Raw genomic sequence first — 115343 nt, 5'->3', positions numbered from 1 at the left:
TGCTGATATCATTAAACAGCATGCGCGAACCGCGCCGGAAGCACATGTTCCGGATCTCAATAATATTTTCCGTCTGTCGGTTCATGACCTCACAACCTTAACGTTATGTTTTTCGTGTTTTTACAACACATACAGGACTGACCCATCATAATATAAAAAAATCCGGCAGTTTTCGCCTTTAAATGCGGGTGTTACTGTCTGAATTATTTATCCCCTCTGAGTAACAGGGTATAAACAGCGTGATACACAAGTATATCAGCATTTAACATTAACGCTTCCGCCGGGCGCAAAACGTCTGTTTTACTTTTGCGCTTCAGCCCGTACAATACCCTCAATTTCCCGTACTTCATTATTTCTGACTGTTTTTCAGCCCGGAGGAGAGCCATGTTACTTACCAGCATCCTTTTACTGACCGGGTTGATTCTGCTGGTTTATGCCTCTGACCGGATTGTGTACGGTGCGGCGGTTTTCTCCCGTTCTCTCGGCATCTCCCCGTTTATCACCGGTATTCTGGTGGCCGGTCCCGGTACGTCGCTGCCGGAACTGCTGACCTCCGCCGGTGCGGTGCTTGAAGGGCAGCCGGATCTGGCGCTCGGTACCATTATCGGATCCAATATTACCAATTTACTGCTGATTGCAGGCCTCGCCGCCCTTATCCGCCCGCTGAGTGTACAGTCGGCGGTACTGCGCCGTGAGCTTCCGCTGATGCTGGCGGTGATGGCGCTGTTCGGGCTGTTTATCTGGTCCGGCGGTATCACGCGGGTTCAGGGCGGATTTCTGGTGCTTGCGGGGCTCGCCAGCCTCTGGCTGGTGGTGAAAATTGCCGCAATAGCGCGGCGTGATCAGTATGACGGCTTCACTACTGAACAAAACCATGAACTGCCGCAGGAAAATAATTTGCCGGTTGCTTTATTGTGGCTGGTCGCCGGGTTGCTGATTATGCCGGTGGCGGTCCGGATTGTGATTGATAACGCCTCTGCATTCACCCGCTATGCGGAGATCAGCGGGCGCATCACCGGACTGACTATCCTGGCTATCGGTACCAGTCTGCCGGAACTATGCACCACGATTGCGGCGGCGGTCAAAGGTGAAAAAGATATCGCGCTGGGGAATCTTATCGGCGCGACACTGTTTAATACCACCGTCGTGGCGGGGATCCCGGCGCTGTTAGCCACCGCGCCGATGGCAGCAGACAATTTTATGGCCGATTTCGCCGTGATGATCGCGGCCGGTGTGTTATTTATTTTCTTTGCGGCCGGCCGGAACCAGCGGCTGAACCGGCTGAAAGGCATTATTCTGCTCAGCGCATTCACCGCCTGGCTGATAAGTCTTTTTACCGGCTGATAAGCGTCAGCCATTAATACACAGACAGATACTGAAAGTGAGAAAAAACTGATGTCCCGAACTGATTTTCAACTAACAGGTAAACGTGTCCTCCGGATTGAACGTGAAGGTCTCGCGTCACTCGAACAGTATATTAATGATGATTTCGATAAAGCCTGTGAACTGATATTCCGCTGTGAAGGCAAAGTGATCATCATGGGGATGGGAAAATCCGGTCATATCGGCCACAAAATAGCCGCGACATTTGCCAGCACCGGCACCTCCTCCTTCTTTGTGCATCCGGGCGAAGCCGCACACGGCGACCTGGGGATGGTCACAAAGAAAGATGTGGTTATCGCGATTTCAAACTCCGGTGAATCCTCAGAAATTCAGGCGCTGATCCCTGTTATCAAACGTCAGAACATCCCGCTTATCTGCATGACCGGCAACCCGGACAGTACCATGGGAAAAGCGGCGGATATCCATCTGTGTATTAAAGTCCCGCAGGAAGCCTGCCCGCTCGGCCTTGCGCCGACCACCAGTACCACCGCCACACTGGTGATGGGGGATGCGCTGGCGATTGCCTTATTACAGGCGCGCGGCTTTACCGCTGAAGATTTTGCCCTCTCTCATCCGGGCGGCGCGCTCGGCCGCAAACTGCTGTTACTGGTTTCCGACCTGATGAACACCGGGGATGATATCCCGCGTGTGCCGAAAACCGCCTCACTGCGCGAAGCACTGGTGGAAATCACCCGTAAAAAACTGGGTATGACGGTTATCTGTGACGATGACATGGTCATTCAGGGCATTTTCACTGACGGCGACCTGCGCCGGATTTTCGATGCGGGCACAGACCTCAATAACTGCCAGATTGCCGATGTGATGACCCCGGGCGGGATCCGCATCAAAGCCAATACCCTGGCGGTTGAGGCACTGAATTTAATGCAGTCCCGTCACATCACCTCTTTATTAGTCACAGAAGGTGATAAACTGCTCGGCGTACTGCATATGCATGATCTGCTCCAGGCCGGAGTGGTGTAAGGACTGACGATGACACAAATTACCACTATTGACACTTGCTATGGCCCGATAGCGCAAACAGTTATGGAAAAAGCCGCTAAAATACGGCTTCTTATCTGTGATGTGGACGGCGTGATGTCTGACGGCCTGATTTATCAGGGCAACAGCGGTGAAGAACTGAAGGCATTTAATGTCCGTGACGGCTACGGTATCCGCTGCCTGCTGACCTCCGGGGTGGAGGTAGCGATAATTACCGGCCGTAAAGCCAAATTACTGGAAGATCGTGCCAATACACTCGGAATTACACATCTTTACCAGGGACAGAGCGATAAGCTTTTGGCGTATCGCGAACTATTAGATAAACTGGCAGTTCGCCCCGGCGAAGTCGCCTATATCGGCGATGATCTGATTGACTGGCCGGTCATGGCAGAGGTCGGTTTATCCGCCGCAGTGGCGGATGCCCACCCGTTATTGTTACCCAAAGCGGATTATGTTACACAGATTGCAGGCGGCCGCGGAGCTGTCCGCGAATTGTGTGATCTGATTCTGCTGGCACAAAATAAGCTGGATGCGGCCAGAGGCCTGTCCGTCTGAAGAGAATTTCATTGGTTATAATGGCTTTATCAGGGATCTCATGAGTAAATTTAAGCTTTGGCTGATCATTATTCTGGCGCTTATCGCCCTCGGTCTGCTCGGCTGGAACCTGTCGGTCACCCGTTCAGGTGACACCGACGGTAAGATTGTGGAAGACGGTACGCCGACGTATAAAACCCGGACATCCTCAACCCTGGCTTACGAGCCGACAGGGCTGCTGGCGTACCGGCTGAATGCGGATGATGTGCAGAACTTTGCTCAGGAAAAAATAACCTGGTTTACTAATCCGGTTCTGACCACCTACGACCCTGATAAAACCGCCACCTGGACGATTCGTGCAAAGCGGGCCAAATTAACCAATGACAGAATGTTATATTTATACGGTGATGTGCAGGTTGACAGCCTGACCACCGATACGCAGCTCCGGCAGATCACCACGGACAACGCCGAAGTCAATCTGATAACCCAGGATGTGAGTTCTGACGATAAAGTCACCATCACGGGAACAGGACTGCGTTCCGTCGGATTGCAGATGCGGGGTAATTTACGCAATCGTAATGCGGAACTGATCAAAGATGTACAGACTTACTATGAGATCCCAAATGAAAGCAAACATCCTTAATACTCTGATTGCAACAGCAATTCTGGCCGTCAGTGTCCCTGCTTTGGCGTTAAAAGAAGATACACAGCAGCCGGTGACGGTAACATCATTAAAACAAGCTCTTGATTTAGAAAAAAATATCACCACATTTACTGATAATGTCGTGGTAAAACAGGGAACGATTGATGTCCGCGCTGACAAAGTAGTGGTCACCCGTCCGGGCGGCGATTCCAATAAAATGGTCATCGAAGCATTCGGTAATCCGGTGACCTTCTACCAGATGCAGGATAACGGCAAGCCAATCAAAGGACGCGGCAGCAAACTGCGTTACGAAATGGCCAATGAGCTGGTCACGTTGACCGGTAATGCCTATCTGGAACAGCTGGACAGCAATATCACCGGTGACAAGATTACCTATGTCGTACCGACACAGCAGATGCAGGCATTCAGTGACAAAGGCAAACAGGTGACGACCGTGCTGCTGCCGTCACAGCTTCAGGAAAAAGGCCCGGCGGCAACCGGCCAGAAAGGTAAGTAACGATTTATGGCAAAATTAATCGCAAGCAAATTAGCCAAAGCCTACAAAGGGCGCAAAGTCGTCGAAGATGTGACGCTTGAAGTCAGCTCCGGCGAAATCGTCGGGCTGCTCGGCCCGAACGGTGCCGGGAAAACCACGACCTTCTATATGGTCGTGGGGATTGTTCCCCGTGATGCCGGTGCGATAAGCATTGATGATGAAGATATCTCCCTGCTGCCGCTGCATGAACGTGCCCGCAAAGGGATTGGCTATCTGCCTCAGGAAGCCTCTATTTTCCGTCGTCTGACGGTATGGCAGAACCTGATGGCGGTGCTTGAAATCCGCAAAGATCTGAACAATGATGAACGCCGGGACAGGGCGGAAGAGCTGATGGAAGAGTTCCATATCAGTCATCTGCGCGATAACCTGGGGCAGTCACTGTCCGGGGGTGAACGCCGCCGTGTAGAAATTGCCCGCGCGCTGGCCGCCAACCCGAAATTCATCCTGCTGGATGAACCGTTTGCCGGTGTTGACCCGATTTCTGTTATTGATATTAAAAAGATTATTCAGCACCTCCGTGATTACGGGCTCGGCGTCCTGATCACTGACCACAACGTCCGCGAAACACTGGATGTCTGTGAACGGGCTTATATTGTCAGCCAGGGCCATATGATTGCCCACGGCAGCCCGGAATCCATTCTGAATAATGAGCAGGTTAAACGTGTTTATTTAGGCGAAGGTTTCCGCCTGTAATGCCGTAAGGAGCCCGTGTCCGTAATGAAGCAGAGTCTGCAGCTTAAACTCAGCCAGCAACTGGCGATGACGCCACAACTCCAGCAGGCTATCCGTTTGTTGCAGCTTTCCACGCTTGAACTCCAGCAGGAGATCCGCGAGGCGCTGGAATCTAACCCGTTGCTGGAACTTGATGATAACCATCAGGAAATTGACACGCCGGCTGAATCTGAATCACAGAAAGAGCTGGACAGCGCCGAGGCTCTCGAACAGACCGCCATGCCGGATGATCTGCCGCTGGATGCACAGTGGGAAGAAATCTACACCGCCGGTACACCGTCCGGCACCGGCAATGATTACGGCGACGATGAACTGCCGCTCTATCAGGGTGAAACCACCGAAACCTTACAGGATTATCTGATCTGGCAGGCCCGCCTGACCCCCTTTACCGAAACCGATGCCGCGATTGCCTTCTCAATCATTGATGCGATTGATGAAACCGGCTATCTGACTGTTTCTGTCGATGATATCCGCCTGAGTATCGGTGACGATGAGGTCACCACCGAAGATGTGGAAGCCGTACTCAAGCGCATCCAGCGTTTTGACCCGGTGGGTGTGGGCGCCCGCGACCTGCGGGAGTGTCTGATGGTGCAGCTGAAAATTCTGCCGCCGGAAACCCCGAGCCTGAAAGAAGCCCTTGCTATCGTTGATCAGCATCTGGCATTGTTGGGGAACCGGGATTTCCGGACCCTGGGCCGGGTAACCAAACTGAAAGAAGAGGCGCTGAAATCCGCTATTGATCTGATCCAGTCACTGGAACCGCGTCCCGGCCTGGTAGTCAACACCGGAGAATCAGAGTATGTTATTCCTGACGTCCTCGTGAGAAAACACGGCGAACGCTGGACAGTGGAACTCAATTCCGACAGCATTCCCCGTCTGCGGGTCAATAATCACTATGCCGCAATGGGTTCGCGGGCCCGCAGTGAGAGCGACAGTCAGTTTATCCGCAACAATTTGCAGGAAGCAAAGTGGCTCATTAAAAGTCTGGAAAGCCGGAACGATACTCTGCTCAGAGTCGCGACCTGTATTGTGGAAGAGCAGCAGGCGTTCTTTGAACAGGGCGAAGAATATATGAAGCCCATGGTGCTTGCTGATATCGCACTGCGGGTTGAGATGCATGAATCAACCATTTCCCGGGTGACAACGCAGAAATTCCTGCACAGTCCGCGGGGGATCTTTGAACTGAAGTACTTTTTCTCCAGCCACGTCAGTACTGACAGCGGGGGCGAGGCATCCTCCACAGCCATCCGTGCACTGGTGAAAAAACTGGTTGCCGCCGAGAATCCGGCGAAACCGCTCAGCGACAGCAAACTGACCGATATGCTTGCCGAACAGGGCATTCAGGTCGCCAGACGTACTGTCGCGAAATATCGTGAGTCGTTATCCATCCCGCCCTCAAATCAGCGTAAGCAGCTGATTTGATACACATTGAGAAGGAAGACACTATGGAATTACAAATTACCGGCCACAACGTTGAAATTACAGACGCATTACGTGAGACTGTGACAGCCAAGTGTAAGAAACTGGAGCAGTTTTTCGATAAAATCAACAGCGTTCAGGTGATCCTGCGGATTGAAAAGGTGAGTAAAATTGCGGAGGCAACGGCTCAGGTAAACGGTGCGGATCTTCACGCCTCAGCGGAAAAAGAGGATATGTACGCGGCAATTGATGAGATGGCAGAAAAACTCGGCCGTCAGTTGTCCAAACACAAAGAAAAACTGAGAAACCGGTAAATTTTCTGCACCCGGGTGCATGACTGAATTAACAGTCTGAATTTTCTCAGAAAAAAGCAGTGCTCTGATCCCGGTTACCATGGTGGTTGCCGGGATTCTGATCCTAAGTGAACAATGAAATGAATAACGAAGCAAATTTGTCCCTGAGCGATGTACTGAGTATCAGCTGTACACGCAATAATATTCACTGTACCAGTAAGAAGCGCGCGCTGGAGATTATCAGTGAACTGGCTGCCACCGCGCTGGCGCTGCCGGAAAACACGTTGTTTGAGGCACTCCTTACACGGGAAAAAGTCGGGACAACCGGTATTGGTGGCGGGATTGCCATCCCCCACGGAAAACTGGACAAAAGCGAGGCGCAAACCGCCTGCGGCGTATTTTTACATCTGGAGCAACCTATCGCGTTTGATGCGATTGACAATCAGAATGTGGACATTCTGTTTGCGTTATTTGTTCCGTCTGATCAGTGTCAGACGCATTTACACACACTGTCGTTAGTGGCCAAAAAACTGGCTGACAAAGCGCTCTGCCGCCGGTTGCGTCAGGCGCAAAGCGATGAAGAGCTGTACAGTATCATCACTGAGTGATGATAACCGGCTGACGACAACGGATAATGGCGTATTGCCATTGAAAGAGAAACGATAGGGAGTCCCCTCATGGTGCTGATGATTGTCAGCGGCCGCTCTGGTTCGGGTAAATCTGTTGCCCTGCGGGCGCTGGAAGATATGGGTTTCTACTGCGTTGATAACCTGCCGGTCACTCTTCTGCCGGAGCTTGCCGCTACCCTGGCAACACGCGATACCTCTGCCGCAGTGAGTATTGACGTCCGCAATATGCCGGAGTCCCCGGAGGTGTTTGAGGAAGCCCTGACCAGATTACCGGACAGTTTCTCACCCCAGCTGCTGTTCCTGGATGCGGATCGCAACACCCTGATCCGCCGTTACAGTGATACCCGCCGTCTGCATCCCCTTTCCAGTAAAAATCTCTCGCTGGAAAGCGCCATTGATGAGGAAAGCGATCTGCTGGAGCCGCTGCGCTCCCGTGCAGATCTGATTATCGATACCTCTGAAATGTCAGTGCATGAACTGGCAGAAATGCTGAGAACCCGTCTGCTCGGCAAGCGCGAACGCGAGCTGACCATGGTATTCGAATCGTTCGGGTTTAAACACGGCATTCCGATTGATGCGGATTATGTGTTTGATGTCCGCTTCCTGCCGAACCCGCACTGGGATCCGAAACTGCGTCCGATGACCGGTCTGGATAAACCTGTGGCGGCGTTCCTCGACCGCCATACGGAAGTACATAACTTTATTTACCAGACCCGCAGTTATCTGGAACTGTGGCTGCCGATGCTGGAAACCAACAACCGCAGCTACCTGACCGTTGCTATCGGCTGTACCGGCGGTAAACACCGTTCTGTCTATGTGGCGGAGCAGCTGGCGGATTACTTCCGCTCACGCGGGAAAAACGTGCAGTCGCGCCACCGGACACTGGAAAAACGGAAATAACCCATGACTATCCGTTGTCAGGTTGAAATCAAAAACCGGCTGGGGCTGCATGCCCGGCCGGCCATGAAACTGTTTGAACTGATCCAGACCTTCCGGTCAGCGGTGGTATTCCGTAATAAGCAAAATGAAGAAGCCCGGGCAGACAGTGTGCTCGCTATGCTGATGCTGGATTCCGAACAGGGCAGTTTTATTGAAGTGGAAGCAACAGGGCCTGATGAAAATTCCGCCATTGAGGCAATTATTTCCCTTTTTGATTCAGGTTTTGATGAAGATTAGTTATACTAACCGAAATATTTTACTTAAAGAAAACTGATACGCTGTTTCGTTCACGCAGCCCGGCAGTTCGTGATCCTGATCTCTTTCCTTTCGGAGGAGAACAGCCTACTATCAGATTAATTATCAAATGAGCACCCCCCTCCTTCTGGTGTGGGGGTGTTCTTTTGTATTGGAAATGATTTGGAGTGTGGTATGAAAAAACCCAATATAATTATTAATGAACTGGACGCGGAGCGTCTGGATATGCTGCTGGAACAGCCGGCTTATGCTGACAGTCCGGTTGCTGAAGCCCTGAATGAAGAGTTAGATCGCGCAGAAATCCTGCCGCCGGCAGAAATGCCTGCCACGGTCGTGACGATGAACAGCCGCATCCGCTTTGAAGATTTATCGAGCGGGAAAGAGAGTATCCGCACCCTGGTGTACCCGGCATCGCTGAAAGACAGTGCTGAACAGCTGTCTGTGATGGCACCGCTGGGAGCTGCGTTACTCGGGCTTTCTGTCGGTGATGAGATCTCATGGGAACTGCCGAACGGTGAAGCAACGCGCGTAAAAGTATCAGAAATTATCTATCAGCCTGAAGCTGCCGGTGAGTTACACCGTTAATCCGCTTTAAGCCGGTTCTGCGTCCGTTTCAGGCAATCTGCGGGCGCAGCTTCCATTTTCCCTTCGTTTTCTGCATGATGGCTTATCTTCCCTCTTTCCGGAGCCGCTATGTCAACATTCAGTATGATGCAGATCATTGCCTTATCACCCTTTACAGATTCCCCGCTGCCACTGATCCTGAATTTCGAAAACCAGCTATTTATGCTCACAAAGGGCCTGATAATACTGATGATGTAGTGCTGTGCTTCTTTCCGGCATAAAAAAACCCTGACATAAAAGTCAGGGTTTTTATACAGTAAGACACTTACTGCCCCGCAATACTCATTTCCGGCAGCCAGACTGAGCCGCACTGAATGTTGCTGCGGGTTTCAATATCGTCGCCGGTGGCGATAATGCTGGCCCACATGTCTTTCAGGTTTCCGGCAATGGTGATTTCACTGACCGGATACTGAATCTCGCCGTTTTCCACCCAGAAACCGGATGCGCCGCGGGAGTAATCACCGGTGATGCCGCTGACACCTTGTCCCATCAGTTCGGTGACCACCAGACCGGTGCCCATTTCGCGGAGCATGTCGTCAAATCCCAGCCCCTGACCGGCAATGTGCCAGTTGTGGATCCCGCCTGCATGGCCGGTGCTCTTCAGCCCGAGTTTACGGGCGGCATAAGTGGTCATCAGCCAGTTATTCAGCACACCGTTTTCGATAATCAGGCGATCCTCAGTGCGGACCCCCTCGCTGTCAAACGGGGTGGAGGCCAGGCCGCCGATCACATGCGGCAGTTCGCGGATAGTCAGCCAGTCCGGCAGGATCTGTTTACCGAGGCTGTCGAGCAGGAAGGTAGATTTGCGGTACACAGAGGTACCGCTGATCGCGCCGACCAGATGCCCGAACAAACCGGTTGCCACTTCCGGGGCAAAAATCACAGGCGCTTTCTGTGTTGCCAGTTTGCGCGGTGCGAGGCGGGACAGTGTCCGGCGGGCGCACTCTTCACCCACCCACTGTGCGGATTTCAGATCATCCAACTTACGGGCTATGGTATAGGCGTAATCACGCTCCATATCGCCGTTTTCTTCTGCGATCACACAGGCGGACATGGAGTGACGGCTGCTGCAGTAGCTTTGCAGCATACCCAGCGTGTTACCAAACACACGGATGCCGTAATGGCTGTTAAAGCTGCCGCCTTCTGTGTTGGTGATGCGCGGATCGGCACTCAGTGCGGCTTTTTCCGCATTAGCGGCATAGTCGATAGCCTGGTCAGCACTCACTTCGGACGGATAAAACAGTTGCAGATCCGGTGCCTCAAAAGCCAGTAAATCGCGATCTGCCGGGCCCGAACAAGGATCTTCAGATGTATATTTCGCAATGTCGATCGCTGCCTGTACGGTACGGGCAATCGCCTCTTCGCTTAAATCTGTGGAGGATGCACTGCCTTTGCGCTGGTTATGATACACCGTGATCCCCAGTGCGCCGTCACTGTTAAACTCGACATTCTCCACCTCACCCATACGGGTGCTCACACTCATCCCGGTGGTTCTGCTGACAGCAACTTCGGCGCTGTCACACCCTTTCTGTGCAATACTCAGTGCCTGCGAAACCGCTTGTTCCAGGCGCGTACGCTGCGCCATAATCTGAGAAGTGATATTCATCAATCAGGTTCCAATTCAATAAATTAAGGGGCCGTCAGCTAATCAGACAGCTGAATAGGTGTTATCCGGCCTTTTCCCCGGTTACAATACGCAATAATCAAATGTTAACACTCACAAACACAGAGATCATCCGGCACCCGCCGCTCTGTGTTTCGCCACAGGAAATACTATTATGGCAAAGCAGCCTGAAGACTGGTTTGAAGAACCCGATGCACTTCCTCAGGAGGAAGAGGATGACGAGATAATCTGGGTCAGCAAAAGCGAAATTAAACGCGATGCTGAAGTCCTGAAAAAACTCGGCGCTGAACTGGTTGCACTGAGCAAAACCCAGCTGGAACGTATTCCGCTGGATGAACAGCTGCTCGAAGCCATCCTGCTTGCACAAAAAATCAAGCGTGAAGGTCTGCGCCGTCAGTTACAGCTCATCGGTAAACTGCTGCGGGCCCGTGACCCGGAGCCGATTACCACGGCACTCGACAAACTGAAAAACCGCCATAACCAGCAGGTTGTCCTGCTGCATAAACTCGAAGATCTGCGCGAACGCCTGGTCACCGGTGATGACACTGTGACGGAAGAAGCCGTTGCGCTGTTCCCGCACCTTGATCGCCAGCAGCTGCGTGCGCTTATCCGTAACGCGAAAAAAGAGCGCGAAGGCAATAAACCGCCGAAAGCTTACCGCCAGCTGTTCCAGTATCTGAAAGAACTGGCAGAAAGCGCTTAATCCGCCGTCATGGTCAGGGGGGTCAGCACCAGCTGAATATCCCCCGGCCACTCTTCCTCCGCATCCCGGCAGGTACCGATAATGGCTGAAAACAGCCGCCGCTGCCGTGCGGTAATATGTTCAAACGCCAGTATCACCGGCAGATCTATCCCGCCTGTCAGCATGTCCCATAGTGCATCCGTGTTACATCCGAAGTACGGCAGCTGAAATTTATCACTGAATTGCTGATAAAAATCGTCTGTTGTCCGAATGGTGCGGAAATCAAAACGCACAATGCTGATATCAGGTGTCATGGGTTAATTGGCCTGCTGAAACGAACGGTAATGATCAGTGGTGACATAAATCAGCCCGTCACTGGAATAAAGCAGACGATCACTGCCGCGATGGCCGCAGTTATAGTTTATGTCCGCTTCAAACCACTGGCGTGATGGCGCATCCGGCAGCCCTTTTTCCCGGTTACCGAAACGGTCGCCGCCGATAGCTTTACCCGGCATCACCTCACAGAGATTACCTTTTGACGGCTGCCAGCCCGCATTACGGGCGGCTTTTTTCGTCACATAGTAATCCGGCAGACGCTGGTGCTGCTGCACATAGCTGACCACCCGTGACTGTGCTGTCAGGGCATCAATGCTCTGCGGCTGTTCTGTATGCTGCGGTACCGGCTCTGACGGACGGGTTTCGATAAACTGCCCCGGTAACCCCGCCAGCCAGGCGGAGACCGCCACAATCAGAACAATCACCAGCGTGCCGTATTTCTGCATCATCAGGCCGTTCCGCCGACGGTAATGCTGTCCAGTTTCAGCGTCGGCTGACCGACACCCACCGGCACGCTCTGGCCTTCTTTACCGCAGACACCGACACCTTTATCCAGTTTCAGGTCATTACCGACCATCGATACCTGCTGCATGGCTTCGATACCGGAGCCAATCAGTGTCGCGCCTTTCACCGGTCTGGTAATTTTACCGTCTTCAATGAGATACGCTTCGGATGTCGAGAACACAAACTTACCGGAGGTGATATCCACCTGACCGCCGCCGAAATTCGGGGCATACAGACCGTTTTTCACACTGGCGATAATCTCTTCCGGCGACGATTCCCCCGCCAGCATATAGGTGTTGGTCATGCGCGGCATCGGCAGATGGGCATAGGATTCACGGCGGCCGTTGCCGGTCGGGTCAACACCCATCAGACGGGCGTTAAGTTTATCCTGCATATAACCTTTCAGAATACCGTTTTCGATCAGGACGTTATACTGTCCCGGCACCCCTTCGTCATCAATTGCCAGTGACCCGCGGCGATCGCCGATAGTACCGTCATCAACAATGGTACAGAGTGATGATGTGACCTGCTGACCGATTTTTCCGCTGAATACCGAAGCACCACGGCGGTTGAAATCTCCTTCCAGGCCATGACCGACCGCTTCATGCAGTAACACGCCCGGCCAGCCCGCGCCCAGCACAACCGGCATTGACCCGGCCGGTGCCGCAACAGCAGAGAGATTCACCAGCGCCATGCGCACCGCTTCACGGGCAAAATGGTCTGCGCGGATCTCACCGTCTTCCGTACCGAGGAAATATTCATAACCGAAACGGCCGCCGCCACCGCTGCCGCCGTGCTCGCGTTTGCCGTCCTCTTCCACCAGCACACTGACTGACAGGCGCACCAGCGGACGGATATCCGTCGCCAGCGTGCCGTCAGTGGCAGCTACCAGCACTTCTTCATAGACACCGGTCAGGCTGGCATTCACTTCCTGCACACGCGGATCTTCCGCCCGTGCCACACGGTCAAGGCGGTGCAGCAGCGCGATTTTTTCCTCACGCGGCATTGCGCGCAGCGGATCGAGCGCGGCATACAGTGCCGTGTTATTGACACGGTGCAGGCTCTGCACCTTACCGTTACCCTGCTCACGGACAATACTGCGGGCGGCGGATGCACTCTGCTGTAATGCGGTCAGGCTTATCTGATCCGCATAGGCAAAGCCGGTTTTCTCGCCGCTGACAGCACGGATCCCGACACCCTGGTCAATATTGTAAGAGCCGTTTTTGATAATTTTATCTTCCAGCACCCAGGCTTCATGAAAACTGCTCTGGAAGTACAGATCGCCATAATCAATATGGCGATCCGCTAACTGTGTGAGGACAGAAAAGAGATCCTGTTCATCAAGATCATGGGCGGTCAGCAGATGATTGCTGACAGTTGAAAAACTCATAATTTACTCTTTACCTGTGGTGTTTTTCTCAATCAGTGAAGTCAGCTGCGGGCGGAAACGGTTATGTTTCACCACGCGGATCTGCTCACGCATTGAGGTTAAGCTGTCCGGACGGATATCCACGCCGATGGCGGCCACCGCATCCGTATTTTTCTTCATCACTTTGCCCCAGCCGTCAACGGCCATGGTGTGTCCCCATGTGCGGCGGGTACCGTGTACACCGACCTGTGCCGGTGCCAGAATAATGCACTGGTTTTCAATCGCACGGGCGCGCAGCAGCGGCTCCCAGTGAGATTTGCCGGTCAGCCGGGTAAAGGCCGCCGGAACAGAGATAATCTCAGCGCCCTGCTCACGCAGTGCCTGAAACAGGCCCGGGAAACGCAGATCATAACAGATGGTCATACCGAGACGACCCACCGGGGTATCCACCACGGTGATGTGCTCGCCGCGCTGGAAGATTTTTGATTCATTGTATGAACCCTGCTCATCATCGATATTCACGTCAAACATGTGAATTTTGTCGTAACGGGCTTTGATTTCCCCTTTATCATCAAACAGCAGGCTGCTGCTGGTGATACGCGCCGGGTCTTCACGGCTGATCATCGGCATCGAGCCGACCAGGATCCACACCCCGTAGCGGCGCGCCATATCAGCCACCGCTGACTGCAGCGGGCCTTCGCCCTGCACTTCCGCATACTTCTGATAGGTGTTGCCTGATGCAAAAATCAGCGCATTTTCCGGTGTCATCACCAGCTTGATATTATCAGGCAGTTGTTTGATCTGTTGTTCGATTTGCGCCAAATTGTGTTTAATATTTGTGCCGCTGCACAGCTGCAATAAAGCCACATTTGCGTTTTTCATTCCCGGGTCTCCTTTAACTGACGCAAAACTTCATCTATCTTCGGCTCTTCTAAACTGCCGCTCAGGTGATACCGTATCACCGAAATTTTACTCCAGAGCGGGCCGAGCACCTTACTGGCCACAAAGACTGCCGCTCCGGCTATCGGGTTAACCACAAAGGCTGTCGCCACCCCGACCGTCGCAGAGAGTTCCGGTGTGACAACCACCGACATATCAATACGACGCTCCACAAGATAAACTGAACCGCTAAAGCTGATATCCGCCATTAATCCGTCCACGCGGGTATCGGTTGTCTTTAAAATACCATCTTTTATCACGCCTTTACCGCGTATGCTGTCAAAAACGAAGTCATTACTGAAAGTATCCGTGAAATCGAGCTGTAATTTGCGCAGTAATGCATCAAAACTAACGAGCCGCAGCAGTTTACCGGCGTTACCGCCGCCCATCCGCTCAATCGCCCCTTTACCGAGCGACGTGCTGATAATGCCGTTCAGGGTTGCCACATCCGGCGACCAGGGAACATCCCGCCAGCTCAGGTCAAAATCCACATTGAACGGTGAGCCGGTGATAGGCACCAGTACCCCGAAATAGGCGGCCATATTATCAAAGACCGGCCCCTTAAACTGACCTTTAAAGTGCGACAATGGCTCCGGACCGGCATCCCAGCGGCCGCTGAGTGTCAGTTCACTGGCACTGTTTTTGACTGTTGCCGCATCCAGCACCAGAGAGTTATTTTCCGGCCAGACTTTCGCATTCACCGTACCGATATTCAGGCCGCTCACCCAGCAGGCTTCACAGCGCAGTGTGACCGCAGGCCAGCTGCCGACGCGGTAATCCGTTTTGGTGGTTTGATTACGCTGCGATTCCGGCAGCGCATTCTGAATCGACTCCGGATTATAGTAGAGATAATCAATACTTGCCTGCCACGGTCCGGAAGCCGGAATGCGGATATCCCCGCGCAGCTCCTGACTGTCCGAACTGAGCAGCCAGCCGTTTTCCTGCGGATGAATACGCAGTTTCACCTGATTCCAGCGCTGTCCGGCAAAATCCGCATACGGGGCGGAAATATCAATATTTCCCGGCAGTTTCAGTGAGGCGGGCTGCTGGTGATTCTGACCGGCAACAGCCAGCGCACCGACCCACTCCTCACCGCTGATCGGCGGCAGGGCAATACTGATAACATCCGGCGTGACTTTCTCCGGCACTTTTGTGCCCGGAACGATTGCCGCACCATTAAGCGTGAGAATATCGCCGAGCCGCCAGTCCGTCAGGACGCTGAACGATTTGCCGACGGTTCCCCCGGCTTTCAGGGTGTGTTCTGTCCCGGTGGCATGCACATTCAGTGTGCCGCTCTCCGCCGCCCAGCGCCGGACAGCCGGTAAGGTGCTGCTGGCCAGTTTGCCGGTCTGACCTTCCAGATCCACGGTGTAGCTCATTTCCCCTTTCTGCGGCAGGGCAATGTTCACCACCCCTGTCCACGGGAACGAACCGGTTACGTGCTGTTTTATGGCCGCCGGTATACCGTCGATGCCCTTCATCTGCCAGTTACCGTCCAGATCGATATTGACGGCAAAATCAGACGGATTTTCTTTGGTGGTAAAGCGGATATTCAGCGGCTGACCGAACCAGTGCGCCGTGATGCGATCACTTTCCAGGTCGCCGTTATCAAAGCGGAATTGTCCGCTGACACCTTTGAGTGTGCTGCCGAGCGGCACCACATCAATATCATTATTTTTCAGATTAACATGCCCGGTCGCCCGCACCATCTCATTGAAGTTAAGCGGGATTTCCAGTTTAAGATCACCCTTAACCTCACCACCGATTTTCAGTTGCTCCAGGGTATTACCGATAGAGCTTTTCATCGGTGTCTGATCAAAATATTTACCCAGTGATTCGCCTTTGCCTTCAATATCAGACTGAATATAGAGGCGCTCAACCATGAAATCCGGAATATCCGCTTTCAGATTGCGGGCGGTGGCCTCGCCCAGTTTTGCTTCCTGTGCACTGATCCACAGACCCTGGTTATGGAAATTCAGATCCGCGTCCATGTTTATCAGAGCAGGCCATTCCTGATCATATTTAAAGGTGGCGTCACGCAGCGGTACCCAAATCTGGAACTGCCCTTCGTTTTTGCGGAACGGGAAGTCTGCCGGGTTACCCTGAAATATCACCGTAGCATTTTCCGCTTTACCGGCAATCAGCGCCTGTGTCAGGTATTCGCTCAGGAATTCCCCCATCAGCGGTACCGGGAAATAGCGCCAGGCTTCCCCGGCATCCGTCAGGGTCACGCCGCCGAGGATCCCGAGAGACGGCGGCCGGTCCTTATCATGCTGATAGCGGAAGTTGCCGTTCGCCCGCAGCGCGCCGGATTGCAGATCTAAATTATCACTCCAGAGGCTGAAGTTGCCGTCCGTATTATTCCACTGCACCTGTCCGCGGCTTTCTGATACCGCCAGCGGTGCGGTAAACATCGGGCGGTAGTCCAGCACACTGTCATCGAGGGCAAAACGCAGAATGCCGCGTGCCTGTCCGCCGCGTAATACGCCGCTGAAATGAGATACCGACGGTAATTCCTCCCGTGCTTTCCAGCTGACATCCTGCCAGGAAACATCCAGTTCGAGGTTTTCCGGGGCGGCCGGGGTGATATCAAGGGCAAAATCGCGGATAAGACCTGACGGCTCGCGCTCCTGCCAGGCTTTGACAATATCATTGGTGAGGAAAGAGAACGTCGGCACAATGCTGCTCAGACGCGCCAGTTCAATATCATTGGCGCGGATACGCAGATGCGGATTGCCGCCGTATTTGGCCGACGGCGGGATATAAAGCAGTGACAGACTGCCTTCCGGCCACTGCTGCCCGTCAGTTTTCAGATTCAGCAGATCCGGGATATTAAACAGCCAGCCTTCCCCCTGGCGGCGCATCTGCACCAGCAGATCCTGAACTTCCAGGGTGTGCGTGTCCTTACCGACCAGCCAGTCCGCCTCGCCGGAGTTCAGTCTGACCAGGCCCCGGGTGACCATCCCTTTCTCCACCGTCATCCAGCCGGCCAGGCTGAAACCGGCCTTGTTCAGCCCGGTGTTGTCGCGCAGCCAGCGGCTGAACCACGGCGTCATATCAATATCATCCGCCTGGAGGTAGACCGTTCCCTCATCCAGCAGACCGTTCACATCCCGCAGATCCAGACGCACCTGCAGCCAGCCGCGCGGGTTATTCACCGAGGAGAGACTGATCTCCCCCTGAGCGCGGTGGCGTTTGCTCTGATTGAGCCATGACAGACGGGAAACCAGCAAAGTGGCAGGATCGCCGGACGGCGTGAGAAAACGGATTTCACTGTCGCGCAGATCAAAATTATCAAAGCGCTCCAGCCAGAGACCGGACATCGCATCATCGGTTTCAATACTGCTGCCGTCACTGCTCAGCGGCTGTTTGTAATCCAGCTTCATGTGCCAGAATGTCAGATCACGGAAACTGACCTGAAAACGGAATAACGTCCGCCAGATATCCAGGGATAGGTCGATTTTTTCGGCTGAAATGTCCGCGTCCGGAGCGGTAACAGTCAGGTCACGGAGTGTCAGCGCCGGGCCGAATCCCTGCCAGCGGCCGCTGATTTCACCGATTCTGACCGTGGCACCGGTCATTTGTGAGAGTTTTTGTTCGATCTGCGGGCGGTATTCATTAATCTGAGGCAACAGATAGCGCAGACCGCCGAGCACCAGTGCCGCAGCAATCACGATTACAATCACACATGTCAGTAAAATCCCGGGCAGTCGCCTCACTGGCTCTCCTTCTCCTGCAGCTGTCAAGGCCGGCGGAACCGGATATCCGCTTATATCCGGCAGTATACCGCCAATGAATTACATCATGACGACATCAAAATGTTCCTGGCTGTAGAGCGGTTCGGCGCGAACCTGAACCTGTTTACCGACAAAAATCTCCACCTCTGCCAGGGCATGGGATTCATCCCCCTGCAATGCCTCAGTCACTGCCGGTGAGGCATAGACGAGGAAGCGATCAACATCCAGCAGATGGTGCACGCGGACAATCTCGCGCAGAATTTCATAGCAGACCGTTTCCACTGAGCGGACACTGCCGCGCCCCTGACAGGTCGGGCATTTCTCGCACAGGACATGTTCGAGGCTCTCCCGCGTGCGTTTGCGGGTCATCTCCACCAGCCCGAGCTGCGAAAAACCGTTGATAGTGGTCTTCACGCGATCTTTGGCCAGCGCCAGCTCCAGCGAACTCAGCACCCGGCGGCGGTGATCTTCATCGGTCATATCAATGAAATCAATGATAATGATACCACCGAGGTTGCGCAGACGTAACTGCCGCGCAATCGCCTGGGTGGCCTCGATATTGGTATTGAAAATGGTTTCTTCCAGATTGCGGTGCCCGACAAACGCGCCGGTGTTGATGTCGATGGTAGTCATCGCCTCAGTCTGGTCGATAATCAGGTATCCGCCTGATTTCATTTCGACCTTGCGCTCCATCGCCCGCTGGATTTCATTTTCGGTATCATAGAGGTCAAAAATCGGCTGACTGCCCTGGTACAGTTCCAGTTTGGCGGTCATTTCCGGGATGTAATCATCCACAAATTCCTGTAACTCTTTAAAGCTCAGGCGGGAGTCAATCCGGATACGGTCGAGTGACTCACCGGCAAAATCCCGCAGAATGCGGTGTGCCAGCGCCAGCTCACCGTAGATTTTGGTACGGGTGGTATTGCGTTTTTTGCGCTGGATAACTTTGGTCCACAACCGGCGCAGGAACGCGGCATCAGAGGTCAGTTCTTCTTCCCCGACCCCTTCCGCTGCCGTGCGGATAATAAAACCGCCGTCCTCATCACAATAACCCGCCACAATGTTTTTCAGGCGCTCACGCTCTTCTTCGCTCTCAATGCGCTGGGAAACCCCCACGTGAGAGGCGCCCGGCATAAACACCAGGTAGCGGGACGGCAGCGTGATATCGGTGGTCAGACGCGCGCCTTTGGTGCCAAGCGGATCTTTGACCACCTGCACAATAATATCCTGCCCCTGATGGACCAGTTCCCCGATATCGCGGGTGCGGAATTTCTCTTTTTCATCCCCGGAAATACATTCCGTGTGCGGAATAATATCCGAGGCATGCAGAAAGGCTGCTTTATCCAGGCCAATATCGATAAAGGCCGCCTGCATACCGGGCAGCACCCGGCTCACACGCCCTTTATAGATATTGCCGACGATACCGCGTTTAGCCTCGCGCTCAATATGAATTTCCTGAAGGATCCCGCCGGTAATATAAGCGACCCGTGTTTCAGACGGGGTCACGTTAACTAAAAGCTCGGCTGTCATGGTATTTCTTTCCCGTCAATATGTTCCGGTACAACCCCGTTCAGGGTATCCGTGTACCGCTTAATTAATTCTTCGGTCTCCACTAACGGTAATCCCACCACAGCATGATAGCTACCGTTAATTTTGCGGACATAGCGCCCGCCCAGGCCCTGGATGCCGTAAGCACCGGCTTTGTCCATCGGCTCACCTGTCTGAATATACTCGTTTATTTCGTCATCTGATAACCGGCGGAATGTCACATCTGTCACAATCAATGTACTCAGTGTCCGGAAACGATCAGAAACCGCGACCGCCGTCATCACCTGATGTGTGCAGCCGGACAGTGCGCTGAGCATGGCAAAGGCATGTGCCGCATCGCGGGGCTTCTCCAGGATATCACCACCGAGCACCACAATGGTATCAGAGCCGATAACCGGCCGGTCTTCCGCTGCCAGTGCCACCCCGGCCTGTGCTTTCTCCCGCGCCAGACGTACCACGTAATCCGCAGCGGGTTCACCGTCACGGCGGATTTCATCGATACAGGGGGAGAGTGTTTCACACTGAACATTCAGCAGCCGGATAAGTTCCCGGCGGCGGGGAGAGGTTGAAGCAAGGTAAATCGGCAGCATTCAGGGGTCCTGACGTTTTGTTAACGTATCACGCCGCCGTTCCCTGATTAATGAACAGAAAAGTGACGGCGGGTCTTACGCAGTAATAAAAAAATCCATGGCCATAAGATACCATTGACCAGACTGTTCCAGAAGACTTCCGGATGAAACACAATATCGGACAATAAAAATTCTGACCAGAAAACAAAGAACTGCATCAGCACTGACAACACCATAATGACCAGCGACTGCTGCCACAGCGCCATATTGCGCAGCAGCTGATGTCTGAATGAGACCAGATAGGTGACGATAGACAGGCTCAGGGCATGCACGCCGAGCGTGGAACCTTCAATCAGGTCAATGATCATGCCGAGAAAGAAAGCGGAGCCGACACTGACCCGGTGCGGCAGCGCCATCACCCAGTAGATAAGAAACAGCATCGCCCACGACGGACGGTAAAACTGAATCTGCTCCGGCCAGGGCATGATTTGCAGTACCAGTGCTATCAGAAAGGAAAGCCAGACAATAATCCGGTTTTGTCCCCGGTAGGTATTCATTGTTGCGGCCTCATCCTCAGCGGCCGGGCCGGTGCGGTATCAGCCGCCGGATCCTGAGCGGCCGGTGCGGCAGTGGCTGGCGTGTCTGCCGGTTTTGGCTGTGCAGGTTTAGGTCCGGCTGGTTTCGGTGGTGTCGTACCGGCGGAAGGTGCCGGAGCGGCAGATGCGTCCGGCGCAGCCGGGTCAGTTTCCGGCGTCTGGACAGACGGGATCACCTGCGGCATAACCTGCATGATACGTTCGTTGGCCGCACGGTACACCTCAGACGGGCCGGAAGGCTCACGCGGGTTGCTGTCTCCGCCCCATAATAAGAGCAGATAACGCAGACGCTGAAGGTCAGCCGTCGGTTTGGCACTGATAATGGTATAAGCGCGCTGATTATCCACTTTCACCGAAGAGACGATCCCGACCGGATAACCTTCCGGGAACCGGCCGCCGAGGCCGGAGGTGACCAGCACATCCCCCACGCGGATATCAATATTGTTCGGCAGTGGTTCAAGCTGTAAATCGTCAGTACATCCGGTGCCGGATGCAATGACGCGAATGTCGTTACGCAGTACCTGAATCGGCAGTGCGTGAGTGGTATCGCAGATCAGCAGAACACGGCTGGTTAACTGAGACACGGCAATCACCTGTCCCACCACGCCTTTATCACTGATCACCGGCTGGCCGTCATACACACCGTCACGGCTGCCTTTGTCGATCACCACCTGGTCACGGTACGGAGTGTTGGCTCCCGCCATCACCTGGGTGACCATCATGTGCTCATCCTGACGCAGCGGTGAACCGAGCAGCTCCCGCAGCCGGGCATTTTCCTGCTTAAATTGTTCAAGCAGCTGATTCTGACTGCTTTTAACCAGCAATTCCTGGCGCAGAGCGCGGTTTTCAAATTCCAGCTGCTCGCGGGTGGCAAAGTTATCAGAGATACCGTCCAGTAACTGACGCGGGCCGTTGGCTAAAAAATAGAACGGGCTGACCGCCGTATCCAGATAGTTACGGATTTTGGTAAAAGCATCAATCCGGTTATCAACCACAATCAGTCCGATGGCAAAAATAACCGCAACAATAATGCGAATCTGAAGGGAAGGCCCCCGGCTAAAAATCGGCTTCATAGGATGCGATATCAGGCACTACAGTAATTCCGTCCGGGAAGACAGAGTGTGTATCCGGCGAGCTGGGGGAGCGGACTCCCCCGGCCTGCAGTATTGAACGGACGGGAGTCCGCTTATTCTTCACTGAGAAGATCGCTGCCGTGCATGTCGATCATCTCAAGTGCTTTGCCGCCGCCGCGGGCGACACAGGTCAGCGGATCTTCCGCGACGATCACCGGAATCCCGGTTTCTTCCATCAGCAGGCGATCCAGGTTACGCAGCAGAGCGCCGCCACCGGTCAGCACCATTCCGCGTTCAGAGATATCAGATGCCAGCTCCGGCGGGCACTGTTCCAGCGCCAGCATGACGGCACTGACAATACCGGTCAGCGGCTCCTGGAGGGCTTCCAGAATTTCGTTGGAGTTCAGGGTGAAACCGCGCGGAACCCCTTCAGCCAGGTTACGGCCGCGGACTTCAATCTCAAGCACTTCGTCAGTCGGGTAAGCCGAACCGATTTCGTGTTTGATGCGTTCTGCGGTTGCTTCACCAATCAGTGAACCATAGTTACGGCGCACATAGTTAATGATAGCTTCGTCGAAACGGTCGCCGCCGATGCGGACAGAGGAGGAATAAACCACACCGTTCAGGGAGATAACCGCCACTTCGGTAGTACCGCCGCCGATATCCACCACCATGGAACCGGTCGCTTCTGATACCGGTAAACCGGCACCGATAGCTGCCGAAACCGGCTCTTCAATCAGATAAACTTCACGTGCACCGGCGCTGAGCGCGGATTCACGGATGGCACGGCGTTCAACCTGGGTTGCACCGACCGGCACACACACCAGAACACGCGGGCTCGGGCGCATAAAACTGTTACTGTGAACCTGTTTGATAAAATGCTGGAGCATTTTCTCGGTCACAAAAAAGTCAGCGATAACACCGTCTTTCATCGGACGGATTGCTGCGATATTGCCGGGGGTACGACCCAGCATGCGTTTGGCCTCATGACCAACAGCAGCAACACTTTTGGTTGAACCCGGACGATCCTGGCGGATAGCCACGACAGACGGTTCATCCAGAACAATGCCTTGTCCTTTGACATAAATCAGGGTATTGGCTGTACCCAGGTCAATCGACAGGTCGTTGGAAAACATGCCACGAATTTTTTTAAACATACAAAAGGATAATCCTGCAAGCCGGGGACGGGGGAAAACCCGTCTACTTTACCAACCACGTTTCTTTGCGACAAGCCACAGATTGCACCTTGCCAACAGCGTGTCCACATCACATCAGGGAGCGGTCTATTCTAGATAATTTTTATATACTGCGCAGTATAAAGCTGCATAAAAACGCAGACTTTTTCACATATTTGAGGAAATACGCGCAGGCAGATTAAAATTAATGTAAAAAATCCGGCAGTTGCCCTCTTTTTTCATTAATTCCTGCAAACTTCCGAACAGTTGACCTGTAACTATGCATCAAGTTCAACCGGATTCTATATAATATACGCAATCTTACAATCGGCCTGACGCCCGCTACCTCTATCTTCGCATTAAAACAATCTGCTTAATCACGGATAAGACGGTAAAAACACCGGGTTATTCACCGGATTATGATGAATCAGCAGCACCCTTTACTCAGAATAATCTCAAAATAACCGGAAATATAAACAGTAATATTCCTGATACAGGCCGGTTATATCCCGTTTTGTCCGTATTCAGCACCATAATATTTCCGGGACTTGCCAATCTGCCGGTGCGGATGCACTATAACGCACCACAACGGCAGACAACTATTCACAACGGCTTATTCCTGCGCTGTTCATCTTACGTAAGATCCGCCTCCGGAATGCCGGTTATGTGAGCACACCGGCAGAAAAGCCCCCTGACCTCCGGGCGTACCTGTTAAAAGACCGGCAGGCAGACTACTATCAGCAAACGGATGCAGACAGATAATACGTATGATTAACTGGTCAGCCTTGTGCCGGTTCCGGTCTGTTCAGACCAGTATTTTGCTGCGAACTGCAATGAAATGTTTATAATGTCGCCCTTCCTCTGTAAAAATTAATATTGCCTGCGGTGAGAAAAAGGTGACAACGCATTAACATCGCGTTATCTTGTGCGTTTACGTTAGATTGCAGGAGATGGCAGCAGGATGACCGAAAGTTATCATATATTGTTACTGAACGGCCCGAATCTTAACCTGCTGGGCACGCGGGAACCCGATAAATACGGGACGCTCACTCTCGCGGATATCGTTACAACGCTGACCCGCGATGCCGGTCAGTGTGGCGTTACACTAAGCCACCTGCAATCCAACGCCGAGCACGAACTCATCGACAGAATTCATGCTGCACGGGGAAACACCGATTTTATTCTGATAAACCCGGCCGCATTCACTCACACCAGTGTGGCTCTGCGTGATGCCCTGCTGGCCGTCAGCATCCCGTTTATCGAGATCCATCTGTCGAATGTACACGCACGGGAGCCGTTCCGTCACCACTCTTATCTCTCTGATATCGCCACCGGCGTTATCTGCGGACTGGGTGCGGAAGGCTACCGTTATGCTTTACAGGCAGCGGTTCACCGTCTGTCACAATTAACTCAACACTAAGAGTACGGAATCATCTCATGGATATTCGTAAAATAAAAAAACTGATCGAGCTGGTCGAAGAGTCCGGTATTTCTGAGCTGGAAATTTCTGAAGGCGAAGAGTCAGTACGCATCAGCCGCGCTTTACCGGTTCAGGCTATGGCCGTACCACAGCAATACAGCGCACCTGTTCAGCAGCCTGCTCTGGCAGCCGCTGTTGCACCATCCGCAGGTCTTGCTGATCCGGCGCCGGAAAAAGAGATTGCCGGCCATGTGGTCCGCTCTCCGATGGTGGGTACGTTCTACCGTTCACCAAGCCCGGATGCGAAAGCCTTTATTGAAGTCGGTAAACAGGTCAATGTCGGTGACACCCTGTGCATCGTCGAAGCCATGAAAATGATGAACCAGATCGAAGCTGACAAAGCCGGTGTGGTTAAAGCAATTCTGTTAAAAGACGGCGATGCTGTCGAATTTGACGAGCCACTGGTCGTCATCGAATAACGGGGCGAATCATGCTGGAAAAAATCCTTATTGCCAACCGGGGTGAAATTGCACTGCGGATCCTGCGGGCCTGTAAAGAGCTCGGGATCAAAGCGGTTGCTGTTCACTCTTCTGCGGATCGTGATTTAAAACACGTTCTGCTGGCTGACGAGACCATCTGTATCGGTCCGGCAGCCTCTGCGAAAAGTTATCTGAATATCCCGGCCATTATCTCTGCTGCTGAAATTTCCGGCGCGCAGGCCATCCACCCGGGGTACGGATTCTTATCTGAAAACGCTGATTTTGCCGAGCAGGTTGAACGCTCCGGCTTCACTTTTATCGGCCCGAAAGCTGAAACCATCCGCCTGATGGGCGACAAAGTTTCTGCTATCCGTGCGATGAAAGAAACCGGCGTTCCGTGTGTACCAGGCTCTGACGGCCCGCTCAGCGACGATATGCCGCTGAACCACACCATTGCCAAACGTATCGGTTTCCCGGTCATCATCAAAGCCTCCGGCGGCGGCGGCGGACGCGGTATGCGCGTTGTCCGCAATGATGAAGATCTGGAAGAAGCTATTGCAATGACCAAAGCCGAAGCCAAAGCGGCTTTCAACAACGACATGGTTTACATGGAAAAATTCCTTGAGAACCCGCGTCACGTTGAAATCCAGGTCATGGCGGATGGTCAGGGCCATGCTGTTTATCTGGCGGAACGCGACTGCTCCATGCAGCGCCGTCACCAGAAAGTGGTGGAAGAAGCCCCTGCACCGGGTATCACCCCGGCGCTGCGCAAAAGCATCGGCGAACGTTGTGCCAAAGCCTGTATCGATATCGGCTACCGTGGTGCCGGTACCTTTGAGTTCCTGTTTGAAAACGGTGAGTTCTATTTCATCGAAATGAACACCCGTATTCAGGTAGAGCACCCGGTCACTGAAATGATCACCGGTGTTGACCTGATCAAAGAGCAGCTGCGTGTCGCATCCGGCCTGCCGCTCTCTGTGAAACAGGAAGATATCAAAGTAAAAGGTCACGCGATCGAATGCCGTATCAACGCCGAAGATCCGCACACCTTCTTACCGAGCCCGGGCAAAATTACCCGCTTCCACTCTCCGGGTGGTTTCGGTGTCCGCTGGGAGTCTCATATTTACGCCGGTTATACTGTACCGCCGTATTATGATTCAATGATCGGTAAGCTCATCACCTATGGTGAAACCCGCGAAATTGCTATCGCCCGTATGAAGAATGCGCTGGCGGAACTGATTATCGACGGTATCAAAACCAATATCGAGCTGCACCAGCTGATTATGAATGATGAGAACTTCTGTAAAGGCGGCACCAACATCCATTATCTGGAGAAGAAACTCGGCCTGCACGAGGTCTGATTTTCTGTCGCTTTTCTTTCTCAGGCCCCTGTCAAACAGGGGCTTTTTTATAAAGAGCTTTTTATAAAGAGTATGTTATGCCCTGGATCCAAATACGATTAAATTCCACCGGTGCTGATGCCGAAGTTATCGGTGATGAACTGACTGAAACCGGTGCCGTCTCCGTTACCTTTCAGGACAGCCACGACACCCCGATTTTTGAACCGCTGCCGGGGGAAACCCGCCTGTGGGGTGACACCGACGTGATCGGCCTGTATGACGCTGAAACGGACATGAAAGCCGTTGTTGCGCAATTACAGCAGCATCCGCTGCTCGGCGAAAACTTTGTCCGTAAAATCGAACAGATTGAAGACAAAGACTGGGAACGCGAGTGGATGGATAACTTCCACCCGATGCGTTTCGGTCAGCGCCTGTGGATCTGCCCGAGCTGGCGTGAGATCCCTGACCCTGATGCGGTCAATGTGATGCTCGATCCGGGCCTTGCATTCGGCACCGGTACCCACCCGACCACCTCTCTGTGCCTGGAATGGCTCGACGGGCTGGATCTGAACGGTAAAACCGTGATCGATTTCGGCTGCGGCTCGGGGATCCTGGCGATCGCCGCCCTGAAACTGGGTGCGAAAGATGCTATCGGTATCGATATCGACCCGCAGGCGATTCAGGCCAGCAGGGACAACGCAGAGCGCAACGGCGTTTCAGACAGGCTGACCCTTTACCTCTCTGATAAAAAGCCTCAGACGCTCTCTGCGGACGTTGTGGTGGCCAATATCCTGGCCGGTCCGTTGCGTGAACTGGCTCCGGTGATCGGCGCACTGCCTCAGGCCGGCGGATTACTCGGGTTATCCGGTGTGCTCGCCACTCAGGCGGAAGGTGTGGCAGATGCTTACCGTGACGTCTTTGAGATTGATGAGATTGCCGAAAAAGAAGAATGGTGCCGGATCACCGCAACAAAACGCGGCTGATATTCTTACTTTTTGGTATATAAATCGTGCATTTGCGTGATTCAGTGAATATATTTTAAGCAGTTTCACGCAAACGCATTTTATTCTGAAAATTAAATCAGAAAACCGTACTGTATGCTATTTTACGCTAACTTATTGTTACAAAACATTAATTAATAAAATCTGAAAAAAGCAATAAAAAAAATTTCGCCGTAAAGGTCGATTTGCTCAAAGTTTGTCCTTTCATATCTTTGAAAAAATGCGTAATATACGCGCCCTTGCAGTCACAGTATGGCCACACTTCTTCGTCTATGCGTATCGGACAATACCAGTTGAAAAACCGCCTTATCGCGGCCCCTATGGCAGGCATCACCGATCGGCCTTTCCGGTCGTTGTGCTATGAAATGGGCGCGGGTATGGCCGTCTCAGAGATGCTCTCTTCCAACCCTCAGGTCTGGAAAACGGACAAATCGAGATTACGCATGGTACACAGTGATGAGCCAGGTATCCGTTCTGTGCAGATAGCCGGTAATGATCCCGGTGAAATGGCGGCCGCGGCAAAGATTAATGTTGCCGGTGGTGCGCAGGTCATCGATATCAATATGGGGTGTCCGGCAAAAAAAGTGAACCGTAAGCTGGCAGGCTCCGCCCTGCTGCGTTATCCGGCGCTGGTGGAAGAGATTCTGAAAGCGGTGGTTAATGCGGTGGACGTGCCCGTCACACTGAAAATTCGCACCGGCTGGTCACCGGAAGAACGGAACTGTGTCACGATTGCCCAATTGGCCGAGCGTTGCGGTATTCAGGCTCTTACGATCCATGGCAGGACCCGCGCCTGTCTGTTTAATGGTGAAGCCGAATATGACAACATCCGGACAGTTAAGCAGACTGTTGCCATCCCGGTTATTGCCAATGGCGACATTACTGACCCGCTTAAAGCCAGAGCAGTACTGGACTACACCGGCGCAGACGCGCTGATGATTGGTCGTGCTGCTCAGGGAAGACCCTGGATCTTCCGGGAAATCCAGCACTATCTGGACACAGGCGAACTGTTGCCGCCCCTGCCCGGTGCAGAGGTGAAACGCATAATGTGTGAGCATGTGCGGGAATTGCACGACTTTTACGGTCAAAGCAAGGGAGCCCGCATAGCCCGCAAGCACGTTTCCTGGTATATGCAGGAACATGCACCTGATGTTCAGTTTCGGCGCACATTCAACGCCATTGAGGATGCCGGCGAACAGCTGGAGGCGTTGGAGGCATATTTTGAAAATTTTTTGCGTAAATAAAGAAAAGAGCTGACAGAACTATGTTCGAACAACGCGTAAATTCTGACGTACTAACCGTTGCTACTGTAAATTCACAAGATCAGGTAACTCAAAAGCCGTTACGTGACTCAGTTAAGCAAGCACTGAAGAACTATTTTGCTCAATTAAACGGTCAGGATGTTAATGAACTGTATGAGCTGGTACTGGCTGAAGTTGAACAGCCATTGTTGGACATGGTGATGCAATACACCCGTGGTAACCAGACCCGCGCTGCCCTGATGATGGGCATCAACCGCGGTACTCTGCGTAAAAAACTGAAAAAATACGGCATGAACTAAGTAGTACCGTACAATGCATTGAATCGAAAAGCTCTTTCAGGATAACTGAAAGGGCTTTTTTGTTGCCTTTATCATAAGTAATTCCACCTCATTGTTTTTCACTTCCCCGCTGTGTTTAATAATACTGTAACGGCTTGCGCAACGGACAGGATTCTGTATGCACCGCCGTTCAGAATATAAAGGGAGTTATGTATGGATAAGCACAATTAAAAAGCAACAACCGGAGTGTTCCGTTTCTTTTCCTCTTCCATGATAACCGCAGATATTTCGCCGGGCAACGAAGCATTGATTTTCCTGTCCGCTACTATCCCCGGTACAGCAGCCCGGATATCAGGAGAGAGAAATGAACACACTGCAACAGGCATTACATCAATCATTACAGGCGGTTCAGGCGGAGAATTCCCCGGCATTAATACACAGCGGGAAATTACTGAATTTTGCACCATCACAAATTTCACGGCTGCAGGATGACCTGTTGTGCCTGTACGGGCAGCCGCTGCCGCGTTTTCCGGATCCGCAGGTGATCAGCGGCAAGCTGGCGGCAGCACAGCGCCTGCACCGGCAAATTCCCGCACAGAACGGAGTGTTGTGGCAGCATTTCCGGAAAGAAGCCTCAAAACTAAACCCGGCGGATGATGCCGCACTGACCGATGTGCTGCTCCGCTGGCTGTTCACGCATATCGCTGCCGCCTGAACAAAAACACCTTTTCTGAGCAGCAGAAAAGGCGTTACCGTTTTTCATCAAACCAGGGCTGCTGAAATAACCGGATGATCAGCGCGAGATTGTCCTGTCCGACAGCGGCGCCAATTTCAGCACACAATCCGGTTTTGATGGCTTCATAGGCGTCATAGCATTGCTGCCCGTGCGGTGTCATTTTCACCCCCTTGAGCTTCTTGCTGCCCTGAACATCAAAGATGGTGATTAATCCCTTCTCTTCCATCTGCCGGATGAATTTATGAATCGCCTGGCGGGAGATGGTCACTGTCGCGGAAATATCGGCTATGGATACCGGCTGGTCATACACCCTCGATAAAATGTACCACTCCGAATTACTCATGTGAATTTCGCTCCGGACATTCCAGAGTGCATCAATCCGCTCACGGAGCAGTGTGTGCCGCTCACTGATAAGGTCAATAAAATCCAGGTCATTCAATGCAATTTTCACGCGCTCCCCCTTTCCTTTTTGTGCAGTATACCAAAAACACTTCGTCAACTAAGTTGACCATCGTCGCAAAGTGCGTTACTTTCCTTTTCGTCAACCTGGTTGATGAAATAATAGGATAAGAATGTGACTACAGAGGCAGCAATACAGGTACGCCATCCGAAAATGATGCTGAGCGTACTGATGGCCGGGACATTTACCGGTCTGTTCGGGGAAACCGCATTAAATATGGCGCTCACCAATCTGATGAGCCAGTTTTCTCTCTCCGCCGGTCAGGCACAGTGGCTGGTGACCGGCTATCTGCTGACCCTGGCGGTATTTGTGCCGGTGTCGGCGTTTCTGGTGCGCTGGTTTAATACCAGGGTACTGATCCTCACGGCGCTGTGTGTATCGCTCGCCGGTTGTCTGATTGCCGCACTGGCACCCGGTTTTGCGGTACTGCTGCTCGGCCGGGTTATTCAGGCTATCGGTACCGGGGTGATATTGCCTGTGATGATGAGTGCCGCACTTCTCATTTTCCCGGTCTATCAGCGCGGGATGGTGATGGGAATGGTGGGGATTGCCATTACCCTGGCACCGGCGCTGGGGCCGACAATTTCCGGCTTTATTATCACCCTGTTCAGCTGGCATGCCATTTTCTGGCTCAGTGCACTGGCCTATGCAGCGATTATAGTATTCGCACTGAAATCCATCGCGCCGATTGGTGATATCACCAAACCGCGTATTGATATTCTGTCTCTCCTGCTTTCCTCCGCCGGATTCAGCGGCATCATCTACGGGCTGGCTATCCTGGCGGAACACAGCCTGCGTGATCCTGCTGTCTGGGGTTCCCTGCTGGCGGGGGTTCTCTGCCTTGCCGTATTTGCCCGCCGTCAGACGCACATGGCGATGCCGATGATCCACCCGGATGTGTTCCGTAATCCGCTGTTTATTATTGGCCTGATCATGATGATCCTGAGCATGATGAGTGTGCTCTCCGCCGCGATTATTCTTCCGGTATTCCTGAAAGATGTGCTGATGCTGAGCGCGGCAATGGCCGGGATCCTGCTGCTGCCGGGCAATATTATCAACGTGCTGTTCTCACCACTTATCGGTTTTCTCTATAACCGGTTTGACTCACGCCCGTTTGTGGTCTGCGGCTCCCTGTTTATGCTGATGAGTTCTGCGCTGTTTCTGTATGCCGTCGGGGAGAATGCACCGGTGTGGCAGATTGTCGCCGCCTTTATGCTCCTGTGCCTCGGTGTCACCTGTGTGATTATGCCTGCGCAGACTACCGCAATGAGTGCGTTGCCCGCCCGGTTATATGCCGATGGCTCCGCCGTCTGGAATACCTTTTATCAGGTGGCCGGCGCAGTCGGTACCGCATCAGCTATCTCCCTGATGTCTTTTTACCGTGATGCAGCGGTAGTACAGCAGACAGCAACCGCCGCACTGGCGTCGGGGATCCATGCCGTATTCTGGCTGAGCCTGCTGCTCGGCCTGTTATCACTGGTTTTCGCCTTCTTCATGAAAAAACCGCGCCCGCACGCAGATGCGGCGTAATCACCTGAATTAACTCTGATGGCTGCTCCGGCAGCCTTTTTCATTATTTATCACTGCCGTCATCCGCACACATGCCTTTTATGACGGTAATAATTATCATTCAATGAGATAGGATTTATGACTGCACTATACTGCACTTCCCTGTTCCGGTTTTCGCTGGCGGCTTTACTGGTTGCCGGTGTCTGCCATGCTGCTGAAGATGAAATCGTGGTCACAGCCGCACCGCCTGCCGTCAGTCCGCTGGACAGCAACGGAACATACCGCGCCACACACAGCGACAGCGCCACCAAAACCGCCACACCGCTGAATAAAGTTCCTTCCTCGGTTTCGGTGATCAGTGAGGAGGAAATCACCGCCCGCAATCCCGCCACACTGAAACAGGCGCTGGGATACACACCCGGCGTGGTGACCGGTACGTCCGGCAGTTCATCCGTTTTCGACAGTGTGATGATGCGCGGCTTCCATAATGTCAGCCAGAATATCTATCTGGACGGATTAAAGGTACAGGGGGATATGTATGCGGAGAGCCGGATGCTGCCGGAGTTTATGCAGCGGATTGATGTGCTGAAAGGCCCGGCGTCTGTACTTTACGGGCAATCCAATCCGGGCGGCGTGGTCACCATGACCTCCAAACGTCCGCAGATGAATCCGCTGCGGGAAATCCGCTTACAGGCCGGGAATCACCACCTGTGGCAGACCGGGTTTGATCTCAGTAATGCCCTGAATGATGAGGAAACACAGGCTTACCGCCTGACGGGCACACTGCATGACCAGCATCAGCAGCAACAGGGAGAACGGGAACGGTATTATGCTTTACAGGGCTCTTATCTCTGGCAGCCGGATGATGCCACCTCTTTACTGCTTACCGCGCAGGCCATGAATGCCCCGCGCAACGGCTATTACGGCTGGCTGCCGCGTGAAGGTACTGTTGACGGCGGCGCTGCCGGGAAATTGTCAACCGGTTTCAACGAAGGCGAGCCGGGCTATAACCGCTTTGAACGGCAGCAGCGGCTGATCGGCTGGCAGTTTGATCATACATTCAATGATAACTGGTCGCTGCATCAGGGCGTGCGTTACCAGCAGATCAGCACCAACTGGCGCACTATTTACGGCAGCGGACTATGCAGCAGCAATCCGGCGGCCTGTTACGGTGTGCCGCAGCAGGATCTCTCATCCACCCTCTCCCGCAGTCATATCCGTAATGACGAACGGCTGTCCGGCCTGGTCACTGATACCCATGTCATCCACAACATCAGCGGCCACGGCTGGCGTAATACCCTGATGACGGGCGTGGATTACTCACAACTGCGCAACCGGATGACTAATGAGATGGGCGTTGCCACCCCGCTGGATCTGCGATCCCCTCAATACGGTAATCTGACAACAATGCCCCTGGCAGACAGCGGCACTGTTAATAAGAATCACCAGACCGGGATCTACGCTCAGGATCAGCTCTTTCTGAAGGACTGGACATTCACCCTCGGCGGCCGTTATGACGAGAACACCAGTAAATCGAGCAGCCACGATAACCTCAGCGGTGCAGACAGCGCACATCACCAGACAGACAGGGAATTCACCTGGCGCGGTGGTGTGAATTATCAGCTGCCTTATGGTTTCGCTCCGTATTTCAGCTACAGCGAATCCTTTGAGCCAAGCACGGCAGCCACTGTCAGCGGCAAACCGCTGGATCCGTCGCGCGGCAAACAGTATGAGGCCGGGCTGAAATACCTGCCGGAAAATGCCGCGCTGTCCGCCACACTCGCGGTCTACGAACTGACCAAAGACAATAACCTGCACCGCGACCCGCTGAACCCGTTTTTCAGTGTACAGGGCGGAAAAATCCGTTCGCGGGGGATTGAGCTGGAAACCAAAGCCGCACTGACCTACAACTGGAACCTGATTGCCGGATATGCTTATACCGACACCCGTTTCCGTCAGCAACAGGAGAATGCCGGTAATCACCCCGCAATGGTACCGGTGCATACCGCCTCACTGTGGACAGATTATACCTTTGACACCACGCCGCTCAGTGGTCTGACTGTCGGCGGCGGTGTGCGTTATAACGGCAAAACTCAGGGGGATGATGTCAACAGCTTCACCGTTCCGGCCTATACCGTGGCGGATATGATGCTGCGCTACCGGTTTGATAACCTTCCGGCTCTTGAGGATGCAGAAATCGCTTTGAATATCAACAATCTGTTCAATAAGCATTATGTATCTGCCTGCTTTACGGATGCAGCATGCAGCTGGGGTAATGACCGGCAGATAACCACCACACTGACCCTTCACTGGTAAAAGGTATAAAAAAAAGGGATTCCGGATTGAACCGGAATCCCCTAAAAGGCGGGATCACTAAGAGAGACCGCTGCCCGCCGCAGCTCACTGAAAATCAGGATTGTTTCATAGCCTGTGCAAAAAACTCATCACTGTACGCCTGTGCGAAATGGAAGGATGCCATTCGCTCAGCCAGGCGGAAGAACGCTTCCACTTCCTGCGTATTGAGGATTTTCCGGTCACGGATGCGTACTTCCAGCGATGCCAGAGCGTTATGGGATAAACGGATCACTTCCGGGAGATCAAAACCGGTCAGCACACCGTTTTGTTTACGGATCACACCATCTGCCAGCACAGTATCGACATCACCGGCGTGCGTCATCTGCACCACACTACCGGCCGCGTGGATCGGTGCCACAAAACCGTCTCTGTGGCGGATAATAATGATGTCCGCTTTTTTACCGGCAACCAGCGAACCGATCTCGTTTTCCATGCCCAGCACCTGTGCCGCGCCGAGGGTTGCCCAGTGCAGGGCTTCACGGATGGTCGGGGTAATTTCAAACGGCATAGTATCGCGCTGATGTACTTTTTCATTCGCCAGTGCCCGTTCAATCTGCAGCGCCATATTCATCTGGGTAAACAGGTCATCCGTTGTCACACCGATGAAATCAGTCCCCAGTGCGAACGGAATACCGAACTCCGCACACGGCTGATAAGGCAGAAAACCCATCCCCATCTGTAACTCGCTGGACGGTGTGCTCGCCACATGACCGCCGCTTTTGGCGATAAGTTTCCAGTCTTCACCGGTCAGCCCGTTACTGTGAGCGTGGATATGTCCCGGCAGTAACAGACCGTGGTCGTTCAGCTCACGCAGACCGCGCAGCAGAACTGAGGTTTTGGCGGCCCCGGTGTGTGAGGCGTGTTTCAGACCGAGTTTATCCGCCAGACGGATTTGTTTTGCCGATTCAGCAAACGGTACCGTACCGGGGTCGGAAATCAGCATACCGGCAGCCAGGCGATCCTGGTCACGGAACAGAGTTTCTGAGATCTCACGGGCACAATCGCGCCGTTCATCCATGGAAGCAAAGCCGGCGGGTTTAAAATCATAAACCTGCATACCATAGCCGTAGATGCCACGGATACCGCTGGCTTTCATCGCCGCAACCGCGTTAGCGGCATGTTCCGGTGAGTTAACGCAGTCATTCACTTCATAAACGGTTGTTGTGCCGGCATTCAGGGCGCTGATATTGCCGTTCAGAATAGCGGCGTACATATTATCTGCCGTCATCATTGCGCCGATCGCATGGAAGGTATTGATAAGAAATGCCGGTAATGACTCTTCCGCTGATACACCACGGAACAGTGCCATCCAGTTATGGCGGTGCGCATCGATCATACCGGGGGTGACAATCGCCCCTTGTGCATCAATCACCTGCGCATCAGTGTGGTGATCAAATGCCTGTATATCAGCACTGATTGCACTGATCCGGTTGCCTTCGATCAGTATCGCGCCGTTGATAATATCGCCGGTGGCATCATCCATTGTGATGATTGTGCCGCCGCGAATGATTTTTTTATTGTTTTCCATGCTAGCCTCTCTGATTGATATTAAAAATGTACTTAATAGTACATTACAATCTGATTATAAAATCAACCGGTAAATCGACAGCATAAAATCCATTCTATTTCCTGGGAAAAGGGTACGTTTATTCTCCGTACCGGAATAAAAAAGAAAATAATTCTTATTTTTCAGCAAAATATCCCGTGTTTTCTGACAGACAAAAATGAGAAATCTGTACTTTTTTACCTCATTTTTTATGTCTCTCTCTCATAAAAACTCAGCACAAAACATCAACCAAGCGTAAAACAAAGGTCTTAAGCACTGAAATAATCCCCCGGAAAGATCACTCCCGAAGAAAAATAACCAAACCAACCTGTTGTTATCTCTGCTGTTATCGTCATGTGCTTATGAATTAATTTAATTAATTGATAAAGTTTTCCCTATAGTTTCCGATAACCAGTCATTTACTGAGTATCCGGAGGAATAATGTTTCTGCGCAGCATTAAAATCAGTACGAAACTTTTCGTGGCTTTTGGCTTTTCCATTCTGCTGATGGTCATCAGCGCCACACTGTCTGTTGTCAGTCTGAATAACGCCAATGACGGTATCCGCGATATCCTGGATGAGGATTATCCGATCACGGTAAAAGCAAACTTACTGATTGATTATTTTCATGATTTTGTCGGTATTCAGCAACTCCTGCTGCTGGATGATAAAAACCCTCAGATTCGTCAGCTGGCCGCCGGTGCTTCTGAAACCAGTAAAAAAATCACCCTGATCCTGGATGAATTTAATGAGACGCTGAAGGATGAGGCATCTCAGAACATCCTGAAAGAGATCCGCTCAGTCCGTCAGCAGTACCTCACCTCACAGCGCCGTATGGTTCAGTTCTCACAAAACGGAGATGAAGCCTCCGCAATCAATGAGATGGTGAATACCACCGCCGGTATTCAGAGCGCTTACCGCGATAGTGTGATGCAGTTAATCGCCATTCAGGATGCGCATATGAAAGAGGCGGGAAATCAGGTGGAAAGTAATTTCAAAACCAACCGCCTCCTGCTGATCACCCTGACCATCATCAGTGCCATCGTCAGTGCCGTACTGGCGCGGATTATTGTGGTCAGTATCACCCGTCCGCTGGATAAAGCCGTGACACTTGCCCGTGCCATTGCACAGGGAGATCTGACACAGCAGATCAACGTCACGCATCATGATGAAACCGGGGTACTGCTTAATGCCCTGGCTGAAATGCAGGTGCATTTGCAGGATATCGTAACAGAGGTGAAAAACGGTGCAGTCAGCCTGTCTGCCACCGCAGAGCAGATTGTTGCCGGTAACCAGAACCTGGCCGCCCGCACGGAAGAACAGGCCGCGTCAGTGGAGGAAACTGCCGCCTCAATGGAGCAGATCACCGCGACCGTGAAAAACACCGCCGCCAATACCCTTAAGGCAACCACACTGTCGGCGGATACCGCCGGGGTGGTGAAACACAATGGCGAAATGATGGAGCAGGTGACGGATAAAATCCGTATGATCAACACAACTGCCACCCGGATGTCAGACATTATCAATCTGATTGATTCCATTGCGTTCCAGACCAATATTCTGGCGCTGAATGCCGCTGTGGAAGCCGCCAGAGCCGGTGAGCACGGACGCGGTTTTGCGGTGGTGGCCGGTGAAGTCCGCCTGCTGGCACAGCGCAGTGCGGATTCAGCCGGTGAGATCCGCACCCTGATTGAAAACTCTGCCGGTCAGACCCGCGAGGGGCTGCAACTGGTGGAGGAAGCCGCTGAATCACTGCGCGGTATTGTCAGTAACGTCAGCCAGATGGATGATTTACTGCATGAGATAGGCCACGCCAGTCATGAACAGACTGACGGGATCACTCAGATCAACAGTGCTATCGGGCTGATTGATTCCGCCACCCAGCAGAATGCCACCCTGGTGGAACAGTCTGTTGCCGCAGCCTCCTCCCTGAATGAGCAGGCCGGTACACTGAATGAGATGGTCGGTGTCTTTCAGCTTGCCGGAACGCCGTCCTCTGTATCCTGATGATTATCCGGGAGATAACAGGCAAAATTGCCTGTTATCTCTGTTCCGGGACGGCTGTCAGAGAAAACCGTACATGGCGGAAAAGAACCAGCCGCACACACAGGAAACCCCGACACCGATCAGTCCCGGCGCAATAAAGCTGTGGTTAATCACAAAGCGCCCGATTTTGGTGGTACCTGAGCGGTCGAACTGGATAGCAGCCAGGTCACTCGGGTAGGTCGGCAGAATATAGTAGCCGTAACAGGCCGGTGCGGATGCCACAATATAAGCCGGATTGACCCCGATCATCAGCGCGAGCGGAACCACTGCCGCCAGAGCCGCCGCCTGCGAGTTGACAAACTTGGACACCAGCAGCAGCACCACTGCGTAAGCCCACGGATACTCTTTGACCAGCGATCCCAGCACACCCTCAATCTGCTCAAGGTGAGCACCGAACATGGTTTCCGCCATCCACGCGATACCGTAAACCGCCACAATCGCGATCATCCCCGAGCGGAATACTTCATTCTTCGAAATGGATGCCGGTTTGGTATCGGTAAAGATAATAATTAATGCCCCTGCCAGCAGCATAAAGATCTGAATCACCAGAACCATCGACAGCGGCTTGCCATCAAAAACCGGCCGCAGCCACGAAAATGCCCCCAGTGATGCCACGACCGCGATAGAGGCCAGAAAGATCCACATTGCCAGCCAGTTACTGGCCGGTAATTTTTTATTGAGCAGGGTGGCGGTATTGCCGTAGACGTATTTCCGGTTTTCCGGTTTTGCGATAAACGACTGAAATTCCGGATCCTTATCCAGGTCTTTACCGCGATACCAACTGAAGATACCGATGCACAGTATCCCGATCAGGGTGGACGGAATGGTGATCGCCAGCAGGTCAACAAAGCTCAGATGTTTGCCGTTAATGGTCACATCCCCCAGCATGGCGACCAGGGAAACCACCGCAACCGACACCGGGCTGGCGATTATCCCCATCTGAGACCCTATTGTACTGGCCGCCATCGGCCTTTCCGGGCGGATATTATTTTTGATCGCGACATCATAGATGATAGGTAAGATGGTATAGACGACGTGCCCGGTACCGCACAGAATAGTCAGCAGACAGGTCACAAACGGCGCCACAATAGAGACATATTTCGGGTTACGCCGCAGAAGACGCTCTGCTATCTGCAGCATCACATCCAGTCCTCCGGATGCCTGTAAGGTAGCCGATGCCGCCACGACCGCGATAATCACCAGCATTACATCCACCGGCGGCTTTCCGGGCTTTAAGTGGAAGACAAAAACCAGCAGCACCAGGCCTATCCCGCCCAGCAAACCCAGGGCAATCCCGCCTTTACGCGCCCCGTAAAACAGACAGATCAATACCACGACAAGCTGGATAGCAAAATCCATAACTAACTCCTTTTAGGTACTTAAAAATCCGTGGGTCTGTATCACCTGGTTTCACTATAAAACGCACAAAATAACAATTTTTTGATGTAAACGATAAAAACTGCCGGAAAACATAACAGTTTTCCTATAACAGTGACGGAGGTAAAAAAAAGGCCGGAGAGGTATTCAGGGAACGGATACAAACCGGTAACCGATACCGGTTTCAGTGATGAAATGCTGAGGACGGGCCGGATCCGTTTCCAGTTTCTGGCGCAGATGTCCCATGTAAATACGCAGGTAGTGGGCGTGTTCGACGGCGTTCGGCCCCCACACTTCATTGAGCAGTTGCCGCTGAGTCAGCACTTTGCCGCTGTGGCCGATAAGAATGGTCAGCAGACGGAATTCAATCGGCGTGAGATGCACTTCTTCCCCGCCTTTCCTGACCTGACGCCCGGCAATATCCACACAGATATCCCCGAATTCATAAACAGGATCATTTTTTTCGCTGCCGGGATAGCGGCGCATCAGCACCCGCAGCCGCGCCTGTAACTCGCCGACACCAAAGGGTTTGGTCATATAGTCATCCGCCCCGGCATCCAGGGCGGCAATTTTGTCATGCTCACTGTCACGGGCGGAAAGCACCAGCACCGGCACGGAACTCCACTGACGGAATTCCTGCACAAAGGTGATGCCGTCACCATCCGGCAGACCGAGGTCGAGGATCACCAGATCCGGTTTGCGGGTCGCTGCTTCCACCAGCCCGCGTGCCAGATCTTCCGCTTCAAACACACGCACAGAATCCCCTTCCAGCGCAGTGCGCAGAAGGCGGCGGATCCCTTTTTCATCTTCAATAATCAGTACAGTGGTCACAACGGGTTATCATCTTCATCAATCACGGGCGGGTCTTCACAGGGTAGACGGATATGGAAGCTTGCGCCACCCCCGTCACGGTTTCCGGCTAAAATAGTGCCGCCGTGCACTTCGGCAATCGCCCGGCAGATAGCCAGCCCGAGGCCAATCCCCGGAATGGCGGATTCTTTCTGGCCGCGCGAAAATTTCTCAAATATCTGTGCTTCCTGTCCGGCCGGGATACCCGGGCCGTTATCCCAGACTTCAATATCAATCATATTGTCCGACAACCGCGAGCGGATGCCAATCTGCGCCTGCGGCCCGGCGTATTTTATCGCGTTTTCCAGCAGATTGATCAACACCCGTTCAAACAGCGGGCCATCCGCGCAAATCAGCTGCATCGGGTCATTGAGGTCAATCTGCACCGAATCTGTGTCAAAACGCGGTTTCAGCATTTGAAGGGCACTGCCGATCACCTCTTCCAGCGGCAGCCACTCTTTATTGAGATTAAAGCCGCCGGACTGGATCCGCGCCATATCCAGCAGGTTATTGACCAGCCGCGTGGTGCTGAGGATGTGCTGGCGGATCTCATTGGCCTGCGCGGCATACGGCGAGCCTTCGCTGGTCAGATCCAGTGTCAGAATTTCTGCCTGACCAAACAGCACGGTCAGCGGTGTGCGCAGATCATGGGACAGCGCTGCCAGCAGCGAGTTACGCACCTGCTCGCGTTCACTGACCAGCCGCGACTGCGCCTCACGCTCTGTCAGCGTGCGGCGTTCCAGCGCCCCGGCTGCCAGCAGGATCAGAGTTTCCAGCAGCCGCTGTTGTTCGGGGATCAGCAACTGACGGCGGTTATACGGCTCCACAATCACCACGCCGTACACTTTCTCTGTCGTGCAGACCGGCAAAATCTGATACGGCACGCCGGGCAGTGTGCCGGTGCCGAACCCGGCGGGCTGGCCTTTGTCATAACTCCAGCGGATGATGGCATCGTCACGGCCGTTATCCGCCACCCCGCCCCCGGCCGGGATCAGGTTACCCTGCTCATCCGGCAGCAGCATTTCGCAGCGGGCATGCAGGCTGTGGCTGATAAAGTGACAACTGACAGACGCGATATCATCAGATTCCCGCGCCACCGCCAGCGCTTTCGACATTTCATACAGATGCCAGGTGCGCTGCTCACGGTAACGCGCCACCCGAGCCTGATAACGGACACCGGCAGTCAGGCTGCCGATCACCAGCCCGACGGTCATCATCACCGCGAAGGTAAGCAGATACTGCATATCCGAGACAGCCAGCGTGCCTTTCGGGTTGATAAGAAAGATATCAAAGCTGATAACGTTAATAATGGTGGCAAACACAGATGGCCAGCGCCCGTAAAACCGCGCCACCACCACCACGCCCAGGATATAGAGCATTACCAGGTTGGCGTTATCAAAGGCCATCAGCCAGTGATGCGCCATCAGGGTAGTGACGGCACAAATCAGTGCCGCAACAACACAACCCTGTAAATCGGTTTTGTGTTTATCCAGGAACGGCCGGTTGTCGCTGAATTTTTCGCGGTTTTCCGGCTGCCGGTCCTGCGGAGCGATCATCACCACATCCAGATCAGCGGCACTGCGGCTGAGCTGTTCCTGTAATTTGTCGCGCCGCCACCAGGATGTCCGCTCATGGCGGACAATCATAATTTTGCCGAGGTTGTTCTCCCGCGCATAGCGGATCACCGCGCGGCTCTCTTCCGGCTCCGCCAGGGTTGCGGTGGTGGCCCCCAGTTGCTGCGCCAGCGACAGGGTGGTGAGGATAGTACGCCGCTGCGGTGACGGCAGTTTATGCCGTGCGGGAGTTTCGACAAAAATCGCATGCCAGTCACTGCCGAGCCGTGCCGCCAGCCGGGCTGCGGCACGCACCAGTTTTTCATTGCCGCCGTCCGGACGCAGACAGACCAGAATCGCATCCCGGGTGTGCCAGACTTTCTCCTGCCCTTTCCGCTCCCGCCAGGCGCGCATCTGTTCATCGACACGGTCGGTGGTCCGCCGCAGCGCCAGTTCACGCAGTGCCAGCAGATTACCTTTGCGGAAAAAGTGCTCAATCGCCCGCTCCGCCTGAGCAGGGAGATACACTTTACCCTCGCGCAGTCTGTCGAGCAGGTCGTCCGGCGTTAAATCCACCAGCACGATTTCATCGGCGGCATCAAACACCGGGTCCGGTACGGTTTCGCGCACACGAACACCGGTCACGCCGCCGACAATGTCGTTCAGGCTTTCCAGATGCTGCACATTGATGGTGGTGAGGACATCGATCCCGGCATTGAGCAGCTCTTCCACATCCTGCCAGCGTTTCGGGTGGCGGGCGCCGGGGATGTTGGTGTGCGCCAGTTCGTCCATCAGGATCACCGCCGGATGGATTGCCAGCGCGCGGTCGAGATCGAACCCCGCCACCTGCCGTCCCCGGTAGTTGTGCTTTTTCAGCGGCAGAATGCGCAGCCCTTCCAGCAAGGCAGCGGTTTCACTGCGGCCGTGGGTTTCCACCACCCCGGCCAGCACATCGATGCCCTGTTCACGCAGCCGCTGCGCCTCCTTCAGCATGGCGTAGGTTTTCCCGACACCCGCACAGGCGCCGAAGAAGATCTTCAGTTTTCCGCGCGGGCGCTCTGTGACCTGTGCCAGTAACTGGTCAGGATCGGGACGCAGTGGCTCTTCATACATAATGCTGTCCTTCCGTTAGTTCAGGCTGGTTTTGTCCGCCGCATGTGCATCCAGTGCCAGATTCAGTGCCAGCACATTCACGACCGGCACACCGGTAAACGCAGGCACCGGAGTGGTGATATGTTCACGGATCAGTTTTTCCACCTCCGCCTGTGTCATATTACGTGCTTTGGCCACCCGCGCAGCCTGCCAGTAAGCGGCCTCCGGAGAGATATCCGGATCCAGCCCGCTGGCAGAGGCGGTCACCAGGTCAACCGGCACCAAACGGGAAGCATCCGGGTTTTCCGCCCTTAATGTTTCTGCCCGCTGCGCCACCCGCTGTAACAGTTCCGGGTTACCGGTGCTCAGGTTGCTGCCGCCGGAACTCAGGGCATTATACGGATGCTCTGCTGTTTCTGACGGGCGTCCGTGAAAATAGCCGGGCTGTGTGAACTGCTGGCCGATCAGCACCGAGCCTTTGACTTCGTTATTCACTTCAATCAGTGAGCCGTTGGCCTGGCGGGCAAACCACCATTCTCCGAGCGAGGTGGTCAGCAGAGGATAAAATACCCCTGTTACCAGTGCCAGAACCAGAAATATTATGATTGCGGGACGTATCTGACTCATTGTTTATCCTTATACTAACCCTGTCAGGGTCAGTAACATATCTATCAATTTTATACCGATAAACGGCACAACCAGGCCACCCAGACCGTAGATCCACAGATTACGGCGTAACATCTGTGCGGCGCTCAGGGCATGGTACGGCACCCCTTTCAGCGCCAGCGGGATCAGAAAGACAATAATCAGGGCGTTGAAAATAACCGCACTTAACATGGCGGAATCCGGTGAATGCAGACGCATGATATTGAGCGCATCCAGTTGCGGATAGGTCACCGCAAACGCCGCCGGGATAATGGCAAAATACTTGGCGATATCATTGGAGATACTGAATGTGGTCAGCGAGCCGCGTGTCATCAGCATCTGTTTGCCGATATGCACCACTTCAATCAGCTTGGTCGGGTTGGAGTCCAGATCGACCATATTCCCCGCCTCTTTTGCCGCCTGGGTGCCTGAGTTCATTGCCACCGCGACATCCGCCTGCGCCAGAGCAGGCGCATCATTGGTGCCGTCGCCGGTCATTGCCACCAGCCGCCCTTCTTTCTGATACTGACGGATCAGCGCCAGTTTGGCTTCCGGGGTGGCTTCCGCCAGGAAATCATCCACCCCGGCTTCGGCGGCAATCGCCGCAGCAGTCAGCCGGTTATCCCCCGTGATCATCACGGTTTTGATACCCATCTGGCGCAGTTGTGCAAAGCGTTCGCGGATCCCGCCTTTTACGATGTCTTTCAGGGCGATCACCCCGAGCACACGATGCTCTTCGGCCACTACCAGCGGAGTACCGCCGCTGCGTGCAACCTCTTCCACCAGTTTGTCGACCTGTGCAGGGAAATGACCGTGGTTAGCCTCAATATAGCGGCGGATAGCATCCACCGAACCTTTACGGATAGTGCGTCCGTCCACATTGATGCCGCTCATGCGGGTCTGGGCGGTAAACGGAATAAAGGTCGCATTCAGGCTTTCCAGATCCCGCGCCCGCAGGCTGAAACGCTGTTTTGCCAGCACCACGATACTACGCCCTTCCGGGGTTTCATCCGCCAGTGATGACAACTGAGCTGCATCCGCCAGCGTTCTTTCATCCACACCGGGTGCGGCCAGGAAAGCAGAGGCCTGGCGGTTGCCCAGCGTAATGGTGCCGGTTTTGTCCAGCAGCAGCACGTCCACATCCCCGGCGGCTTCCACCGCGCGTCCGCTGTTGGCGATAACATTGGCGGCCAGCATACGGCTCATCCCTGCCACACCAATAGCCGAAAGCAGGCCGCTGATGGTGGTCGGGATCAGACAGACCAGCAGCGCGATCATCACTGTCAGAGTGACCGGATGGCCGGTATAGGCAGTAAATGGCCAGAGTGTCGCCACCGCCAGCAGGAACACAATACTCAGCGCAGCCAGCAGGATGGTCAGGGCAATCTCGTTCGGCGTTTTGCTGCGTTTCGCACCTTCGACCATGCTGATCATGCGGTCAAGGAAGCTATCGCCCGGGTTGGCACTGCACTCAATAATCAGCCAGTCGGACAGAATCCGGGTACCGCCGGTAACAGAGGCAAAATCGCCGCCGGATTCGCGGATCACCGGGGCTGATTCCCCGGTAATTGCGCTCTCATCCACAGATGCACCGCCTTCCAGCACAGTACCATCACACGGGATCAGATCCCCTGCTTCCACCAGCACCAAGTCCCCTTTGCGCAGGGTATCAGCGGAGACCATATCAAAACCACTGTCGCGCTGTGCCGCATGCAGACGCCGTGCACGGCTGGTTTTTTTCATCCCTTTCAGGCTGTCGGCCTGCGCTTTGCTGCGCCCTTCCGCCAGCGCTTCGGCGAAGTTGGCAAACAGCACGGTAAACCACAGCCACAGGGCGACGGTGAGGGTAAATCCGCCGTTACCGCTGATAAGCCCGCTTAACATTCCCGCAGCCAGCAGTGTGGTCAGCAGGCTGCCGCACCAGACAATAAACATCACCGGGTTCTGCCACTGCACCACCGGCGAGAGCTTGCGGAATGCATCCGGCAGTGCGCGGCGCACCAGTGCGGGTTCAAATAATCGCTGTGTCTGACGACTCATGGTGTTCTCCCGTCAATCACTTAAGTAAATCAAGAAATTCCGCCACCGGCCCCAGTGCCAGTGCAGGAACAAAGGTCAGTGCGCCGATCAGCAATATTGCGGCGATCAGCAGCCCGGTAAACAGCGGCCCGGTTGTCGGCAGTGTACCTGCTCCGGCGGTCCGGATAGTTTTGCTGACCAGCGAGCCTGCCAGCATCATCACCAGCGCAATCACCACGAAGCGGCCCGCGAGCATGCAGAATGCCAGCAGCAGGTTCCAGAACGGAGTGTTGGTGCTCAGCCCGGCAAAGGCACTGCCGTTATTATTTGAAGCGGATGAGAGGGCATACAGCACTTCACTGAAGCCGTGAGCGCCCGGGTTAAGCATCGCGCCGCGTCCGGCCTCCGTCATCATCGCCAGCGCCGTACCGCCGAGAACCAGCGCCGGGGTGACCAGAATCGCCAGCGCGGTCAGTTTCATCTCCCGCACCTCGATTTTTTTGCTGAGGTATTCCGGCGTACGGCCAATCATCAGTCCGGCGATGAAAACGGCGAGGAAGACAAACAGCATCATGCCGTAGAAACCGGCACCCACGCCGCCGAAGATCACTTCACCGATCTGCATCAGCCACAGCGGTACCAGGCCGCCCAGCGGAGTCAGGGAATCATGCATGCTGTTCACCGCACCACAGGAGGCGGCAGTGGTCACCGCCACAAACAGCCCGGTGGCAAGGATACCGAAGCGGCTCTCTTTCCCTTCCATATTGAAGGTGCTGTCGATTCCCATCCCCGCAAAAGCCGGATTACCGTGAGTTTCGCTCCACATCACCGCCACAGCGGCGGCAACAAAGACAATGGTCATCGCGGCCAGCAGTGCACGGCCCTGGCCCGGGTTACCGGCACAGCGCCCGAATGCAAAACAGAGTGCCGCCGGGATCAGGAAAATCGCCAGCATCTGCACAAAGTTGGTCAGTGCGGTCGGGTTTTCAAACGGATGCGCTGAGTTGGCACCGAAGAAGCCGCCGCCGTTGGTACCGAGCAGTTTAATCGCTTCCTGGGAGGCCACCGGCCCCATCGGCAGCACCTGCTGCACGCCTTCCGGGGTGATAATGGTCTGGTAGTCATGGAAGTTCTGAATCACGCCCTGCGAAATAAAGAACAGCGCAATAATCACGGAGAGCGGCAGCAGCAGCCACAGCGTGATGCGGGTCAGATCCGCCCACGCATTGCCAAGTGTCTGCACAGAACGGCGGCACAGAGCGCGGATCAGGGCAAACGCCACAGCAATACCGGTGGCGGCAGACAGGAAGTTCTGTACTGTCAGTCCGGCCATCTGACTGAAATAGCTGACTGCGGATTCCCCGCTGTAAGACTGCCAGTTGGTATTAGTGACAAAACTGACCGCCGTGTTCAGCGCCAGATCCCATGACATCCCCGGGAAGTGACGCGGATTGAGTGGTAAATCCGCCTGCAGCATCAGGATCGCCGTCAGGAAAATCAGTCCCAGCGCATTAAACAGCAGCAGTGCTGTCAGATATCCCTGCCAGCGCATCTCGTCGCGGCCAATCCCCGCAAAGCGCCACAGCACACCTTCCACACGGCGCAGAACCGGCAGCGGTGTACCGTCAATAAAGCAGACCAGCAGGTTACTGAGCAGTTTTGCCGCAATCAGCAAAACAATCAGAAACCCGGCGATAAGTAAAAAGGCATTCGCGGCCATCAGAATTTCTCCGCATTAATCAGGGCATAAAGGAGGTATGCCAGCAGCAGTAATGTACCGGCGATGCCTGCAATAAGAGCCAGACTCATAACTTGTCCTTACATGTGTGAGGTATTCATCATTGAGTCTAGAAAAGCGGGTGCAAAGATGTCGCAAAATTCGGCGGGAAAGGTATAAAAAAAGTATAAAAATGCGGGTTTCCGTAAACCCGCCCTGTTATCAAAGATCCAGATGGAAAAACTGATTATGTTCACCGGCCTGATAATCACCAAACGCCGCCCCGGACTGAAAACCGCAGCGCCGGTACAGTGCCAGTGCCGGTTCAAAATCCGGATGGCAGCCGGTCTCCAGGCTCAGGCGGGTCATGCCGCACTGTTTTGCCTGTGCAATAATATGCAGCAATAGCAGTTTACCCGCCCCTTTGCCGCGAAAATCCGGGTGAGCCCGCATCGATTTTATCTCGCCCTGTGCGGCAGAAATTTGTTTCAGCGCCCCGACAGCCGCGATACGGTCACCGTCCCACACACTCCAGACACGGATGTTATCCGCCCGCAGGCCGTTTTTACCGAGCGCGTAAACATGCTCCTGCGGCGTATTCTGTGCCATCCCCTGTAAATGCAGAGCAATCAGTGCGCCGGTTTGCGGTGAGGATAAATCATCCGTTTTTATTACAAAATTATATTCAGTCATCAGTGCCTCTTGTCGCTGCAGACGGGAAAGTCCCGGCTGTCGGTTATCATCGCTGCAATAATCATTCCGCTTTTGCTGCCCGCCGGATCCGCCGGTTTCCGTTGCGGAAAATACCGCCCTGCACCATTGCAGTGCACCATCAGAGAGCATCCGCCCATAAATACGTAGTCCCGGACTGATTTACCCGGACTTATCCGCCCCTTACAATGTTCAGGGCGTGATATCCGCCGGAAAATCAATAACAGGATGTGTAATGAAAACCGCCATAACCGCAGGACTCCTGTTTGCCTTACTGTTTGCTGCCGCCCCGCTTCAGGCAAAACAGGCAGCAATACAGCAGACCGAAGCCAGAGCACTGAGCGGCAATATTACCGCGCAGATAACGCTGGCCGATACCTTCCGCGCAAAACAGGATATTGTGCAGGCCAAATACTGGTACCGGAAAGCAGCGGAACAGAACAATCCTTATGCCCAGAATGAGCTGGGAAAACTGATCCTGCTCAGCGATCAGTCCGTGACATCATTACAGGAAGCCAAAGTCTGGTTTGAAAAAGCCGCAGTACAGAAATACGCGCCGGGACAGGTGAATCTGGCCAATGTGTATCTTCATCTTACTGATTTAAATAACCGAGACAGCAAAGAGATGGTGCTGGCACATTACTGGTTTGAACAGGCCGCCAGGCAGAATATGGCGGTTGCCCAGTATCAGCTGGGGATGATGTTTTTATATGCCGAAGGTGCGGAGCAGGATGTCAGCAAAGCCAGAACCTGGTTCGAGAAAGCCGCATCACAGGATCAGCCGGATGCGCTTTATCAGCCGGGGGTGATGTATTATCGCGGAAAAGGCTGTGAACGCGGTGATTGCGTTATTGCCCGGAATTTTTATGAGAGAGCGGCAGCACAGTCACACGGCCCCGCTCAGTTTTACCTCGCGATGATGTATCTCCGGGGACACGGCGTGGCTCAGGATTATGAAAAAGGTGTGGCACTGATGAAAGCCTCCTGTGACAACGGTGAGCCGGAAGCCTGCCCGTGGGTAAAAAATCTGACAGAAAATGAGGACAAATTCCGTCAGATTTTTTCCGGAAAACAGTCATCCGATCAGCCGCCCAGATAGGCACTTCTGACCGCTTCATTCACCAGCAGCGCCTGACCGGTATCCTCCAGCACGACCCGCCCGTTTTCAAGCACATAACCTCTGTCTGCCAGTTTCAGCGCCTGGTTGGCATTCTGTTCGACCAGGAAGATTGTCATACCCGCATCGCGCAGTTCACGGATGGTATCGAAAATCTGCATGATGATAATCGGCGCCAGCCCGAGAGACGGTTCATCCAGCAGTAACAGCTGAGGGCTGCTCATCAGCGCGCGGCCGATAGCCAGCATCTGCTGCTCACCGCCGGACATGGTACCCGCCCGCTGATGGCGGCGTTCCTGAAGCCTCGGGAAAAGCTCATATACCTGAGCAATCCGTGCCTGATACTGCGTTTTGGATGCAAAAAATCCGCCCATGGCCAGATTTTCTTCCACCGTCATCCGCCCGAACACCCGCCGCCCTTCCGGCACCAGTGCAATATCTTTGCGCATGATCTGCGCCGTCGGCAGTGCCGTGATGTTCTCCCCGAGGTAGCGGATCTCGCCGGTGGTCGCCCGCGGTTCCCCGCACAGCGTGCTGAGCAGTGTGGTTTTCCCCGCACCGTTCGCGCCGATCAGGGTGACTATTTCCCCTTTGCGCACCGACAGGCTGACTTCATGCAGCGCCTGAATTTTACCGTACTGCGCGGAGACATTTATAAATTCCAGCATCAGTATGCCTCCCCCAGATACGCGCGGATCACATCCGGATGGTTGCGGATCGCCGCCGGGGTGCCGCTTGCCAGCGGCGTTCCCTGGTTCACCACATAGATCCGGTCTGAAATCCCCATCACCAGTTTCATATCATGTTCGATCAGCAGGACAGACACGCCGTGCTCTGCCCGCAGTTCCGCGATCAGTGCATCCAGATCGTCCGTTTCTTTCGGGTTCAGCCCGGCCGCAGGTTCATCCAGCATCAGAATATCCGGCCGGGTCACCATACAGCGGGCAATTTCCAGCCGCCGCTGCTGACCATACGCCAGGTTACCCGCCTGGCGGTTCGCCAGCGCTGTCAGCCCGATTCTGTCCAGCCACATCACCGCACGCTCCGTGGCTTCGCGCTGATCACGGCGGAATGAAGGCAGCGTCAGCAGTCCGGCAAGTAATCCGCTTTTATGATGCTGATGCTGTGCCACCAGCAGGTTTTCAATCACCGTCATTTCCCGGAATAAACGCACATGCTGGAAGGTGCGGATCATACCGAGCCGGGCGATTGCCTGTCCGGATAATCCCTGCACCGGTTTTCCGCGCAGCAGGATCTGCCCGCCCGCCGGTTTGTAGAAGCCGGTCAGGCAATTGAAGATCGTGGTTTTTCCCGCACCGTTGGGGCCGATCAGAGAGACTATCTCACCCGGGTTCAGTTCCAGCGACACATTGTTCACCGCCAGCAACCCGCCGAAACGCATGGTCAGGCCGGAGACCTGCAATAAGGTATCGGTCATTGCGCACCTCCGGTTTTTTCCGCATCCGTTGTGCTGACTTTCAGGTGCGGGCGCGACACCGGCAGTAATCCCTGCGGCCGCCAGACCATCATCAGCACCATCAGCGCCCCGAGCAACAGCATGCTGTAAGCGTTCAGATCACGCATCATTTCCCTGGAAACCACCAGAATAACAGCAGCCAGAATGACAGAGGTTTGTGAGCCCATACCGCCCAGCACCACCACGGCCAGCACAAAGGCTGATTCCGTGAAGGTAAAGGATTCCGGGCTGATAAAGCCCTGACGGGCGGCAAATAAAGTTCCCGCCACCCCGGCAAAGGCCGCACTGATGGTAAATGCCGTCAGTTTGATACGTGTCGGGCTGAGTCCCAGCGAACGGCAGGCAATTTCATCCTCGCGCAGCGCTTCCCAGGCCCTGCCCAGCGGCATTCTCAGTAACCGGTTGATAATAAACAGTGTTATCAGTACCAGCAGCAGCGCAACCAGATACAGGAAGATAATGCGATCGCCCGGGTCATACGACAGACCGAAGAAATTATGGAAAGTATCCCATCCGCCCTCTTTGGCGGTCCGGCTGAACTCCAGTCCGAACAGGGTCGGTTTCGGGATCTGGCTGATGCCGTTCGGCCCGCCGGTAAACTCCGTATTATTCAGCAGCAGAATACGGACAATTTCCCCGAAGCCAAGTGTCACAATCGCCAGATAGTCCCCGCGCAGCCGCAGCACAGGGAAGCCGAGCAGCAGGCCGGACAACGCCGCGGCAATACCGGCCAGCGGCAGACTCTGCCAGAATCCCCAGCCGAAATAGTGGTTCATCAGTCCGTAGGTGTATGCCCCGATGGCGTAAAATCCGGCGTAGCCCAGCACCAGCAGGCCGGACAGCCCGACCACCACATTCAGCCCGAGTCCGAGCATCACATAGATAAGGGTTAAGGTGGCGATATCCACACTGCCGCGTGACACCATAAACGGCCAGATAATGGCAGCGATAATAATCAGTCCGGCAATAATTTTCTGCGTATTGGTGGAGCCGTCAAAACCCGGCAGCGAGCAGCTGCTTTTCGGCAGACGCGCCGTCAGTTTTTTCAGTGACGGGCGCACCAGCTGAAAGATAAAGACAATCACACAACCGGTGCCGATCCACTCCCAGCGGACAGCATCGGCGTTGCGGACAATCAGACGGGTGCCGTCGAGGGACAATTGCAGCCCCATCATCACGGAGGCCAGCACAAACAGCGTTGCGGTGGCAACAATGGCGTTGATCCAGTGAGATTTTGTCATACCTTTTCAACCTCCGGACGCCCGAGGATCCCGGTCGGCATCACCAGTAACACAAGGATAAGCAAGCCGAATGAAACCACATCTTTATATTCCGTACTGAAATAGGCGGAGGTCATAGCTTCTGATACACCGAGGATCACCCCGCCGATCATCGCCCCCGGAATACTGCCGATTCCGCCGAGAACCGCTGCGGTAAAGGCTTTCATCCCGGCCATAAAGCCGATGTACGGGTTGATCACGCCGTAAAACTGCCCCAGCAGCACCCCGGCCACCGCCGCCATCGCCGCACCGATCACAAAGGTCAGTGCAATCACACGATCGGTGTTGATCCCGAGTAAACCGGCCATTTTCAGATCTTCCGCACAGGCCCGGCAAGCGCGTCCCATCCGTGAGTAACGGATAAAGAGGGTCAGCGCCAGCATTGCCAGCACCGTCACCACCCAGATGGTGATCTGCATAGCGGAAACCGTGGCGGAGAAACCGCCGCTCTCCCCGAAGGTCCAGCGGCCGTTAATCAGCCCGGGCAGCGCGAGATCGCGGGAACCCTGGGAAAGGCTGACAAAGTTTTGCAGAAAAATGGACATCCCGATCGCCGAAATCAGGGCAATCAGCCGTTTTGAGTGACGGACGGGCCGGTAAGCGACCCGTTCGATACTCCAGCCATAGGCACTGGCAATAATTATCGCTGTAATAAATGCAGCAGTAATTAACAGCCAGCCGACATCAATCCCCAACATCATCAGCCCGGCAATCACAATAAACGAGACGTAACTGCCGATCATATACACTTCGCCGTGGGCAAAGTTAATCATACCGATAATGCCGTACACCATGGTGTAACCGATGGCGATCAGGGCATAAGTGCTTCCCAGCGTTAATCCGTTCAGCAATTGCTGCGTAAAATATAATAATTGTTCTGACATAGCGCACTCCCCTGAAACACACTGCCCGCATCAGTCACCGCTGCGGATCAGTTCAGCGGTGATGAGGTTCCGTCTTTGTGCCATTCAAATACGCCGAACTCGAAACCTTTCAGATCCCCGTTTGGTGTCCAGCTCAGTTCGCCCATTACGGTGTCAACCGGCTTAGCTTTCAGGTCAGCGGCCAGATCCGCCGGCTCCATGCTGCCGCTGCGCTGCATCGCGGTAGTCAGGGACTGCAGTGCCGCATAGGTTGTCCAGACAAACGGCCCGGTGGAATCCAGTTTTTTCGCCGCCAGGGCATCCACCACCGGTTTGTTGGCAGGAACCTGGTCATAGCGTTTCGGCAGTGTCACCAGCATGCCTTCAGATGCGTCACCGGCAATGTTGGAGAGTGAGGAGTTACCCACGCCTTCCGGCCCCATAAAGCGGATATTCAGCCCCGCCTGTTTTGCCTGGCGTAAAATCTGTCCCATTTCCGGGTAGTAGCCGCCGAAATAGACAAAATCGACATTCTCTTTCTTCAGGCGCGCCACCAGCGCGGAGAAATCTTTATCACCCGCCGTCACCCCTTCAAACAGCACTTCTTTCACCCCGGCTTTGTTCAGATTGTCTTTCACGGAACGCGCCAGGCCTTCACCGTACTGCTGTTTGTCATGCACCACGGCAATGCGCTGCGGTTTCACTTTTTCGAGGATATATTTTGCGGCGGTCGGACCCTGGTCAGAATCCAGGCCGGTGGTACGCATGATCAGGTTGTAACCGCGCGTGGTTAAGTCCGCATTGGTTGCCGCCGGGGTGATCATCAGGATCCCTTCGTCCTCATAAATATCTGACGCGGGTTGTGTGGAGGAGGAGCAGAGGTGCCCGATCACATAACGCATGCCGTCATTAATCACTTTGTTGGCGACCGCCACCGCCTGTTTCGGGTCACAGGCGTCATCGTATTCGGTGATCACCAGTTTATTGCCGTTAATGCCGCCTTTGGCGTTGATGTCCTCAATCGCCTGGCGGGCACCGGTAAATTCCATATCACCGTATTGTGCGACCGGTCCGGACATAGCGCCCACCACCGCGACTTTAATATCTTCAGCGTACGCCGCTGCACTTAATGCACAGGATACAGCCCCGGCAATGATTGCCATTTTCATTGTTTTTTTCATCAGAACATCCCCATCGGTTAGCTTTGCAGTGACCGGACGGTCAGCATGTGCGGTATTTTTTAAAGTTCCGTTATAATGAGTCGCATTACATTAATTAATGCTTTATTTTCAGTTCATTAAACAGGATTTTTATTCTGAAAAGCAAATCAGAAAAGGAGATTATTGCATCATTAACAGGATAATATCCGGTTGTGATCGGGTGTTTTTTCGGCAAAAAACAGTGTTATAAACTGGTTAATGATTCGTTAAGTATAACTTAATGCGGAAATTCACCGCCGGAAAAATAGTTTTCCCCACTATTCTGATAGCAATTATCTCTCTTTGTTATTAGATTCATCCGGCGAAGTATTAACCCGTTATCTGATTCAGTTTACTGATTGATTTATCCGGATCCGGGTTTTCTGTTCACTATGACTGATAGAATGGTCCGCGACATGAATAAACTAACGGGCAAGCTCCTGCTCACTTTTGCGCTGCCGCTGACCGCTGTGGCCGCCCCCCCCCCCGGCCGCTGTGATGATGCGGCACAGGATATTAACCGGCAAAATACATTTATTATTACCGGTGCGAAATATTACGGGCCGGTAAAATCAATCACTATCACGTCTTACCGCTCAATGGGGCTTATCCTGTGGGTGAAAGAAAAACTGCACTTCGGTCCGTGCAGCGATCTGACACAATATGATTATGAATACCGGGAAATGGCGATAGAAGAAGGTCAGGTACCGATTACGCAAACCACGCAACTCGTGCCGGAAAAACCGGATCAGGCATCTATCACTGTCAGTAACGTGCTCCCGGGTGACACGGTACTGAGCACACAGATTGATCAGCAATACACCCGCAATGCGGAAAACCGGCTGGTTTCGCCTACACCTGTTATAAATGGGATCCGTACGGAAACTGCGAATTATAGACCATGATCAAAGCCATTCAGTTAGAAGGCTCCGCCGCCATTCAGAGCAGCGGGATCACGCTGGAATCCCGCTACGAATATTACTGATTTATCCTATTTTCATCGCCAGTACCGCAGCGATATTGCGGGCGGCCACTTCAATATTAACCGCCGCCTGTGCCAGTGCCTCATCCAGAGAGCAAATCCGCGGGATCACTGAAAACACCGCATCAATACCGTGCTCATGCACGACAGCATAGTCCTCGCTCATCCCGCCAGCCAGCGCAATAACCGGAATTCCCCGCGCTTTTGCGGCTTTCGCCACACCCGCCGGGGTTTTTCCCTGAATCGTCTGGCTGTCCATCCGTCCTTCCCCGGTGATCACCAGGTCGGCATCTTTCACCACCGAGTTCAGATCCAGTGTTTCGATCACCATTTCGATGCCCGGCTGCATCCGGGCATCAAGCCATGCCATCAGCGGAACGCCCATGCCGCCTGCCGCTCCGGCCCCCGCGACATCACTCAGTGACTTACCGGTCAGGGATTCAATTACCTCCCCGTAATGACGCAGCGCCGCATCCAGCTCGCTGACAATCGCCGGTGTCGCGCCTTTCTGCGGCCCGAAGGTGGCGGATGCCCCTTTCGGCCCGCACAGCGGATTATTCACATCACAGGCCACCACAAACTCTGTTTTCGCCAGACGCGGATCCAGCCCGGATAGATCCACGGAAGCCAGTTTTGCCAGCGCACTGCCACCGAACGGCAGTGAGTTCCCCTGTTCATCACGGAATACCACACCCAGCGCCTGCATCATCCCGGCACCACCGTCATTGGTGGCACTGCCGCCGATCCCGAGGATAATTTTCTCCGCGCCGTCATCCAGTGCCGCCAGGATAAGTTCCCCGGTGCCGAAGGTGGTGGTCACACGCGGATCCCGCTGTGCCGGAGGCACCAGATGTAACCCGGAAGCTGCGGCCATCTCAATAATGGCGGTTTTACCATCGCCGGACAGCCCGTAAAACCCGGTCACTTTATTCCCCAGCGGAGCCGTGACTTCGGTTTCTTTCAGTGTTCCCTGTGTGGCTTCAATAATAGAGACCACTGTGCCCTCGCCGCCGTCCGCCATCGGCAGTTTGATGTACTGCGCATCAGGGAAAACGGTTCTGAATCCCGCTTCCACCGCATCGGCGACCTGAAGGGCGGTCAGACTCTCTTTAAATGAATCCGGTGCAATCACTATTTTCATACTTAATCCTTTTACCCGCCAAACCCGAAGACACCGAAAATCAGTGTGGAGACAATCGCGATCACCAGCCCCACCATAGTTTCGTAAGGCAGTAATTTCAGACGCTCATGAACCTGCATATTGACACTGCCGCCGGTCGCATGGAAGAAGCTGCCGTGCGGCATCTGGTCGAGCACCACCGCACCGGCGTGGATCATCGCCGCCCCGGCCAGCGCACTCACACCCAGATCAAGCAGCGTGGAGCTGAATACCGCAGAGGCCACCGCCGTACCCGCTGTGGTGGACGCGGTTGCCATGGACATCAGTGCCCCGGAAATCGGTGCCAGCAGATAGGATGGCAGACCGGACGCCGTCAGGCCGTTAATTAACACATCTTTCAGGCCGGAGTTGGCGATAATCCCCGCCAGGGTTCCGGTTCCCAGCAGCATAATGGCCACCGGTGCCATCCGGCTCAGCCCGGAGGTAATAAAGTGATTGGACTGACGGATACGTCCCATAATCAGCGCACCGGCCAGGCCGCCGAGCGGCAGCGCAATCAGCGGGTCAATGCTGATACCGGCGATCGGACGCAGTGACAGCAGAAAAATAGCTACCAACGGTGCACTCATCGCCGCCCAGAAGCCCGGCAATCTGCCGTCATGGTGAGCCGCAATCAGCTCTTCCTGTGTCACTTTTGAACCACGGTGAACCAGACGCTTCGCCAGAAAATATGCCACGATCAGCCCGAAAATGCCCGGGATAATCCCCGCCGCCATCAGTGATGTCAGCGGCACGTTAAAGTTATCCGCCGCCGCAATGGTGTTCGGGTTCGGTGACATCACGTTCCCCGCTTTACCGCCGCCGATCATCGCCAGCAGAATCGCCATTTTGGACAGATCCGCGCGGTGCGCAATCGCCAGTGCAATCGGTGAAACCGTAATAACCGCCACGTCGATAAACACACCGACGGCTGTCAGTAACAGGGTTGCCACCGCCAGCGCCAGCAGCGCCCGCTTCTCACCCACTTTGCGGACAATAGTTTCCGCAATGGTATTTGCCGCACCGGACTCAATCAGTACCCCGGCCAGCACACCCGCCGCCAGAATACGCAGCACCGCGTTAGTGATCCCCTGGGCACCGGTCACCATCAGTGTCACCGTCTGCACCAGATCCGCGCCGCCGACCAATCCTCCGGCCAGCGCCCCCGCCATCATCCCGTATACCGGCGGTACTTTTTTCAGTATTAACCCTATCGCCACGACCAGCGCAACCATTGCGCCCAAAGCTGAAACAGTCACCATGTGCAGACTCCTGCTGTAGTTATGATTATTCGGACAGAACAGGATGCATTATGGCGGCAGCCATCAGGTTAAGCTTGAGAGGTTCCGACAAAAAAGAACGGGCTGAAACCGCGTATTTTGTACAAACGCACAAATCACAGATCGGTCAGAATACCAAAATAAAGCTGAATCATTGATTCTAATTTATTGATATTTAAGCCAGTAATCGATTCAACACGCTGAAGGCGGTAACGGAGGGTATTTGTGTGAATATGCAGCGTTTTTGTGGTTTGAGACAGATCACAATTCTGATCAAAATAGGTCTTCAGGGTATGACACAGCACACGGCGGCTGTCCGCCGCTTTCAGTTTCTGCCAGGCGGAAGCCAGTTCAGCGGCCTGCCAGCTCTCCTGAAATCCCTGTAACAGCGCGGGTAATTTAACTTCATCATAAAAAATGGTTTTCTGGCGGCTGTACGCCGGGGTCTGCCCCAGTTGCTGCACAGCGCAGGCACTCTGCCAGGAGCGGTGCAGGCCATTGTGTCCGTGAAAAAAACCACCGACATACATCAGCAGATCCGGCAGCTGGCGGCGCAGTGCCTGTAACTGCTTCTGCACCGGAGAGAGCGGCTGAAAATCCGCATCACAGGCCACCGGTTTCAGTACCACCAGGGAATTTATTCCCCGGATACTGACCAGCAGATCCATTTTCAGATTATCAATATAGTCCACCAGACGGTGAAACTGCTCGTGATCAGGCGCTGGCAGTGCGAGGATCAGGGCAATGCGGGGTTTATCTGGGGAGATCCCGAGATAGGCGGCGATGGATTTTACTGACTGCGGCTGCTGCTCCGGGCTTATCAGCTGGCTGACCAGCTCATCACGGTAACGACGATCCCACTGGGATTTTTCCAGCAGATCGGCCTGCTCCAGCACTAATTCGGCCGCCATGCGCACCAGTTCGGCGTAGTTGCGCACTTCATCCGGTTTGCCGGAAATCCCGACCACACCCACCATGGTATCGCGGAAAATCACCGGCAGATTAATGCCCGGTTTCACGCCTTTCAGCGTGGCAGCCGTCGCTTCGTCTATTTCCACAATCCGGTTTTCTGTCAGCGCCAGCACCGCACCCTCGTGACGCTGATTGACCCGCTGCGGGTCACCGGACGCAATAATCACTCCCTGTGCATTCATCACATTCACGGAGTAACTGAGGATTTGCATCGCCCGCTGAACAATCAGCCGGGCGGTGCGCTGATCGAGCTGAACCGGTGTCATATCAGGACGGATTCTGTGCCTGGCGTGCTGCCGCAATGGCAGACTCAATGGCTTTTCTGGCCAGCGGACTGTTGCGCCAGCAGGTGGAGCCGGTGAGTGCCGCACCGGCACTCAGCAGGGATTGGGCATCTGCGGCGGCAAGCTGGTTAAGATCAGAAAAACCCATTTGCTCAAGGCGTTCGATAACTTTCGTGCCCACGCCCTTTACCGCCAGTAAAACTGCCTTGTCTTCAGACGAAAAAGCCATAATATCCCCGTCAGTGATTATCAGAAAATACTATGGCTACCATAACAGATTGCGGCGGAAACGGGAGCATTGTTATCAGCCCTCAATCGCCTCGCGCAGTTTTTTCATGGCATTTTTTTCCAGCTGACGGACGCGCTCTGCAGAAACGCCGTATTTATCCGCCAGTTCCTGGAGGGTGGTTTTGCTGTCATCATCCAGCCAGCGGGCACGGATAATGTCACGACTGCGCTCATCCAGTGAATCAATCGCCAGGGTGAGTTTGTCCGTGGCGTGGTTATCCCAGTTATCTTCCTCGATTTCATCCGCGAAATCAGAGGATTTATCTTCCAGGAACAGTGCCGGTGCCACCACAGGGTGATCGCCGTCGTCGTCATCGGACATATCAAATGCCATGTCCTGCGCCGCCATACGGGATTCCATTTCCAGCACATCTTTGCTGGTTACCCCCAACTCTTTCGCCACCATTTCCACTTCGTCCTGGTTAAACCAGCCCAGACGTTTTTTGGATTTGCGCAGATTAAAAAACAGTTTGCGCTGTGCTTTGGTGGTGGCGATTTTAACGATGCGCCAGTTACGCAGCACATACTCATGAATTTCAGCTTTGATCCAGTGAACCGCAAACGACACCAGGCGCACACCCATTTCCGGGTTAAAACGGCGCACGGCTTTCATCAGCCCGATGTTGCCTTCCTGGATAAGATCCGCCTGAGGCAGGCCATAACCTGAATAACTGCGGGCGACATGGATAACAAACCGCAGATGCGACATGATCAGTTTTTTCGCGGCCTCAAGGTCGCCGTCATAATACAGACGCTCAGCCAGCTCTTTTTCTTCTTCGGCTGTCAGCATCGGATACTGGTTAGCTGCCCGGATATAGGCCTCAATGCTCCCTTGCGGAACTAAAACAGGGAATTGCGTATCTTTAGTCATTCAGTCCTCAGTACAAATAAAAATGACGTCGGCAGACGGTAATGGTGAATAGTGTACAACACAGGACGGAGTTACGCCTATCACTTAGTGCCGGCGTTGTCATTTGGTTGAATGTAAACCGGTGATGCGGGATACCCGGCGGGATAATGCCCCGCCGGATAATGAGACAGCTACTGCGGCATAAAATTCCGTAAATGGCGGACCGTTGCCAGCCAGGCGGCAACCCAGCCAATCATACCGGACACCAGCACAATCAGCAGTGCTTCGTCCCAATCCAGCCCGGTCAGTGCAAATGTGGTGCCGAAAATTTTGGACACATCCGTCACAACATCCCCCAGTTTCCAGACCAGCAGAGAGGATAACACCAGTGACAATATTGCGCCGAACGCCCCGAGCAGCATTCCGCCGTTGAGGAACGGGCGCAGAATAAAACCGTCTGTCGCACCGATCAGTTTCATCACATTGATGGTTTCTCGGCGGCTGAAAATATTGAGCCGCACACTGTTGCCGATCACCAGGAACAGGGCCACAACCATCAGCACCCCGATCAGCGAGGCAATCTGCCCCACCAGGCCGGTCAGTGCCGCCAGCCGGGCAAACCAGCTGTCATCCATCCGCACCTCATCAATCCCGGACAGTGCCGTGACACGATCACGCAGGGTGGAGAGCGTTTCGCTGCTCTGCATATCCACTTTCGGTGTGACGATAGCCACTGCCGGCAGCGGGTTTTCTTCCAGCATATCCAGCGCGGTACTGAATCCGGACCAGGCGCGGAATTCGGTTATCGCCTGGTCGCGGGAGAGATAATTAACGCTCTCCACGCCGTCGAGCGCTTTCAGCTCGTCCGCCAGTTTCTGACCGCCCTGTTCATCCAGACCTTTATCCAGATAAACGGTCAGTTGCGGGGTCGGATACCACTGTTCCGCCGCATGGCTGACGTTTTTCCAGACGATATAAAAGACACTCGGCAGTGTCAGGGAGATTGCAATCACCATCACTGTCAGCAGTGTTGACAGCGGCTGGCGCAGCATATCGCCCAGCGTGTTTACCCACGCATGCCGCCACTGTTCCCGCCAGCCGCCTTTCAGCGCTTTGGCTTTGGACGGCATTTTTTTTACGGGTTTACGCGGTTGTTTAGCCATGATGACCTCCCGCCATGCGTCCCTGACTCAGCGTCAGCACGCGGTAATTACGCCGTTCAATCAGCATGATATCGTGTGTTGCCATCAGTACGGTGACACCCACACGGTTAAACTCTTCAAACAGCCTTAAAATGCCTTCTGACAGCTCACTGTCCAGGTTACCGGTCGGTTCATCCGCCAGCAGCACCATCGGTTTATTGACCACCGCACGGGCAATGCCCACGCGCTGCTGTTCACCGCCGGAGAGCTGCACCGGGAAGTTACGGGCCTTATCCAGCAGACCGACTTTATCCAGCGCGGCACTGACGCGGCGGCGGATATCTTCCGGGCTGGCACCGGCAATGATCAGCGGCATCGCCACATTGTCATATACCGTGCGATCCAGCAGCAGATGGTGATCCTGAAAAATCATGCCGATTTGGCGGCGCAGGAAAGGCACTTCACGGTTTTTCAGACGGCTGATGTTGTGGCCGTCAAATAAAATGGTGCCGTCACTGGGTCGCTCAATCCCACAAATCAGTTTCAGCAGGGTACTCTTCCCTGCGCCGGAATGGCCGGTCAGGAAGACCATCTCCGCCGGGCGGATATGGAAATCCACCCCCTGGAGCGCCTGACGGCCGCCTAAATAGGCTTTACTGACGTGTTCAAAGCGAATCATGGATGATTAATCCTCCCGGGCAAAAAGTGCCTCAATAAAATCACCGGCTTTGAAAGGACGCAGATCTTCAATACCTTCACCCACTCCGATATACCGGATAGGAATACCGAACTGGTCTGCAATGGCAAAGATCACACCGCCTTTCGCCGTTCCGTCAAGTTTGGTCAGAGTCAGCCCGGTCAGGCCGACCGCTTCATTAAAGAGACGCGCCTGGCTGACAGCGTTCTGTCCGGTACTGGCATCTAATGTCAGCATAATCTCGTGCGGGGCATCTTCATCAAGTTTCTTCATCACCCGCACGATTTTCTTAAGTTCTTCCATCAGGTGCGCTTTGTTCTGCAGACGCCCTGCGGTGTCCGCAATCAGCACATCCACCCCTTTGGCTTTGGCGGACTGGATGGCATCAAAAATCACCGAGGCCGGATCCGCGCCGGTGTGCTGTGCCACCACCGGGATATTGTTGCGCTCACCCCAGACCTGGAGCTGTTCCACCGCCGCCGCACGGAAGGTATCTCCGGCAGCCAGCATGACCGATTTACCCTGAGCCTGATACTGACGCGCCATTTTACCGATGGTGGTGGTTTTACCGACACCGTTGACGCCGACCATCAGGATCACATACGGCTTTTTATCTTCAATTTCCAGCGGCTTATCGACTGTTGCCAGGATTTCGCCCATTTCTTCGCGCAGTTTGACGAATAAGGCTTCCGCGTCTTTCAGATCACGGCGGCTGGCATGCTGAGTCAGACTGGTGATGATCTTACGGGTGGTTTCCACACCGACATCAGCCACCAGCAATTGTTCTTCCAGCTCTTCAAACAGATCGTCATCGATCTTTTTGCCACGGAAGATCCCGAAGAAACCGGAACCGATATTCTCACGGGTGCGTACCAGGCTGCGTTTCAGACGGGCAAAGAACCCTTCTTTTGCCGGTCTTTCCTGCGTATCCGCCGGTGCCGGGGATTCATTTTCAACCAGTGCCGCGTCCTGTGCTTCCGCTTCGGCTTCCGCGAGACGGCGTGCCTCTTCCTCTTGCGCAAGACGCTGTTCTTCGGCCAGACGCACCTGTTCAGCCGCTTCGGCATCACGCTGTTTCTGCTCTTGAGCTAAACGCTGCTGTTCTGCGGCCTGCTCTTCGGCCAGCCGTTTTTCTTCCGCGATACGCTGTTGTTTCGCGAGTTCCGCGTCACGCAGTGCCTGCTCTTCCGCGCGGCGCTGTTCTTCTTCCGCACGGCGCTGTGCTGCGGCCTGTTCTTCCGCCAGCCGTTTTTCTTCCGCGATACGCTGCTGTTTCGCGGCTTCCGCATCGCGCAGTGCCTGCTCCTGCGCACGGCGCTGTTCTTCTTCCGCACGCTGCTGCTCTGCAGCCTGTGCTTCCGCATCACGCAGTGCCTGCTCTTTCAGGCGGCGCTGTTCTTCCTCAGCACGCTGCTGCTCAGCCGCCTGTTCTTCCGCCAGGCGTTTTTCTTCTGCCAGACGCTGCTGTTTCGCGGCTTCCGCATCGCGCAGTGCCTGCTCTTTCAGCTGACGCTGTTCTTCTTCCGCACGCTGCTGCTCAGCCGCCTGTTCTTCCGCCTGACGTTTTTCTTCTGCCTGACGTGCCTGTTCCGCTGCCTCTGCATCACGGCGGACCTGTTCTTCGGCTAAACGTGCCTGTTCTTCCTGAGCCGCCTGTTCCTGCTGCGCCTGTTCATCTTCTTTACGGCCAAAACCCAGCCAGGAAAAAAAACCTTTTTTCTTCTCTTTTGCCACAGCCACTATACTCCTTGCATACTGCCACCCGTCACCTTCCGGCACGGTATGTCCGGAAAATCCTGAGCAGATATGGCGTCTTTATCATCATTAATTGCAAATCAGACGCAGTCTATCATTTCACAGGATGGTTGCGCATCGGCTTTCCGTAATTTCATATTAAATTTAAACGAATTTTTACAAAACCTGCGTATAATATTCCGCTGTTTTCCCGTCTGTTATTCATATTTCTGAATCAATAATTTCAGAATTAATAAGTTACGAAGGTTATGGTTAAAAAAGTTCAAACCGCACCACAAGGGCAGATCCGCATTATCGCCGGTCTCTGGCGCGGACGTAAACTGCCGGTTCTGACACATGACGGCCTGCGCCCGACCACTGATCGCGTGCGCGAAACCCTGTTTAACTGGCTGATGCCGGTGATTAACGGCGCGCGCTGTCTTGATGCGTTTGCAGGCAGCGGCGCACTCGGTTTTGAGGCACTTTCCCGCTATGCCTCCGCCGTGACATTTACAGAACTCAACCGCGCTGTTGCGGCTCAGATCAGCGCCAATGCCCGTCTGCTCAAATGTGAACAGGCCACTGTCATTAATCAGAGCGCTCTGCAGTTTCTGGCACAGCCGGGAACGCCGTTTGATGTGGTGTTTCTCGACCCGCCGTTCCGTAAAGGGCTGCTTCAGGAAACCGTTGATTTACTGGAGCAGAATAACTGGCTCAGCCCGGAAGCAATGATCTACATTGAAGCCGAGGCGGAATCAGACACACTGGTTGTTCCGGGTAACTGGGTGTGCCACCGGGAGAAGGTGGCCGGCCAGGTTGCGTATCGTCTTTATCTGCGTCAGACGCAGACGACTGAACAGGAGTCCGTATGTTCCTGATTAATATTGGCCGCATACTGATGCTGGCCGTCTGGGGTTTTCTGATTTTCAGCCTGGTGCATCCGTTCCCGAAACCGCTGAATATCTTTATGCATATCGCCACCTTTTTTATGGTGGTGATGCACGGGCTGCTGATGTCGCTGTTCAATGCCGGTCAGCCGCAGGATAAGAAACTGCCAGCCGCCGGTAAAGTGTGTGTCTTTTTATTCGGTGTGTTTGAACTGCTCGCCCTGCTGCGCCGCCAGCAGGCAGAACCGAAAGATCAGGATAAATCCTGATCAGCGCAGCGGCTCATAACGGATAAACCGCGTCCCCTGCATTGACAGCGTTCCGCGTGAATGCAGGGCAATCTCCTTATACTCATCCTCTTTGATGTACACCACAATGGTTTTCCCCGACAGCGGCGTGAAATGCACCTCATAACGGAAGGTTTCCGGGAAAACCACATCCCGCTCACGGGAACGCATATTCGGGTACGGATAATCCTTTTTCTCTGTCACTGTGACCTGATATGTCGCTACCGCAGAGTGGTCGTTTATCTCATTTTGTTTGCGCTGTTCAAAGAAGCGGCGGGTCGCCAGGATAATAATCAAAGCGGCGACAATAAAACCTAACAAACCGAATTTGTTCATGAGTATGGTTGTTTTCCTGCAATCTGGTTGATCGTGTTCTGTAAATACGGGATATTATCAAATATTCAGGTGTTAATCGCCATCAACATACCTCAAGGACACCCTATGAATTGGCCATTTATTGCTGTACTTTTTTCCGGCTGGCTCTATATCGACGCCGCCTACCGGGGACCAAACTGGCAGCGCTGGGTTTTCCGTCCCGTCACCCTGCTGCTGTTGCTGCTGTGGGCGTGGAGCGGGGATTACGGGCTGGATATCTCCGGGTATCTGGTGTGTGTCGGGCTGTTAGTGGCCATTGTCTCCGATACCATCCGCCTGGTTGCTGATAATAAAATCGACCTGTCACTGTATACCAGTGCCGTGTTTTATCTGCTCTATGCCCTGAGTTTCGCCCTGCTTAATAATTTCACCTTCTATATTCCGCTGATGATTGCCGTACCGGTGATTGCCATTGCGGTACTCGCACTGCTCTGGTACAAACTCGGCGATCATAAAGTACCGGTGCTGACAGCGCTTCTCAGTGCGCTGGTGATGGGCTGGATTGCCGGAGAGCAGTTCTTCGGGCTGGGTACCGATTACAACTTCTCCCTGATGATCGGGGCATTCTGCCTGGTGCTGAACCTGATCCTGTGGCTGATTAACCGCTTCCTGTTTACCTTTAAACTTGCCAAAGCGGTATATTCCACCTTCTATTTCCTCGGGCATTTCCTGATTGTCCGCGCCATCACGCTGATGTAATTCTGCTTCTGACAACAGGAGCGCACAATTTGCCAATAATTATGCGCCCCTGTTGTTGACTCTGGAGTAGACTCCAATGTGTACACTTCCTGTTAATGAGAAAAATTAACATCAACTCACCGTTGAACAGGGAGGTGTTTATGCACCCGAACAAAGAACATCATGAGCATACTCATACCAGCAGCTGCTGCGGCAGCAAATCTGCCTGCACCACCGGCGGAAAGAGTGAGTCACAGGCTCATCAGACACACGACCATACCGCACACGATCACAGTGAGCATGAACATCCGGAACACGACGACGATGAGTCCCGTGCGCATGGTCATGCCCCGCACGATCATGCGCATTCTGAACACGACCATGACCACGCCGGTCATGAACACGCACACGGCAGCTGCTGTTCACACGATCACACCGCCCCGGATGATACCGCACTGCCTGAATTAAGCGGCAGCCAGCGTTACAACTGGCAGGTGGAAGGGATGGACTGCCCGAGCTGTGCGCGCAAGATTGAAACTGCCGTCCTGAAAATTGCGGCGGTCACCCAGGCAAAAGTGATGTTTGCCACCGAAAAGCTGGTGGTGGATGCCGCCGGGGATGTCCGCGCGGATGTGACCAGTGCTGTTCAGCAGGCCGGATTTGTGCTCTGGGATCTGAACGGCGGCAGCGCCGCACCGAAGAAAAAAGAAGAGCAGAGCCTGCTGAAACAGGCAACACCGATGCTGATTCTGGCGGTGCTGATTGCCCTCAGCTACGCCCTGGAGTTTGTGAACCCGGAGTTCGGCAAATACGCCTTTATCGCCTCAACGCTGATCGGGCTGTTCCCGATCGCCAAAAGCTCGCTGCGTCTTATCCGCTCCGGCACCCCGTTTGCGATTGAAACGCTGATGACGGTCGCGGCAGTCGGCGCCATAATTATCGGCGCCACTGAAGAAGCGGCCATGGTTATCCTGCTGTTCCTGCTGGGCGAAATGCTGGAATCCTATGCGGCAGGCCGTGCACGGCGGGGAGTCAGCGCGCTGATGGCCCTGGTGCCGGAAGATGCGGTGGTGATTAAGGACGGGCAGAAAGTACCCGTACCGGTTGCACAGCTGCGTCCCGGCGACGTTATTGAAATCGCACCTGGCGGACGCCTGCCGACAGATGCCGAACTTCTCAGTGAGTTTGCAAGCTTTGACGAAAGCGCCCTGACCGGGGAATCCGTCCCGGTTGAACGGGCACAGGGTGAAAAAGTCGCCGCAGGTTCGCTGTCAGTGGATCGCGCAGTGCAGATGAAAGTGGTCTCCGAGCAGGGTCAGAACGCCATCGACCGTATTCTGACACTGATTGAGGAAGCGGAAGAGCGCCGTGCACCAATCGAACGCTTTATCGACCGTTTCAGCCGTTACTATACGCCGATGATCATGCTGTTCTCCGCCCTGGTGATTGTCATTCCGCCGCTGTTTATGGGCCAGGAATGGTATCCGTGGATCTACCGAGGTCTGACACTGCTGCTGATTGGTTGTCCGTGCGCACTGGTAATCTCCACCCCGGCTGCGATTACCTCCGCGCTGGCCGCCGCCACCCGCCGTGGTGCGCTGATCAAAGGTGGTGCCGCACTGGAGCAGCTGGGTACCGTAACCACTGTCGCGCTGGATAAAACCGGTACGCTGACAGAGGGTAAACCGCAGGTGACTGATATTGTTGCCCTGAATAATCACAGTGATGCGGATGTGCTGACGTTTGCCTCCGCCGTGGAAAGCGGGTCACATCACCCGTTAGCCAAAGCAATTCTGGAGCGCACCGAAGCTCAGGGGCTGACCATCACCGAAGCGGAAAACCGCAAAGCCCATGCCGGTAAAGGGGTTGAAGGTGAACTCAGCGGCGTGACCATCCTGGTCAGCGCGCCGGGTAAACTGGCTGACGGACTGCTGACTGATGCCGCTGCGGCAGACGTCACCCGGCTGGAAAATGAAGGAAAAACTGTCGTAGCTGTGGTTGCAGGCAACCGGCTGACCGGACTTATCGCCATGCAGGATACCCTGCGCAGTGATGCCATTGAAGCTATCGGACAACTGAAAGCCATGGGTGTCAGCGCCGTGATGCTGACCGGGGATAACCCGCGTGCGGCGGCCGCTATCGCCGGTACCATCGGCATGGATTTCCGTGCCGGACTGATGCCTGAAGATAAAGTCAAAGCGGTGATGGCGCTGAATAATGAGCATCACACCATGATGGTCGGCGACGGTATCAATGATGCCCCGGCAATGAAAGCTGCCAGTATCGGGGTTGCCATGGGCAGCGGGACCGATGTGGCACTGGAAACCGCCGATGCCGCACTGACTCACAACCGCCTGACCGGCATTGCTGAAGTGATCACGCTGTCACGGGCCACCCGTAAGATCATCCGCGAGAACATTACTATCGCGCTGGGTCTGAAAGCGGTGTTCCTGGTCACCACACTGATGGGGCTGACCGGCCTGTGGGTTGCGGTTCTGGCTGACTCCGGTGCAACCGCGCTGGTGACCGCCAACGCCGTCCGCCTGCTGCGGGTCATGAAAAAATAACCGCCGGTTACTGACTGAAAAGGGATGCTGCGGCATCCCTTTTTTTTATCTCACCACCAGAATCGTAGCTTTAATGTGTTTGAGATAGGCCACAATCGTGAAGGTGACAATCACCAGCAGCGACCAGGATGCCCATTTCCCGGCATGCACGGTCGCCCACGCCCCGATCTGGTTCGGATACTGCCAGACACCGAAAAAGGTGCCGAAATTTTCCGCCAGCCAGATAAAAAAGCCGATCAGCACAAAACTCAGTAACAACGGCATTTTGCGCTCTTTATCATACGGCGTGTAATAAACCATAGTCCGCGCATACAGCCCGAGAATAAAGGCGGTGAGATACCAGCGGTAATCGCCGGTGAAGTGATGAGCAAAGAAATTCACATAAATCGCCAGCGCAATCAGGGTCGCCAGCCAGTACGGCGGGAAGTTTTCAATCCGGACGTTCAGGAAGCGCCACGCCTGAATCACATAACTGCCGACAGCCGCATACATAAACCCGGTGAATAACGGCACATTCCATAATTTGGTATACGCGTCATCAGGATAACTCCACGAGCCGATAGCGGAAGAGGTTTTAAACAGCTCCATGACAAAACCGACCACATGGAAAATACAGATGGCTTTCAGTTCATCCGTGGTTTCCAGCTTTTTCCACACCATCGCGGCCTGAAACAGAACTGCCAGGATCAGCAGAAAATCATAACGGGGGATCCCCGCGACACCGGCGGCAGGCACCAGAAACAGGGCGAGAAAAAAGAAGGCGGCAAACAGGCACGCCCGCGCCTCTTTCAGACCGAAAAACCAGAATTCAAGGATAAACCGGCGCCAGCCGGTCAGAGACGAGTGTTTCTGCGCCAGCAGAAAGGTATCAAAGCGGTCAAGCATGGTTCAGTCCCTGAAAGATGGATTACAGCGCACTCTCTTTTTTGCGGATCAGATAGCGGTACGGCGCGGTTTCAGCTTCCTGAGCTACCAGTTCATGCTCCATAAAACGGCAGAACCCGGGAATGTCCCGCGTGGTTGCAGGATCATCCGCTACCACCAGCAAAACTTCACCGGTATTCATCCCGCGGATGGTTTTACGCACCAGCATCACCGGCTCCGGGCAGCGCAGCCCGAGTGTGTCGAGTGTTTTATCGGCACAGGAAAAAGTATCAGACATCATTATTGTCCTGTTAAGTAACGAATCCGGGAATTATACCGGAAATAAAAGTCCTGCGCCGCTTCTGTGTTTTTAATCCGTCAGGCTAAAAATTGATATTTATTCAGCGGCCACTTCCGGTCAGGCTCAGAGCTCCCCGCATGGAGAAATAATGATGAAAATATCTGTGAAATCCGTTTTGATACCGGCAGTCATGGCCTCTGTACTGGTCGTGCCGCATACCGCTGATGCCTGTACTCGGTTTGTGTATCACGGTGAAAATGATCTGCATATGACCGCCCGGTCAATGGACTGGTCAAAACCCGCCGGAACTAATCTGTGGATCTTTCCGCGAGGCATGCACAGAGAAAGCGTCCCCGGCAATCAGGGCATCGCATGGACATCCCGTTACGGCAGTGTGATTGCCTCCGCCGATGATATGGCGACCACTGACGGCCTGAACGAAAAAGGGTTATCCGCCAATCAGCTCTGGCTGACGGAATCGGTCTATCCGGATTTCGGCAGCGGGGATAAAATCATGCCCGTTTCAATATGGGCGCAATATGTGCTGGATAATTTTGCCACAGTCAAAGAAGCCGTTGAGGAATTAAAAAAAGAAACTTTTGTTATAGTCACAGATAATGAGCCGGGAACAGACCGCCTGGTGTCACTGCATTTATCCGTTTCAGATGCTGCCGGTGACAGTGCCGTGATTGAATATATTGACGGGAAACTGGTTATTGATCATGGCAATGACAGTAACGTAGTCACCAATTCCCCGATCTTTAATGAACAACTCGCACTGGGCCGCTACTGGGAAGAAGTGGATGGCAGCACCATGCTGCCGGGCTCACGGCGCTCCACTGACCGGTTTGTCCGCGCAAAATTTTACAGTGAGCATATCCCGGAAAATCTCACCCCCGATGAAACCGTCGCTGCCGTTCTCAGTGTCATCCGCCATACCTCCGTGCCTTACCGGACAGCACAAACCCGGAATGCCACCGTCAGCGGCCCGGCGGATGCCCGCTCTTCAACCCGCTGGCGCAGCGTGGCAGATCACCGGAACAAGCGCTATTACTTTGATGCGGTGATGGCGCCCGGCCTGATTTGGGTGGATCTCAATAACATTGATTTCTCAGGAAACACCGGGACGGTCAGAAAACTGGCGCTGGGGAATGACCAGCAACACAGCTTTACCGGCAATGTGAACAGCCATTTCCGTAAATCTGAACCGTTTGAATTTATCGGAATCGGCAACAGAACAGAGCCACACTATTCAATCAGTGAATAACAGGAGACTCTCCCGGTTCCCTCCGGGAGAGTCCTTTGCTTTTGTTGCGCAAACGGCGTATTATTGCGCGCTGAGATTATTGGGTTCCCTCACCCCAACCACCAAAAAGGTACAATATGTTTGATTTATCTGCCCGCCAGCGGCGCACTGCGCTTATCTGGTTATCACTTTTTCATGTTCTGATCATTACCTCCAGTAACTACCTGGTGCAGTTGCCGATCACCGTTTTCGGCTTCCATACCACCTGGGGGGCTTTCACGTTTCCGTTTATTTTCCTGGCGACCGACCTGACCGTCCGTATCTACGGCGCACCGCTGGCACGGCGGATTATCACCTCTGTGATGATCCCGGCTCTGGCGATTTCCTATGTGGTCTCCGCCCTGTTCTTTCAGGGGGAATGGGCCGGTTTTGAGGCACTGTCACACTTCAACCTGTTTGTGGCGCGGATTGCCGCCGCCAGCTTTATGGCGTATGCCCTGGGACAGATTCTGGATGTGAATGTCTTTAACCGCCTGCGCCAGAACCGCCGCTGGTATGTGGCACCGGCTGCCGCGATGTTTGTCGGTAACCTGATCGATACCCTGGCTTTCTTCTTTATCGCCTTCTGGCGCAGTACCGATCCGTTCATGGCGGCAAACTGGGTGGAAATCGCCCTGGTGGATTACAGTTTCAAAGTCACTATCTGCATGCTGTTCTTCCTGCCGGCCTACGGCGTGCTGCTTAATCTGATCCTGCGCTCTTTTTTTGCGCAACGCGCTGACGGCTCCCTGCCCGCGCATCACTGATTGTTCATTTTTCTGACACGCAGAGGCGCTATCCTGCCTCTGCGCTGTCGTCTGTATCACATTTTCCCGATCTGCCCCCGTGCTCCCGGCCCGTACAGTGCGTCAGCTCTCACATATCCGTTACTGTAACTGTTAGTCTGATTCAGACGGAATATCCCTCACTGACACCATAACGCGAATGCATTCAGGAGTTTGAGTATGTTAAAAGTGATCCAATCCCCGGCCAAATACATTCAGGGTCCGGACGCGCTTTACCATGTGGGTAAATACATCAGACCATTAGCGGAAAAAACGTTGGTGATTGCTGATAAATTTGTCCGCGAGCTGGTGGGCGATATTGTGAATGACAGCCTGAGCGAATACGAAGTCAGCGGTGTCTTTGAAACCTTCGGCGGCGAGTGTACTCACGAGGAGATCGACCGTCTGACCAAACTGGCGAAAAACCACAAATGCCAGGCGGTACTGGGTGTGGGCGGAGGTAAAACACTGGATACCGCCAAGGCCGTGGCGCATTTTGCCAAACTGCCGGTGATCATTGCCCCGACTATCGCATCAACGGATGCGCCGACCAGCGCACTGTCCGTTATCTATAATGAACTCGGTGCGTTCGACAGCTACCTGTTCTATCCGCAGAACCCGAACGTGGTGGTGATGGATACCAATATCATTGCCCGCGCGCCGGCACGTCTGCTGGTTGCCGGAATGGGTGATGCTCTGGCCACTTACTTTGAGGCACGTGCATGCAGCGCAGCCGGAAAAGCCACTATGGCAGGCGGCAGTACCACACTGGCGGCACTGGCACTGGCGAATCTCTGCTTTGATACTCTGCTCAGCGACGGCATCAAAGCCAAACTGGCGGTGGAAGCCGGAGTCAGCACCAAAGCGGTGGAAAACATCATTGAAGCCAACACCCTGCTCAGCGGGCTGGGCTTTGAAAGTGCCGGTCTTGCGGCAGCACACGCTATCCACAACGGCTTTACCGCGCTGGAAGAGTGCCACCACATGTACCACGGTGAAAAAGTGGCATTCGGCACCCTCGTGCAGTTAGTACTGGAAAATGCCCCGGCGGAAGAGCTGGAAACCGTACTGGAATTCTGTGCCCAGGTCGGTCTGCCAATCACCCTGGAAGAACTGGGTGTGGACAGCATCGGTACCGAGCTGGAAGAGAAAGTGATGGCGGTTGCCGAGCTGAGCTGCGCGGACAACGAAACCATCTACAACATGCCGTTTGAAGTCGATTCCGACCAGGTCTATGCCGCTATTATGGCCGCTGACCGCATGGGACGCGACTGGCTGTATTAATCTGCTGTTCTGTAACGCCCGGGCTAACCGGGCGTTATTGTCTGTAATCCGCCGCCGGTGATCATTATGCTGCGGGCAGGATCTCCGCAGCAATCGTATCAACCGCTGCTTTCAGTTCCTGTAGGGTGATAGTCTGATCTTTATTGCTCATCTGCTCACCTTTATTTTTACGGATCGCTTCAAGATATGGTTTTTTCGATACAGAATCGGTGATTTTCCATTCAAAATACATTGACGTATCCGCATCACGGTTGCCGATCGCCAGCTGTGTTCCGGCGACAATCAGCATCACCGGTAAGACCTCGTAGGGTTTGAAATCTTTATTGGTGACCTTAACGGCGGTAACCACGCCCTCAAAACGCAGCACACCCGGTGCGGCGGTTTCCGTCAGCTGATACCGTTTTGCCAGCTCACTTTTAATCTGCTGATTGGTGTAGTTGAGCAGAACAGTCATAAACTGTTTACCCATTTTGTTATTTTCATTCAGTGGCTTAAATACAACCGGCGTAAAGATAAGCTTTGTTTTCGGGCTTTCTGCGGTGAAATCGTCAGAACGCCAGGATTTAATCACCTCACCGGAGGCTGTTTCTGTTTCGGCCAGGCGCTGATAATCACTCAGAAAATCAGATTGTTCGGTGTGATCCGGTAAACGGCTTGAGCAGGCAGAAAGCAGGAATACCACGGAGACGGCAATAATATATTTAGTTACTGAATGTGATGCGAAGTTGTTCATTTTCCTCTCAATATCTTTATCATCTTCTTTAAAAATCCGCCCGATGCTAGCACCGGGCGGGAGAGAAAAGTGAATGGAAAATGCGATTTATACGTAATATTCAGCCGGTTTCTGTCATCCTTTATTTATGCCAGCGCCCTCGCCAGCAGGGATACCGGGTGCTCGCATTTTTTGCTGGTGGACATCTCAATCTGCCATTTGCAGGTTTCACAGTCACTGATCACCAGGTCAATACCGCTCTCCTCTATCTGGCGGAACAGCGGGGAACCAATCGCCTGTGATGTTTCGTAGTTTTCCTTTTTAAACCCGTAAGTTCCGGCGATACCACAGCATTGTGAATCCAGCACGATCAGTTCCACCCCCGGAATTGAGCGGATAAGCTCAAGGGAATAGGCCGTCCAGCCCATTTTTTCCATATGGCACGGCGTGTGATAACCGACTTTCAGCTGCGTGTGCCGCAGGACCGGCTTACGCCCGTCCTGCATCAGCCGGTAAAGATAGCGGGTCACCAGCTCTATGTTATCGCGCAGCGGCGCGGTATCCACATCCAGGATATGCGGATATTCATCCCGCAGGGTAAAAGCACAGGTGGAGGATGTCGCAATCACCGGCATCTTCTGTTCAACAATAGCTTTGGTGAGGGATTCCACATTCACCGCCGCCTGTTTTTTTGCCTGTTTTGCAAAACCGTTGGCGATCAGCGCCACACCACAGCATTTTTCCCGTTCCAGCAGCTGCACGCCGATCCCCATGCTGTTAAAGACCTTAATCACATCTTTACCGAGCTGCGGATGGTTATAATTCACATAACAACCGTGGAAGTACGCGACCTGTTCGCCGAATTTTGCCTGTTTTTCCTGCTGTTTTTTGTACCAGCGGCGGAAGGTACCGAAAGAATATTTCGGCAGCTCGCGGCGGTGATCAATTTTCAGAGCGGTATCCAGCAGTTTACGCACCGGTTTCAGGCCGGTGATGGTATTAACCACCGGCGCAAACGGTGAGGAGAGTGATCCCATCAGATCGGTGTGGCTCAGAATTGCATCGCGGATCTTAGGCCGTGACGGGGAATAGGTCAGTTTGGCACGGGCGATAATATCCCCGATGCGGACATCTGACGGGCACGCCACTTCGCAGCGTTTGCAGTTGGTGCAGAGGGTGAGCGCATCATCATACAGCATGGCGTCTTTCAGGCGCAGCCGCTCACCGTCCGGCCCCGCCTGTTTCGGGCCGGGATAATCCGGATTTACCTTCGCCACCGGGCAGTACGTTGTGCAGACTGTACATTTGATACAATTCTCGAATTGTGTTTGTCCCGTACTCATGCCTGAGCCTCCGTTACCGCCGCGCCAATCTGCGCCAGAATCTGTTCCGCTGCGTACATCGCAGTGACAAGAGAAACTCCCGCCCCGCAGCCCTCCTGTAACGGGTTATACCCGCCCAGTACCGCCCCAGCAGCATACAGGTTAGTGATAGTGCCGTGCGCATCCGCCGGATGCAGATATGCATCTGTCGCCACCCCGGCCTCCAGATAGCGCTGACGGGCAAACAGATCCGCCGATGTCCATTCCCGGCGCGGCAATGTTTCAGTCAGATTCAGATTCAGCAGCGGTTCATAGATATGATCAATATCGCTCGCCAGTCCGTTACTGAAGAAACTGCCGGTCGCCAGCACAAACTGCTCAGCCTGCACCGGAATATCACCGTGATTGCGGGTAAACAGCTGCGTGATCCGTTCACCGTCACGGCGGACAGAAATGACACTGTCTCCCGGCATCACAAACCCGCCCGCCCGGCGGAAACGGCGCAGTAATGCCTGATGCAGGCGGATCCCCGGCAGTGACGGCGGAAGGGTCGGCAGCTGATAAACGGTTTTATTCAGTTGCTGTTGTAAGAAGGCAATTCCGTCACTGTTTTCCGCCCCGAAACAGGCCGGTAAAATCAGGGTTTGTTCAGTGATCCCGCTCTGCGCCAGTTCATCAGCCAGCTCCTGCCGGTTTTGCGGCAAATCCAGCACACGGGCAATATTGACAGAGCGAAACTCACTCGGGTTATTACGTAATTTATCCAGGCACGGCAGATGCAGGGTATACGCCTGTGCCGGATATCCCTGACGGGTCAGTGCGGCAGCGGCCATTTCCGCCTGAAAATCAAGAAAACCGGTAATACTGATAACCGCAGCCGGCTGCCAGTCTGCTGCCATTTTTTCGCTCAGAACCGGCACCACATCCGGTGTCAGCCAGCTCATCCGCCATTGTCCGGCCGGAGTCAGACGCCAGTGATTACGCTCCGCCGATCCCTGTAACGGTAAAGTATCCAGCTGTAACAGCGCCATTGCCTGTGACACGCAGCGGCGCACCGCACTTTCCCCTATCACACTGTAGGGATGAGCAGGCGCCTGATGTGCAAGCGCCGCCAGTGCCGAAAGCGGCTCCGTGACCGGCTGCCCGTCCGGTAATGCCGAGAGCAGATCCAGTGACGCCGATGAGAAATGCATCGCGCTCTGTCCGGCGCTGATAATAGCGCAGCCCAGTCCGCTCTCTGCCAGCTTCACGCCGCAGGAGAGACCGGCAAGACCGCCGCCCGCAATAACCACATCATATTTCATGCTGCTCTCCCTGTTCTTCTGTCCCGCTGTTTTCCAGCCCGCATAATCCCTGATACACCCAGCCGGTAAATTCACTCTCCCGCAGCGCATTTCCCCACGCCACCGGACGCACACCTTTCCAGCGTTCATTCAGGAAATGCATCAGTTCGGTTTCGGATTTTTCAGCGGTGGTGACTTTCAGCTGAGTCAGCAGCTCCGCCGCACGGCAGGCGCACAGCTCGCCCTGGCAGGTGCCCATGCCGACACGGGTGCGGCGGCGCAGATCCAGCAGGTTATTCACCGTCAGGCTTTCTGTGGCATAGCGCACCTCACCGGCAGTGACCGCTTCACACTCACAGACCAGGCTTTTATCCAGCCGCGTGGTGTGCGGCAATTCTGCTGCGCGATCGCCGTGACGGTACACCGCCGATCCGCGTAACGGGGCAGGAAGGGAGATCACTTTGCGCAATGTCTGTTCCGCCGAATGCGCCGAACCCGGCAGCGGCTCCTCCGCCGTGGAACAGTGCGCCGTTATACCCAGCTTCTCGCACACCGCGTCTGTCGCCCACTCCGCCATCAGCCGGTAAGTCATCAGCTTGCCGCCGGTGATCGTGAGGAAGCCGCGCAGTCCGTCGCGTTTCTCATGATCCAGCAGCACAATCCCCCGGCTGATACTGCGCCCGGTCGGATCATCATCTGCCGCCACCAGCGGACGGACACCCGCGTACGCCCGCAGAATACGCGCCTGCGCCATCGCCGGAGCCAGCCGTGAGCCCTCGCGGATCAGGGTATCGACCTCATCCGCCGTGACAATCATGTTGTCGATATCATCATAAGGAATATGAACAGAAGTGGTACCGATCAGGGAAATGGTATCCCCCGGTACCAGGATATCCGCATCACCCGGTCTGCGGCAGCGGTTAATAACACGCTGGTTGAGGCGGTGCCCGAGGATCAGCAGTGATCCTTTGGCAGGCAGCATGCTGATATGCACTCCGGCAAAACCGGCGATACGCTGACTCCAGATCCCTGCCGCATTAACCACCACCGGCGCATACAGCGGATAACGGCGGTGATTCTGATGATCATAAACCTGCACGCCGGTTACCTGATCGCCCTGACGCAGTACATCCGTGACTTCGTGATAAGTCAGCACCTGCGCACCGTGCTCCCGCGCATCCAGCATATTGGCGGCGGTCAGGCGGAACGGATCCACGGTGCCGTCCGGCACTTTCACCGCCCCCAGCAGCGCCGGGTTTACCGACGGTTCAAAACGCAGTGCCTCCTGCGGGGACATCACCTGAGTATCAATACCTGCTGCGCGGCAGGCTTCAATAAACGTGGCCTGGTATGCCATCTCATCTTCCGGCAGTGTGATAAACAGGCCGTCGGTTTCCTCGACACAGTGGCGGGCAATGCGCCGCAGAATCCGGTTTTCCGAAATACATTCCCGGGCGGATTCCGGATCCGTCACCGCATATCGGGCACCGCTGTGCAGCAGGCCGTGGTTGCGGCCGGTCGCGCCGGTCGCGATATCAAACCGCTCCAGCAACAGGGTACGCAGGCCGCGCCGGGCACAGTCCCGCGCCATCCCGGCACCGGTTGCGCCACCGCCGATGATAATGACATCCGCTTCATTGACAGGTGAATCAGACATGGGTTCCTCTCAGTCATGTTCCTTTATTATGGTTATAGCTTAGCCGTTTTTTCTTCCTTTGTGATTGATAATGAGCAAAAACGAAAACAAAACACCAAAAATAAGAGCGAAATAATCCATAGTCGTGATGAATATCACATATACGCAACATCCGGACTTTCCCGCAGGAAATACCCGTAAACCGACTGATTTTCCGCCGGTTTTCTGTCTGATTCACACCTCTGAGATTTAGTTATTGTGCCGCCGCTGATATACGCTATGCTTTTAGCGCTAATTATATGTTTACCCTGTATATTTTATGTAACCGGAATAAAACAAAATAACTGCACACAAGTAATTACTTAGGTTATTACCTGAAATATCCGGTTATTCATCCGCAAAAATGCAAAATTAGCGCTTAAAACCCTTGGTTATATCAAATTTAAACGATCAGCTATTCGCTATACTTTGAACAGAATGTGATTTTATAACCAGTCAGTAACCGAAAATGATTAGCGTTTTTATCAACTGAAAGGATTCGGTTACTGATAACAATTTTAAGTACCCGTTTCAGATTTCGTTTTTACATTTTAACTTTCGATTTACCTGAACAATGGAGAAGCACAGTGCAAACCTTTAATGCCGATATCGCAATTATCGGAGCAGGCGGTGCAGGGCTGCGGGCGGCGATTGCCGCTGCGGAAGCTAACCCGAACCTGAAAATTGCTCTGATCTCAAAAGTTTACCCGATGCGCAGTCACACCGTGGCCGCAGAAGGCGGCTCTGCGGCTGTGACACAATCCCATGATTCCTATGATTATCATTTCAGTGATACGGTGTCCGGGGGCGACTGGTTATGTGAGCAGGATGTGGTGGAGTATTTTGTCGAACACTGTCCGACAGAAATGACCCAGCTGGAACTGTGGGGCTGCCCGTGGAGCCGCAAAGAAGACGGTTCCGTCAACGTGCGCCGTTTCGGCGGTATGAAAATCGAGCGGACCTGGTTTGCCGCCGATAAAACCGGCTTTCATATGCTACACACCCTGTTCCAGACCTCTCTGAAATACCCGCAGATCCAGCGTTTTGATGAGCATTTTGTCCTCGATATCATTGTGGATGAAGGCCATGTGCGCGGTCTGGTGGCACTCAACATGATGGAAGGGACAAAAATTCAGATCCGCGCCAATTCCGTGATTATGGCCACCGGCGGCGCCGGTCGTGTCTACCGCTATAATACCAATGGAGGGATTGTTACCGGTGACGGGATGGGAATGGCTTTCCGTCACGGCGTGCCGCTGCGGGATATGGAATTCGTTCAGTATCACCCGACCGGTCTGCCGGGTTCCGGTATTCTGATGACAGAAGGCTGCCGGGGCGAAGGCGGTATTCTGGTCAACAAAGACGGCTACCGCTATCTGCAGGATTACGGCATGGGGCCGGAAACCCCGCTCGGCCATCCGGAAAACAAATACATGGAACTCGGCCCGCGCGATAAAGTCTCCCAGGCGTTCTGGCACGAGTGGCGCAAAGGCCGGACTATCAAAACCAGCCGCGGTGATGTGGTTTATCTGGATCTGCGTCATCTCGGCGAGAAAAAACTGCTGGAGCGCCTGCCGTTTATCTGCGAGCTTGCGAAAGCCTATGTCGGCGTGGACCCGGTCAAAGAGCCGATCCCTGTCCGTCCGACCGCGCACTACACCATGGGCGGTATCGAAACCGATCAGCGCTGTGAAACCCGCATCAAAGGGCTGTTTGCTGTCGGTGAGTGTTCCTCCGTCGGTCTGCACGGCGCTAACCGCCTCGGTTCCAACTCCCTGGCGGAACTGGTGGTTTTCGGTCGTCTGGCCGGGGAAGAAGCGGCTAAGCACGCACAGGAAACGCACGCTGCCAACAGTAATGCTATCGATGCCCGCACTGCTGACATTGAAAACAATCTGAAAGCGCTGATGAACCAGAAAGGCACCGAAAGCTGGGCAAAACTGCGTGATGAGATGGGTGAGGCAATGGAAGAAGGCTGCGGTATCTACCGCACACCGGAACTGATGCAGAAAACCATCGATAAACTGGCTGAGCTGAAAGAGCGCTTCAGACGCGTTGAAATCACTGACCGCTCCTCTGTCTTCAATACCGACCTGCTCTACACTATTGAGCTGGGCTTTGGTCTGGATGTCGCGGAATGTATGGCGCACTCCGCCTTTAACCGTAAAGAATCACGCGGCGCACACCAGCGTCTGGATGAAGGCTGTACTGAGCGCGACGATGTCAATTTCCTGAAACACACCCTCGCCTTCCACAATCCGGACGGTTCGCCGCATCTGGAATACAGTGATGTGAAGATAACCAAATCCGCCCCGGCAAAACGTGTCTACGGTGGTGAAGCGGCGGCGGCTGAACAGGCGGCAAAAGAGAAGGAAAACGTCAATGGCTGAGATGAAAATGCTGAAAATGTCAGTGATGCGCTATAACCCGGAAACGGATAATGAGCCGCACGCTGTCACGTATCAGGTGCCTTACGATGAGCAGACGTCACTGCTGGATGCGCTGGGCTATATCAAAGACAACCTGGCGCCGGATCTCTCCTACCGCTGGTCCTGCCGGATGGCTATCTGCGGCTCCTGCGGCATGATGGTCAATAAGGTGCCGAAGCTCGCCTGTAAAACCTTCCTGCGCGAATATCCGCAGGGCATGGACATTGAGGCACTCGGCAACTTCCCGATCGAGCGCGACCTGGTTGTGGATATGACGCACTTTATCGAGAGCCTGGAAGCTATCAAGCCTTATATCATCGGCAATGACCGCAAACCGTCCGAAGGCCCGAATAACCAGACCCCGGGACAGATGGCGAAATACCATCAGTTTTCCGGCTGCATTAACTGCGGTCTGTGCTACGCGGCCTGTCCGCAGTTTGGTCTGAATCCGGAATTCCTCGGTCCGGGTGTGCTGACACTGGCGCAGCGTTATAACACCGACAGCCGCGATCACGGCAAAAAAGAGCGGATGAAACAAATCAACGGCGATAACGGCGTATGGACCTGTACCTTCGTGGGTTACTGCTCGGAAGTCTGTCCGAAACATGTGGACCCGGCAGCCGCCATTCAGCAGGGTAAAGCCGCCAGTGCGGAAGATTACATTATTGCCCGTCTGAAACCACAATAAGGAAGAGAGAAATGACGACCAAACGTAAGCCTTATGTGCGTGAAATGACACCGACATGGTGGAATAAACTCGGTTTTTACCGTTTTTATATGCTGCGGGAAGGCACCGCAGTGGTCCAGCTCTGGTTCAGCCTGCTGGTTATGTACGGCGTTTACTGTCTTAAGGGCGGCCCGGCGGACTGGGCAGGTTATGTCCACTTCCTGCAGAATCCGGTGGTGGTACTGGTTAATATCCTGACTCTGGCCGGTACCCTGCTGCACACGGTGACCTGGTTCCAGCTGGCACCGAAAGCCGTCAATATTGTTATCAAAGACGAAAAAATGGGACCGGAGCCGATTGTCCGTCTGCTCTGGGTGGTGACCCTCATTGTTAACGCCGTCATTCTGGCCGTTGCGTTACTGTGATAAGGAAGGAAACTGATATGATTAATCCGAATCCGAAACGCTCACAGGAACCGGTTTTCTGGGGATTGTTTGGCGCAGGCGGCATGTGGAGTGCCATTGTTTCACCGGCCGTTATTGTGCTGCTGGCTTTTCTGGTCCCGTTTGCTGTGGCACCGGATATGCTCAGTTACAGCCGTATCCTGGCCTTCTGTCAGGGCTTTATCGGCAAGGTTTTCCTGCTGCTGATGATTATCCTGCCGCTGTGGTGTGCGCTTCACCGTATCCACCACTGCATGCATGACCTGAAAATTCATGTGCCTGCGGGACGCTGGGTCTTTTACGGCCTGGCAACCATCCTCAGTGTGATGGCCGTGATTGGTGTCATCACGCTGTAATCATTGTCTGTCATAAAAAGACCGGCGCTTAAACGCCGGTCTTTTTTTATCTGCCGTCAGGCCACTTCCGCACGGTTAAGCTGCCAGTAGCGGTGCTGCCAGTCACCACTGACCAGACTGCGGCGCGACGGGCGGATCTGTCCAGCTGACCAGATCCGCCAAAGACCAGTGCCCCCGGCACGCATGTTTATGTTCGCAGCCAAACGGGTTCCACTGCCAGAACAGGTGCCAGAGGCCGTTATGACAGATAAATCCGGCCGGATCATTCATCAGGCCGCACACCGGCGCAGTATGCCAGCCGGGATAATGAGTATCCCCTGTTCTGTTTTTTTCAGAAACCATAAAAGCACAGATACGGTACTGAATGCGAGTACCAACCCTCTAAGATAATTCAGAATCCGATGGGTAACAGCATTATCAGACCGGCAGAAAAGCCATGTCCCGAATAAAAAAACAATCTTGCGGAAGAATAACAGAACGGAGGGATACGGCAGAAAACAGCGGAATCAAACACCTGTCAGAACAGGTGTTTCAGCAGGATAACCGGACAGCATACCGCTACGCATTACCACGTAAAAAATACGACACATCCTCTTCGACACTTTCCATAGCCAGTAATGCATCCAGCGTATCGCGGGCTTCCTGTTCGTCGATAATGCTCATGGCAAAACCGACATGAACCAGCACCCATTTCCCCAGCATTTCTGATGGCTCACCTTCACAAACCAGCGCGATGTTCACATCCCGTCTGACACCACACACTTCCACCTGCGCATTGTCTGTTACAGAGTCACCCACGGCAACGATTTGCCCGGGAATACCTAAACACATAACCGGCTCCTGATTGACTGATAAGTCCTTACCGGACTACTGAATTTCAATTTGTCTGACCTGCATGGCATCACTACTGTCCACCTGCAGGTTATGGCTGCCGCAGTGCGGACACCCGGTGTTAAACCCGGCCACACTGACCGGTTTCTGACACTCCCGGCACCAGGCCTGTGCCGGGACGGTGGTGACATGCAGTTCAGCCCCTTCCGCCAGTGAATCACGGCAGACGATATCAAAGCAGAAATGCAGGGCATCTTCTTCGATACAGGATACCGCACTCAGTTCAAGCCAGACAGCGGTGACGCGCTGCGCCCCGCTCTGTTTTGCCTGCTGCTCGATAATATCAAGCGCATTCTGGCATAACGTCACCTCATGCATCCGTCTGTCCTCAGGACATCAGGTCGGCCGGCATTTCAAATGCGGCGCGGCGGCGGCGTTCTTTGACAATCTCATCCATCTTATTACGGTCAACCACCATTAATGCATGAGTCGGGCACACCTCCACACAGGCTGGTCCACCCGCACGGGTATGGCATAAATCACACTTGTGGGCTTCCGCGCGGTACTGCGGAATGGTGTTCAGCGCGGTGGTCTGTTGTGCAACAGGACGGCTGACCACTTCCATGGTGCCGTAAGGACAGGCAATCACACAGGTTTTGCAGCCGATACATTTGGTCTGATCGACATACACAAAATCATCTTTACGGCTGATAGCGCCGTTCGGGCAGACATTGGCACACGGTGCGTCTTCACACTGACGGCAGACAACCGCCGTACTGATAGTGTACCCTTTCATCACATGAATACGGGGAAAGAATTCATCTTTCACCACTGTTTCAATACCGGTTTCCTGCTCTTGATGCGAAACAACACAAGCGACTTCACATGTGTGACAGCCAATGCACTTTTTTGGGTCTGCAATGATGAAACGGTTCATCATACTCTCCTGAATGATACGCGGCGACTTCACATCCGGCACTCCGGTGCAGCCGTCCTCTGGTTAGAATAATCAGGAAATAAGCATGCATCGTGCCAGTCTGGCATTTTTTTTAATTTCAGTGAAATCAGCGTATTAATAAATAAAGCTGCCGCGCTGTGTGTCATAGTGAGAATATTCGTCACACAGTTCGACATTTTTGACGATAATTTCTATCATCAATATGTGTCATAATATATTAGGTTTTCATCCCGCCGAAAAATAGGGGATTGGATCAAACTTAAATCAGACAGCGATATTCTTTTCTTACAGAGTCATTACAATAATGGTTATTACCTCTCTGCACCTTATTTATACCTATAACTACGCAGAGGGGAATTAATTTTAAGAGCAATCCGTCCGGATCAGGAATGTGAAAGACGAAGACGAGCGGAGACGTTGTGGACAACACTGACAAGACCGAACACATACGCCATGAACGTGACCAGTACCGGATATTGGTAGATATCACCAACTCAGTGCTTTCCCATCTGGAGATGGACGGCCTGGTTGCTGAGGTCTCCCGCGAGATCCACCGGTTTTTCGGGCTGAGCCAGATAAGCATTGCATTGTGTGATAATTACAGTTCTGCTGTATATCTTTGTTATTCCAGCTATTACCAGGCCCGCAAACCCGCAGAAAAGACATTATATCATCTGGATGAACTGCATCCTGATCTGGCACAGGTTCTGGACAGTAACCAGCCGATGCGCCTGACACTCGACAGTGCCACAGAGGATCCGCTGTATCAGCATGTCTGTGCGCAGGGCATGACAGAAACCCTGCTGCTGCCGCTGGCATTTAACCATAAGCCGCTGGGCGTTCTGATATTATCTCATGAAAATAATCATATTTTTACTGACGATAACTGTAATCTGCTCAAGCAGATAGCCGCCCGGTTTGCCATTGCGGTGGATAATGCTGCGGCCTATGAAGAGATCACCCGTCTGAAAGACAGCCTCAAGCATGAAAACCTGTGGCTGAACGAACAGATTCACAACAACGAAAGTTTCAGTGAAATCATTTTCCAGAGTGATGCCATGCGCAACATTCTGGAGCAGGTGGATCTGGTTGCCGCCAGTGACAGCACCGTGCTTATCCTCGGCGAAACCGGCACCGGGAAGGAGCTGATCGCCCGCGCCATCCACCGTCTGAGTGACCGCCATCACCGCAGCATGATCAAAATGAACTGCGCGGCCATCCCGTCCGGGCTGCTGGAAAGCGACCTGTTCGGCCATGACAAAGGCGCCTTCACCGGCGCGACCACCACTCATATCGGCCGCTTTGAAATGGCGGATAAAAGCACCCTGTTCCTCGATGAAATCGGCGATATGCCGCTGGATCTCCAGCCCAAACTGCTGCGGGTGTTACAGGAGCGGGAAATTGAGCGCATTGGCGGTAATAAGGTGATTCCGGTGGATGTGCGGCTGATTGCCGCCACTAACCGCAACCTGAAATCCATGACCGATGAGCGCGAGTTCCGCGAAGATCTCTACTACCGGCTGAATGTGTTCCCTATCTGGATCCCGCCGCTGCGCGAACGTCCGGAGGATATTCCGCTGCTGGCGACCTACTTCACACAGAAGATTGCCCGCCGGATGAACCGCAATATCGACTGCATTCCGCGTGATGCCCTGGAGCAGCTGAGCCGCTATCCGTGGCCCGGCAACGTGCGTGAACTGGAAAATGTGATTGAACGGGCGGTGATCCTGACGCGCGGGAATACCCTTAACATTCAGTTACATGAACTGAATATCCCAAAGCATTCACGCCTGAAAACGGCGCTGGAAACCCCGAGCTCACTGGAAAAACGGATGCAGACAGCTGCACCGGAGAATGATGACGAAGAGCGCGACCGGATTATTGCTGCCCTGAAGGCCACCAACGGCGTTGTCGCCGGTGCCCGGGGGGCCGCAACCCGTCTGGGGCTGAAACGGACAACATTATTATCCCGTATGCAGCGGTTAGGTATTTCTGTACAGGATATATTCGAAGAAGATAATCACTGAGCTGATATTTAAACTACCGACACTGAAATAAGAATGTCTCGCAAATAAAAACATATCGCAAAAGAAACAGAATATCTGTCGTAATATGTTCATTTATTTCTCAGGCAATAATATGTGATCAAAATTCAGAAACTGAATACGACTGAGATCATAATTAAACAAAAAATGAAAATATAAAAAAACCGGCGGTCATTTCTGAGCGCCGGTTTTTTATCATATTAAGACTAACGGATTAACACCCTTCCGCTGCTTCGCGCAGACGGCGCTTAATACCGGTATATTCCTGAACAACATAATGCTCAGCCTGTTTCTGATCCGCAATCGGTTCGACGCGGACAGCACAGTATTTATATTCCGGTGTTTTGGTAATCGGGCTGAGGTTTTCCGCCACCAGCTCGTTACACGCACCGATCCACCACTGATAGGTCATGTAAACCGCCCCTTTGTTAGGACGCTCACTGACATTCGCGCGGGTGATAACTTTACCCTGACGGGATGCCACCCAGACCAGTTCCTGATCTTTAATCCCCAGTGCAGCAGCATCTGCGGTATTGATCTGGATATAGCCCGGCTCATCCGCCAGTGCCGCCAGTGCTTTACAGTTACCGGTCATGGAGCGGCAGGAGTAGTGCCCCACTTCACGGACGGTGGCCAGCACCATCGGGTAGTCATCACTGACCTGGTCGATCGGCGCACGCCATTCACAGGTATAGAACTGACCTTTGCCGTTCGGAGTATCAAAGATACCGCCGTCGTACAGGTATTCTGTACCCTGATCGCTGTCCGCCACATCGCGGCACGGCCACTGGATATAAGCCAGGTCCGCCATTTTTTCGTAGGTCGCACCATAGTAGATAGGGCAGAGTTCACGTAACTCATCCCAGATCTCTTTGGTGTTGTTGTAATGCATCGGATAACCCATGGCAGTGGACATCAGACTGATAATTTCCCAGTCCGGTTTCACATCGCCGACCGGCTCAACCGCTTTATAGAAGCGCTGGAACCCGCGATCCGCTGCGGTATACACACCTTCATGCTCCCCCCAGGAAGTGGCAGGGAAAATCACGTCAGCAATCGACGCGGTTTTGGTCATAAAGATATCCTGGACAATCAGCAGCTCCAGTTTATCGAAGGTGCGGCGGATAGTGGCCAGATCCGGTTCAGTCTGAAGCGGATCCTCACCCATCACGTAGTGCGCCTTCAGTACGCCTTCGTCGATAAAGTGCGGAACCTCACTCAGCGGAATACCGTTTTCGGCAGGCATTTTTTCGATGCCCCAGAATTTGGCAAATTTCTCCAGTGCGGCTTTGTCTTCCACATACTGATAGCCCGGCAGTGTGTTCGGCAGTGCGCCCATATCACAGGCACCCTGAACGTTGTTCTGACCACGGACCGGGCCGACACCGACATGCGGTTTACCCAGGTTGCCGGTCAGTAACGCCAGGCTGGTCAGTGCGCGGACGGTTTCCACACCCTGATAGAACTGCGTCACACCCATACCCCACAGAATGACCGCATTTTCAGCTTTCGCATACATACGGGCTGTTTTGCGGATATCCTCAGCTTTCAGACCGGTGATCGCTTCCACGGACTCCGGTGTGTACGGCTCAACCAGCTTGCGGTATTCCTCAAACTGCTCGGTATGGCCGTCAATGAAGGCTTTATCGTGCAGGTTTTCCGCAATAATCACATGCGCTAACGCATTAATCAGCGCAATGTTTGAACCGTTTTTCAGTGCTAAGTGAATGTCAGCAAGACGCGCTGATTCAATATAGCGCGGGTCACAGACAATAATTTGTGCACCCTTCTCTTTCGCCTTCACAATACGACGGGCGACGATAGGATGTGAATCCGCGGCATTGTAACCGAAGATAAAAATACATTTGGTATCCTCAATCTCAACGATTGAGTTACTCATTGCGCCGTTACCGACCGAACGCTGCAGACCTGCAACCGAAGGGCCGTGTCAGACACGTGCGCAGCAGTCAATATTGTTACTGCCGACTGCTGCACGAACAAATTTTTGCATCACGAAGTTGGCTTCGTTACCCGGACCACGGGATGAACCGGTAGTCATAATCGCTTTCGGGCCGTACTTCTCTTTGATAGCCAACAGGCGGGAACTGGCAAACTCAATCGCCTCTTCCCAGGAGACCGGTTCCAGTTTGCCACCACGCTGACGGCGGATCATGGGGGTCTTTAAGCGGGGGGTTAAAATCTTGGTGTCATGAATGAAGTCCCAGCCATAATACCCTTTCAGGCAGAGCTCTCCTTCATTGGTGTGACCATTCGCGCCCTCCGCGCCAATGATCTTCCCGTTCTCCACCTTCAGGTTAATTTTACAGCCTGAGGCGCAATACGGGCAGACGGTGATGACTTTTTCCATCAACATTGCTCCTATATCTTCTCTTAGCGGATAAATACCGCCTTATCACCACCAGTCATGCAGGGTTTATGCCAATTTTAAAGCTGAAATAAAATTCCTTTAACTTACTGAATATATTTTGTTTTAATTTTTTTGTTATGACCATGACAGGCGATGGCACCGACGGGATCGTCAAAAATGTCGAACGGTTCTGCCCGGTGTCAGACAGCGACACTGACGCAGGCGCGTCCCTTCAGAACAATTTTACAATTGCATGATGAATTATAACTGTGTTAAAGAAGTACAATATGATGGTGATCAATCATCCGCACCGCCGGTTTTTCCCGTATTTCATAACAGTTTACGAATAATTTCCCGCTGACTGTTGATATCGGTTCCCCGGTGCTGTTTTACAATGTTCATAACACAATGGCTGTAACAATGACTTAATTTTTCACGGCGCTTCCTGTCTGATACTGCGCGTGGCTCCGCGTATTATCAAAATAATAAAAGAGAGATAAAAACCTGATATGAAAATTAATGATATTTTAATCGCCCTGCTGGTCGCCGTGATCTGGGGGGTGAACTTCGTGGTAATCAAAGTGGGCGTCACCGGCATTCCGCCGCTGTTTCTCGGGGCACTGCGTTTTCTGTTTGTGGCACTGCCCGCCGTCTTCTTTATTCCGCGCCCGAAAATCGCCCTGAGCCGCCTGGTTATTTACGGCCTGACCATCTGCTTCGGCCAGTTTGCCTTTCTGTTCAGTGCGGTCAAAGCCGGGATGCCGGCCGGGATCGCCTCTGTGGTATTGCAGTCCCAGGTCTTTTTCACCATTGTTCTGGGTGGCCTGATTCTGAAAGAGTCGCTGAAAATCAGCCAGGTGATCGGCATTATTGTCGCTGTAGCCGGTTTAACCGTGCTGGCTAAAGGCGGGGACAGCGGCAGTCTGACCGACATTCCGCTGATGGCACTGATGATGACCCTGGCCGGGGGCTTCTCCTGGGCCTGCGGTAATATCTGCAACCGTATCATTATGAAAGAGACACCGGACTGTAACGGGATGTCACTGGTGGTCTGGAGTGCGCTGGTACCGATTATTCCGTTTATCCTGATGTCGCTGTGGATGGAAGGTGCGGACGCGATTGTCAGCAGTATTTCCCATATCAGCCTGCTGACCGTGGGCGCGATTATGTATCTCGCTTATCTCTCCACGTTTGTGGGATATACCTTATGGAGCCGTCTGCTGGGCCGCTACGAAACCTGGCGTGTCACGCCGTTTGCTCTGCTGGTGCCGTTTGCCGGGATTGCCAGCAGTGCGCTGCTGCTGGGGGAAACCATCACCATGATGCAGTTCGCCGGTCTCGGCTTTATTATGGCGGGCCTGATTCTGACCGTATTCGGCAAACGTCTGGTGACACTGCTGACACGCAGAAAAGCGGTCTGAAGGTAATAACGGTCAGCCAGCCCGGTGTTTACGGGCTGACTGACCGGTAAAATTAATGATGCTCTTTATGCAGACTGATCAATGTATTGTACTGCTCAGAAGTCTGCACCATGTTTGAAGAGCCGGTTTCACGCAACTGTAATACAATTTCCTCCGGAGTGTTCTTATTACCCGGCTTCAATATTTCAATCGCGCCGGCGACAACACCAGTACGGCCAATCCCTGCGCTGCAATGAATAAACGGCTGAGGACTGTAGTTGGGATCCTGTCCGACCTTCTGCTCAATTTTCTGATTGATATCTGAAACCAGTTTCTTCAGTGTTGGCGGCTCAATGGTTGTACGATCTTCCCAGTTTGTGACATGCATAACCGATAGCGGTGTTGTTTTACCGTTTGCGGTGATTTCTATCCGGTAATTGCGAAGTTCAAGACTCCCGGCCGTTGCAATATGCGCTTTCGGATTAATTTTGCATTTCACCGATACATCGCCATAGTGGCCATCCTGACGGAAATACGCCGGAAGAGACCGGCCGGCAATATCATTATCGGAAGAAAGTACAACCAATACCCCCGGCTTTTGATCTGCAAGCATACTGAGATGGTTCCGGAGTTCTTCCGGCTTAGGGTACTGACTGCGCACCGCCAGGTTCACCCCGTCAACCTTCATTTGGTTTGCAGGCAACCCTTTACCTTCCGGTGTAAATAACTGAGTTGTTGCACAAGTATCGATATCCCTGTAGCGCTGATGATTCATTCCGGTAATAAAATTATTCCGATCAAGCCGCTCTGCTGTTTTTGCCTTCAATTGCCCGAATACATCGCCTGCCCGCTCTGTTTTCATCTCCGCCGTGAACGGCATGAATTTAGGACCTGCTCTCCGTTGTGCCAGTGACTGATGCGCCCCCTCCCCCGGTAACGGCATTCGTGCCCGCTCCTGTAGTAACGGCGGAGCCATAAACACCGGTGCTTTCAGCAGCGCTCCGGTAGCAGGCTCTGACGTTTCATACATTGCATGGCGATTATGTAAACGGGGCGTAGTGTGATGCTGGCGTAACGAAACACTATCTGAAAGTGTGTGATCCGGCCGGGGTAACGGAGCCGGAGGTCGGCTTTGTGATGCCTGTAACTCCATCGTCCGCCCCTGATACTGTGTTTTGGGTGGCAACGGCGGAGGTGATTGTTCTCCCTGTCGGTTATTCACGGATAATTGCTGATAAATATGAAGCATCATAACTCCTTTTATGATTAATGAAGATCAGACAAATAATCTGCGGATTTCAGAATATATTCAAATAACTCAATAATATGACTATCTTCTGTACCATTCAGTGACAGACGACTCCAGATCACCCACTCATTTTTCTCATTCAGGGAAATCACCGGTTGCCCCGAAAGCTGTGTTAACGTATTCAGCTTCAGGACTTTCCGCAGCAATTCATTATTTTTCGTAATGTGTGGTAATTCCCCGGTATTTGCTGACAGATACCAGTCTGTCTCATCAATGACGGCCAGAGATAATGAATACCGGCTGTCAATTGTTAACATAAATGTATGCTGATCGGTGGCAGGCTGAGGGGCGTCAAGCCCGATATGGCGCAGCAGCATCATGGCTGTACGGTGAAAAGATAATAAATCCGGCATATTTTTTCCTGGCTGACAAAAATAATAACAGACCTATCATCCCACATCAGAAAAGTAATACTTTTATTTTTAATCCTTCATTCAGAATTATTATTCATGTAACGATTACATAAATAATCAATGTGTCTTTTTTTATAGATAAAATCATAAAAACAGACATAATTAATTAACCACATAAAAAGGATATTTTATGAGAATCAGTGACATTCCGGGAAATCAGGCCTCTGTTAATATACCTCTGCCAAAAATCGACGGAAGAACCATAAATCCGCTTCAGTTTGACCGGATGGCGGAAAGGATAAATTATATACAAAATACCACAATGGAATTCAGACTGAATAAAAAAGTGTTCGTGACAGACACCCGTGAATTCAGTAAAAATTTACTTTCCGACATCTGTAAATTCAGCATGCCACTGAAAAAACCGGATATTATTACCGACTCCGGTTTTATTTCATGTGCTGAAAAAAGTATTAATAACGGAATAAAAGAATGGCGGGCACAAGAAAAAACAACCTTTGTTTCAGCCTTTATTAACCGGACTATTGATCAGACATGCAGGGAAAACCATGTGAAAATCGGTAAAACTGAAAAAGAGAACCTGTTTAATGAGATCAAAGATACGTACTTCAGTAAAACTGAACTGAATGCCGGCTGTGCACAATCGTCAATTATTCAGGCACTGCTCAATGACAAATCACTGGCGGAAGATATCAATAAACTTGAGATAGAAACCGCCGTTCCTGACGAAACAGCGGATATAATGTCAGTAAAAATGCAGAATATAATAAAAAAATCACCGGATCACCCGGTGAATATTGAAGCACGGCAAAACCTGCAAAAAGAGCTGGCCGAATCAAACCGTCAGTATAAGGCCGCACTGACAGGTGAAAGAACCGCAATACGAGCAGATATTTATAATCATATTGCAGAAAATATATTTAATACTTTTTTGTGTGATAAGTTCTACGGCGGAAATTCAGGGGCCGTTGAATTTAATAAGCTCAGGGAGACTATCAGTAAAATGACCCTCAGCCGGGCAGTACCAATCCGTGAAACTGATCGTTTCTTTTTTCCGGAACACTCCCTTTCGGTAACAACCCGGCTGCCTGACGGAAATTAACCTGACCATTATCCGGTATCACAGGGTTATTCATTTTATGAATAACCCTTTTTTATCTGTGTATTTTCTTTGTGAACTTATCATCTCCCTGAAACCACAATCACGCTACATTCCGCTAACAGTGATTAACCTAACAATAATGAAATAAATCCATCTTATCCGCAGGTTACTGCTGGGAACTAAGTCAAATAAGTGTTATTCCTCTCCCGTACAATTGGATAATAACAAACTGAAACTACTCCTCTTTACTCATTCGGACAGGTGAAATCTATGAAAGCATTCAAACAACTTGCCGGCGTGCTGCTCGCAATTGTCGGTGCCTTTGCCCTCGGGTATATCGCACTGAACAGAGGCGAACAGATCAACGCGCTCTGGATAGTCGTTGCCGCCGTCTGTATTTATCTGGTGGCATACCGCTATTACGGGCTGTATATCGCCGAGAAAGTGCTGAAAGTCGATGCAACCCGCATGACTCCCGCCTTTAAAAATAATGACGGGCTTGATTATGTACCGACAGACAAAAAAGTGCTGTTCGGCCACCACTTTGCCGCTATCGCCGGTGCAGGCCCGCTGGTCGGCCCGGTACTTGCGGCACAGATGGGTTATCTGCCGGGCATGCTCTGGCTGCTCGCCGGTGTGGTGTTAGCCGGGGCAGTACAGGACTTTATGGTGCTGTTTGTTTCCACCCGCCGCAACGGCCGTTCTCTCGGGGAACTGGTCAAAGAGGAGATGGGGAATGTCGCCGGTGTCATCGCGCTGATCGCCTGTTTTATGATTATGGTGATTATCCTCGCCGTTCTCGCCATGATCGTGGTGAAAGCCCTGACCCACAGCCCGTGGGGAACCTACACCGTCGCCTTTACCATCCCGCTCGCCTTCTTTATGGGGATTTACACCCGCTACATCCGTCCGGGACGTGTCGGGGAAGTCTCTGTTATCGGTCTGATTTTCCTGGTGTTCGCCATTATCTCCGGCGGCTGGGTAGCCGAAAGCCCGACCTGGGCACCGTATTTTGACTATGACGGCGTGCAGCTGACCTGGATGCTGGTCGGTTACGGCTTTGTCGCGGCGGTTCTGCCGGTCTGGTTACTGCTGGCACCGCGTGATTATCTGTCGACTTTCCTGAAAATCGGGACAATCGTCGGTCTGGCGATCGGTATCCTGATTATGCGCCCGATGCTGGAAATGCCGGCACTGACTAAATTTGTCGACGGCACCGGCCCGGTCTGGGCGGGTGATCTGTTCCCGTTCCTGTTTATCACTATTGCCTGTGGTGCGGTCTCCGGCTTCCATGCCCTGATTGCTTCCGGTACCACGCCGAAAATGCTGGCTAACGAAAACCAGGCCTGCTTTATCGGTTACGGCGGTATGCTGATGGAATCCTTCGTGGCGATTATGGCACTGGTTGCCGCCTGTGTGATCGACCCGGGTGTGTACTTCGCCATGAACAGTCCGATGGCAATGCTGGCACCGGCCGGTACCACTGATGTGGTCGCGTCTGCTGCCAGTGTGGTCAGCAGCTGGGGCTTCCAGATAACCCCGGAAACCTTAACCAATATCGCCAATGAAGTGGGCGAACAAAGCATTATCTCCCGCGCGGGGGGCGCACCGACACTCGCCGTCGGTATGGCCTATATTCTGCACGGGGCGCTCGGCGGCCTGATGGATGTCTCCTTCTGGTATCACTTCGCCATCCTGTTTGAAGCCCTGTTTATCCTGACGGCCGTGGATGCCGGTACGCGCTCCGCCCGCTTTATGTTACAGGACTTACTGGGTGTGATTTCCCCTGCACTGAAACGGACCGATTCCCTGCCTGCTAACCTGATCGCCACCGCGCTGTGTGTGCTGGCGTGGGGTTACTTTCTGCATCAGGGTGTGGTGGATCCGCTCGGTGGTATTAACACCCTGTGGCCGCTGTTCGGTATCGCCAACCAGATGCTGGCCGGTATGGCACTGATGCTGTGCGCAGTGGTGCTGTTCAAGATGAAACGCCAGGCTTACGCCTGGGTGGCACTGGTGCCGATGGCATGGCTGTTAATCTGTACCATGACCGCAGGCTGGGAAAAAGTGTTCAGCGAAGATGCCCGTGTCGGTTTCCTGGCGGTAGCGAATAAGTTCCAGGCAATGATTGACAGCGGTAACATCCCGTCGCAGTACAGCGCGTCGCAGCTGTCACAGCTGGTGTTTAACAACCGTCTCGATGCCGGTCTGACACTGTTCTTTATGGTTGTTGTTGTGGTGCTGGCTGTCTTCTCACTGAAGACCGCACTGAAAGCCCTGAAATCCGACAAACCGACGGACAACGAAACACCGTACGAACCAATGCCGGAAAACTATCTTGATTTAGTGGCAAACAGCAAATCTGCCCACTAAAATCTGATATACTGGTGAAATAAGGAGCGGCAGACAACTGCCGCTCCTCCGTACGCAACAGGTTCAGGGTCATAATTATGTTTGATACTCTCGCAAAAGCAGGACGTTATCTCGGTCAGACCGCCAAAATGATGATTGGTGTGCCGGATTACGATAACTATGTACAACACATGAAGAACACCCATCCTGATCAGACACCGATGACCTATGAAGAGTTTTTCCGCGATCGTCAGGATGCCCGTTACGGCAGCAAAGGCGGCCCGAAATGCTGCTGAGCCGCACAACGGATCTCAGATAAAAATACCGCAAAATTTTGCGGTATTTTTTTATGCATCAGCGGCAGTTATTTTCCTGTAAACGCATCAGTTGCCCCAGACGGGCAGAGACTTTTTCGCGGGCATCCCCTTTGGCAATCCCGTTTCCGATACCAAAATCCCCCAGAAACCCTAATATCGTTTTACCGTCAAATTCACCGGTTTTCTCAATGTCCTGCTGAATGCTGCGGGTTTTGGCAATTTCCGTTTTAATATCACGGCAATCCATTAACGACGATTCCTCAGCGGATATCGCAGCAGCCTGCGGGTATTGCTTGGTGGCACAGGCGGACAGCAGTAAAGCAAACGGGATAATAACAGCGATTTTTTTCATGGTGTTTTTACTCTCAGAAAGAAAGCTCAGACCATAAAAAAAAATGCACCGGCCGGATATCAAATACCGGCCTTAAATCCGCATATCCATAAAAAAACCGCCGGATTTCTGCGGCGGTTCCTGTGATAATCAGAGAAACTGACTCACTCGTCCTCTTCTTCACCTTCAAATAACGTAAATCCGCCCAGTCCTTCCCAGCCCGGCAGCGCATCATAAACCTGCTGTACAGCACAGGTGACCTTCTCATTGACCGGCATATAAAACCCGACCAGATCAGGCTGAATACCCAGGAAAATCACCTCCGGGATATCTTCTTTCAGCTGATCGATAAGAAAGTTGAGCGGCAGATTATGCGTGCTCATGATAAACATGTCGGCGATATCATCCGGGTCAATGATGCGGATCTCTCCGGGATTCAGGCCGATATCCGCCGCATCCACAATCAGCAGACGTTCCGGTTTCAGTGCCCGCACCTGGTGCGCCACATTCTCCGGTGCACTGCCGCCGTTAACAGCGATCCAGCCGTCAACCGGATTCGTATCCATCAGATCAAACAGCATTGGTCCTGCTGCATCATCCCCCATCATGCTGTTACCGACCGCCAGCATCACATTTTTTGCAGTCATTTCACTCATGGGCGGCGCTTCACTATCAGGTAAATTGCCGGTTCACGCTCAATTTCCCCCAGCAGGCGGATAAGCGTGGCACTCCATTCGCGGAAGTCCGGATTTTTATCCTTCGTCAGCGGATCCAGTGCCAGTGCCAGCATATTGGTATGCGTGGAATCGATATTGATTTCACCGAAGGTGATAAGCCCCTGCAATTTGCGGCGCGCCTCCCCTTCGGGAAGCGCATTCACCCAGGACTGATAACCGCTGAGCGGGCAGATGAGCTCCGTATTCAGACAATCGATCATGCCAACGTGGTGGCCGATTGCCAGTGAGTAATACATCACCTGCTGAGCCTCTTCCGGCACATCATCGTCACTGTCGACAAATTTCTGTCTCAGCGACCAGAAGATCACTTTTCCGTCAGTACCTGCATGATCGGGTGTCTGTTCAGGCATGAATGCCTCCTTGTTGTAATACGGTCACCAGACGGTTCACAATTTCGCGCAGACGCGGATCCTGCTCTTCATCCATCCAGGTCTGCATTGTGCCTTTCACCTGCTCCGGTGTGGCATTTTCCAGCAGTGTCAGGAAGCGGTCACTGATTTCGCGCCCCTGATAATACCCGGCCTGGCGGCGTGCCTCACGCTCAATCATCACGCGGGTTGCCAGCGGAATAGACGGCAGCAGCAGCTGAACGCGTTCATTGTCTTCCTCGACATGATCCTGGCCTTTCAGTTTCTGGTTCAGCAGACCCAGTGCCACGGCAAAACCGTAGATGGTTGCTGCCGGTGTCGGCGGGCAGCCCGGGATCCAGACATCAATCGGCACGATATGCTCACTGCCGCCCCAGACACAGTACAGATCATGGAAGATACCGCCGCCGCAGCCGCAGGCACCGTAAGAGATACAGATTTTCGGATCCGGTGCGGATTCATACGCCCGCAGTGCCGGCATCCGCATAGCGCGGGTTACCGCACCGGTAAACAGCAGAATATCCGCGTGACGCGGCGAGGCCACCACTTTGATCCCGAAACGTTCCGCATCAAAGACCGGGGTAATCGCGGAGAAAATCTCAATCTCACAGCCGTTACAGCCGCCGCAGTCCACACGGTAAACATACGCTGAACGTTTGATATCTTTCAGCAGCGTGCTTTTCAGTTTCGCCACCTGCTCATCCATCTTCAGCGGTTCGCTGACATGATGGTTCACCGGAATTTCAGGCAAACTCATGATTTTTCTCCCTCAATATGCAGACGGAAGTTCTGACGGTCATTGTTCAGCAGATTATTTTTCTGCTTACAGGACGGACAGGTTTCATACATCGGCCGCAATGCTTCAATTCCGCTCTCTTCAACACCTGACGCCACCATCAGCGCCATGGCATATTCCACGGATTTTTTCGGTGCGAAGGCTTCCCCGCACTGGCGGCAGTGCTGTAAGCGGAATGTCCCTTTCATATAGAGATCCGCCTTGTTCATCACCGCCGTTTCAAACTCTTCGGTCAGATGGATAGCTCTGGTCGGGCAGACTTCCTCGCAGCGTGCACAATAAATGCAGCGGCCGAGGAATAACTGCCAGCGGCGCTCACCGCTTTCCAGGTCAGTTTCCATCGTCAGGGCGTTTGCCGGACAGGCTGAAATACAGGCACCGCAGGCGATGCACTGCTCCGGCACATATTCCGGCTTACCACGGAACCCGTGCGCCACTTCCAGTGGTTTGAACGGGTATTTGATTGTTGCTGTCCCCGCATTGCGGAGGGTTTTAAACAGTTTAAACATGGTATTCCCTCCGGCTTATTTCAGCGGTGAATGTTTGCGATCGATGCTGTATTGCTCGATCTCTTTGTACGCCACGGTTTTCGCTTTGCGTTTTTTCACATCCACCAGCGTCACGCGGTCAGTACAGGAGTAGCAAGGGTCAAGGCTGCCGATAATCAGCGGCGCATCGGAAACGGTATTGCCCTGCAGCATGTAGCGCAGTACCGGCCAGTTGGCGTAAGTCGCCGCACGGCAGCGCCAGCGGAACAGTTTCTGGTTATCACCCAGCATGCTCCAGTGGATATCTTCCCCGCGCGGTGCTTCGGTGTAACCCAGCGCAAATTTGTGCGGCTGATAGGTAAAGCCTTCGGTCAGAATCGGCCCTTCCGGCATGTTATCCAGCGCGTATTCAATCATGGACAGTGAATCCAGCACTTCTTTGACACGCACCATCACACGGGAGTAAACATCACAGCCGTCCATGGTAAACAGGGTTTTCGGCAGGTTGCCGTAGTCGGCAAACGGATGATCAAAACGAACGTCACGTTTAAAGCCGCTGGCGCGGATCATCGGCCCGACCGGACTGTAATCACGGGCAACCTGCGGATCCAGACGGCCGACACCGACGGTACGCTGTTCCATGTTCGGCGTGCTCAGCAGCATATCCACCAGTTGTGTGACATCCGCGCGCATCTCGCGGACCAGCTGAATGGTTTTCACCCGCTGCTCTTTGAGGAAGTCACGGCGCACACCGCCGATCAGGTTGGTACCGTAAGTTTTACGGGCACCGGTCAGCAGCTCGGCCATGGTCATGGATTTTTCACGCACACGGAAGAATTGCATAAAGCCGGTATCAAAGCCGGTAAAGTGACTGGCGAGACCGATGTTCAGCAGGTGACTGTGCAGACGTTCCACTTCCAGCAGCACGCTGCGGATAGTGTGCGCACGCTGCGGCACATAAATCCCCAGGGCGTTTTCCACAGAAGTGGTATACGCCACGCTGTGGGTAAAGCCGCAGATGCCGCACACGCGGTCAGACAGGAAAGTGACTTCGTTATACCCCATACGGGTTTCCGCCAGTTTTTCCATACCACGGTGGACATAGAACATCCGGTAGTCCGCATCGACAATCCGCTCCCCGTCAACAAACAGACGGAAGTGACCCGGTTCATCAGACGTGATGTGCAGCGGGCCGATTGGCACAACACGCGCATCTTTTTTGCTGTCGTTGATAAACTCGTAAGTTTCGGTATCGGTGGTCGGTGCCGGGCGCTGACGGTAATCCATGGTGTCTTTGCGCAGCGGATAGAGATCATCCGGCCAGTCATCCGGCAGCACCAGACGGCGCTCATCGGGCAGACCCACCGGGCGCAGCCCGTACATATCGCGGATTTCACGCTCGCCCCACACCGCAGCAGGTACGCGCGGTGTGACAGACGGGAATTCCTGGGTGATCGGGCTGACATACGCCTTCACGGTCACCCAGCATTTTTCACCCTCTTCCATAGAGAGTGCATAGTAAACCGCGAACTGCCCGTTCAGCGGACGCTCATCGTTACCCCACAGCACCGGCAGCCAGCCGCCGCAGCCGTAGTACAGAAACTCCACCACTTCCGGCAGCATTTCTGTTTTGATGGTGATGGTCAGCTGGTTGGCAGTCTGCCACTCCTCTTCCAGCACCGCATGGGGAAATTTCTCGCGGACCTGTGCCAGATAGCCCGCGCCTTTACGAACGCCCTGAAGGGTATCTGTGTAATTCTGATAGCTCACGTTTATTTCTCCTGCGATGATGTGGATGTTGTATCAACACCCCACGGCCAGCGGTAGTCCGGGGTGGTTAATTCTGTACCTGGTAATGCACTGTCCGTCAGGACAATAGTGGCGGCATTTTCGAGCAGACGGCTGACCGGCTGCGGAATGTGGGTGCCCATCACCAGCATCAGTACAATGAGGATGGCCATCGGCAATGTCGTCAGGATCCCTGCCTCGCCGCGTGACACGCAGTCAGGCTGTGCGCCGAACAGGGTTTTCGATACCATTCTAACCAACCCGCCGAGGACGATAGTGAGCAGGATCAAAAGCAGCAGTGTCAGCCAGAAATGATCCGCTGCCAGACCCGCAACCACAGTCATAAACTCACTGAGGAACACGTTAAACGGCGGCATACCGCCGAGTGCCAGCGCGCCGCCCGCAAAGACAACTGCCGTAAACGGCATGGTGCGCAGCATCCCTTTAACCACCGTGATATCACGGGTGCCGTACTTCAGTAACACGTTACCGGAACCGCAGAACAGCAGGGTTTTGCCCAGGCTGTGGTTCAGTGTGTGCAGCAGCGCGGCCAGCACACCCAGCGGACCGCCGATACCCAGCGCCACGGCAATCAGCCCCATGTTTTCCACACTGGAGTACGCCAGCAGACGTTTCATATCACGCTGGATCAGGATGAAGAACGCCGCCACCGCCACAGAGAGCAGCCCGAAGACCAGCAGCAGTGTCTGAGTGAATTCCCCGCCGATAGCCGAGGTGATAATGATGTAATAACGGATGATAATCAGCAGTGCGCAGTTCAGCAGAACCGCAGACAGCAGCGCGGAGACCGGGCTCGGCGCTTCACTGTGCGCATCCGGCAGCCAGGCGTGCATCGGGAACAGACCGGTTTTGGTACCGAAACCAATCAGCACAAACACAAAGGCCAGGTGCATCAGGGTCGGATCCAGCAGCGCGGTATGTTTCAGCACTTCGGTCCAGAAGATAGCCAGTTCCGGATCCGGCATCACACTCGCCGCATTCGCATACACGAGGATGGTACCGAACAGACCGAATGCCACACCCACACTACAGATGATGATGTATTTCCACGCCGCTTCCAGGGAAGAGCGCTGTCCGTAGATACCCACCAGGAACGCAGAGCTGAGTGTGGTGGCTTCGACTGCCGCCCACATCAGGATCAGGTTGTTACTGGTGATCACCAGCAGCATGGTGAACAGGAACAGGTGGAAGAAACCGTAATAGTTACAGAGTGTTGCCACACTCACTTCACCATCATTCACTTCGTGGTTCATGTAACCGATAGAGTACAGACCGGTCAGGAAACCGACAATCCCGAGGATCGCCAGGAATAATCCGGCCAGGCTGTCCAGGTGGATCCAGCGGTTCGCCATCAGCAAATCACCTTCCGCACTGATGGTGTACACCATCCACAGCGAGAAGACGAGCATCAGGGAGATACCGATGGTATGTACCAGAGTGACCACACCTTTCGCCCCGCCGCCCGCCAGGCGGCAGGCAAATGCCAGCAGTGAAATCACCAGCGGCGTTGCCATTAATAACGTTAACAACATGGTTTGACTCATCTCATCACCCCTTCAGCGCGGTCAGTTGATCCACGTTCAGTGTGTTGAGCGTGCGATAGATTTTACGTGCCAGCACCGCCATGATAATCACAGCGAAAATGGCGTCCGTCGCGATACCGATTTCCACCAGCTCCGGCGCTTTATACGCCAGCAGAGCCAGTGTCAGGTGCGATCCGTTTTCCATCAGGCAGTAACCGAATGCCTGTTTCAGGATGTTGCGCTGTGTCACGATGCAGAGTAAGCCCAGCATAAAGTGCCCCAGGGAAACCGCCAGTGCCGGTTTCAGATCCGCCACCATCGGCAGTTTCACCGGTTCAACCACAAACCAGCACAGCACCACAATCACCGCCGCAGCCAGCATCAGCCAGGCCGGGCTTATCACGCCGCCGTTGGCGGTCGGATCAGACAGTTTGCGGAAGGCATAGCCCATAATCAGCGGCACCAGCACCACTTTGGTCGCGAAGGCGGTGATCGCCCACATGCCCAGCTGCGGTGCATCCAGTGTCTGTGACAGTGTGGCGAAAATCGCCACCAGCACCAGCGACTGAAGTGCATAGAACCAGCAGGAAGCCACCGGGCGCTTCGCCCCGATGACCAGCAGCGAGGTGATCATCATCAGCCCCGCCAGATTGTTCACAATAATGGAACCAGTCATACTTTCTCTCCCTTAACCGAGCCAGATGACGGCGATAACACTTGAACAGAACGACATCACAATCAGCAGGCCGATAACCCACTGCATTGCTGCCGGAACCGGAGTTCCGTTTGCCACGTCTTCGCTCGGCTCGCCCGGCACAACTTTGCCGAACCAGTAGAGCAGCCAGGCAAAGCTGGCAACGGATTCAATCAGCACCAGCACCATGATTGGCGCGAAGATCCAGAACTGTTCAGATAACGCGAAACCGGCCGCGAAAATCGGGAATTTACTGAAGAAGCCGTTAAGCGGCGGCACACCGGCAATCGCCAGCGCAGCCACACAGAAACCAACCCCCAGCAGCGGATAGCGTTTTGACAGACCGCGCAGACGCGGCAGCATACGGGTCCCGCAGCTGTAGCTGAGTGCACCGGCCACCAGGAAGAACAAACTCTTGGCAAACGCATGGTTAAAGATGTACGCGATACCGCCGTCAAAGGCTTCTTTGGATCCGAAGATGGACAGCGACAGCGCCAGGAAGATATACGCCAGCTGGGTGATGGTTGACCATGCCAGCAGACGTTTCATATCTTTCTGCGGCAGATACATCATAAAACCATACACCAGCGTGATAACGGCCATCACCACGCCAACCCAGCCGATGATTTCCGGCACATGGTCAGAGGACATGATGCTGCGGGCAAAGATGTAAACGCCCACTTTCACCATAGACGCGGCGTGCAGATACGCACTCACCGGTGTCGGCGCTTCCATCGCGTCCGGCAGCCAGGCCTGTAACGGCAGCTGGGCTGATTTACCCCATGCCGCAAACAGGATCCCGCCGAAGACGATCAGGCTTTGTGCTTCATTCAGCTGGTTAATCGCGCTCAGGGCAAACGTGCCGGTGCTGATAAACAGGGTTGCCGCCGCCATAAACAGGCCGAGAGAACCAACGTGTGTGATCAGCAGCGCTTTCATTGCGGAACGCTGGGCTTTTTCTGTCTGGTAGTAACCAATCAGCGCCCATGAACAGCCACCGGTGATTTCAAAGAACAGTAACTGCCCCAGAATCGTGGATGACAGTACCACGCCCGCCATCGCACCGATAAAGATCAGCAGGAAAGCATAATAGCGGCGGGTCGGCCCGTGGGCGTGCTCGCGGTTACCTTCAGTCAGGTAGCCGGTGGAGTACAGACAAATCAGGAAGCCGAGGAACACCACCGCGAACGCAATCAGAGTGCTCACGCCGTCAACGGTAAAGCCGAACAGTGCGATATTACCGGCCTGAACCAGTTCCAGAGTGGTGGCGATCTTACCGCCGTCGAGATACAGCCAGCCCAGTGCCGCCGTACCGAGAGAGGCCAGCAGCGCGACTAAGGTACTCAGCCACGGGGCCATGCGCGTCGGCAGGACACTGACCAGCAACGCCCCGGCAAACGGAATCAGCAGGGTCGCCAGTGCAATATTTTCTAACATGCTTTATCGCTCCTTACAGACCGGTGAGATAGAACACGAATCCGAGCGCAGCCACGCCGAATCCTAACCAGGTCACATGATGCGTCAGCAGAAAACGACCACGGGCCAGACTGTTTTCGACCAGCGATGCCAGAACGAAAATCACCAGCAGTTTTACCAGCATCAGTCCCAGCGCCAGCAGCAGACTGCCTGCGGTCAGAACGGATGCACTGCCGAACGGGAAGAAAATCGAGAGAAACAGGACTGCCACAACCACCTGTTTCAGACCGATCCCCCATTTCACCAGCGCCAGACCGGAACCGGAGTACTCGGTCAGCGGCCCTTCCTGCAGTTCCTGCTCGGCTTCCGCGACGTCGAACGGGATTTTGCCCATTTCGATAAAGGTCGCAAAACCACAGGCCAGCATGGCCAGGAAGGTGGCGGTCGGTGATACCCAGCCCTGACTCATCACGGCACTGATGCTGCCGATATTGGTCGAACCGGCAATCAGCGCAACCACCAGCAGGCCGAGGAACAGGATCGGTTCCACCAGCACGCCGAGGGTCAGCTCACGGCTGGCACCGATACCGGCGAACGGGCTGCCGGTATCCAGACCGGACAGGGAGAAGAAAAAGCGGAACAGCGCGAAAATATATAAGATGATGATGAGGTCGCCTGCCCCGCTGAACAGTGACGTTGTGGTAACAACCGGCAGCGCCATCGCCAGCAGCAGCATGCTGCCGAGCAGCACATACGGCATCACCCGGAAAATAAATCCGGAATCACGCGGTGCCACGGACTGGCGTTTCAGTAATTTGGTAATGTCACGGTAATCCTGCATAATGCCCGGCCCCTGACGGGAGTGCATTTTTGCGCGGATCTGACGGGAGATGCCGGTAAACAGCGGCGTCAGCAGCAGCAGGAAAATCGCCTGAACCACTGCGAAGAGCCCCGTCATCAATGTAGGTGTATCCTGAATCGACATGGTTTCTCTCCTTACGCCGCAATCACAACAAGCAGAACAACCAGCGCGGCCACGACATACAGACAGTAAAGTCTGAAATCCCCGCCCTGAAGGCACTGAATGCGTTTGGCGAAACGGTTAATCCCGCGCACCAGCGGATAAATAATGCGTTCATCCCAGAATGGCTCGACTTTTCCGGCTCCGGCTTTGGTCACGTCTAAGGCGTGAGCCAGACGGGCTGACGGATCAAGCTGTTTGCGCATGCGGTACAGCGGTGCAAACATTGAGCGCAGCGGCTGGGTAAAGCCACCGGCAGATACGGACATATCGCGTTCCCAGGCATAACCACACGCCCAGGCATCGCCTTTGCGGCGGAAGTTCATCTGTTTGCCTTTGAAGACCAGATAGATGATGAACGGGATCAGCGGCAGTGCCAGCAGTAACAAGAATGTCATGGCCGGTGAAATCATGGCCTGAGCAGCGGAATCCGGTACCAGCATCGCGCCCTGTGCCACTGTCACATCCGTGCCTGTGGTCAGGGTCATCGCCACTTTCGCCAGCACCGGTGCAATCACACTCGCACCAACACCCAGCAGCACACACACCACAGCCAGAATCAGCATTGCGGCAGTCATTGTCCACGGTACTTCGCGGGCATGAGTGGCGGCTTCACTGCGCGGACCGCCGCAGAAGCTGACACCGTACACTTTCACGAAACACATCGCCGCCAGTGCACCGGTAATCGCCAGCATCACAATGGCGATCGGACCACTGATTTTCATGATGAATGTGCCGTCATGGCTCATTGAGAACAGTGACTGATAGGTGTACCACTCACTGACAAAGCCGTTGAGCGGCGGTAACGCGGAAATCGCCATACAACCGATTAAGAACGCGGTTGCGGTCAGCGGCATCAGTTTAGCGAGGCCGCCCATTTTTTCCATATCACGGGTGTGGATACGGTAAATCACCGCACCGGCGCCGAGGAACAGCAGACCTTTAAACACCGCATGATTGAGCAGGTGATAAATCGCGCCGAGCAGACCAATCGTCGCCAGCACCGGCATATCATTCGCCATACCAACCATTGCCACACCGACCCCCATCAGGATAATCCCGATGTTTTCCACGGTGTGCCACGCCAGCAGACGTTTGATATCGTGCTCTGCCAGCGCATACATAACGCCGAGAACAGAAGAGACCGCGCCGAAGCCCAGTACCACGATACCCCACCAGCCCTGGGTTGCACCCAGCAGGTCGATACCGACTTTGATAATCCCGAAGATACCGATTTTCACCATCACACCGGACATCAGTGCGGAAGCATGAGACGGTGCAGCCGGGTGAGCCTGCGGCAGCCAGCTGTGCAGCGGTAACATACCCGCTTTGGCACCGAAGCCGAAGAAGCCCAGCAGGAAGACCACTGACGCCATCGCCGGAGACAGTGAGAGCTGACGGAAGGAATCGAAATCCAGACTGCCGCTTTCGCGCCACATCAGGAAGAAGGCGATCATGATCAGCACAGAACCGGCGTGAGCAATAAAGAAGTAGAGCAGACCGGCACGGATGGATTTGTCATCCTGATCCGCGATCACCAGGAACCAGGAGGCCAGCGACATCATTTCAAACAGAATGATGAACCAGAAGGCGTTATCCATCACCACCAGAGCAACCATGGAGGCGATAAACAGGTTCAGGAAGAAACCCATGCTCCACGCGCCGCGTCCCAGATATTCCTGCACATAGTTCAGGGAATACAGAGCACTGACGGTCACCAGCAGCGAAATCACCATCACCATAAAGGCGGCGAGACTGTCGAGGCGGACGACAAAATGGGCGAACGGGAAAGGTCCCTGAGCGAAAAACGTCAGTGTTTCGCCGCTCATCAGCACCGGAACGGCACTGAATAAACCGAGGATCCCGCCGGCAATCGCCGTGATCCCGGCAACATACACCGCCATTTTTTCCTGCTGTTTAAACAGCAGCGAAATAAAACCACCGGCGGTATACAGGGCAACGGACCATAAGAGTAATTCAAGAGATGTCATTTTCTGCTCTCCTGTCCTGAGACGAAAATGTCGAACTCCGGCGGCATCGCATCGACAGATGCGGTACGGCGTTTCGCACTTTCGTTTTCCAGCTGATTCTCTTCAACGAGATGGAGGGCATCGGTCGGGCAGACTTTCACACACGCCGGTCCTTCTTCACTGAAATCACACAAATCGCATTTCACCGCGATATTACGGATACCGGCATTCCATGCCAGGAACGGGTTCATGGTCGGCAGGCTGTCCGGCACATCCAGCAGCATCTCTTTCGGCACATACTGCTCAAAGAAATCCGGCATATCGACAGGTTTACTGCCTGACGGGGTAATAGCCCCGAACGGACAGACCAGACCGCACAGTTTACAGCCGATACACAGGCTTTCATTCAGCACGATCATGTCATTTTCGTGTGTAATGGCATTCACCGGACACACACGGGCACACGGAGCATCATCACACTGACGACAAAGCATCGGCGCGGTCAGTTCCCCGATTTTCACCACATTCAATCTCGGATGTGTTTGTAATCCCTGCTGTTTATGCGTCTCAGAACAGGCCGCCATACAGGTATTACATCCGATACAAAGATGCGGGTCGGCAATAACAAAGCGATTCATTCGCCCCACCCTCCAGAAAAATCAGACGAGTCATATAGTTTGATACCCTTGTTAAGCATTTTTCGTGCCATATACAAAAGCGTCTGTTTATCAAGGTATTGACATGATTTTCAGGCGGAGGTAACTGTCGGTTCGACACTAATGACGACAAAAATGTCATGCGGCCTGCTGTCATCATTTATGATGCAGATGATTAATGAATAAATATTGAACCAAGTGACTGATCATTCCTCTAACTCTCTTTAGCGATGAAGTGATGTACCCGATGCCAATACGTCCGTTATTTAACATTCTCAGAAATGAATTTGTTGTTTCTGCTGTTCTTGCCCTGTTTCTGGGCTTTTTTCTCAACTACACCGTGTATTTTTCCCGTGCTCAGAACCAGTTATTACTGGCCGGAGACTATGGTTCCCTTTATCTGATTGCCGAAATTTTTGCCAATGTTCTGTTCAGCTTCTTCTTGTTCCGGCTCATTGCCCAAACCGGATTACTGAGTTTTAAGATTCTGAGCAGCTTTATTATTCTGGTCAGTATCGCTGTCAGTTACTACGTGATGTTTTATGACGTGATTATCGGTTACGGTATTTTAGTCTCCACCCTGGCAACAGACAGCGTTGAACTGTCACAGGAAGCTGTCGGCAGACATTTTTATCTCTGGTTCTCACTGCTTTCCGTTCCGGCGCTGCTCCTTATCTGGTCCGCAAAAAAAACAGACATACAAACAGCATCACGCCGCCGGGCACTTGCCCTGTTTACGTTTATTGTTATTCCGGTTCTGATTTTCGGTTATTTAAAACTGGCGGATGCCAATCAGAAAAAAATTGAAATGAACGGCAGTATTGATGTATCGAGTTATGGCGGAGAGCTGAGTTACTCCTATTTACCGACCAACTGGATTGTGCCGCTGGTGCAGTATGCGGTGGTCAAATATGACGATACCTTTAATGAAATTGACTTATTCGACCCGGCCGATAAATTTACTTACACTCCGGCGCCGCAGAATGACGATTTATATGTGGTTTTCGTGATAGGCGAAACCGCCCGCTGGGATCATATGCAATTACTCGGTTATGAGCGGGAAACAACGCCATTATTATCCGCCGATAAAAACGTTATCGCCTTTAAAGGTCAGTCCTGTGATACCTCCACCAAATTATCGCTGCGCTGTATGTTTGTGCGCGAAGGCGGCGTAAAAGATAACGAACAGCGGACAGTCACCGAAAATAATGTTTTCTCTGTGATGAAACAGAACGGTTTTTATTCCGAGCTGTTTTCCATGCAAAGCGAAGTCTGGTTCTATAACCGGCTCGACCTGGATAATTATCTGATCCGTGAGATGATCACCGCTCAGAACAGAACGCCGGGTAAGGCTATCCGCGATGAATTACTGATGGATGAAGTTGATGACATGCTCGCCCGTAAAAAGCAGGGGCAGAACCTGATTATTTTACATACCAAAGGTTCCCATCATCTTTATTCCAAGCGTTATCCGCCGGAATTCCGCAAATATATGCCGGAATGCACAGAGGAAGGAACCAAATGCAGTATACAGGAAGAGATCAATGCCTATGATAATTCGATCTTATACACCGATCATTTTCTGCATGATCTGACAGAAAAATTAAAAGATAAAAATGCGATTGTCTTTTATACCTCTGACCATGGTGAATCCCTGGGCGAAAATAACGGGATGCGCCTGCACGGCACGCCGCGGCATATTGCCCCGCCGGAGCAGTTCCGTGTGCCGTTTATTGTCTGGATGTCAGATAACTACATCAAAAATAACCCGTCCCTGTTTGATAACCTGAAAGAAAACAGCCGGACGCGGACATTTTTCCATCATGAATTATTCGATACCATTCTCGGCTGTTCCGGTGTGACATCATCCGACGGCGGGATTAATAATAAAAATAATCTCTGCTATCGGTGATACAGTAACCTCATCCGCCAGCCCGGAACCGGTCTTACAGACACTCCGGGTTGCCAAGGTAACGATGACTGAATAACAAAAAAACCGCCGCTGATTCAGCGGCGGTTTTGTAATGCATCACGTAATCTTATTTCACGCGGGAAACGTATTCACCTGAACGGGTGTCAACTTTGATCACTTCACCAATCTGCACGAACAGAGGTACTTTAACCACTGCACCGGTGCTCAGGGTCGCTGGTTTACCGCCGGTACCGGCAGTATCACCTTTCAGGCCCGGATCGGTTTCGACGATTTCCAGCTCAACAAAGTTTGGCGGGGTAACCGCGATAGGACGGCCGTCCCACAGGGTAACGATACATTCCGCCTGGTCGATCAGCCATTTGGCGTTATCACCGATAGCTTTCTCATCCGCAGCCAGCTGCTCGAAAGTTTCGTTGTTCATGAAGTGCCAGAACTCACCGTCGTTGTACAGGTAAGTCAGGTTCAGATCCATGACATCAGCGCCTTCCGCAGAGTCTGTTGATTTGAAGGTTTTCTCCAGCAGTTTGTTGGAGATCAGTTTACGCAGACGCACACGGGCGAATGCCTGACCTTTACCCGGTTTAACAAACTCACTTTCAACAACCACGCAAGGTTCGCCGTCTAACATAATTTTAAGACCTTGGCGAAATTCGTTGGTACTATAAGTAGCCATGGAAATCCTCTAATTTTAAATAAATGGCATAGCCAAAAAAATGGTCGATATTGTAACCCAAAAACAACCCGCCCGAGAAGTCTGGCTGCATCAACTCACTGATTCTGTCACTAACCCAACAGAACTGCTGGAAATATTAGGTCTGGAACAGGACGAAAACTGGCGTGCCGGTACTGATGCCCGCCGGTTGTTTGCTCTGCGTGTCCCCCGTCCTTTTATCGCCAAAATGGAAAAAGGCAATCCGCGCGATCCGTTATTACTTCAGACCATGACACACAGGGCTGAATTTGACCTGACCCCGGGGTTCTCTGACGATCCGCTGGATGAACAACACAGTGTTGTTCCGGGACTACTGCATAAATATCACAACCGGGCATTGCTGTTAGTGAAAGGCGGGTGCGCGGTCAACTGCCGCTACTGTTTCCGCCGTCACTTCCCGTATGAGGACAATAAAGGCACCAGACATAACTGGCAGCAGGCGCTCGATTATATCGCTAACCATCCTGAACTCAATGAAATCATTTTCTCCGGCGGTGATCCGCTGATGGCAAAAGACCATGAGCTGGACTGGCTGCTGACGCAACTGGAAGCGATTCCCCATATTCAGCGACTGCGCATTCACAGCCGTCTGCCTGTCGTGATCCCTGAACGCATTACGCCGGGACTGACTGCGCGTTTCCGCGACTCACGGTTACAGATAATTTTAGTCACACATATCAATCACGCGAATGAAATCGACGATGCATTGAAAGAAAAAATGAATCAGTTGCGTGAAAGCCGTGTCACCCTGCTCAATCAGAGCGTTCTGCTGCGTGATGTGAATGACAGTGCAGAGGTGCTGGCACAGCTCAGTAATGCGCTGTTTGACGCCGGTATTCTGCCTTATTACCTGCATGTGCTGGATAAAGTACAGGGTGCGGGACATTTTCTGATCAGTGATGATGAAGCACGCCGCATCATGCATGATCTTCTGCCGCGTATTTCCGGGTATCTGGTGCCGCGTCTGACCAGGGAAATCGGCGGTGAACCGAGTAAAACGCCGATCGATCTCCGTCTGCGTCAGAGCTGAGTATTACCACGTAAACACGGTCATCTGAAGAAATAGTATTTTACAGGTATCTTCAGACAGGTTAAATTGCGTACATTATGTATTATGGAGTACAAAACTATGACGGATTTTTTAACCTCAAACCAGACTGCGTGGGATAAACAGGCGGAACAGCAGCAGGCGTGGTCAACACCGGTCAGCGCAGAGCTGATTGCGGCTGCCAAACAAGGAAACTGGGATGTACATCTCACTCCGCAGCCGCTGCCGAAAGCCTGGCTGGGGGATGTGAAAGGCAAACACATTCTCTGTCTGGCCTCTGCCGGTGGTCAGCAGGCCCCGGTACTGGCTGCCGCCGGTGCGGATGTGACGGTGTTTGATTTATCAGATAAACAGCTTGAGCACGATCGTCAGGTTGCCCGGCGCGACGGGCTGACACTTAAGGCGGTACAGGGCGATATGCGGGATCTCAGCGCATTTGCGGATGGCACTTTTGACTGCGTGTTCCATCCGATTTCCAATCTGTATATCCCGGATGTGAATCCGGTATGGCGTGAATGCCACCGCGTACTGAAAACCGGCGGCACACTATTGGCCAGTTTCTTTAATTCAGTAGTCTTTGTCGGTGATCGTGATGTGAAATACCGTGAAGAAGGCATTATCAGACCGGCGTATAAAATGCCGTTCTCTGAACTGACAGCCTTAACACCGGAGCAGGTGGCAGAGAAGCAGGCACGGCAGGAAGCTTTTGTGTTTGGCCATTCCCTGACAGATTTGATCGGCGGACAACTGAAAGCCGGTTTTCATCTGACCGATTTTTATGAGGACTGGCAACCGAACCCGCGTTTTGTTATCGATAATTATCTGCCGACATTTATTGCCACTGCGGCAGTGAAGATTGGCTGAGTTTCCGTGCGTTTTTGTAAATACAGATACAACAAACCGTGATTACGGTGCCATGCTGATAACCGGTAAAAGCAGAAAGTCGCTGTGAATACTTTGAGACTGTGATTACGGTATCTGCACCGGTAACAGGCAAAAACAGAAAGACGCGGTAAACACATCCCTGTTATACGCTAAATCATTTCGCTCAGAGCAAGGCGGCAAGTGAAGGGGCACGGGGAGCATACACCAGTATGTGACCCGGGACACTGAGTGCGGCCAACGCGGCTATGGGCGAAAGGATGACGCGTATACGCTCAGGCGCGTCATCCATGGCCCGCATGCTTTCTGTTTTCTTTACCCGCCGCCCGCGCTTTTCGCATCTGAATAAAAAAACCACCGTTTATATCGACGGTGGTTTTTTTGTATCTGATACAGACAATTTCGCTAAATCATTCAATCTGCAGCAAGGCGGCAAAGTGAGGACATCCGGGGAGCATCAGTATGTGACCCGGGCCGCTGAGCGCAGCCAACGCCGCTATGGACGGAAGGATGACGCGAAATTACGGGCACTTAAAGACCTGACCCGTCAGCTTGCTATCCACCGGGATCAGGCTGGACACAATCGCTGACTCAGCCGGGCTGCCGAGACCATAAATCACGTTACCGCCCATTGCCGCGGCTTTGTTACGCAGGTCATTTGCCGCACCGCGCATAGAGCTGCTTTCGTTACCGACGCCGGTCATCCAGTTGCTCTGTACACCGGTAACTTCACCTAATTTCTGACATTCTGCCGGTGGCTGCTCTTCGGAAAAGCGGACCTGTGATCCGGCGGAGCTCAGTTCGTTCGTGGTCGTACAGCCTGCCAGTAATAACAGTGCCAGCGCACCGGGTAACATTTTAATCCGCATAGTTTTCCTCATTCACGGTTGGAAAAAATTTATACAGCTAATTTAACCACTTTGTGGCAGCGACTTCAAAAACTAATCGCTGAAAACCACCCGCTGATCGCAATCAGCCGCAAATTATGCATAAAAAAACCGGCACCTGAGTTTCCTCAGAGTGCCGGTTTGGTTTTTCCTGTGTCAGCCCGGTAATTTACTGATAGTCTTTTTTAATTTTCTGAGCGGCATCTGAACCGCGTTTCGCTTCTTTTTCGGCGATTTCGACAGACAGACCAATATACGCACGCGGATCTAACATTGCTTTGATTTCTTCATTGCTGAAGGCGGCGGTAATGGTGTCGTTTTTCGTCAGATTGGTGTAGAAATCCTCACCATCCGCAGCAGTTTTGATCGCTTCCTCATACAGTAATGAGTGAGCTTTATCCTTACCCAGCTTTTCCGCCATTTTCATCATCACGTATTCAGTGTTATCCAGCCCTTTATTTCTCATGACGTTGTGCAGCATTCTCTCTTCATGAGGCACGATGGTTCTGGTGAGCTCTTCTGTTCTCAGCAGCACTTCGGTGGTCAGTTCGAGTGCTTCTTCGATCAGCCCGTCAAATAACATATAAGAACTGCTGTCGCCCTCATACGGTCTGACAGCGGAGTACATGCCGACACCCGGCAGTGAGTACAGTTTCTGGGAGTTCGCGATAATGCCTTTGGCCAGTTTCGGGTTAATTTTGTGCGGCATGGTGCTGCTGCCCACGGTACCCTTGGTAAAGCCCTCGGAAACTTCCGCGATCTCTTCCAGCGTGGTGCTGTAAACTTCCTCGCCGATTTTGTGGCAGATATTCGCCATCAGCGCCAGGTTCGCCATGTACTCCAGTTTATGGGTGCTCAGGTTGCGGGACGGCACTTCCATCGCATGCATGCCGGTCAGTTCAGCAACCCGCTTCTGGACTTCCAGCCCGATGCCCGGCATGGTGTTAAATGCCCCGACCGCGCCGCCCATCATGATAGTGAACACACGCTTTTCACACTCTTTCATGCGCTGGCTGCAATCAATAAAATCGCTGATCCACACTGCCACTTTGTAGCCGTAAGTGATAGGAATGGCGTGACGGCCGTGTGTTCTGCCCGGCATCACCATGTGTTTGGTTTTTTCTGCGAGACGCGATAAATTTTCGAGGATCTCGCTTAACAGCAGCATAAATTTATTATGCACTGTCTTCATCATATACAGCTGCGAACTCTGCTGAATATTCTGGGTGGTAATTCCGTAATGGATATATTTACCACTCTCTTCAGAGCAGGCATTCACTAATACCTTTAAAAACGGTACGAAACCATGACCGATTTTCTGATAGATACGGCTCATCTCTTCAAAATCGATATTCTCAATAACCGCCTTTTCTTTAATTTCATTGGCAGCAGACCGGGGAATAAACCCCAGTTCTGCCTGTGCCTGAGCTAACACTGATTCAAACATCAGCCAGGTATTGTATTTGGCCTCATCTGACAGCAGCGCTTTTATGCCGCGGTCATCGATGGTTTTACTTTTAGAATCATATAAAGCTCTCATCATATATCCTTTTATTTCTTCATTGCTTCATCAACAGCATTGCGGACAAATTCAACCTTCGGTCCGTAAACAACATGGACGTGGTTTGCCGATGGAAAGAAGAATGCAGTACATCCTGATTCCGACATTAACTCTTTATCAATCTTATTCACTTCTGCGATATCGATACGCATACGGGTAATACAGTTATCAACGTTACGGATATTTTGTTTTCCGCCTAACGCCCTGATAAGAATTTCCGCAATTTCACCATAACGTTTTTCTTTAATTAACGTATTTTTCAGATTGCTGGATTCTTCACGGCCCGGCGTTTTAATATCAAACCGGAGGATAGCCCAGCGGAAGATAAAGAACGTCACCACCGCCAGACCGGTACCGATAAGCACCAGGAATATCCAGTTAGTGCGTTCGTACAGCAGGCCGAAAATCGTGAAATCGAAGATGGTTCCGCGGATATAACCAATCGCAACGCCTGCGAATGACAGCAATACCGCACCAATACCCACGATGATGGCATAAATTAAATACAGCAGCGGTGCGATAAATACGAAGGTAAATTCAAGCGGTTCCGTAACGTTACCGAGCATGGCAGTCAGTACCATCGTCACCAGCATGGATTTCACTTCCGCGCGGTTCTCTTTCTTCGATGTTTTATAGATAGCTAATGCGATTGCCGGGAACAGGAACAGCGTGACCAGCATTTGCTGTTGCGCCATAAAGCGCGTCAGACTTGGCATCATCGCCCAGTATTCGGTTCCCGGTCCCTGTTTGAATAACACTTCGGTCAGCGCCGGAACAACACCGACATAGGTTTGCCCGTCGATGACATAAGTACCGCCCGCTTCGGTAAATCTGAACAGCACGTTCCAGACGTGGTGCAGGCCGAACGGAATAAACAGACGCTCACCGCCCGCCGTAAAGAACGGACCGACAGGGCTGAGGAAGACAGCAGAGAGCTTCATCAGCCCCTGAACCAGCACTTCCCAGATAAACGGCAGTGTCGCGCCGACCATAATCATCAGGCCGACCATGATGATGGAAACGGATTTTTTACCGGAGAAGAAGGCGAAGGCAGTCGGCAGTTCAAGGTTATAGAACTTATCCGTTGCCCAGGCAGCAATTAAACCGGTGATGATCCCCCCGGCGGCACTGATATTTAAGGTCTGGATCCCCAGAACCTTAATTTGCCCCACCTGTCCCATAATGGCCGGATCAGCCAGTTTACCGGTGAGTACCAGCCAGATATTCATGGTGATAATCAGCGACAAATACCCCACCACAGAGGCAAAGACCGCTATCCCCTTATCACGCTGGCTCATCCCGTAGGCAACCCCCATAGCAAAGAGCAGCGGAATGTTGTCAAAAATAACGCCGGCAATAGAGCGGATGCTGACAAGCAGTGCGTTAACCGTTTCATTTCCGAGGAAAGGGAACCGGGCAATCATGTAGGTCTGCACTAATGCACCACTGATCCCCAGAATCATACCTATCGGAGCCAGAACCCCGATTGGCAGGAGCAGTGTCCGGCCAAAGCGCTGGATCGACTCCCCGAATTTTCTTTTAGCCATAGTGTTTCCTTGCGATGAAGAATATTGACATTACCCGGAATACTAGCATTGCCTTTTTGAAATGAAATGATGGTACGGTTTTAAATATTATCTCAGGTCTTAAATTATGACCCGGGTCATTTTCAGGCGATAATGATTTAAAAATCAGGATGATAATAATTTTTAAGGCATTCTGTTAATGATTTTCTGAATAAACGATTATTTTAAAAAAAGCAGGAATTATTGAACAAAAAGCATTCAATTCAACTTAAGCTAAATAATGAGTTTATTTATTTACAGTAAACTTTCCAGCTCATTAATTAATAAATCCACCAGGATAAAAAATCCTGTTCTGGACTTTGAGTCATCCCGTTTGGTGTCATAACTGTCAGAGAAGCAAAAGAGTGTGTTATTTGCGTATGTGGTCAGTTCATTCGTGTGGAAGGCGGTCATACTGATGATATGGGCATCTTTCAGCTGGACGATTTTGGCGGTTTCAATGATCTTTTTGGTTCCGCCGGAGAGGGAGATAAAAATCACGGTGTCATCTTTGCTGACAAGGCGGGTAAAGGAATCAGAAAGGTTATAATCATTAATAAAAAAGCAGTGCAGTCCCAGCGAAAATAATAAATGCTCCAGATAGTAACCGACCGCCTTGCTGGTTCCCCGTGCCACCAGAAAGATATTCCGTGAACCGTGCAATGTTTTTGCACAATCGCGGATCTGATCTTCATTAATCAGTGTGAAGGTCTTATGAATATTATTCTCGAGCTGCTTTTTATAGGATGCCGGTGCTTTTTTCTCTGCTTTATTTTGTGAGAGGATATGATTGTTAATCTGAAATTTAAGTTC

General features: G+C 53.2%; 110 protein-coding genes (2 of these 110 cut by a window edge). 44 read left to right on the top strand and 66 right to left on the bottom strand.

The genetic code is table 11. The features are described 5' to 3' along the window. On the bottom strand, positions 1–85 hold the start of the coding sequence (gene mlaF, locus ACSBQN_RS00835; protein ID WP_024474516.1) for a phospholipid ABC transporter ATP-binding protein MlaF. It extends 719 nt beyond the left edge of the window; only the first 85 of its 804 coding nucleotides appear in the window; it begins with the start codon at positions 83–85; the stop codon falls past the left edge of the window. Between the two features lie 299 nt (positions 86–384). Between mlaF and ACSBQN_RS00830 the strand changes: the two genes are divergently transcribed. From ACSBQN_RS00830 to rnk, 12 genes are all read left to right on the top strand, one after another. After that, positions 385–1344, top strand: a complete 960-nt coding sequence (locus tag ACSBQN_RS00830; protein ID WP_354633155.1) for a calcium/sodium antiporter — start codon at positions 385–387, stop codon at positions 1342–1344. 51 nt (positions 1345–1395) lie between these two features. Continuing rightward, positions 1396–2364, top strand: a complete 969-nt coding sequence (kdsD, locus tag ACSBQN_RS00825) for an arabinose-5-phosphate isomerase KdsD (protein ID WP_024474513.1) — start codon at positions 1396–1398, stop codon at positions 2362–2364. Positions 2365–2373: 9 nt separating this feature from the next. Further along, positions 2374–2937: a 3-deoxy-manno-octulosonate-8-phosphatase KdsC gene (kdsC, locus tag ACSBQN_RS00820; RefSeq protein WP_024474512.1), complete on the top strand. Its 564-nt coding sequence runs from the start codon at positions 2374–2376 to the stop codon at positions 2935–2937. A gap of 40 nt (positions 2938–2977) precedes the next feature. Further along, the gene (lptC, locus tag ACSBQN_RS00815; RefSeq protein ID WP_024474511.1) at positions 2978–3559 is read left to right on the top strand and encodes an LPS export ABC transporter periplasmic protein LptC; all 582 of its coding nucleotides are present in this window, start codon (positions 2978–2980) and stop codon (positions 3557–3559) included. Beyond that, positions 3540–4076: a lipopolysaccharide ABC transporter substrate-binding protein LptA gene (lptA, locus tag ACSBQN_RS00810; RefSeq protein ID WP_004236314.1), complete on the top strand. Its 537-nt coding sequence runs from the start codon at positions 3540–3542 to the stop codon at positions 4074–4076. Before lptC ends, lptA begins: the two co-directional genes overlap by 20 nt. 6 nt (positions 4077–4082) lie before the next feature. Beyond that, a complete protein-coding gene (gene lptB, locus ACSBQN_RS00805; RefSeq protein ID WP_024474509.1) occupies positions 4083–4808 on the top strand; it encodes an LPS export ABC transporter ATP-binding protein in 726 nt (241 codons plus the stop codon). Positions 4809–4832: 24 nt separating this feature from the next. After that, on the top strand, positions 4833–6269 hold the full coding sequence (rpoN, locus tag ACSBQN_RS00800) for an RNA polymerase factor sigma-54 (RefSeq protein WP_024474508.1): 1437 nt from the start codon (positions 4833–4835) through the stop codon (positions 6267–6269). 23 nt (positions 6270–6292) lie between these two features. Further along, positions 6293–6580 carry a ribosome hibernation promoting factor gene (gene hpf, locus ACSBQN_RS00795; protein WP_004236311.1) on the top strand — a complete coding sequence of 96 codons (288 nt, stop codon included), beginning with the start codon at positions 6293–6295 and terminating at the stop codon, positions 6578–6580. 119 nt (positions 6581–6699) lie between these two features. Continuing rightward, a complete protein-coding gene (ptsN, locus tag ACSBQN_RS00790) occupies positions 6700–7167 on the top strand; it encodes a PTS IIA-like nitrogen regulatory protein PtsN (protein ID WP_004236310.1) in 468 nt (155 codons plus the stop codon). Between the two features lie 69 nt (positions 7168–7236). Then, complete coding sequence (gene rapZ, locus ACSBQN_RS00785) at positions 7237–8088, top strand: RNase adapter RapZ (protein ID WP_004236309.1); 852 nt, start codon at positions 7237–7239, stop codon at positions 8086–8088. Between the two features lie 3 nt (positions 8089–8091). After that, positions 8092–8364 carry a PTS phosphocarrier protein NPr gene (gene npr / locus ACSBQN_RS00780; protein ID WP_004236308.1) on the top strand — a complete coding sequence of 91 codons (273 nt, stop codon included), beginning with the start codon at positions 8092–8094 and terminating at the stop codon, positions 8362–8364. A 192-nt stretch (positions 8365–8556) separates the two neighbouring features. Next, positions 8557–8967: a nucleoside diphosphate kinase regulator gene (rnk, locus tag ACSBQN_RS00775; protein ID WP_004236307.1), complete on the top strand. Its 411-nt coding sequence runs from the start codon at positions 8557–8559 to the stop codon at positions 8965–8967. 304 nt (positions 8968–9271) lie between these two features. Here rnk and pmbA read toward each other — a convergent pair whose 3' ends face one another. Further along, positions 9272–10612 (bottom strand): metalloprotease PmbA, encoded by a 1341-nt coding sequence (gene pmbA, locus ACSBQN_RS00770; protein ID WP_004240526.1) that lies wholly within the window; start codon positions 10610–10612, stop codon positions 9272–9274. Between the two features lie 172 nt (positions 10613–10784). Between pmbA and yjgA the strand changes: the two genes are divergently transcribed. After that, entirely contained in the window at positions 10785–11333 is a 549-nt protein-coding gene (gene yjgA / locus ACSBQN_RS00765) for a ribosome biogenesis factor YjgA (RefSeq protein ID WP_004236300.1), read from the top strand. Here the strand turns inward: yjgA and ACSBQN_RS00760 are convergent. The 10 genes from ACSBQN_RS00760 to mreB all read right to left on the bottom strand — a co-directional run bounded on the left by ACSBQN_RS00760 (position 11330) and on the right by mreB (position 23140). Beyond that, positions 11330–11626, bottom strand: a complete 297-nt coding sequence (locus ACSBQN_RS00760) for a barstar family protein (protein WP_004236299.1) — start codon at positions 11624–11626, stop codon at positions 11330–11332. The two genes, yjgA and ACSBQN_RS00760, sit on opposite strands and share 4 nt — an antisense overlap. Before the next feature lie 3 nt (positions 11627–11629). Further along, positions 11630–12097 carry a ribonuclease domain-containing protein gene (locus ACSBQN_RS00755; RefSeq protein WP_036408365.1) on the bottom strand — a complete coding sequence of 156 codons (468 nt, stop codon included), beginning with the start codon at positions 12095–12097 and terminating at the stop codon, positions 11630–11632. Beyond that, on the bottom strand, positions 12097–13542 hold the full coding sequence (tldD, locus tag ACSBQN_RS00750; RefSeq protein ID WP_024474505.1) for a metalloprotease TldD: 1446 nt from the start codon (positions 13540–13542) through the stop codon (positions 12097–12099). Before tldD ends, ACSBQN_RS00755 begins: the two co-directional genes overlap by 1 nt. A 3-nt stretch (positions 13543–13545) precedes the next feature. Then, positions 13546–14403 (bottom strand): deaminated glutathione amidase, encoded by an 858-nt coding sequence (gene nit1 / locus ACSBQN_RS00745; RefSeq protein ID WP_004236296.1) that lies wholly within the window; start codon positions 14401–14403, stop codon positions 13546–13548. Further along, positions 14400–18179, bottom strand: coding sequence for an AsmA2 domain-containing protein YhdP (gene yhdP / locus ACSBQN_RS00740; protein ID WP_036408360.1), 3780 nt, complete (start codon positions 18177–18179; stop codon positions 14400–14402). The genes nit1 and yhdP overlap by 4 nt, the downstream gene beginning before the upstream one ends. A gap of 78 nt (positions 18180–18257) precedes the next feature. After that, on the bottom strand, positions 18258–19727 hold the full coding sequence (gene rng, locus ACSBQN_RS00735) for a ribonuclease G (protein ID WP_004240537.1): 1470 nt from the start codon (positions 19725–19727) through the stop codon (positions 18258–18260). Next, positions 19724–20335, bottom strand: a complete 612-nt coding sequence (locus tag ACSBQN_RS00730; protein ID WP_024474503.1) for a Maf family protein — start codon at positions 20333–20335, stop codon at positions 19724–19726. The genes rng and ACSBQN_RS00730 overlap by 4 nt, the downstream gene beginning before the upstream one ends. A gap of 47 nt (positions 20336–20382) precedes the next feature. Next, positions 20383–20871 carry a rod shape-determining protein MreD gene (gene mreD / locus ACSBQN_RS00725; protein ID WP_004236292.1) on the bottom strand — a complete coding sequence of 163 codons (489 nt, stop codon included), beginning with the start codon at positions 20869–20871 and terminating at the stop codon, positions 20383–20385. Then, entirely contained in the window at positions 20868–21983 is a 1116-nt protein-coding gene (mreC, locus tag ACSBQN_RS00720; RefSeq protein ID WP_354633154.1) for a rod shape-determining protein MreC, read from the bottom strand. Before mreC ends, mreD begins: the two co-directional genes overlap by 4 nt. Before the next feature lie 113 nt (positions 21984–22096). Next, a complete protein-coding gene (gene mreB / locus ACSBQN_RS00715) occupies positions 22097–23140 on the bottom strand; it encodes a rod shape-determining protein MreB (RefSeq protein ID WP_004236290.1) in 1044 nt (347 codons plus the stop codon). Between the two features lie 979 nt (positions 23141–24119). Here mreB and aroQ point away from each other — a divergent pair. From aroQ to ACSBQN_RS00680, 7 genes are all read left to right on the top strand, one after another. Further along, on the top strand, positions 24120–24578 hold the full coding sequence (aroQ, locus tag ACSBQN_RS00710) for a type II 3-dehydroquinate dehydratase (RefSeq protein ID WP_004236289.1): 459 nt from the start codon (positions 24120–24122) through the stop codon (positions 24576–24578). 17 nt (positions 24579–24595) lie between these two features. Further along, the gene (accB, locus tag ACSBQN_RS00705) at positions 24596–25057 is read left to right on the top strand and encodes an acetyl-CoA carboxylase biotin carboxyl carrier protein (protein WP_004236288.1); all 462 of its coding nucleotides are present in this window, start codon (positions 24596–24598) and stop codon (positions 25055–25057) included. An 11-nt stretch (positions 25058–25068) separates the two neighbouring features. After that, positions 25069–26418 (top strand): acetyl-CoA carboxylase biotin carboxylase subunit, encoded by a 1350-nt coding sequence (gene accC / locus ACSBQN_RS00700; RefSeq protein ID WP_004240542.1) that lies wholly within the window; start codon positions 25069–25071, stop codon positions 26416–26418. Positions 26419–26495: 77 nt separating this feature from the next. Continuing rightward, positions 26496–27380 (top strand): 50S ribosomal protein L11 methyltransferase, encoded by an 885-nt coding sequence (gene prmA, locus ACSBQN_RS00695; RefSeq protein WP_024474501.1) that lies wholly within the window; start codon positions 26496–26498, stop codon positions 27378–27380. Between the two features lie 290 nt (positions 27381–27670). Further along, positions 27671–28642, top strand: a complete 972-nt coding sequence (dusB, locus tag ACSBQN_RS00690; protein WP_015422979.1) for a tRNA dihydrouridine synthase DusB — start codon at positions 27671–27673, stop codon at positions 28640–28642. Between the two features lie 20 nt (positions 28643–28662). Next, a complete protein-coding gene (gene fis, locus ACSBQN_RS00685) occupies positions 28663–28959 on the top strand; it encodes a DNA-binding transcriptional regulator Fis (RefSeq protein ID WP_004240545.1) in 297 nt (98 codons plus the stop codon). Between the two features lie 343 nt (positions 28960–29302). Next, the gene (locus tag ACSBQN_RS00680; RefSeq protein WP_354633153.1) at positions 29303–29653 is read left to right on the top strand and encodes a hypothetical protein; all 351 of its coding nucleotides are present in this window, start codon (positions 29303–29305) and stop codon (positions 29651–29653) included. A gap of 34 nt (positions 29654–29687) precedes the next feature. Here the strand turns inward: ACSBQN_RS00680 and ACSBQN_RS00675 are convergent, their stop codons facing one another. Beyond that, complete coding sequence (locus ACSBQN_RS00675; RefSeq protein WP_024474499.1) at positions 29688–30125, bottom strand: MarR family winged helix-turn-helix transcriptional regulator; 438 nt, start codon at positions 30123–30125, stop codon at positions 29688–29690. A 123-nt stretch (positions 30126–30248) separates the two neighbouring features. On the opposite strand from ACSBQN_RS00675, the gene ACSBQN_RS00670 reads away from it, so the two are divergent. Together ACSBQN_RS00670 and ACSBQN_RS00665 are read left to right on the top strand one after the other, a co-directional pair. After that, a complete protein-coding gene (locus tag ACSBQN_RS00670; RefSeq protein WP_236595611.1) occupies positions 30249–31664 on the top strand; it encodes a DHA2 family efflux MFS transporter permease subunit in 1416 nt (471 codons plus the stop codon). Between the two features lie 117 nt (positions 31665–31781). Beyond that, positions 31782–33959, top strand: coding sequence for a TonB-dependent siderophore receptor (locus ACSBQN_RS00665; RefSeq protein ID WP_024474497.1), 2178 nt, complete (start codon positions 31782–31784; stop codon positions 33957–33959). A gap of 94 nt (positions 33960–34053) precedes the next feature. Here ACSBQN_RS00665 and ACSBQN_RS00660 read toward each other — a convergent pair whose 3' ends face one another. Beyond that, positions 34054–35526 carry an amidohydrolase family protein gene (locus ACSBQN_RS00660; protein ID WP_214167158.1) on the bottom strand — a complete coding sequence of 491 codons (1473 nt, stop codon included), beginning with the start codon at positions 35524–35526 and terminating at the stop codon, positions 34054–34056. Between the two features lie 459 nt (positions 35527–35985). On the opposite strand from ACSBQN_RS00660, the gene ACSBQN_RS00655 reads away from it, so the two are divergent. Next, the gene (locus ACSBQN_RS00655; RefSeq protein ID WP_024474495.1) at positions 35986–37551 is read left to right on the top strand and encodes a methyl-accepting chemotaxis protein; all 1566 of its coding nucleotides are present in this window, start codon (positions 35986–35988) and stop codon (positions 37549–37551) included. A gap of 57 nt (positions 37552–37608) precedes the next feature. On the opposite strand, the gene ACSBQN_RS00650 is transcribed toward ACSBQN_RS00655, so the two are convergent. The 8 genes from ACSBQN_RS00650 to ACSBQN_RS00615 all read right to left on the bottom strand — a co-directional run bounded on the left by ACSBQN_RS00650 (position 37609) and on the right by ACSBQN_RS00615 (position 47535). Continuing rightward, positions 37609–38949, bottom strand: coding sequence for an anaerobic C4-dicarboxylate transporter (locus ACSBQN_RS00650; RefSeq protein WP_354633152.1), 1341 nt, complete (start codon positions 38947–38949; stop codon positions 37609–37611). A gap of 165 nt (positions 38950–39114) precedes the next feature. Next, complete coding sequence (gene kdpE, locus ACSBQN_RS00645; RefSeq protein ID WP_024474493.1) at positions 39115–39798, bottom strand: two-component system response regulator KdpE; 684 nt, start codon at positions 39796–39798, stop codon at positions 39115–39117. Next, a complete protein-coding gene (kdpD, locus tag ACSBQN_RS00640; RefSeq protein ID WP_024474492.1) occupies positions 39795–42482 on the bottom strand; it encodes a two-component system sensor histidine kinase KdpD in 2688 nt (895 codons plus the stop codon). The genes kdpE and kdpD overlap by 4 nt, the downstream gene beginning before the upstream one ends. A gap of 15 nt (positions 42483–42497) precedes the next feature. Then, the gene (gene kdpC / locus ACSBQN_RS00635) at positions 42498–43088 is read right to left on the bottom strand and encodes a potassium-transporting ATPase subunit KdpC (protein WP_152696782.1); all 591 of its coding nucleotides are present in this window, start codon (positions 43086–43088) and stop codon (positions 42498–42500) included. A gap of 9 nt (positions 43089–43097) precedes the next feature. Beyond that, positions 43098–45146 (bottom strand): potassium-transporting ATPase subunit KdpB, encoded by a 2049-nt coding sequence (gene kdpB, locus ACSBQN_RS00630; RefSeq protein WP_354633151.1) that lies wholly within the window; start codon positions 45144–45146, stop codon positions 43098–43100. A gap of 16 nt (positions 45147–45162) precedes the next feature. Then, positions 45163–46845: a potassium-transporting ATPase subunit KdpA gene (gene kdpA / locus ACSBQN_RS00625; RefSeq protein ID WP_004240554.1), complete on the bottom strand. Its 1683-nt coding sequence runs from the start codon at positions 46843–46845 to the stop codon at positions 45163–45165. Beyond that, complete coding sequence (kdpF, locus tag ACSBQN_RS00620; protein ID WP_015422983.1) at positions 46845–46934, bottom strand: K(+)-transporting ATPase subunit F; 90 nt, start codon at positions 46932–46934, stop codon at positions 46845–46847. Before kdpF ends, kdpA begins: the two co-directional genes overlap by 1 nt. Positions 46935–47064: 130 nt before the next feature. Continuing rightward, a complete protein-coding gene (locus tag ACSBQN_RS00615; protein WP_024474488.1) occupies positions 47065–47535 on the bottom strand; it encodes a GNAT family N-acetyltransferase in 471 nt (156 codons plus the stop codon). Positions 47536–47788: 253 nt separating this feature from the next. Here ACSBQN_RS00615 and ACSBQN_RS00610 point away from each other — a divergent pair, with 253 nt between their 5' ends. Then, positions 47789–48652 (top strand): tetratricopeptide repeat protein, encoded by an 864-nt coding sequence (locus ACSBQN_RS00610; RefSeq protein WP_024474487.1) that lies wholly within the window; start codon positions 47789–47791, stop codon positions 48650–48652. On the opposite strand, the gene livF is transcribed toward ACSBQN_RS00610, so the two are convergent. Genes livF through ACSBQN_RS00585 form a run of 5 tightly spaced genes read right to left on the bottom strand, consistent with a single transcriptional unit; the run spans position 48637 to position 53471 of the window. Then, entirely contained in the window at positions 48637–49338 is a 702-nt protein-coding gene (gene livF, locus ACSBQN_RS00605) for a high-affinity branched-chain amino acid ABC transporter ATP-binding protein LivF (RefSeq protein ID WP_004240560.1), read from the bottom strand. The two genes, ACSBQN_RS00610 and livF, sit on opposite strands and share 16 nt — an antisense overlap. Continuing rightward, entirely contained in the window at positions 49338–50108 is a 771-nt protein-coding gene (gene livG, locus ACSBQN_RS00600; RefSeq protein WP_354633150.1) for a high-affinity branched-chain amino acid ABC transporter ATP-binding protein LivG, read from the bottom strand. The genes livF and livG overlap by 1 nt, the downstream gene beginning before the upstream one ends. Next, positions 50105–51388 carry a high-affinity branched-chain amino acid ABC transporter permease LivM gene (locus tag ACSBQN_RS00595; RefSeq protein ID WP_024474484.1) on the bottom strand — a complete coding sequence of 428 codons (1284 nt, stop codon included), beginning with the start codon at positions 51386–51388 and terminating at the stop codon, positions 50105–50107. The genes livG and ACSBQN_RS00595 overlap by 4 nt, the downstream gene beginning before the upstream one ends. Then, positions 51385–52311, bottom strand: a complete 927-nt coding sequence (gene livH, locus ACSBQN_RS00590; protein ID WP_004236259.1) for a high-affinity branched-chain amino acid ABC transporter permease LivH — start codon at positions 52309–52311, stop codon at positions 51385–51387. The genes ACSBQN_RS00595 and livH overlap by 4 nt, the downstream gene beginning before the upstream one ends. Positions 52312–52358: 47 nt before the next feature. Next, the gene (locus tag ACSBQN_RS00585) at positions 52359–53471 is read right to left on the bottom strand and encodes a branched-chain amino acid ABC transporter substrate-binding protein (protein ID WP_024474483.1); all 1113 of its coding nucleotides are present in this window, start codon (positions 53469–53471) and stop codon (positions 52359–52361) included. 434 nt (positions 53472–53905) lie between these two features. Here ACSBQN_RS00585 and ACSBQN_RS00580 point away from each other — a divergent pair, with 434 nt between their 5' ends. Then, complete coding sequence (locus tag ACSBQN_RS00580; RefSeq protein ID WP_354633149.1) at positions 53906–54394, top strand: hypothetical protein; 489 nt, start codon at positions 53906–53908, stop codon at positions 54392–54394. Positions 54395–54475: 81 nt separating this feature from the next. Here ACSBQN_RS00580 and ACSBQN_RS00575 read toward each other — a convergent pair whose 3' ends face one another. The 8 genes from ACSBQN_RS00575 to ftsY all read right to left on the bottom strand — a co-directional run bounded on the left by ACSBQN_RS00575 (position 54476) and on the right by ftsY (position 62877). Next, positions 54476–55612, bottom strand: coding sequence for a glycerate kinase (locus ACSBQN_RS00575; protein WP_024474481.1), 1137 nt, complete (start codon positions 55610–55612; stop codon positions 54476–54478). 11 nt (positions 55613–55623) lie between these two features. Then, positions 55624–56892, bottom strand: coding sequence for a GntP family permease (locus tag ACSBQN_RS00570; RefSeq protein WP_024474480.1), 1269 nt, complete (start codon positions 56890–56892; stop codon positions 55624–55626). Positions 56893–57026: 134 nt separating this feature from the next. Then, the gene (locus tag ACSBQN_RS00565; protein ID WP_024474479.1) at positions 57027–58148 is read right to left on the bottom strand and encodes a sugar diacid recognition domain-containing protein; all 1122 of its coding nucleotides are present in this window, start codon (positions 58146–58148) and stop codon (positions 57027–57029) included. Position 58149: 1 nt separating this feature from the next. Next, positions 58150–58395 (bottom strand): hypothetical protein, encoded by a 246-nt coding sequence (locus tag ACSBQN_RS00560; protein ID WP_004236253.1) that lies wholly within the window; start codon positions 58393–58395, stop codon positions 58150–58152. Between the two features lie 75 nt (positions 58396–58470). Further along, positions 58471–59325: an RNA polymerase sigma factor RpoH gene (gene rpoH, locus ACSBQN_RS00555; protein ID WP_004236252.1), complete on the bottom strand. Its 855-nt coding sequence runs from the start codon at positions 59323–59325 to the stop codon at positions 58471–58473. 170 nt (positions 59326–59495) lie between these two features. Beyond that, the gene (ftsX, locus tag ACSBQN_RS00550) at positions 59496–60467 is read right to left on the bottom strand and encodes a permease-like cell division protein FtsX (RefSeq protein ID WP_004236251.1); all 972 of its coding nucleotides are present in this window, start codon (positions 60465–60467) and stop codon (positions 59496–59498) included. Continuing rightward, the gene (gene ftsE, locus ACSBQN_RS00545; RefSeq protein WP_004236250.1) at positions 60460–61125 is read right to left on the bottom strand and encodes a cell division ATP-binding protein FtsE; all 666 of its coding nucleotides are present in this window, start codon (positions 61123–61125) and stop codon (positions 60460–60462) included. The genes ftsX and ftsE overlap by 8 nt, the downstream gene beginning before the upstream one ends. Before the next feature lie 6 nt (positions 61126–61131). Then, complete coding sequence (ftsY, locus tag ACSBQN_RS00540; RefSeq protein WP_354633319.1) at positions 61132–62877, bottom strand: signal recognition particle-docking protein FtsY; 1746 nt, start codon at positions 62875–62877, stop codon at positions 61132–61134. Between the two features lie 269 nt (positions 62878–63146). Between ftsY and rsmD the strand changes: the two genes are divergently transcribed. Continuing rightward, on the top strand, positions 63147–63755 hold the full coding sequence (gene rsmD / locus ACSBQN_RS00535; RefSeq protein ID WP_354633147.1) for a 16S rRNA (guanine(966)-N(2))-methyltransferase: 609 nt from the start codon (positions 63147–63149) through the stop codon (positions 63753–63755). Further along, on the top strand, positions 63746–64033 hold the full coding sequence (locus ACSBQN_RS00530) for a DUF1145 domain-containing protein (RefSeq protein WP_354633146.1): 288 nt from the start codon (positions 63746–63748) through the stop codon (positions 64031–64033). The genes rsmD and ACSBQN_RS00530 overlap by 10 nt, the downstream gene beginning before the upstream one ends. On the opposite strand, the gene ACSBQN_RS00525 is transcribed toward ACSBQN_RS00530, so the two are convergent. Beyond that, a complete protein-coding gene (locus ACSBQN_RS00525; protein ID WP_024474476.1) occupies positions 64034–64387 on the bottom strand; it encodes a DUF2500 domain-containing protein in 354 nt (117 codons plus the stop codon). Between the two features lie 105 nt (positions 64388–64492). On the opposite strand from ACSBQN_RS00525, the gene ACSBQN_RS00520 reads away from it, so the two are divergent. Together ACSBQN_RS00520 and ACSBQN_RS00515 are read left to right on the top strand one after the other, a co-directional pair. After that, a complete protein-coding gene (locus ACSBQN_RS00520; RefSeq protein WP_024474475.1) occupies positions 64493–65125 on the top strand; it encodes a lysoplasmalogenase in 633 nt (210 codons plus the stop codon). A 140-nt stretch (positions 65126–65265) separates the two neighbouring features. After that, complete coding sequence (locus ACSBQN_RS00515; protein ID WP_024474474.1) at positions 65266–67671, top strand: zinc/cadmium/mercury/lead-transporting ATPase; 2406 nt, start codon at positions 65266–65268, stop codon at positions 67669–67671. Between the two features lie 45 nt (positions 67672–67716). Here the strand turns inward: ACSBQN_RS00515 and ACSBQN_RS00510 are convergent, their stop codons facing one another. Beyond that, positions 67717–68556, bottom strand: coding sequence for a DUF817 domain-containing protein (locus ACSBQN_RS00510; RefSeq protein ID WP_024474473.1), 840 nt, complete (start codon positions 68554–68556; stop codon positions 67717–67719). Between the two features lie 22 nt (positions 68557–68578). After that, positions 68579–68833 carry a sulfurtransferase TusA gene (gene tusA / locus ACSBQN_RS00505; RefSeq protein WP_004240576.1) on the bottom strand — a complete coding sequence of 85 codons (255 nt, stop codon included), beginning with the start codon at positions 68831–68833 and terminating at the stop codon, positions 68579–68581. Positions 68834–68984: 151 nt separating this feature from the next. Between tusA and ACSBQN_RS00500 the strand changes: the two genes are divergently transcribed. The 3 genes from ACSBQN_RS00500 (at position 68985) to ACSBQN_RS00490 (ending at position 72190) form a co-directional block, all read left to right on the top strand. Continuing rightward, on the top strand, positions 68985–70103 hold the full coding sequence (locus tag ACSBQN_RS00500) for a linear amide C-N hydrolase (RefSeq protein WP_201893880.1): 1119 nt from the start codon (positions 68985–68987) through the stop codon (positions 70101–70103). Positions 70104–70219: 116 nt separating this feature from the next. Continuing rightward, complete coding sequence (locus tag ACSBQN_RS00495) at positions 70220–70888, top strand: 7-cyano-7-deazaguanine/7-aminomethyl-7-deazaguanine transporter (RefSeq protein WP_036408332.1); 669 nt, start codon at positions 70220–70222, stop codon at positions 70886–70888. Positions 70889–71086: 198 nt separating this feature from the next. Then, positions 71087–72190, top strand: coding sequence for a glycerol dehydrogenase (locus ACSBQN_RS00490; RefSeq protein WP_004236232.1), 1104 nt, complete (start codon positions 71087–71089; stop codon positions 72188–72190). 64 nt (positions 72191–72254) lie between these two features. Here ACSBQN_RS00490 and ACSBQN_RS00485 read toward each other — a convergent pair whose 3' ends face one another. From ACSBQN_RS00485 to glpA, 4 genes are all read right to left on the bottom strand, one after another. After that, the gene (locus ACSBQN_RS00485) at positions 72255–72923 is read right to left on the bottom strand and encodes a DUF3313 domain-containing protein (RefSeq protein ID WP_036408331.1); all 669 of its coding nucleotides are present in this window, start codon (positions 72921–72923) and stop codon (positions 72255–72257) included. A gap of 125 nt (positions 72924–73048) precedes the next feature. After that, positions 73049–74245 (bottom strand): anaerobic glycerol-3-phosphate dehydrogenase subunit GlpC, encoded by a 1197-nt coding sequence (gene glpC / locus ACSBQN_RS00480; RefSeq protein WP_024474470.1) that lies wholly within the window; start codon positions 74243–74245, stop codon positions 73049–73051. Beyond that, on the bottom strand, positions 74242–75528 hold the full coding sequence (gene glpB, locus ACSBQN_RS00475; RefSeq protein WP_214176964.1) for a glycerol-3-phosphate dehydrogenase subunit GlpB: 1287 nt from the start codon (positions 75526–75528) through the stop codon (positions 74242–74244). The genes glpC and glpB overlap by 4 nt, the downstream gene beginning before the upstream one ends. Further along, entirely contained in the window at positions 75518–77164 is a 1647-nt protein-coding gene (gene glpA, locus ACSBQN_RS00470; RefSeq protein WP_024474468.1) for an anaerobic glycerol-3-phosphate dehydrogenase subunit A, read from the bottom strand. Before glpA ends, glpB begins: the two co-directional genes overlap by 11 nt. A gap of 605 nt (positions 77165–77769) precedes the next feature. Between glpA and frdA the strand changes: the two genes are divergently transcribed. From frdA to frdD, 4 genes are read left to right on the top strand one after another with little or no spacing between them, the layout of a single operon-like run. Beyond that, positions 77770–79572, top strand: coding sequence for a fumarate reductase (quinol) flavoprotein subunit (frdA, locus tag ACSBQN_RS00465; protein ID WP_354633144.1), 1803 nt, complete (start codon positions 77770–77772; stop codon positions 79570–79572). Then, positions 79565–80299 (top strand): succinate dehydrogenase/fumarate reductase iron-sulfur subunit, encoded by a 735-nt coding sequence (locus tag ACSBQN_RS00460; RefSeq protein ID WP_004236226.1) that lies wholly within the window; start codon positions 79565–79567, stop codon positions 80297–80299. Before frdA ends, ACSBQN_RS00460 begins: the two co-directional genes overlap by 8 nt. An 11-nt stretch (positions 80300–80310) precedes the next feature. After that, positions 80311–80703 carry a fumarate reductase subunit FrdC gene (gene frdC / locus ACSBQN_RS00455; RefSeq protein WP_004236225.1) on the top strand — a complete coding sequence of 131 codons (393 nt, stop codon included), beginning with the start codon at positions 80311–80313 and terminating at the stop codon, positions 80701–80703. A gap of 17 nt (positions 80704–80720) precedes the next feature. Next, positions 80721–81077 (top strand): fumarate reductase subunit FrdD, encoded by a 357-nt coding sequence (gene frdD, locus ACSBQN_RS00450; RefSeq protein ID WP_004240583.1) that lies wholly within the window; start codon positions 80721–80723, stop codon positions 81075–81077. Between the two features lie 102 nt (positions 81078–81179). Here the strand turns inward: frdD and ACSBQN_RS00445 are convergent, their stop codons facing one another. The 4 genes from ACSBQN_RS00445 to hydN all read right to left on the bottom strand — a co-directional run bounded on the left by ACSBQN_RS00445 (position 81180) and on the right by hydN (position 82845). Then, a complete protein-coding gene (locus ACSBQN_RS00445; RefSeq protein WP_024474466.1) occupies positions 81180–81419 on the bottom strand; it encodes a hypothetical protein in 240 nt (79 codons plus the stop codon). A 216-nt stretch (positions 81420–81635) separates the two neighbouring features. Next, entirely contained in the window at positions 81636–81908 is a 273-nt protein-coding gene (gene hybG, locus ACSBQN_RS00440) for a hydrogenase maturation factor HybG (RefSeq protein WP_004236222.1), read from the bottom strand. A gap of 36 nt (positions 81909–81944) precedes the next feature. Further along, positions 81945–82286: a hydrogenase maturation nickel metallochaperone HypA gene (gene hypA, locus ACSBQN_RS00435; RefSeq protein WP_004236221.1), complete on the bottom strand. Its 342-nt coding sequence runs from the start codon at positions 82284–82286 to the stop codon at positions 81945–81947. Positions 82287–82296: 10 nt separating this feature from the next. Next, positions 82297–82845, bottom strand: a complete 549-nt coding sequence (gene hydN / locus ACSBQN_RS00430) for an electron transport protein HydN (RefSeq protein WP_036408327.1) — start codon at positions 82843–82845, stop codon at positions 82297–82299. 440 nt (positions 82846–83285) lie between these two features. On the opposite strand from hydN, the gene ACSBQN_RS00425 reads away from it, so the two are divergent. Next, positions 83286–84893: a sigma 54-interacting transcriptional regulator gene (locus tag ACSBQN_RS00425; protein ID WP_004240587.1), complete on the top strand. Its 1608-nt coding sequence runs from the start codon at positions 83286–83288 to the stop codon at positions 84891–84893. A 232-nt stretch (positions 84894–85125) separates the two neighbouring features. On the opposite strand, the gene fdhF is transcribed toward ACSBQN_RS00425, so the two are convergent. After that, positions 85126–87279: a formate dehydrogenase subunit alpha gene (gene fdhF / locus ACSBQN_RS00420; protein ID WP_079549326.1), complete on the bottom strand. Its 2154-nt coding sequence runs from the start codon at positions 87277–87279 to the stop codon at positions 85126–85128. Between the two features lie 509 nt (positions 87280–87788). On the opposite strand from fdhF, the gene ACSBQN_RS00415 reads away from it, so the two are divergent. Next, on the top strand, positions 87789–88700 hold the full coding sequence (locus ACSBQN_RS00415) for an EamA family transporter (RefSeq protein ID WP_354633142.1): 912 nt from the start codon (positions 87789–87791) through the stop codon (positions 88698–88700). A 52-nt stretch (positions 88701–88752) separates the two neighbouring features. Here the strand turns inward: ACSBQN_RS00415 and ACSBQN_RS00410 are convergent, their stop codons facing one another. After that, positions 88753–89541, bottom strand: coding sequence for a protein-tyrosine phosphatase family protein (locus tag ACSBQN_RS00410; RefSeq protein WP_158001772.1), 789 nt, complete (start codon positions 89539–89541; stop codon positions 88753–88755). Between the two features lie 404 nt (positions 89542–89945). Next, the gene (locus ACSBQN_RS00405; protein ID WP_354633141.1) at positions 89946–90341 is read right to left on the bottom strand and encodes a type III secretion system chaperone; all 396 of its coding nucleotides are present in this window, start codon (positions 90339–90341) and stop codon (positions 89946–89948) included. A 190-nt stretch (positions 90342–90531) separates the two neighbouring features. Here ACSBQN_RS00405 and ACSBQN_RS00400 point away from each other — a divergent pair, with 190 nt between their 5' ends. The 3 genes from ACSBQN_RS00400 (at position 90532) to ACSBQN_RS00390 (ending at position 94112) form a co-directional block, all read left to right on the top strand. After that, the gene (locus tag ACSBQN_RS00400; RefSeq protein WP_354633140.1) at positions 90532–91464 is read left to right on the top strand and encodes a hypothetical protein; all 933 of its coding nucleotides are present in this window, start codon (positions 90532–90534) and stop codon (positions 91462–91464) included. Between the two features lie 270 nt (positions 91465–91734). Further along, complete coding sequence (gene cstA, locus ACSBQN_RS00395) at positions 91735–93837, top strand: pyruvate/proton symporter CstA (RefSeq protein WP_004235012.1); 2103 nt, start codon at positions 91735–91737, stop codon at positions 93835–93837. A gap of 77 nt (positions 93838–93914) precedes the next feature. Then, positions 93915–94112 (top strand): YbdD/YjiX family protein, encoded by a 198-nt coding sequence (locus ACSBQN_RS00390; protein WP_004235011.1) that lies wholly within the window; start codon positions 93915–93917, stop codon positions 94110–94112. A 58-nt stretch (positions 94113–94170) separates the two neighbouring features. Here ACSBQN_RS00390 and ACSBQN_RS00385 read toward each other — a convergent pair whose 3' ends face one another. From ACSBQN_RS00385 to ACSBQN_RS00330, 12 genes are all read right to left on the bottom strand, one after another. After that, positions 94171–94485 (bottom strand): hypothetical protein, encoded by a 315-nt coding sequence (locus tag ACSBQN_RS00385; protein WP_214176967.1) that lies wholly within the window; start codon positions 94483–94485, stop codon positions 94171–94173. Between the two features lie 143 nt (positions 94486–94628). Further along, positions 94629–95120, bottom strand: a complete 492-nt coding sequence (gene hycI, locus ACSBQN_RS00380; protein WP_354633139.1) for a hydrogenase maturation peptidase HycI — start codon at positions 95118–95120, stop codon at positions 94629–94631. Then, positions 95117–95551, bottom strand: coding sequence for a formate hydrogenlyase maturation HycH family protein (locus ACSBQN_RS00375; protein WP_024474460.1), 435 nt, complete (start codon positions 95549–95551; stop codon positions 95117–95119). The genes hycI and ACSBQN_RS00375 overlap by 4 nt, the downstream gene beginning before the upstream one ends. Next, the gene (locus ACSBQN_RS00370) at positions 95544–96326 is read right to left on the bottom strand and encodes an NADH-quinone oxidoreductase subunit B family protein (RefSeq protein ID WP_015422993.1); all 783 of its coding nucleotides are present in this window, start codon (positions 96324–96326) and stop codon (positions 95544–95546) included. The genes ACSBQN_RS00375 and ACSBQN_RS00370 overlap by 8 nt, the downstream gene beginning before the upstream one ends. Continuing rightward, positions 96323–96874, bottom strand: coding sequence for a hydrogenase 4 subunit H (gene hyfH / locus ACSBQN_RS00365; RefSeq protein WP_004235005.1), 552 nt, complete (start codon positions 96872–96874; stop codon positions 96323–96325). Before hyfH ends, ACSBQN_RS00370 begins: the two co-directional genes overlap by 4 nt. A gap of 15 nt (positions 96875–96889) precedes the next feature. Next, positions 96890–98623, bottom strand: coding sequence for an NADH-quinone oxidoreductase subunit C (locus ACSBQN_RS00360; RefSeq protein ID WP_024474459.1), 1734 nt, complete (start codon positions 98621–98623; stop codon positions 96890–96892). A 2-nt stretch (positions 98624–98625) separates the two neighbouring features. Further along, complete coding sequence (locus tag ACSBQN_RS00355; RefSeq protein ID WP_024474458.1) at positions 98626–100206, bottom strand: hydrogenase 4 subunit F; 1581 nt, start codon at positions 100204–100206, stop codon at positions 98626–98628. A gap of 4 nt (positions 100207–100210) precedes the next feature. Then, positions 100211–100861: a hydrogenase 4 membrane subunit gene (gene hyfE / locus ACSBQN_RS00350; protein ID WP_004235001.1), complete on the bottom strand. Its 651-nt coding sequence runs from the start codon at positions 100859–100861 to the stop codon at positions 100211–100213. Positions 100862–100873: 12 nt separating this feature from the next. After that, a complete protein-coding gene (locus ACSBQN_RS00345) occupies positions 100874–102316 on the bottom strand; it encodes a hydrogenase 4 subunit D (protein WP_024474457.1) in 1443 nt (480 codons plus the stop codon). Positions 102317–102329: 13 nt separating this feature from the next. Continuing rightward, positions 102330–103280 (bottom strand): respiratory chain complex I subunit 1 family protein, encoded by a 951-nt coding sequence (locus ACSBQN_RS00340; protein WP_024474456.1) that lies wholly within the window; start codon positions 103278–103280, stop codon positions 102330–102332. Positions 103281–103291: 11 nt separating this feature from the next. After that, positions 103292–105307, bottom strand: a complete 2016-nt coding sequence (gene hyfB, locus ACSBQN_RS00335) for a hydrogenase 4 subunit B (RefSeq protein ID WP_434991526.1) — start codon at positions 105305–105307, stop codon at positions 103292–103294. Further along, positions 105304–105924, bottom strand: a complete 621-nt coding sequence (locus ACSBQN_RS00330) for a 4Fe-4S dicluster domain-containing protein (protein WP_004234994.1) — start codon at positions 105922–105924, stop codon at positions 105304–105306. Before ACSBQN_RS00330 ends, hyfB begins: the two co-directional genes overlap by 4 nt. A gap of 256 nt (positions 105925–106180) precedes the next feature. On the opposite strand from ACSBQN_RS00330, the gene eptB reads away from it, so the two are divergent. Then, complete coding sequence (gene eptB / locus ACSBQN_RS00325; RefSeq protein ID WP_024474455.1) at positions 106181–107854, top strand: kdo(2)-lipid A phosphoethanolamine 7''-transferase; 1674 nt, start codon at positions 106181–106183, stop codon at positions 107852–107854. A gap of 127 nt (positions 107855–107981) precedes the next feature. Here eptB and efp read toward each other — a convergent pair whose 3' ends face one another. Next, positions 107982–108548, bottom strand: coding sequence for an elongation factor P (gene efp, locus ACSBQN_RS00320; RefSeq protein ID WP_024474454.1), 567 nt, complete (start codon positions 108546–108548; stop codon positions 107982–107984). A gap of 40 nt (positions 108549–108588) precedes the next feature. Between efp and epmB the strand changes: the two genes are divergently transcribed. Together epmB and ACSBQN_RS00310 are read left to right on the top strand one after the other, a co-directional pair. Next, entirely contained in the window at positions 108589–109617 is a 1029-nt protein-coding gene (gene epmB, locus ACSBQN_RS00315; RefSeq protein WP_024474453.1) for an EF-P beta-lysylation protein EpmB, read from the top strand. 99 nt (positions 109618–109716) lie between these two features. After that, a complete protein-coding gene (locus ACSBQN_RS00310) occupies positions 109717–110499 on the top strand; it encodes a class I SAM-dependent methyltransferase (protein ID WP_024474452.1) in 783 nt (260 codons plus the stop codon). A 539-nt stretch (positions 110500–111038) separates the two neighbouring features. Here the strand turns inward: ACSBQN_RS00310 and ACSBQN_RS00305 are convergent. The 4 genes from ACSBQN_RS00305 to ACSBQN_RS00290 all read right to left on the bottom strand — a co-directional run. Then, the gene (locus ACSBQN_RS00305; RefSeq protein ID WP_004234982.1) at positions 111039–111386 is read right to left on the bottom strand and encodes a DUF4156 domain-containing protein; all 348 of its coding nucleotides are present in this window, start codon (positions 111384–111386) and stop codon (positions 111039–111041) included. A 187-nt stretch (positions 111387–111573) separates the two neighbouring features. Further along, positions 111574–112944, bottom strand: coding sequence for a class-II fumarase/aspartase family protein (locus ACSBQN_RS00300; protein WP_024474451.1), 1371 nt, complete (start codon positions 112942–112944; stop codon positions 111574–111576). An 11-nt stretch (positions 112945–112955) separates the two neighbouring features. After that, on the bottom strand, positions 112956–114512 hold the full coding sequence (locus ACSBQN_RS00295) for a PTS transporter subunit EIIC (protein WP_024474450.1): 1557 nt from the start codon (positions 114510–114512) through the stop codon (positions 112956–112958). A 273-nt stretch (positions 114513–114785) separates the two neighbouring features. Beyond that, positions 114786–115343, bottom strand: partial view of a MurR/RpiR family transcriptional regulator gene (locus ACSBQN_RS00290; RefSeq protein ID WP_024474449.1) — the 3' portion only. The gene runs 183 nt beyond the window's last position; the window shows 558 of its 741 coding nt (coding positions 184–741); its start codon lies beyond the right edge, outside the window; its stop codon occupies positions 114786–114788.

The organism is Morganella sp. B601, assembly GCF_051172335.1.
Classification (GTDB): domain Bacteria; phylum Pseudomonadota; class Gammaproteobacteria; order Enterobacterales; family Enterobacteriaceae; genus Morganella; species Morganella morganii.
The sequence above is the reverse complement of the archived record's forward strand: the minus strand, read 5'-3'. Positions and strand labels throughout refer to the sequence as shown.

What these genes read in the sequence shown, in the direction of transcription:
- ACSBQN_RS00830 (WP_354633155.1), top strand. Translation starts at nt 385, where the DNA reads ATGTTACTTACCAGCATCCTTTTACTGACCGGGTTGATTCTGCTGGTT.
- kdsD (WP_024474513.1), top strand. Translation starts at nt 1,396, where the DNA reads ATGTCCCGAACTGATTTTCAACTAACAGGTAAACGTGTCCTCCGGATT.
- kdsC (WP_024474512.1), top strand. Translation starts at nt 2,374, where the DNA reads ATGACACAAATTACCACTATTGACACTTGCTATGGCCCGATAGCGCAA.
- lptC (WP_024474511.1), top strand. Translation starts at nt 2,978, where the DNA reads ATGAGTAAATTTAAGCTTTGGCTGATCATTATTCTGGCGCTTATCGCC.
- lptA (WP_004236314.1), top strand. Translation starts at nt 3,540, where the DNA reads ATGAAAGCAAACATCCTTAATACTCTGATTGCAACAGCAATTCTGGCC.
- lptB (WP_024474509.1), top strand. Translation starts at nt 4,083, where the DNA reads ATGGCAAAATTAATCGCAAGCAAATTAGCCAAAGCCTACAAAGGGCGC.
- rpoN (WP_024474508.1), top strand. Translation starts at nt 4,833, where the DNA reads ATGAAGCAGAGTCTGCAGCTTAAACTCAGCCAGCAACTGGCGATGACG.
- hpf (WP_004236311.1), top strand. Translation starts at nt 6,293, where the DNA reads ATGGAATTACAAATTACCGGCCACAACGTTGAAATTACAGACGCATTA.
- ptsN (WP_004236310.1), top strand. Translation starts at nt 6,700, where the DNA reads ATGAATAACGAAGCAAATTTGTCCCTGAGCGATGTACTGAGTATCAGC.
- rapZ (WP_004236309.1), top strand. Translation starts at nt 7,237, where the DNA reads ATGGTGCTGATGATTGTCAGCGGCCGCTCTGGTTCGGGTAAATCTGTT.
- npr (WP_004236308.1), top strand. Translation starts at nt 8,092, where the DNA reads ATGACTATCCGTTGTCAGGTTGAAATCAAAAACCGGCTGGGGCTGCAT.
- rnk (WP_004236307.1), top strand. Translation starts at nt 8,557, where the DNA reads ATGAAAAAACCCAATATAATTATTAATGAACTGGACGCGGAGCGTCTG.
- pmbA (WP_004240526.1), bottom strand. Translation starts at nt 10,612, where the DNA reads ATGAATATCACTTCTCAGATTATGGCGCAGCGTACGCGCCTGGAACAA.
- yjgA (WP_004236300.1), top strand. Translation starts at nt 10,785, where the DNA reads ATGGCAAAGCAGCCTGAAGACTGGTTTGAAGAACCCGATGCACTTCCT.
- ACSBQN_RS00760 (WP_004236299.1), bottom strand. Translation starts at nt 11,626, where the DNA reads ATGACACCTGATATCAGCATTGTGCGTTTTGATTTCCGCACCATTCGG.
- ACSBQN_RS00755 (WP_036408365.1), bottom strand. Translation starts at nt 12,097, where the DNA reads ATGATGCAGAAATACGGCACGCTGGTGATTGTTCTGATTGTGGCGGTC.
- tldD (WP_024474505.1), bottom strand. Translation starts at nt 13,542, where the DNA reads ATGAGTTTTTCAACTGTCAGCAATCATCTGCTGACCGCCCATGATCTT.
- nit1 (WP_004236296.1), bottom strand. Translation starts at nt 14,403, where the DNA reads ATGAAAAACGCAAATGTGGCTTTATTGCAGCTGTGCAGCGGCACAAAT.
- rng (WP_004240537.1), bottom strand. Translation starts at nt 19,727, where the DNA reads ATGACAGCCGAGCTTTTAGTTAACGTGACCCCGTCTGAAACACGGGTC.
- ACSBQN_RS00730 (WP_024474503.1), bottom strand. Translation starts at nt 20,335, where the DNA reads ATGCTGCCGATTTACCTTGCTTCAACCTCTCCCCGCCGCCGGGAACTT.
- mreD (WP_004236292.1), bottom strand. Translation starts at nt 20,871, where the DNA reads ATGAATACCTACCGGGGACAAAACCGGATTATTGTCTGGCTTTCCTTT.
- mreC (WP_354633154.1), bottom strand. Translation starts at nt 21,983, where the DNA reads ATGAAGCCGATTTTTAGCCGGGGGCCTTCCCTTCAGATTCGCATTATT.
- mreB (WP_004236290.1), bottom strand. Translation starts at nt 23,140, where the DNA reads ATGTTTAAAAAAATTCGTGGCATGTTTTCCAACGACCTGTCGATTGAC.
- aroQ (WP_004236289.1), top strand. Translation starts at nt 24,120, where the DNA reads ATGACCGAAAGTTATCATATATTGTTACTGAACGGCCCGAATCTTAAC.
- accB (WP_004236288.1), top strand. Translation starts at nt 24,596, where the DNA reads ATGGATATTCGTAAAATAAAAAAACTGATCGAGCTGGTCGAAGAGTCC.
- accC (WP_004240542.1), top strand. Translation starts at nt 25,069, where the DNA reads ATGCTGGAAAAAATCCTTATTGCCAACCGGGGTGAAATTGCACTGCGG.
- prmA (WP_024474501.1), top strand. Translation starts at nt 26,496, where the DNA reads ATGCCCTGGATCCAAATACGATTAAATTCCACCGGTGCTGATGCCGAA.
- dusB (WP_015422979.1), top strand. Translation starts at nt 27,671, where the DNA reads ATGCGTATCGGACAATACCAGTTGAAAAACCGCCTTATCGCGGCCCCT.
- fis (WP_004240545.1), top strand. Translation starts at nt 28,663, where the DNA reads ATGTTCGAACAACGCGTAAATTCTGACGTACTAACCGTTGCTACTGTA.
- ACSBQN_RS00680 (WP_354633153.1), top strand. Translation starts at nt 29,303, where the DNA reads ATGAACACACTGCAACAGGCATTACATCAATCATTACAGGCGGTTCAG.
- ACSBQN_RS00665 (WP_024474497.1), top strand. Translation starts at nt 31,782, where the DNA reads ATGACTGCACTATACTGCACTTCCCTGTTCCGGTTTTCGCTGGCGGCT.
- ACSBQN_RS00660 (WP_214167158.1), bottom strand. Translation starts at nt 35,526, where the DNA reads ATGGAAAACAATAAAAAAATCATTCGCGGCGGCACAATCATCACAATG.
- ACSBQN_RS00655 (WP_024474495.1), top strand. Translation starts at nt 35,986, where the DNA reads ATGTTTCTGCGCAGCATTAAAATCAGTACGAAACTTTTCGTGGCTTTT.
- ACSBQN_RS00650 (WP_354633152.1), bottom strand. Translation starts at nt 38,949, where the DNA reads ATGGATTTTGCTATCCAGCTTGTCGTGGTATTGATCTGTCTGTTTTAC.
- kdpD (WP_024474492.1), bottom strand. Translation starts at nt 42,482, where the DNA reads ATGTATGAAGAGCCACTGCGTCCCGATCCTGACCAGTTACTGGCACAG.
- kdpC (WP_152696782.1), bottom strand. Translation starts at nt 43,088, where the DNA reads ATGAGTCAGATACGTCCCGCAATCATAATATTTCTGGTTCTGGCACTG.
- kdpB (WP_354633151.1), bottom strand. Translation starts at nt 45,146, where the DNA reads ATGAGTCGTCAGACACAGCGATTATTTGAACCCGCACTGGTGCGCCGC.
- kdpA (WP_004240554.1), bottom strand. Translation starts at nt 46,845, where the DNA reads ATGGCCGCGAATGCCTTTTTACTTATCGCCGGGTTTCTGATTGTTTTG.
- kdpF (WP_015422983.1), bottom strand. Translation starts at nt 46,934, where the DNA reads ATGAGTCTGGCTCTTATTGCAGGCATCGCCGGTACATTACTGCTGCTG.
- ACSBQN_RS00615 (WP_024474488.1), bottom strand. Translation starts at nt 47,535, where the DNA reads ATGACTGAATATAATTTTGTAATAAAAACGGATGATTTATCCTCACCG.
- ACSBQN_RS00610 (WP_024474487.1), top strand. Translation starts at nt 47,789, where the DNA reads ATGAAAACCGCCATAACCGCAGGACTCCTGTTTGCCTTACTGTTTGCT.
- livF (WP_004240560.1), bottom strand. Translation starts at nt 49,338, where the DNA reads ATGCTGGAATTTATAAATGTCTCCGCGCAGTACGGTAAAATTCAGGCG.
- livG (WP_354633150.1), bottom strand. Translation starts at nt 50,108, where the DNA reads ATGACCGATACCTTATTGCAGGTCTCCGGCCTGACCATGCGTTTCGGC.
- ACSBQN_RS00595 (WP_024474484.1), bottom strand. Translation starts at nt 51,388, where the DNA reads ATGACAAAATCTCACTGGATCAACGCCATTGTTGCCACCGCAACGCTG.
- livH (WP_004236259.1), bottom strand. Translation starts at nt 52,311, where the DNA reads ATGTCAGAACAATTATTATATTTTACGCAGCAATTGCTGAACGGATTA.
- ACSBQN_RS00585 (WP_024474483.1), bottom strand. Translation starts at nt 53,471, where the DNA reads ATGAAAAAAACAATGAAAATGGCAATCATTGCCGGGGCTGTATCCTGT.
- ACSBQN_RS00580 (WP_354633149.1), top strand. Translation starts at nt 53,906, where the DNA reads ATGAATAAACTAACGGGCAAGCTCCTGCTCACTTTTGCGCTGCCGCTG.
- ACSBQN_RS00575 (WP_024474481.1), bottom strand. Translation starts at nt 55,612, where the DNA reads ATGAAAATAGTGATTGCACCGGATTCATTTAAAGAGAGTCTGACCGCC.
- ACSBQN_RS00570 (WP_024474480.1), bottom strand. Translation starts at nt 56,892, where the DNA reads ATGGTGACTGTTTCAGCTTTGGGCGCAATGGTTGCGCTGGTCGTGGCG.
- ACSBQN_RS00565 (WP_024474479.1), bottom strand. Translation starts at nt 58,148, where the DNA reads ATGACACCGGTTCAGCTCGATCAGCGCACCGCCCGGCTGATTGTTCAG.
- ACSBQN_RS00560 (WP_004236253.1), bottom strand. Translation starts at nt 58,395, where the DNA reads ATGGCTTTTTCGTCTGAAGACAAGGCAGTTTTACTGGCGGTAAAGGGC.
- rpoH (WP_004236252.1), bottom strand. Translation starts at nt 59,325, where the DNA reads ATGACTAAAGATACGCAATTCCCTGTTTTAGTTCCGCAAGGGAGCATT.
- ftsX (WP_004236251.1), bottom strand. Translation starts at nt 60,467, where the DNA reads ATGGCTAAACAACCGCGTAAACCCGTAAAAAAAATGCCGTCCAAAGCC.
- ftsE (WP_004236250.1), bottom strand. Translation starts at nt 61,125, where the DNA reads ATGATTCGCTTTGAACACGTCAGTAAAGCCTATTTAGGCGGCCGTCAG.
- rsmD (WP_354633147.1), top strand. Translation starts at nt 63,147, where the DNA reads ATGGTTAAAAAAGTTCAAACCGCACCACAAGGGCAGATCCGCATTATC.
- ACSBQN_RS00530 (WP_354633146.1), top strand. Translation starts at nt 63,746, where the DNA reads ATGTTCCTGATTAATATTGGCCGCATACTGATGCTGGCCGTCTGGGGT.
- ACSBQN_RS00525 (WP_024474476.1), bottom strand. Translation starts at nt 64,387, where the DNA reads ATGAACAAATTCGGTTTGTTAGGTTTTATTGTCGCCGCTTTGATTATT.
- ACSBQN_RS00520 (WP_024474475.1), top strand. Translation starts at nt 64,493, where the DNA reads ATGAATTGGCCATTTATTGCTGTACTTTTTTCCGGCTGGCTCTATATC.
- ACSBQN_RS00515 (WP_024474474.1), top strand. Translation starts at nt 65,266, where the DNA reads ATGCACCCGAACAAAGAACATCATGAGCATACTCATACCAGCAGCTGC.
- ACSBQN_RS00510 (WP_024474473.1), bottom strand. Translation starts at nt 68,556, where the DNA reads ATGCTTGACCGCTTTGATACCTTTCTGCTGGCGCAGAAACACTCGTCT.
- tusA (WP_004240576.1), bottom strand. Translation starts at nt 68,833, where the DNA reads ATGTCTGATACTTTTTCCTGTGCCGATAAAACACTCGACACACTCGGG.
- ACSBQN_RS00500 (WP_201893880.1), top strand. Translation starts at nt 68,985, where the DNA reads ATGATGAAAATATCTGTGAAATCCGTTTTGATACCGGCAGTCATGGCC.
- ACSBQN_RS00495 (WP_036408332.1), top strand. Translation starts at nt 70,220, where the DNA reads ATGTTTGATTTATCTGCCCGCCAGCGGCGCACTGCGCTTATCTGGTTA.
- ACSBQN_RS00490 (WP_004236232.1), top strand. Translation starts at nt 71,087, where the DNA reads ATGTTAAAAGTGATCCAATCCCCGGCCAAATACATTCAGGGTCCGGAC.
- ACSBQN_RS00485 (WP_036408331.1), bottom strand. Translation starts at nt 72,923, where the DNA reads ATGAACAACTTCGCATCACATTCAGTAACTAAATATATTATTGCCGTC.
- glpC (WP_024474470.1), bottom strand. Translation starts at nt 74,245, where the DNA reads ATGAGTACGGGACAAACACAATTCGAGAATTGTATCAAATGTACAGTC.
- glpB (WP_214176964.1), bottom strand. Translation starts at nt 75,528, where the DNA reads ATGAAATATGATGTGGTTATTGCGGGCGGCGGTCTTGCCGGTCTCTCC.
- glpA (WP_024474468.1), bottom strand. Translation starts at nt 77,164, where the DNA reads ATGTCTGATTCACCTGTCAATGAAGCGGATGTCATTATCATCGGCGGT.
- ACSBQN_RS00460 (WP_004236226.1), top strand. Translation starts at nt 79,565, where the DNA reads ATGGCTGAGATGAAAATGCTGAAAATGTCAGTGATGCGCTATAACCCG.
- frdC (WP_004236225.1), top strand. Translation starts at nt 80,311, where the DNA reads ATGACGACCAAACGTAAGCCTTATGTGCGTGAAATGACACCGACATGG.
- frdD (WP_004240583.1), top strand. Translation starts at nt 80,721, where the DNA reads ATGATTAATCCGAATCCGAAACGCTCACAGGAACCGGTTTTCTGGGGA.
- ACSBQN_RS00445 (WP_024474466.1), bottom strand. Translation starts at nt 81,419, where the DNA reads ATGGTTTCTGAAAAAAACAGAACAGGGGATACTCATTATCCCGGCTGG.
- hybG (WP_004236222.1), bottom strand. Translation starts at nt 81,908, where the DNA reads ATGTGTTTAGGTATTCCCGGGCAAATCGTTGCCGTGGGTGACTCTGTA.
- hypA (WP_004236221.1), bottom strand. Translation starts at nt 82,286, where the DNA reads ATGCATGAGGTGACGTTATGCCAGAATGCGCTTGATATTATCGAGCAG.
- hydN (WP_036408327.1), bottom strand. Translation starts at nt 82,845, where the DNA reads ATGAACCGTTTCATCATTGCAGACCCAAAAAAGTGCATTGGCTGTCAC.
- ACSBQN_RS00415 (WP_354633142.1), top strand. Translation starts at nt 87,789, where the DNA reads ATGAAAATTAATGATATTTTAATCGCCCTGCTGGTCGCCGTGATCTGG.
- ACSBQN_RS00410 (WP_158001772.1), bottom strand. Translation starts at nt 89,541, where the DNA reads ATGAAAACAGAGCGGGCAGGCGATGTATTCGGGCAATTGAAGGCAAAA.
- ACSBQN_RS00405 (WP_354633141.1), bottom strand. Translation starts at nt 90,341, where the DNA reads ATGCCGGATTTATTATCTTTTCACCGTACAGCCATGATGCTGCTGCGC.
- ACSBQN_RS00400 (WP_354633140.1), top strand. Translation starts at nt 90,532, where the DNA reads ATGAGAATCAGTGACATTCCGGGAAATCAGGCCTCTGTTAATATACCT.
- cstA (WP_004235012.1), top strand. Translation starts at nt 91,735, where the DNA reads ATGAAAGCATTCAAACAACTTGCCGGCGTGCTGCTCGCAATTGTCGGT.
- ACSBQN_RS00390 (WP_004235011.1), top strand. Translation starts at nt 93,915, where the DNA reads ATGTTTGATACTCTCGCAAAAGCAGGACGTTATCTCGGTCAGACCGCC.
- ACSBQN_RS00385 (WP_214176967.1), bottom strand. Translation starts at nt 94,485, where the DNA reads ATGAAAAAAATCGCTGTTATTATCCCGTTTGCTTTACTGCTGTCCGCC.
- hycI (WP_354633139.1), bottom strand. Translation starts at nt 95,120, where the DNA reads ATGAGTGAAATGACTGCAAAAAATGTGATGCTGGCGGTCGGTAACAGC.
- ACSBQN_RS00375 (WP_024474460.1), bottom strand. Translation starts at nt 95,551, where the DNA reads ATGCCTGAACAGACACCCGATCATGCAGGTACTGACGGAAAAGTGATC.
- ACSBQN_RS00370 (WP_015422993.1), bottom strand. Translation starts at nt 96,326, where the DNA reads ATGAGTTTGCCTGAAATTCCGGTGAACCATCATGTCAGCGAACCGCTG.
- hyfH (WP_004235005.1), bottom strand. Translation starts at nt 96,874, where the DNA reads ATGTTTAAACTGTTTAAAACCCTCCGCAATGCGGGGACAGCAACAATC.
- ACSBQN_RS00355 (WP_024474458.1), bottom strand. Translation starts at nt 100,206, where the DNA reads ATGAGTCAAACCATGTTGTTAACGTTATTAATGGCAACGCCGCTGGTG.
- hyfE (WP_004235001.1), bottom strand. Translation starts at nt 100,861, where the DNA reads ATGACTGGTTCCATTATTGTGAACAATCTGGCGGGGCTGATGATGATC.
- ACSBQN_RS00345 (WP_024474457.1), bottom strand. Translation starts at nt 102,316, where the DNA reads ATGTTAGAAAATATTGCACTGGCGACCCTGCTGATTCCGTTTGCCGGG.
- ACSBQN_RS00340 (WP_024474456.1), bottom strand. Translation starts at nt 103,280, where the DNA reads ATGTCGATTCAGGATACACCTACATTGATGACGGGGCTCTTCGCAGTG.
- hyfB (WP_434991526.1), bottom strand. Translation starts at nt 105,307, where the DNA reads ATGACATCTCTTGAATTACTCTTATGGTCCGTTGCCCTGTATACCGCC.
- ACSBQN_RS00330 (WP_004234994.1), bottom strand. Translation starts at nt 105,924, where the DNA reads ATGAATCGCTTTGTTATTGCCGACCCGCATCTTTGTATCGGATGTAAT.
- eptB (WP_024474455.1), top strand. Translation starts at nt 106,181, where the DNA reads ATGTACCCGATGCCAATACGTCCGTTATTTAACATTCTCAGAAATGAA.
- efp (WP_024474454.1), bottom strand. Translation starts at nt 108,548, where the DNA reads ATGGCTACTTATAGTACCAACGAATTTCGCCAAGGTCTTAAAATTATG.
- epmB (WP_024474453.1), top strand. Translation starts at nt 108,589, where the DNA reads ATGGTCGATATTGTAACCCAAAAACAACCCGCCCGAGAAGTCTGGCTG.
- ACSBQN_RS00310 (WP_024474452.1), top strand. Translation starts at nt 109,717, where the DNA reads ATGACGGATTTTTTAACCTCAAACCAGACTGCGTGGGATAAACAGGCG.
- ACSBQN_RS00305 (WP_004234982.1), bottom strand. Translation starts at nt 111,386, where the DNA reads ATGCGGATTAAAATGTTACCCGGTGCGCTGGCACTGTTATTACTGGCA.
- ACSBQN_RS00300 (WP_024474451.1), bottom strand. Translation starts at nt 112,944, where the DNA reads ATGAGAGCTTTATATGATTCTAAAAGTAAAACCATCGATGACCGCGGC.
- ACSBQN_RS00295 (WP_024474450.1), bottom strand. Translation starts at nt 114,512, where the DNA reads ATGGCTAAAAGAAAATTCGGGGAGTCGATCCAGCGCTTTGGCCGGACA.